The organism is Pseudomonas fulva, from assembly GCF_023517795.1.
Lineage (GTDB): Bacteria > Pseudomonadota > Gammaproteobacteria > Pseudomonadales > Pseudomonadaceae > Aquipseudomonas > Aquipseudomonas fulva_D.
Map to the genome: position 1 here is coordinate 1,424,040 of NZ_CP082928.1, position 115,096 is coordinate 1,539,135.

The window sequence follows — 115,096 nt, forward strand, 5'->3', positions numbered from 1 at the left end:
GACCTCGAAGTTCGTCGCCATCCGCCTGCACGCCGCGCAGGAAACCGCGCGCATCCTGTAAGGGCTGCGCATCGCCTCCCACTTCGAGCCGCTGGCCCGGAGTGGGAGTGCGCCCCCGTTATTGCCGCATCAGCCTGCAGTTCGTCGGAAACTGTGGCACTTATCGCCGAAATTCCCCTCTGATGTCCCTTTGCCGTTACCTACGTCGGTTAACGTGCCCAACAAGCGCTCGAGCGAAGCGCGTAGTTCCAGCCCAAGCCACGATGTGGCCCTTCGGGTTTCTGCCAAACGAGTGACAACCGTGCCATTGACTGCCAGGCCTCTCTGAGCCGCCCGGCATCGACGTCATTGGCCAGCAACGGGAGGGAATACCATGCGGTTTTCATCTGCCGTCCTGCTTGGGGCGGCGCTGCTCGGCGTCCATGCCCAGGCAGCGATCATGGAGCGCGAGCTAGGTGACTACGAACTCAACCTGGGCACCACGCCGAGCCGCAGCATGGCGCAAGGGCTGGTCAAGCCCGAGAGCGGCGGGGCCTTTCACGGCGGGCTCGACCTAAGTCACCCAAGCGGCTGGTACCTGGGCCAGTGGTCGCCCAACCTGGGCATCAGCCCGGGCAGTCGCATGGAGCTCAACAGCTACGTCGGCTACCGCCAGCAATTCGTCGACTCCCTGGGCTACGAAGTCGGCACCATCCGCTACAGCCATCCGGGCTACACCTATCTCGACAGCCAGGACGTCTACGCCGGCCTGACCTACGACGCGCGACGCTTCGGCTTCTCCTTCAGCAATGACCCGAACCGCTTCAATAGCACGGTGCTGGCCGACCTGGGCCGCGTCAACCTGCTGGGCCTGGCGGTCGTCGTACGCTATGGCAACCACCTGCTCGACAACCCCAAGCAGATTTCCGGCGGCGGCCAGGTCAGCTCGTTCAATGACTGGTCACTGAGCCTTTCACGCCCGTGGAAGGGTATCGATTTCGACTTTTCCTACTCGGATTCGAGCCTCAGCGGTGATGCCTGCTCGGCCTACTCGGGCCATAACACCGAGTGCGAGGGCTGGTTTTCGATCAAGGCGTCGAGATCGCTGTTCTAGCTGCCTTCCCAAGCGGAAAAACGCACCGGACGCCTGAAAGCGAAACACATCTTGATACATTCATACCTGTATCTTTACTGCCCCCCTCGGGAATTTCGTCTGCGCGCGCCCTCTAAGGAGATGTCATCGGCACTGCACGATGACCGTTGGAACCATGGCTAGGGTCTGTTGCCGTTTCACGCACGGCCGCGCCGGAGCCCCTTTTGACGCGAGGCAAGGCACGAGCCGCGAAGTTTAGCTAGCTAAATGAGCCGGCGAGAAACGCAGCATCGCGACAAAAGGGGCCCGGCCCTACGGGTTGTGCGAGAAATCTCGCCATGCGTCGTTGAAGGACTTGGCAAGGGAACAACCATTCCCTGCGTCCTCCGCCTAGCCTGGCGAGATTTCTCGCGACAACGCGGCTCGCGTTGAAACGGCAACAGACCCTAGGCCATGGGCTACGCCCGCAAGGGTCATTTTCGAGGGTTGCGCGATGCGTACATTCCTTACCGCACTGGCCTTCAGTGCAATGGTTTCCCCACTGGCTTGTGCCGACACCACCAAGACTGCCATCGGCAGCGGGGTGGGCGGCGCGCTGGGCAATATCGTCGGCCAGCACCTGGGTGGCAGCACCGGCGCTACCATCGGTGCCGGCCTGGGCGGCGCGGCAGGCGGCGCCATCAGCTCCCGTAACAAGACCGAGGCGGCACTGGGCGGAGGCCTGGGCGCAGCAGGTGGCTCGGTACTGGGCAACCAGTTCGGCGGCAGCGCCGGTTCGACCATCGGCGCCGGCCTGGGTGGTGCCGCCGGTGGTGCGCTGGCCAACGAGGTAGCAGACAGCAACCGCCATGAAACGCGCTATCGCGACGGCCATCGTCATGGCAAGAAACACCACAAACGTCACCACAAACATCGTCACCGCTAACCATCATTTCACCATCAAGGGCGCTTCGGCGCCCTTGACCGTTCAGGTCTGCAGCAAGCGCTCCATCGCCTGGCGCAATGACTGGGGAATCGTCACTGGCTGATTGCTCTGCCGCTCCACGAACACGTGCACGAAGCGCCCCGCCGCACAGGCCTGCATTTGCCCTTCGCGAAACACCGCCAGTTCGTACTGCACCGAGCTGTTGCCCAGCTTGCCGACGCGCAGGCCGACTTCGATGCGCTCGGGAAAGGCGATCGACTCGAAATAGTCGCAGCTCGAGCTGACCACGAAACCGACGACTTCCCCGCGATGAATATCCAGGCCGCCCACTTCGATCAGGTAGCTGTTCACCGCCGTGTCGAAATAGCCGTAGTAGGTGACGTTGTTGACGTGGCCATACAGGTCGTTGTCGTGCCAGCGCGTGGTGATCGGCTGGAAATGCCGGTAATGCTCGCGCAGATGCTGCGTCTGTTGCATGGGCTGCCACCTCGCGGAAGGACAAGAGCCAGCATGGTGCCGGCCTCTCGCTTCAGTGACAACCTGGACGGTGTACGACGATCAGTACGCCACCTGGTAGATGGCCAACGCATGGGCCTGGGTCATCTCCCGCGGATTGTTGGCCAGCAGGCGCTCGTGCAGCATGGCGTCGGTGGCCAGCCGCGGTAACAGCGATTGTTCGACGCCTACATCACGCAGGCGCGCCGGCAGGCCACTACGCTCGCTGAGATCCGCCAGTTCGATGATGAACTGCTCGGTGTGATCCGTCGCATCGCCACTGCGCAGGCGCTCGCCCAACAGCAGTGGCGCCAACTCCTCGTAAAGCGGCGCAGCCACCGAGGCGTTGAAGCCGAGCACATGGGGCAGCAGCACCGCCGTGCTGACCCCATGGGGCACCTGGCAATGACCGCCCAGCGGATAGGCCAGTGCATGCACCGCCGCCAGCGGTGCGTTGGCATAGGCCTGCCCGGCCAGGCAGGCGCCCAGCAGCATGGCTTGCCGGACCTCGCGATTGCTACCGTTGTGCACGGCTTCGTCCAGGTTGGCACCGAGCAGGGTCAAGGCTTCACGAGCGAACATGTCGGAGAGCGGATTCTTGCGCCGCGCACCGGTGTAGGCCTCCACCGCATGCCCCATGGCCAACACGCCGCAGGCGGCGGTCACCGGCGCCGGCAATTGCAGGGTGAGCTCGGCATCGAGCAGTGCCAGATCCGGCAACAGCCGCGCCGATACCACCGCGACCCGAGTCGCGTGCTCCGTCGTCACCACGGCGATCGGCGTCACCTCGGACCCGCTGCCGGCCGTGGTCGGCACCTGAATCAGCGGCAGGCGCTGCCCCACCGCCTTGTCGATACCGTAGAGGTCACGCAACTGCTGTCGGCAATCGGGATGGGCCAGTTGCGCAGTCAGCTTGGCCACATCCAGGGAGCTGCCGCCACCAAAGCCGATGACCAGGCTCGCCTGAACGTCTCTGGCGAACTGCGCAGCGCGGTTGATCACGTTCTCCGGCGCACCGGCGAGCACGCCATCGAAAACGTGCAGCGCCACGCCACGGTTGGCAAAAGCGCTGCGCACCTCTTCGAAGAAATCCTGGCGGGCAATGCCGGCATCGGTGACCAGTACCACGGAGCGAGCCCCCCAGGCCTGGCAGAGGGGCACCAGGCGCTGAACGGCCCCTGGCTCGCAGATGAGATGGGCGGCTGTCGCGAAACTGAATGGCTGCATGGCGCGTTCCTCTTCTGATGCGGCGCGAAATCGCGCGAGAGACCGTGCCTCTTTCACCCTTGGATCGCAGCGTCCTGGCAAGGCCTCTGTTCATAGTAGGCCGTGAGCCCGTCTCTGCCCGGAAAAGCACGAAATGGCAGCCGTTCGTCGATTGCCTGGCGATAGCCAGCGTGCCAGTTCCCTCGCCGCCTTTTGCCCCGCAGCTGGACGCCTGATCCACGCGGGCTTGCCCAGCCCAGTTATCACGCGGCTTTCAGCCATAACCACGAAGATCGTGAAAGAAGACGACAATTGCTCCTGAAAAAAGTGCTAGTCCATCCTGTTCTTGTGGTTATGCCATATCTGCCTAAAGCCTTCCGCTCCCCCGGCTTAGACTGAAACCATCGAAGTGAAAGACGGAGGTGAATCATGCCCCTTTCCATCGACGGCATGAATATCGGCCAGTACAGCTATCGGCCACTTGGCAATACCAACAACGGCCTGCAGACCAACGCCATAGACCGGGTAACGCCCGCGGCGCAGCGTTTGAGCGACGCTCAGGAACGGCTGCTGGAGCGCCGGCGCCTGGATCAGGAACGCCAGGATCAGCTGCGTGAAGCGCGTGAAGAGCGCATCGCTCAGCAGGAACTTGAAGAAGAACAGGCCCTGCAGGTGCGCCTGGAACGCCAGGAGGCGGCTCGGGCACTGGATGAGCAATTACGTGAACAGCGGCTTGAGACGCTTCAGGAGCAACGCCAGGAAGTGCTCAATCCACTGTCCGCTGAAAGCCTCGCACGGCAGCGGGTGCAAACGGAAATCACCCCACCGGCGGCAAACAATCCGCAAATCAGCCCGCGGTTCGCTGCCGAGGCGATTTCCACTTATCGCCAGACCGAATCCCCGGACTTTATCGGCCGCAGTCTGGTTGCCTGATCCCAGCAAAAAACCGGGCCCTCGGTCGTATCGCCATTCACGATACGACCGAGGGCCCGGTTGTTTTACGTCCCGGATCGGAAAAGGGCGTTCACTCGCTGGAGTAAACGCCCTTTATGTCACTCCTTACCCAGTGCCTCCTGACGCTGCAGAAACTCTTCCTGCAACAGCGCGTCAGCGTTCTCCGCCTCGCCTTCGAGCTGCTGCTGCAGATGCCCGGTACCGACCGGCTTGCTTTCCAGCTTGCCCACCAGGTGCTCGAGGGCATGGCGCATCTTCTCGGCAGCGCCTTCGATGGCCTGCTCCAGCGACTCGGCCTTGTGGGTCACGGACAACGGTTGGTGCCCCTTGGGGCGCGCTTCGATCTGGCAGCGCTTATCATCGGCACCGCTCTTGCTGCCATTCTCGTCACCAATATGTACTTCTACCCGCGACAGGAATTCTTCAAAGCGCTCCAGTCGATCCGCCACCGATGCGCCCACCCATTCCTGGAGACGCGCACTGCCTTCGATATGGTTGCTGTTCACATGAACTTGCATGGTCTTCCTCGCTTTTGACGGGTCTACAGGCTTGGAGGCAAGCGATCATGACTAGGTTCCTGCTGATTACCGCCACTACCGGCGAGTACCGCAGCGGCGCGCGGAGGGCGTGATCAGAACCGATCGCGGATCACCACCTCGTCGAACGGCAGCTTGCCGATCCGCGGCTTGGCGTCGATGGCCTTCTTGCCCACCGCGACCATCAAACCGATCACATGGTTGTCCGGCAGGTTGATCAGCTTGGCCACGGCGTCGAAATCGAAGCCGTCCATGGGGCAGGAATCCAGGCCCTTGCCGCGCGCGGCGAGCATCAGGGTCTGCGCCACCAGGCCGCAGCTGCGCATGGTCTCGTCGCGCTGCACCTGGGGCTTGTCGCGGTAATAGTTGTCGATGGCTCCGGCCATGAACTGCTGCACCTCAACCGGCGCGCCATCCCACACGCGGTTGACGTTCTTTTCCCAGCTGTCGAGCTGGGCGCATACCACCACCAGCATCGAGGCATCGGTCATCTGCGCCTGGCCCCAGCCGACCTCGCGGATCTGCTGACGCAAGGCCGGGTCGCTGACTTCCACCAGGCGCACGTGCTGCAGGTTGAAGGCGGTTGGCGCGAGCAGCGCCAGTTGCAGCAACTCGTTCTTTTCTTCGCTGCTCAAGGTGAAACCGGCGTCATAACCTTTGACGGCGCGGCGGCTACGGATGGCTTCATCGATATGCATGGCAAACTCCAGAGGAATGTAAAACCGCCACATGCTAGGCAAGCCGAAGCAGCAACGCCAGCTGCCCATTCCGATCGAATTCATCGCCTGTAACGATTTATCCGAACCGCTGCCGCCACGGGTGAGTCGATTACCCAGAGCCGATCGGAGCGACCCTGCCCTGCCCAGGATCGCCCGATGCAACGCCGCCATGCCCCATTCACGACTGTTCCAACGCAAGCCTCGAGCGCTAAGCTGTCGCCCATGACCCAATCGCCCTACATCAGCCTGCCCACTGCCGACGCCGATGCGCTGAAGCTAGGTGGCGACTGGACGCTCGCCCACTATGCCGCGCTGCTGCCTCAGGTCGACGAGGCTCGGCCGGTGCTGGATGAACACCGGCGTATCGACCTCAGCGAACTGGACGCTCTGGACACCGCCGGTGCCAGCCTGCTGGTCGAGTTGCTGGGCGCCGAGCGGCTGATCGGGCTGCTGCCCGAGGGTGCGCTCAGTGACGAGCGCCGCGCACTGTTGCACACCGTCGCCACGGCCATGCTGCAGAATCAGCAACTGATCGAGCACCCGCGCCGTTCCAGTTGGCGCGAGTTCTTCGGGCATGTCGGCGAGGTGGTCGAAGGCGTCTGGCACAAGGGCGTGGGCCTTCTGGGCTTCGTCGGCCTGACGCTGAGCAGCATGCTGCTGATCCTGCTCAACCCGCGCCGCTGGCGCCTGACATCGCTGGCCTCGCATCTCGAGCAGATCGGCCTCAACGCCGTGCCGATCATCGCCCTGCTGACCTTTCTGGTCGGCGCCGTGGTGGCCTTTCTCGGCGCCACCATCCTGCGGGACTTCGGCGCGACCATCTACACGGTCGACCTGGTGGCGTTTTCCTTTCTGCGCGAGTTCGGCGTGCTGCTGACCGCCATCCTCATGGCCGGCCGTACCGCGAGCGCCTTCACCGCGCAGATCGGTTCGATGAAGGCCAACGAGGAGATCGACGCGATCCGCACCCTGGGCCTCGACCCCATGGAGTTGCTGGTGCTGCCGCGGGTGTTCGCCATGCTGATCGCCCTGCCGCTGCTGACCTTCGTCGCCATGGTCTGCGGCATGCTCGGCGGCGCCATGGTGTGCCTGATCACGCTGGACATCTCGCCGTCGATGTTCCTGTACCTGCTGCAGGAAAACATCCCGCTCACGCATTTTCTGGTCGGCATGGGCAAGGCGCCGATCTTCGCCTTCCTGATCGCGGTGATCGGCTGCCTGGAAGGCTTCAAGGTCACCGGCAGCGCCCAGTCGGTGGGCGAACGCACCACCTCGAGCGTGGTGCAGTCGATCTTCGTGGTCATCGTGGTCGATGCCGTGGCCGCATTGTTTCTGATGGAGATGGGCTGGTGAGTGGCGAAGCGATCATCCAGGTCCGCGACCTGACCAACCAGTTCGGCCCGCAGGTGGTGCACCAGCACCTGGATCTGGATCTGTACCGGGGTGAGGTGCTCGGCGTGGTCGGCGGCTCGGGCACCGGCAAGTCGGTACTGCTGCGCACCATCGTCGGCCTGCGTGAACCGGATGCCGGTACGGTGCGGGTATTCGGCGACGACCTGCTGACCCTGCCCGCCGGGCGGCGCTCCGAGCTGGAGCGGCGCTTCGGCGTGCTCTACCAGCGCGGCGCGCTGTTCTCGTCGCTCACCGTGCTGGAGAACATCGCCCTGCCGTTGATCGAGCATGCGGGCCTCACTCGTGCCCAGGCCGAGCGCCTGGCCGAGTCCAAGGTGGCGCTGGTCGGCCTGCCGGCCCACGCCGGCGACAAGTACCCGACCGAGCTGTCCGGCGGCATGGTCAAGCGCGCCGCCCTGGCCCGCGCCCTGGCCCTGGAGCCGGACATCCTGTTTCTCGACGAGCCGACCGCAGGCCTCGATCCGATCGGCGCGGCGGCCTTCGACCAGTTGATCCGCACCCTGCGCGACGCCCTCGGGCTCAGCGTGTTTCTGGTCACCCACGACCTGGATACGCTCTACACCCTGTGCGACCGCGTGGCCGTGTTGTCACAGAAGCGGGTGCTGGTGGCCGACACGCTGGACGTGGTCGCCGCCACCGATGATCCCTGGATACACGACTACTTCCATGGCCCGCGCGGACGCGCGGCCGAACAGGCTGCAGCGAGGATTAGCTGAATGGAACCACGCGCCCATCACGTCTTGATCGGCATGTTCACGGTGGCGATCGTCAGCGCCATCCTGGTGTTTGCCCTGTGGCTGGGCAAGACCAGCGCCGACAAGCAGTTCAACTACTACGAGGTGATCTTCACCGAAGCGGTCAGCGGCCTGTCCCAGGGCAGCGCGGTGCAGTACAGCGGCATCCGCGTCGGCGACGTCACCAGCCTGACCCTCGACCCGCAGGACCCGCGCAAGGTACACGCCAATATCCGCATCACCGGCACCACGCCGATCAAGGAAGATACCCGCGCGCGCCTGACCATCACCAATATCACCGGCGGTGCGGTGATCCAGCTGCACGGTGGCTCGCCCGAGAGCCCGGCGCTGAAAGCCCGCGATGGCCGCACGCCGGTGATCATCGCCGACCGCTCACCGCTGTCGCGGCTGATGGCCAATGGCGAGGACCTGATGATCAGCGTGACCCGCCTGCTCGACCGCGCCAACGCCATGTTCTCCCGGGAGAACACCGAAAATATCGCCAAGACCCTGCGTAACCTGGAGCAGATCACCGCCAGTGTGTCCGAGCAACGCGAGGAGCTGCGCGAAGCCCTCGCGCAAATGTCCGCCGCGGGGCGCGAGGCCAGCGCCCTGATGAACAACGCCAACCGGCTGTTCAGCGGCCCGGCACAGAACACCCTGGAGAGCGCCGAACGCCTGGCCGCCTCGCTGGAGCGCAGCAGCAGCAATATCGAACAGCTGCTGCAGGACAACCGCGCGGCCCTCGACGGCGGCATGCAGGGCATCGGTGAACTCGGCCCGGCGATCAACGAGCTGCGTGACACCCTGGGCTCGCTGCGCTCGTTCTCGCGACGCCTGGAGGAAGACCCCGCCGGCTATCTGCTGCGCAGCGACAGCATCAAGGAGTTTCAACCATGAAGGCAATCGCCACCGCCGGCGCCCTGCTGCTGACCGGCCTACTCAGCGCCTGCTCGATTATTCCCACGGGCGAGGCGCTCGATGTGTACCTGCTGCCGAGCAGCCTGCCGGTCCGCGCCGCCGAGGCACCGCGGGAAAGCTGGTCGCTACGGGTCAATCGCCCGCAGAGCAGCCAGTTGCTGGACAGCCCGCGCATCGCCGTGCTGCCGCAAGGCGATCGGATCAGCGCCTACCAGGGCGCCCGCTGGAGCGACCGCGCGCCTGCACTGTTTCGCGACCGGCTGATCAGCGCCTTTCTCGATGACGGCCGCATCGGCGCCGTCAGCAGCGACGACAGCCGCCTGCAGGCCGACCTGGAGCTGAGCAGCGACCTGCGGGCCTTCCAGAGCGAGTACCGCAACGGCCGGCCCGAAGTGCATATCCTCCTCGATGCGCGCCTGGTACAGGCCGGCAACCAGCGCATCCTCGCCAGCCGCCGCTTCGAGGTCCGCCAGATCGCTAATGACACGGCGGTAGAGGCAGTGGTCAAGACCTTCGGCATCGCCAATGACCAGCTGTCGCGGCAGTTGATGGATTGGGTGGTGGAGGAAGGCCGACGCAATGCGCCGGCTAGCAGCAAGCCCTGATCGGCGCAGCTCTTCTTCCTCATGTGATGGTAGCCATTCAGCGTTCTACTATGGGAACGGGCTTGCCCGTGATTTTTTCGCGGGCATGGCCCGCTCCCACAGGGATACGCAGCAAGCTCTGAGAACCGCTGATAGCAATCTCCAGCGGGCGCCAACTACCTTACAGTTCACACAGGTCGATGACAGTTATCGCTGCGTAATAAAAAAGGCCGGTGCGATCACTCGCACCGGCCGTTTGTTTTGCTGCCGTTGCTGGCGTCAGGCAAAGACGATTTCGTCGCCCTCGACCTTGCCGGTCACCGTGCTGCCTGGGCTGAACTTGCCGGCCAGGATCATCTGCGCCAGCGGGTTCTCGATCCAGCGCTGGATGGCGCGCTTCAACGGTCGCGCGCCGTACACCGGGTCGTAGCCCACGGCAATCAGCTTGTCCATCGCCTCGTCGGACAGCTCCAGGCTCAGCTCGCGCTCGGCCAGGCGCTGCAGCAGGCGGCTGAGCTGGATGCGCGCGATACCGGCGATCTGCTCGCGGGCCAGGGGTTCGAACACTACCACTTCGTCGATACGGTTCACGAACTCCGGACGGAAGTGGTTGCCTACCGCGTCCATCACCGCCGCGCGCTGCGCCTCGCGATCCCCGACCAGCTCCTGGATCTGCGCCGATCCCAGGTTGGAGGTCATCACGATCACCGTGTTCTTGAAGTCCACGGTACGGCCGTGGCTGTCGGTCAGGCGGCCATCTTCTAGCACTTGCAGCAGCACGTTGAACACGTCCGGGTGGGCCTTCTCGACCTCATCCATCAGCACCACCGAGTAGGGTTTGCGGCGTACCGCCTCGGTCAGGTAACCGCCCTCCTCGTAGCCAACGTAGCCGGGCGGCGCACCGATCAGACGGGCCACCGAGTGCTTCTCCATGAACTCGGACATGTCGATGCGTACCAGGGCGTCTTCGGTGTCGAACAGGAACTCGGCCAGCGCCTTGCACAGCTCGGTCTTGCCGACGCCAGTCGGGCCGAGGAACAGAAACGAGCCGCTGGGCCGGTTCGGATCCGACAGCCCGGCACGGGAGCGGCGCACGGCGTTGGCCACCGCCACCACGGCTTCGTCCTGGCCGATCACGCGCTGGTGCAGCAGGCCTTCCATCTTCAGCAGCTTGTCGCGCTCGCCTTCGAGCATCTTGGCCACCGGGATACCGGTCCACTTGGAAACCACCTCGGCGATTTCCTCCTCGGTAACCTTGCTGCGCAGCAGCTGGTTTTCCGTTGTGCCGTGCTGGTCGACCATCTGCAGGCTGCGCTCCAGATCGGGAATCACCCCGTACTGCAGCTCGGCCATGCGGTTGAGGTCGCCCTTGCGGCGGGCCGCTTCGAGCTCGGTCTTGGCCTGTTCGATGCGCTGCTGGATCTGCGCCGAGCCCTGGACTTCGGCTTTTTCCGACTTCCAGATGTCCTCCAGGTCGGCGTATTCCTTCTCCAGCTTGGCGATGTCTTCCTGCAATTTGACGAAGCGCTTCTTGGCCGCTTCGTCTTCTTCCTTCTTCAGTGCCTGGGCTTCGACCTTGAGCTGGATCAGACGACGATCCAGGCGATCGAGCACCTCGGGCTTGGAGTCGATTTCCATGCGGATGCGGCTGGCGGCTTCGTCGATCAGGTCGATGGCCTTGTCCGGCAGCTGGCGGTCGGTGATATAGCGGTGGCTGAGCTTGGCCGCGGCGATGATCGCCCCGTCGGTGATGGCCACCTTGTGGTGCACCTCGTAGCGCTCCTTGAGGCCGCGCAGGATGGCGATGGTGTCTTCCTCGCTCGGCTCGTCGACCAGCACCTTCTGGAAGCGGCGCTCCAGGGCGGCGTCCTTCTCGATGAACTGGCGGTACTCGTTCAGCGTGGTGGCGCCCACGCAATGCAGCTCGCCGCGGGCCAGGGACGGCTTGAGCATGTTGCCGGCGTCCATGGCGCCTTCGGCCTTGCCGGCGCCGACCATGGTGTGCAGCTCGTCGATGAACAGGATCACCCGGCCTTCCTGCTTGGCCAGCTCGTTGAGCACCGCCTTGAGGCGTTCCTCGAATTCGCCGCGGAACTTGGCGCCGGCGATCAGCGCCCCCATGTCCAGGGACAGCAGGCGCTTGTCCTTGAGGCCGTCCGGCACTTCGCCGTTGACGATACGCTGGGCCAGGCCCTCGGCGATGGCGGTCTTGCCGACGCCGGGTTCGCCGATCAGTACCGGGTTGTTCTTGGTGCGGCGCTGCAACACCTGGATGGTGCGGCGGATCTCGTCGTCACGGCCGATCACCGGGTCGAGCTTGCCCTCCTCGGCACGCTTGGTCAGGTCGACGGTGTACTTGTCGAGCGCCTGGCGCGACTCTTCGATGTTCGGGTCGTTGACCGCATCGCCGCCGCGCAGGTTGTTCACCGCGTTTTCCAACGCCTTGCGGCTCACGCCCTGGGCGAGCAGCAACTTGCCGAGTTTGGTGTTCTCGTCCATGGCGGCGAGCAGCAGCAGTTCGCTGGAGATGAACTGATCCCCCTTCTGCTGCGACAGGCGGTCGGCCTGGTTGAGCAGGCGCGCCAGGTCCTGGGACAGGCTGACGTCGCCGGTGGGGTTCTGGATCTTGGGCAGTTGGTCGAGCTCTTTGCTCAAGGCCTGCCGCAGGCTGTTCACGTCGAAGCCCACCTGCATCAGCAGCGGGCGAATGGAACCGCCCTGCTGGTCGAGCAGCGCCTGCATCAGGTGCAGCGGCTCGATGGCGGAATGGTCGTGGCCGACGGCCAGGGACTGGGCGTCGGAAAGGGCAAGTTGCAACTTGCTGGTCAAACGGTCGATTCGCATGGCGTCATCCTTCCTCTTGGAGGCAGGCCAGCGCGATGAATGCGCCTAACTGAAGAACCTGCCGAGATGCAGCATAGATGAGGCCGATTGTGCGCGTTTCAAGCGGGAGGCGGTTTGATCGCGGTCAGCAGCGGTGCCGAACGGGACTGCCCTGGGTATCGCTGCGCTCGACACCAGGCTGCGGCTAATTCACCAGCCCAGGTTGAGCGCGGCGCAAGCCGATCAGCGATCGGCCAGCCAGATCAGCGAGGCAAAGCGCCCGGTCTGGGCGGCGCGGCGATAGGAGTAGAAGCGCGAGTCGCTGACGGTGCAGAAGCCGCCGCCGTATACGGCCGTCACACCGCGCGCCGCCAGGCGGATGCGCGCCAGCTGATAGATATCGGCCATAAAGCGCCCGGCATTTTGGCTTGGCATGAACGCGCCGGCCGCCTGGGCATGCTGGCTGACGAAGGCGTCACGCACCTCGGCGCCGACCTCGAAGGCCTGGGGGCCGATGGCCGGGCCCAGCCAGACGAGCGTGTCGTCAGCGTCGATGGCCAGTGCCTCCAGGGTGGCTTCCAGCACGCCGCTGGCCAGGCCACGCCAGCCGGCATGGGCGGCAGCCACGCGGCTACCGGCGCGGTCGCAGAACAGCACGGGCAGGCAATCGGCGGTCATCACCGTGGCGGCGATGCCGGGTGTCGCCGTCCAGCTGGCGTCAGCTTCGACCACAGTTTCCGGGTCGGCCTGGGCGACGGCAATGCCGTGCACCTGCTGCAGCCAGGCCGGGCGACAGCCGAGCTGGCTGACCAGGCGCTGGCGATTCTTGGCCACCGCGGCCGGGTCGTCCTCGACATGGGCGGCCAGGTTGAAGCTGTCGTATGGCGCCGCGCTCACACCGCCGGCGCGGGTGGTCACGCAGGTGCGCACCCACTCGGGCGCCGGCCAATGAGGCGTCAGCCAGTCGTGGGCCTTGTCACTCATCCGATGAACGCCTCGCGATCCTGGCGCAGCAGAGTCAGCAACCAGACGAAGTCATCGGGCAGCGGCGATTGCCACTTCATGCGCTCACCGGTGATCGGGTGATCCAGCTCCAGGAAGCGCGCATGCAGGGCCTGGCGCGGGAACTCCTTGAGGCTCTGTACCATGGTCTGGCTGGCGGCCGGCGGGATGCGGAAGCGCCCGGCGTATACCGGATCACCCACCAACGGAAAACCAATGTGGCTCATGTGCACGCGGATCTGGTGCGTGCGCCCGGTTTCCAGCTTGACCCGTGCATGGGTGTGCGAGCGGAAACGCTCGAGCACACGGTAATGGCTGACCGCCGGCTTGCCGCCATCGGTCACGGCCATGCGCTGGCGCTGGGACGAGCTGCGGCCGATCGGCGCGTTGATCTTGCCGCCCGAGGTGATCACGCCAATGACGATGCATTCGTAGATGCGGCTCACGGTGCGCTTCTGCAGTTGATCGACCAGGCGGGTCTGCGCCTCGATGGTCTTGGCGACCACCATCAGGCCGGTGGTGTCCTTGTCCAGGCGGTGCACGATGCCGGCGCGCGGCACGTTGACGATGTCCGGCACGTGGTGCAGCAGGGCATTGAGCAGGGTGCCGTCGGCATGTCCGGCAGCCGGGTGCACGACCAGGCCGGCAGGCTTGTCGATCACCAGGATCTGCTCGTCCTCATAGACGATATCGAGCTCGATGTCCTGGGCGATCCACTCGCCCTGGGCTTCCTGCTCGGCGGACAGCGCCAGCACAGCGCCGCCGTGGACGATATCGCGTGGACGCAGCACCTGGCCGTCGACGGTCAGGTTGCCCTCCTTGATCCAGCCGGAAAGACGCGAGCGCGAGTGCTCGGCGAACAGCTGGGCGGCGACTTGATCGAGGCGCTGACCGCCCAGATCGGCGGGAACCTCGGCGGTTAACTCAATGGCCTGCTTATTAATAGATGACATGCTCGGCAACGGCGGGGGCATAGCCTTTGGTTTCGGCTACACGCTTGTGGTTAAATACGGCGTCTTTGCCCCAGGGGTACCGGGGGCGCTCATCATAACAGGACGGCCCTGCCCAAGACAGCCGCCGTCCCAGGGACGCAAGCCGCCATGCAAGTGAAACACCTGCTGCTGATCGCCATCCTCGCCCTCACCGCCGCCTGTTCGTCCAAGGAAGTCCTGGACGAAAACCTCAGCGAGGCAGAACTCTATCAGCAGGCTCAGCAAGACCTGGACAATGGCAGCTACACCAGCGCCGTGACCAAGCTCAAGGCCCTGGAATCGCGTTACCCCTTCGGCCGCTATGCCGAGCAGTCGCAGCTGGAGTTGATCTACGCCAACTACAAGAACGCCGAGCCGGAAGCCGCCCGCGCCGCTGCCGAGCGCTTCATCCGCCTGCACCCGCAGCACCCGAACGTCGACTACGCCTACTACCTGAAGGGCCTGGCCTCGTTCGACCAGGATCGCGGCATCGTTGCCCGCTTCCTGCCGCTGGACATGACCAAGCGTGACCCCGGCGCCGCCCGCGACTCCTACAACGAGTTCGCTCAGCTCACCAACCGTTATCCGAACAGCCGTTACGCCCCGGACGCCAAGCAGCGCATGATCTACCTGCGCAACCTGCTGGCGGCCTACGAAGTCCACGTGGCCCACTACTACCTGACCCGCCACGCCTATGTGGCCGCTGCCAACCGCGGCCGCTACGTGGTGGAAAACTTCCAGGAAACCCCATCGGTCGGCGATGGCCTGGCCGTGATGGTCGAGGCCTACCAGCGCCTGACCCTGGACGACCTGGCCGCTACCAGCCTGGAAACCCTGAAGCTCAACTACCCGGATCACCCGAGCCTGGAAAACGGCGAGTTCGTGCCGCGTGAAGAAGCCGCCGACGAGCGCTCGTGGCTGGCCAAGGCCACCCTGGGCCTGATCGAAAGCGACGCGCCGCCACCACCGAGCCAGACCCAGGCCAGCCAGGACGTGCAGCGTCAGTATCAGGAAGCGGTCGACCAGATGCCGGCCGATCTGAAGGCCACCGAGCAGGGCGAAGAGCAACAGACGCCCAAGCGCTCCTGGTTCAGCCGCCTGACCTTTGGCCTGTTCGACTGATCCACCGCCAGCAGCCAGCCCCTCACGATGCCAGTCAAACGACTGGCATCGTGCATTTCGCCCCGGCAAAACGCTGCCCGGGTAACTGTCCGCCCAGGGCGTCCTTAGCTACACTGCCCCCTCCCCCGACACGAAGAGAGCGCCATGGGCCTGTTCCGCCTGCTGTTCTGGATTGCCATCATCTTTGCCGCCATCTGGCTGTGGCGGCGCTATGTCGGTGCCACCCGCCAGCGCCAGAAGGCCGCACCGCCCTCGGATAGTCCGGCGCCCATGGTGCGCTGCGCCCACTGCGGCGTGCACACGCCGCAACAGCACGCCGTACAGCTGGCGCAGCGCTGGTACTGCAGCCAGGCCCATCTGCAGCAAGGCCCCAAGCCCGGTGCCCAATAGCGCCCTGGCCGTACGGGGCCCCCAGGGGCATCGTATCTTCCGGCTGTACCACCTCTACCGCCTGGTCATCGGCGTGGTGCTGGTGCTGCTGGTGTCCGCCAATCTGGACTCGGAGCTGCTGGAGCTGGCCCACGTGCCGCTGTTTCGCGGCGCCAGTTGGGTCTACCTGATCCTCAACATCCTGATCGCGCTGACGCTCCACACACCCAACCGCCTGCTGCCGGTGTTCGCCGTGGCGCTGGGCGACGTGATGCTGCTCTCGGCGCTGTTCTACGCCGGGGGCGGTACACCAAGCGGCATCGGCAACCTGCTGATCGTCTCCGTGGCGATCGCCAACATCCTGTTGCGCGGTCGCTTCGGCGTCCTGATCGCCGCCGCCGCCGCGATCGGCATGATCTACCTGACCTTCTACCTGAGCCTCAACCACCCCCAGGCCAGCAGTCAGTACGTGCAGGTCGGTGCACTGGGCGCGCTGTGCTTCGCTGCGGCGTTGTTCGTACAGGGGCTGACCCGGCGCCTGCAGGTCAGCGAGAGCCTGGCCGAACAGCGCGCCGCCGACGTAGCGGACCTGGAAACCCTCAACAACCTGATCCTGCAGCGCATGCGCACCGGCATTCTGGTGGTGGACGAACAGCGCCGCGTGCTGCTGGCCAACCAGGCGGCGCTCGGCTTGCTTGGCCAGCAGAACCTGGCGGGCAAGATTCTCGACCCGCACTGCACCGAGCTGGTCAAGCGCCTGCAGCACTGGCAGGAAAACAGCAGCCTGCGCCCGGCCAGCCTGCAGACGCTCAGCGACGGCCCGACCCTGCAGCCCAGCTTCATCCCCCTGCAGCGCGGCGGCCAGCGGCATATCCTGATCCTGCTCGACGACATCTCGCAGATCGCCCAGCAGGCCCAGCAACTCAAGCTGGTGGCCCTCGGCCGGCTGACCGCCGGCATCGCCCACGAGATTCGCAATCCGCTGGGCGCCATCAGCCATGCGGCGCAGCTGCTGCAGGAGTCCGAGGACCTGCACGGGCCGGATCAGCGCCTGGCGCAGATCATCCAGGACCACTCGCGGCGCATGAACCTGATCATCGAGAACGTGCTGCAGCTGTCACGGCGCCGCCAGGCCGAGCCGCAACTGCTCGACCTCAAGTACTGGCTGCACCGTTTCGCCGCCGAGTTCCGCAGCACCGCCCCGGCCTCCAAGGTGCTGCACCTGGCCATCGAAGGCAGCAGCATCCAGACGCGCATGGACCCCAACCAGCTCAACCAGGTCATCACCAACCTGGTGCAGAACGGCCTGCGCCACAGCGCCAAGCTCAACCCCCAGGGCCAGGTGTGGCTGAAGCTGTTTCGCGATCCGCGCAACGACCTGCCGGTGCTGGAGGTGCTCGACGACGGCGAAGGCGTACCGGCAGACCAACTGCATCACATCTTCGAGCCGTTCTACACCACGGAGAACAAAGGCACCGGCCTGGGCCTGTATATTTCCCGCGAGCTTTGCGAAAGCAACCAGGCTCATCTTCACTATCAACCACGCGAAGGCGGCGGTGCCTGCTTCCGTATCACCTTCGCGCACCCGCGAAAAATGAGCTGAACGACCTGATGAATCGCCAGAGAGCCCTGATCGTCGACGACGAACCCGATATCCGCGAACTGCTGGAGATCACCCTCGGGCGCATGAAACTCGACACCCGTAGCGCCCGCAACGTCAAGGAAGCGCGCGAGTGGCTGGCCAAGGAGCCGTTCGACCTGTGCCTGACCGACATGCGCCTGCCAGACGGCAGCGGCCTGGATATCGTGCAGCATATCCAGCAGCGCCATCCGCAAACGCCGGTGGCGATGATCACCGCGTTCGGCAGCGTCGACACGGCGATCAACGCCCTCAAGGCCGGCGCCTTCGACTTCCTGACCAAACCGGTCGACCTGGGCCGCCTGCGCGAACTGGTGAACACTGCCCTGCGCCTGCATGCCGCCGAGGAAGGCGAAGCGCCGGGCAGCAGCCGCCTGCTGGGCGAGTCGCCACCGATGCGCGCGCTGCGCGGGCAGATCCAGAAGCTCGCGCGCAGCCAGGCGCCGGTGTACATCAGCGGGGAGTCGGGCAGCGGCAAGGAACTGGTCGCCCGGCTGATCCACGAACAGGGCCCGCGCCGCGAGCGTGCCTTCGTGCCGGTCAACTGCGGCGCGATTCCCTCGGAGCTGATGGAAAGCGAATTCTTCGGCCACAAGAAGGGCAGCTTCACCGGTGCCGTCGAAGACAAACAGGGCCTGTTCCAGGCCGCCAATGGCGGCAGCCTGTTTCTCGACGAGGTGGCCGACCTGCCGCTGACCATGCAGGTCAAGCTGCTGCGCGCTATCCAGGAAAAGGCCATACGCGCAGTCGGCGGTCAGCAGGAAGTGGTGGTCGACACCCGCATCCTCTGCGCCACCCACAAGGACCTGGCCGCCGAAGTGGCGGCCGGGCGCTTCCGCCAGGATCTCTACTACCGGCTCAACGTTATCGAACTGCGCGTACCGCCGCTACGCGAACGCCGCGAGGACATCCCCCTGCTGGCCGACGTAATGCTCAAGCGCCTCAACGAAGGCATCGGCCTGCCACCGGTCAAGCTCGACGGCCCTGCCCTGGAAAAGCTCAAGAGCTACCGCTTCCCGGGCAACGTGCGCGAGCTGGAGAACATGCTGGAGCGCGCCTACACCCTGTGCGAAGGCGACGTGATCTGCGCAAACGACCTGCGCCTAGCGGACGCCGCGCCGGCTGGCGAGAACGGCGACGCGAGCCTGGCGCAGATCGACAACATCGAGGATTACCTGGAAGACGTCGAACGCAAACTGATCATGCAGGCCCTGGAAGAAACCCGCTGGAACCGCACGGCAGCAGCGCAGCGCCTGGGCCTGAGCTTCCGTTCGATGCGCTATCGCCTCAAGAAACTGGGCATCGACTGAAACCGTAGCCTGCGGTTGAGCGAAGCGATACCCAGGTTCTTGCGATCTGGCAGTTCGCCCCTTACTGCAAGCGCCCCGCCGGTGAGTACGGTGCCGGGTCGATGATCGGCTCGCGTCCTAACATCAGATCCGCCAGCAACTGGCAGGATGCCGGCGCCAGCACCAGCCCATTGCGGTAATGCCCGCAATTGAGCCACAAGCCCGGATGTTCCGGCACCTCACCAATAAACGGAATGCCCTCGGGAGAACCAGGGCGCAGTCCGGCCCAGTGGCCCACCACCTCGGCATCGCGCAACGCCGGTAGCAGCGTCTCGGCAGAAGCCCGTAGGCTGGCCAACGCCTCACCGGTTGGCGTTTTGTCGAAGCCGGCATGTTCCAGCGTACTGCCCACCAGGATATGGCCGTCGCGCCGCGGAATCGCATAACGCCCGCCAGCCAGTACCATGCTGGGCAGGAAATCCTCGGCGCACTTGAACAGGATCATCTGCCCCTTGACCGGCTCTACGGGCAGCGCCAGCCCGAGGCTCTGCAACACCTCCCCGCTCCAGGCTCCGGCAGCGACGACGACCTGCTCGGCCAGCATCTCGCCGTCAGCGGTACGAACCCCGATTATGCGCTCGCCATCACGGACGAACTGCAGCACCGGGCTGTGCTCAAGCAGGGTAACGTCGGGCAAACCCTGCAGGGCGGCTCGCAGCGCTTTGACCAGGCGCGGGTTACGTACATTGGCCACGCCGGGCATATAAATGGCGCGCTCGAATCCTGCACCCAGTACAGGGACCTGGACATAGGCAGACTCGACAGGTACTTCATGCAACGCTCGCCTTTCTCGCCGCGCCCAGTCCAGCGCCTCGGCCTGGTCGTCCAGATCCAGCCAGTACAGCCCCGTGACATGCACTTCGGGATCGACGCCGGTATGCGCCAGCAGCCGCGTACCCAGGCCCGGGTAGTAATCCTGCGACCAGTGCGCCAGGGCCGTTACCGCCTGGCTATAGCGCCACGGGTAAAGCGGCGAAACAATTCCGCCCCCCGCCCAAGACGCCTCTCCCCCGACCGTCCCGCGATCCACCAGCACGACCCGCTTGCCCGCGCCCGCCAGCAGATACGCCGATAACAATCCGATGATCCCACCGCCGATAACGATTACATCCGTACGCACAACCCACCCCATCGCCAGACCGCATGCCTTGACAGTGACACCTGAGGGTGTAAACAGAAAAAGCAGCCAGGAAGGCCGCTAATGATACGCGCATAGGGAGGTGCACCATGAATAGAGATCAACAGAAGGCTGTGGGCTTGGTGGAGCTGCTGGTAGCCGTCGCTCTGCTGAGTATCTTGATCAGCATGGCCCTTCCCGCTTTCGCTCGCTTTCAGGAAAGTAAACGTCAGGAATCGGCCCGTGATCTGCTTGCCAGCCATATCCAGAAAACCCGCGCCAACGCCATAACTCAAGGGCGCCCATACAAACTATGCGGCTCGAGTGACGGTGAGAGCTGCGACGGGAACTGGGGCAGTTATTGGCTTATAGCTAGGGCTGGCAATGAGCCGACTATCGTGACCAAGCAGGCAGCCCCGAGGAAAAACATCTGCAGAGTGGGCTTTGGCGGCGACAGCATCCGTTTCCATCCCAACGGGACCAGCTGGGCTAGCAACGGTACGATTTTCATATGCAACAGCAATGGACCTCACCAGCTACTGACGCTGAACCGCCAGGGCCGCCTGAGAGTTGGAACCGGTCACAATTCCCGCTGCTGCTAGACCAGTCATCCGTGCTTCACGCCCGATCATCTACGGCCTGAAGACAGCTACCAGCGAAGCCGTCAGGATTCGCATGCCCTCCTGTATTTAGACTGGACAACCATGCCAAGACTCTCGGATAGCCAGCCATCGGCGTACTCGCATACGCGGCGTGGCTTCACCCTTATTGAGCTGATGATCATCATTGCCCTGGTCGGGATCGTCGCCGCGATCGCCGTTCCGAACTTCAACCAGTTCATCAATAAGAGCCGTACGCAATCGTTGAACAACGAGATGCTGGCAATGGTGCAATACGCACGCACCACTGCAGTCGAGCAAAAGACATTCATGAGAGTTTGCAAGGAGAGCGGCCGCTGGACGGTTAAGAAAACCTGTGCCGATACCTCCGAAGTGCTGCGCAGACTAGATATCCCGTCCGGCAGCACGGTGAATCCGGTCGTCACTTCCGTCACTGAAATACTGTTCAGGTACAACGGAACCAGTACCGATACGACCTTGCTTACCTGCCAAGGTAGCGATCACGCCAACGGTTACACCATCGACGTAAAAGCCAGCGGCAGCGTACGGAGCTGGCCAAGAGGCATGACGAACTCCACCACTAGCATGACAGCCTGTCAGTAGTACCGAGGAATGGCGATGAAAAACGTGGACAAGGGATTCAGCCTGATCGAAGTACTGGTGGCTCTATTGCTAACCACCGTCGGAGTGCTCGGCATGGTCGCGCTGCAAGGTCGTAGCGTGCAGTACTCGCAAGACTCTGTGCAACGCAATGTGGCGGTGGACCTAGCCACCGAGTTGGTGGAAATCATCCGCGCCAACCCTAGCGAAACCTTTAACAATGCCGCACCGCAATTCCCGATGAATAATGGTCTTAAGAGCAGTTCGATCTTCTACAAAGCCAAAGCGTCGGATTTCTCCAACCCAGCCGATTGTGTCGCGAGCGCTACCGTAGTGCCCAGGACCGCTGCTGAACAACGTAACTGCTGGGCCAGCAAGGCAAAGGCACTACTGCCGGGCGGCTCGACCGTCTTCCTCAGCGATTCGTATATCTGTCGCAGCAGCAGCGCCGGCAATTGCAATGGTCAGGGCTCGATGATCGAAATCCGCCTGGCCTGGCAGGTGCGTGAAGGCACTTGCCTGGACGCAGCTGACACCAGCAACTCTTCGACCATCTGTACCTATACCGTGCGAGTGCAGCCATGAATGACATGAAGCGCCAAAGCGGTTTGTCGATGATCGAACTGCTGATTGCCTTGGCGATCAGCAGCTTTCTGATTCTGGGTATCACCCAGGTATACATCGATAACCAACGGCATTACCTGTTCCAGCAGAGCCAAAGCGGCAATCTCGACAGCGGGCGATTCGCGTCGCTGTTGCTCGATCAATATCTGGGGAAGGCCGGCTATCGCCGTACTCCTTCGAGCCTGTTGGAAACATCCTTTCCAGCACGCGCGGCATCGGATGGTTGCATGGCCTTTAGCGCAGGGGCGTCCGTTACCAACCTGGCTACGGACGAAGGGGTGGGGTTCTGTCTACGCTATCAGCCGCAGGTAAGTGGAGATCTCGATTGCCAGGGCGTGGCCAGTAACACCACATTCACGCAAGCCTTCCCTTCTAACCTGACCGCAAGTGACTTGATCGTCCTTGCCTTCAAATATGAGCCTGGGGCTTCGACCGCACTGCAGAACGGCAGGCTTTTGTGCAAGAGCCTGAACGCCACGACACCTCAATTCACCGAACAGCTCACAGGCATCGCCGATATGCGTGTGGACTTTGGTATTGGCAGCAGTGACGTGCTTTCCAAAGAAGTGACGTCTTACGTACCGCAGAAAGACTGGACGACCAGTTCGGGAGCTATCCGCAGCGTGCGTTACTGCCTGCTAATGGCAAGCGCAACCGGGCAGCGGGATAGCGACGACTCCAAAGTACTCACCGATTGGCTCGCGGTGGCGCCTGACGCGACCAAAACGCGCCTGCAAACAGGCGATAACAAACGCATTTATCAAGTCGTCGGAAGTACTCAAACTGTCAGGAATCTAATGCCATGACCCACTTATCGAATCGTCAGTCACAGACAGGTGCCGTCTTGGTGGTCGCCTTGGTCATGCTACTGGTACTGACGCTGATGGCCGTCAGCAGTATGCGAGGCACCACGCTAGAAAGTCGCATCACGGCAAACCGCGCCCACGACACCCAGCAGCAAAGTGCAGCTGACGCCGCACTGCGGGAAGCAGAGTTTCGCTACTACGGCCCGGCAAATCTGATCGACAAGCTTGAGGGCAGGGCTGCTAATTGCGCGCTGGGCAATACACTTAAAACCAATGGTATTAACAAACCATGCTTACTTGCGATCAAGGACGAGAACCTGCAAACGTTCGTGGAAAATCCCAAGAGCACTGCGAACAACTTCCTGAAACCTGAATCTGCCGGGGGGCTGCTGTGGATGCCTTATCGAGGCACAGACGCAGCCAATCAGACGGTAGCCGGCACGCGGGAAACCAGCAATGAACGTACTACTTACTGGAACAGTACACGAGCAGTCACGGTAGGCAACAACGCCGTCAATGCCGAATACGGCATGGTCGCCGAAGGACAAGGCACTTATTACTACCTCAACAATGCCAAAGCGGATGACCAGGTTTACCTGCAGTCGACGCACGCCAATATTTATCTGGGGCTGAACAATTGAGAGCCGGCATGAAAAATTATTCAAAACAGGCCTTTTATGTCAAGTCGCTCTCCTGCGCCCTATTCGGCATTACTTTGCTACATGCCGCCACGGGTTATGCAGCAATGTCACAAACCCCGCTTAGCCTGACTGTTGGCGTGCCGCCCAACATGGCGCTCACCCTAGATGACTCAGGCAGCATGCGTTGGGCTTTCGCCCCAGATAACGTCAACGGGGTACATGCTACTCGACGAGCAAAGTCCAGCGATTTCAACCCGCTGTACTTCAACCCTGCTATTTCCTACCGCGCGCCGATCGTATTCAATACGGCAGGGGTTGAGCAGCAACTATCTACCAGCTATAGCGCAGCCCTGCTCAACGGCTACAAGAGCAACTACGGCGACATCGACCTGCGCAGTAATTACAGATTTACCTGGAGCTACGACTTGCTCAGCACCCAGGCCACGGATTACGGCTACAGCAACACCAGTAATCGCTTGGGAGAAAACCCGTCGTCTGATTTCCCTACCTGTTTTGTCACGTCCTTATCTAATGGCCAAACTAAAACCTGCACAAGCGCCGGTGTGACTGTTAGCATCCGCCGTAACAATAACGGTACAGGCTGTACTGTTTCTGCCAGCGGTTGGACTAATGGTTCCTGTAGCTACAATAATTCCAATGGCCGTTATACCGGGGGCTGGGCACAAGCAGGCGTTCCCGCTTATTACTACACTTACGACACCACCTTGGCTACCAACTGCACCACGGCCAACGACAATTGCTATCGTCTAAACTACGTCAGTGAAGATCAACAACAGAACTTCGCAAACTGGTATTCGTTTTATCGCAATCGCGCCTTGGCCACTATTTCCGCTGCGGCACTCGCCTTCTATGACCTTTCCCCCTCGGTACGCCTGACCTGGCAGGGCCTCGGTAACTGTACCTCCTTTAGCGGCAACGACACCGATAATTGCTACAACAACTCCCTTAAGGAGTACTCGCCGACACATAAAGGCCAACTCTACGCGTGGTTGCAAAACATCAAATTTAACCAAAGCACTCCTCTCCCTGCGGCGCTCAAGCGCGCAGGTGAGTTCTACACTACCGCCACACCCTGGCAAAAAAACCCCAACGGTACCGGCAACACTACCAAGAATACCTATGCGTGCCGTGCCAGCTATCACATCCTAATGACTGATGGCCAATGGAACGATACCACCACCAGGCCTAGCAACTTCCGACACGACGCGGCGACCTTTAACCTGCCGGATGGGCGTGCCTATAGTGAGCAAAGGCCTTTCTATGATAGCCAGGCAGAGACCCTTGCCGACTTGGCGATGCACTACTGGGCTACCGATCTCAACCCGAATTTGGATAACGACGTACCGGCTTATATCCCCTTCAAGAGCGGCGATACCACTACCGACTATTGGGATGCGCGCAATGACCCAGCCACCTGGCAGCACATGACTAACTTCATGATGGGCTTAGGTCTGACCCAATCGCTTAATAATGCTAACGTGCCTTGGGCTGGTAGCACCTTCACAGGCAAGGGCTACAGAGATCTGGTTGCTGGCACAGTTAACTGGCCGGCTGCGTCCAGCGGCAGCGCCAACAATATCTACGATCTATGGCATGCTGCAATCAACTCCCGCGGCGAGTTCTTCAGTGTTGATAGCCCTGAAGCTATGGTGCAGGCTTTCGTTGATATTCTATCGCGTATTTCCGATCGTAAATCGACCGCAGCGCGCCCAGCGATCAACTCTGGCCAAGTCAGTGTCGACGAAAACAATAACGGCACGGTCAAGACGGTTTCTTATCAGACCTCTTACGCCAGTGATGACAACTGGTCAGGCGACGTAAAACGTTTTGAAAAAAGCTGGAATGCCCAGACCAAAGCAATGGAAACCAGGGAGGTCTGGAGCGCCAAAGCCATGGTTCCTGGCAGCCGTACGATTAAGATCGCAGGCACAAATAATACGGGACTGGCGGAGTTCAACTCTGATAATGCTGCATTGACAAGCTACTCGGGCACTACATTGCTCTCCTACCTGAACCGTGACCCAGAAAATGCCAATACCGCAGATACGAAAGGCGCGGACCGGATCAGCTATCTACGTGGAAACAGAGCCGGCGAAGGTACTACCTTCCGACAGCGTAGCGGGGTGCTTGGCGACTTTTACTCCTCGTCGCCGGCTGTAGTACTCAATACCCTTCGCTACTTGGAGCAGTTTACCAATCGTCTGGAGGGTAACGATGCCTACACAACCTTTAAAGGACGTATCGCAAACCGTACCCCGCGCCTCTACGTCGGCGGCAACGACGGCATGCTGCATGGTTTCAACGCTAACACGGGAGCTGAAGAGTTTGCCTTCATACCCTCTGCAGTCTTCCCCAAACTGAACAAACTTACAGGCTCCAACTACAGCCATGAATTTTATGTAGATGGCTCGCCTGTAGTAGCTGACGTTTATACAGGAAGCGAGTGGCGCACGATTCTCGTCGGCACATTGAAAGCTGGTGGCAAGTCTATCTTTGCACTAGACATCACCCACACAGGAGAAGAGAAGCTACTTTGGCAGTTCGACGAAAACAGTATCACCGACACGAATGCAGTAAAGATGGGTTACAGCTTCTCCCAGCCAACCATTGCTCGTTTGCATACTGGTAAATGGGCAGTAGTTTTTGGGAACGGCTACGAAAGCGCCAACAACACCAATGGAAAGGCCGCACTGTTTATTCTCGATGCTCTGGATGGCACGCTAGTAAGAAGCCTGGAAGTGCAGGGTACTAGCGGTATCGCTAACGGCCTTTCAACGCCAAAGTTGGGCGATTTCAACGCCGACGGTACAGCAGATTACGCCTACGCAGGCGACCTGCAGGGCAACATGTGGCGGTTTGATCTGCTGCGGGCTACGCAAGATGCTAATGCCCCGTTCAAGGTCACAAATGATGTTCCTGCCAGCGATTTCAAAGTGGGATTTAGAGGCAATCCGCTGTTCAGAGCTAGTGCAGATACCGAAGGTACACAGCGACAAGCAATCACCTCTGCACCTAGCCTTGTGACCCACCCCACAGGGAAAGGCTATCTGGTTGTCTTCGGCACTGGTCGTTTCTACGATACAGCCGATAAAGCCGGCGACAAGAGCATGAGCCAAAGCGTTTATGGTATCTGGGATAAACAGACGCTGGGAGAAACAGCAAGTAATCCCAATATTCAGCGCTCAAGCCTGCAGGAGCAAACTATCGTGACCACGACTACCGTATCGGCTGATGGCAGCACGGCACGTGGCCGGGTGATCAGTAACAATGCCGTGCGCTGGCAAGCGGCCACCCAAGGGGGCGTCACGCGAGCAGCACAAAATGGCTGGTATTTGAACCTCGTCCGGGAGGACGGCGAGATGGTGGTAGAAAACATGTCACAGCTGGGCCGGACAATCTTTTTCCAGTCACTGGTTCCGAACGATGACCCCTGTGGCGACGGCGCGGCGAATTGGACCTATGCCGTTAACCCATACACTGGAGGGAGAACCACTCAAAAGGCATTTGACTACGCCCCAACTACAGATGTTGGTACAACTATCGTTTCGGCCATTCGCCAGGACGGCGAAGGCGGTGGCACGTTGTCTCAGAACTCGGATAGCAGTTACCAGTATTGCACTGGCCAGTCCTGCATCAACATTTATCCAGATCCAACCAGCATCGGTCGTCAGGCGTGGCGTCGTACGGAGGAACAACAATGAGCCTGATCATAGGCAACCCCCGGTCTTCCGCTCGGCAAGCCGGCTTCACTCTGATCGAGGTGATGGTCGTCGTGGCCATCATCGGCATACTGGCAGCCATCGCTTACCCGAGTTACACCGAATATGTGAAGCGCGGTAACCGTACAGAGGGCCAGGCGTTACTGAGTGATGCGGCCGCTCGCCAGGAGCGCTATTTCAGTCAGAACAATACCTATGTCACGGCTGCGGCCGACATCGGGAAATTAGGAATGAATCTTTCGAACAACAGATCGGCTACTGGAAAATATGTCTTTTCCGTAAGTAAGGTGGATGGTGACGGCGGTTATACCCTGACAGCCACCCAACAGTTCAGCGATACGAAATGTGGCAACCTCACGCTGACCGCGAACGGTATCAAAGGAGCCACCGCTTCAGGCGCCAGTGCGAGCGACTGCTGGCGCTAGCTCAATAATCTGCAACTAAAAACCGCGCCATGCGCGGTTTTTTTTGCCTACGATTTACTAGGAAAACCCTCTCAGAAGGCATCAACGTGGCGCTACTCGTATTCAAAGATGCGAGCGAAACCGTGAAGCCTATTGGCCTTCGAACGACGAGAGGTAGCTGAATCGGGCAGAACTATCTGCTCCCGGTAAGACCCTATACCTAAGGAGCATGAGCAAGGGAGAGCCGGCAAGATGAAGCGACTCACAACCAACTTCAATGTTAAAACGCTGCGCTACGCCATGTTGAGCGCTGCACTGTCGGGCAACGCAAGCAGCTTGGCGGCCGTTTCACAAAGTCCGCTAAGCCTGACAGTGGGCGTACCGCCCAATATGTTGGTGACACTGGATGACTCGGGAAGCATGCGCTGGGGGTTCGCCCCAGATGGATTAAGCGACGAGTCAGCTACCCGTCGGGCCAAGTCCAGTGCGTACAATCCGATCTACTACAATCCCAGCGCCACTTATGCCGCTCCGCTGGTCTTCGATACATCGGGCAATGAACAACAGCTGGCGACAACTTTCACTCAGGCTTGGCACAACGGTTTCAGAACCTCAGTCGGCTCGGCAAACTTGAGCGGAGCAGGCTATCGAGTGGCCTGGGATGTCCCCATAACCACCGTTCCAGGAAGCGCCAGCTACAACTACGGAGACGTAAGCAACTACGCTCAGCCAACGGGTACGGTTTCACGGCTGGCCGATAACCCGAGTGCAGATTTCTCTGCCACGGTAGGCCTCGGCATCCTTGCTCCTACTCAGATAACCTCGCCCGGCGGCATCCAATTCACCATTACGCCGATTTTGATAGGCGTGCTCGGCTGTACGGCCACTGCCAGCTATCCCGGCATTTTTTCAGGCCTCACCGCCGACTGTAGCAGAACGGCCAGCGGTTACACCGCATCGCTGGTCAGACGCCCAGTACCGGCTTACTACTACATCTATGATTCAAGCAGAGCCAGCAATTGCACTACGAGCAACGATAGTTGCTACGCCTTACGATTCGTCGGTAGCAACGAACAGGCGAACTTCGCAAATTGGTACTCCTTCTACCGCAACCGAGCGCTGTCGACCATCTCTGCTGCCGCGCTGGCTTTCTACAATCTTTCGCCTTCCGTTAGGTTGAGTTGGCAAGGACTGGGACGCTGCACCACCTTTGATGGCAGTGACACCACCTACTGCCGTAATAACGCATTCAAGGCTTATACGCCCGCTCATAAAGGGCAGCTCTACGCTTGGCTACAGAATATTGCCTTCGACCAGAGCACCTATCTGCCGGCAGCAATGAAGCGGGCTGGCGAGTTCTACAGAACGACGGTTCCCTGGCAGGCATTTCCCAATGCGACTGGAACCAACACGACCCAGAACACCTACGCCTGCCGTGCCAGCTACCACATCATGATGACCGATGGGCAGTGGAATGAAGCGGCAAGCGCGCCGAGCAATTTCCGTCATGACGCGGCATCTTTCACGCTTCCGGATGGCAGAGCGTTCACGCAACGCGCGCCTTATTACGACAGTACGCCCAATACGCTAGCGGATCTCGCCATGCACTACTGGGCCACTGACCTGAACCCCAGCCTCAGCAACAACCTGCCCGCCTACCTGCCATCCAAAAGTGGCGATACGACAGCCGACTATTGGAACCCCCGCAACGATCCGGCGACCTGGCAACATATGACCAATTTCACCATGGGGCTCGGACTCACACAGTCTTTAACCCAGAGCAATATTCCGTGGGGTGGCAGCACCTTTGCCGGAAGTGGTTACTCCGCGCTTGAAGCCGGCGCGACGTGGCCCCCGGCAGCAGCCAATGCCACCGATGCGAATGTCTACGACCTGTGGCACGCGGCAATCAACTCCCGTGGAGAGTTCTTCAGCGTCGACAGTCCAGACGCCATGGTGCAAGCCTTCGCGGATATCCTTTCGCGCATCGCCGACCGCAAGTCCAGTGCCGCCCGCCCGGCAATAAACTCTGGCCAAGTGAGCCCTGACGAGGGTACGACTCAAACAGTCTCCTACCAAACCTCCTACGCCAGTGACGACAATTGGTCTGGAGACGTAAAGCGCTTCGAAAAGCGCTGGAATCCTCAAACCAACGCCATCGATACCGTGGAGGTTTGGAGCGCTAAGACCAAGGTCCCAGCCTGGGCGCAACGCCGAATAAAGATCGCAGCCCCGGCCACTGTCAGTAATAACGGGCTTCAGGACCTCACCTCCGCCAATGCGTCACTAAGCCAATATGCCGGTACCACGCTGCTCGCCTATCTGGCGAGAAATCCGGAAACCGGCCTTGTTGATAACTTGGCCGCCTCTCGCGTGGACTATCTACGTGGCAATCGGGCGGGTGAAGGCACCACGTTCCGTCGTCGCAGCGGCTTATTGGGCGATTTTTACTCGTCTAGCCCTGCGGTTGTATCGGGCGCGCGATACCTCGAGCAGTTTTCCAATCGCCTGGAGGGCAATACGGCTTACACCACTTTCAAAGCGGCCATCGCTAATCGAACTCCGCGCATCTATGTCGGCGGCAACGCGGGCATGTTGCACGGCTTCAATGCGCTTACGGGGGTCGAGGAGTTCGCCTTCATACCATCAGCGGTCTTTTCCAAGCTGCACAAGCTGACAGGTTCCAATTATTCACACGAGTTCTATGTGGACGGCTCACCGGTTGTAGGCGATGTCTATGACAGCGCCACCCGCCAATGGCGAACCATTCTGGTGGGTACGCTGAAAGCAGGCGGTAAGTCTATTTTTGCCCTCGACGTCACCACACCCGGAAGTGAAAAACTGCTGTGGCAGTTCGATGAGAACAGCATCGCTGCAACCACCGCCGTGAAAATGGGTTACAGCTATTCGCAACCTACCATCGCGCGTCTGCACAACGGTAAGTGGGCGGTGGTATTCGGCAATGGCTATGAGAGCGCGGGCAACACCAACGGCAAGGCTGCTCTTTTTATCCTTGACGCCATGCAGGGCACGCTGCTCAGGAGCCTCGAAGTTCAGGGGGCGATTGGCCTCGCCAATGGGCTGTCGACGCCCAAGCTGGCCGACTACAACGCTGACGGCGTAGCCGATTACGCCTATGCGGGCGATCTGCAGGGAAATATGTGGCGTTTCGACCTGCTACGCGCTGGCCGCAGCAATAGCAATCCATTCATCACGACCGATGACAGCGATTCTGCCGTCGGCGAATTCAGGGTTGGCTTTGGCGGGAACCCTCTGTTCAGGGCAACGGCCGACAATGCAGGCACCCAACGCCAGGCCATTACATCGGCGCCCAGCCTGGTCGCTCACCCAACCGGGACAGGGTACCTGGTGGTATTCGGAACCGGTCGCTTCTTCGACAGCGACGACAAGGATGGCGACAAGAGCATGCCGCAATCGGTTTATGGCATCTGGGACAAGCAGACCCTTGGTGAAGTGGCCAGCAACCCCAATATCAACCGCAGCTCCCTGCAACAGCAGAGCATCACCAATACCCTGGTCGGCACCGCCACCGACGGATCGACAAGGCAAGCCAGGGTGATCAGTAACAACAGTATTCGCTGGCAAGCGGCCAACAACCTCGCTGCACAAAACGGCTGGTACCTCAACTTGGTGCAGAGTGACGGCGAGATGGTTGTGGAGAACATGTCGCAGCTCGGCCGTACGCTGTTTCTCCAATCCCTGGTCCCCAACAGCGACCCCTGCGGTGATGGTGCCAGCAACTGGAGCTATGCAATCAATCCCTTCACCGGAGGGCGCACCAATCAGCGCGCTTTTGATTATTCACCCAGCAGCAATGTCGGCACCGCCGTCATTTCCGGGGTAAGCCAGGGTGGTGAAGGCGGAGGAAGCTTGTCGCAGAATCCCGACGGTGGTTACCAGTACTGTACGGGCCAGGAATGCGTGCCCGTCTATCCGGATCCGTCCAGCATCGGCCGTCAAAGCTGGCGACGTATCGAACAACTTCAGTGATAGGACCTCGCCCCCGCAAGCCATGGATGGAGTCATGGCAGCGGGCAACGTTCATTGCCCGCTGCCTATCAAGCACTCAAACAAAGGGACTGCTACTATCACCCCCTGTCATTCGATGCGACCAAATCGCCAGCATTAGGGTCGTATGCCGATAACGAAACAACAACGGATCGATGATGCAGGACAACCCGATTTGGACGCTTCCCCCGCGTAAGCAGCGCAGCCGTCTGGCTGAAGACCTGGTTGCGAAGATCTCCCAGCACATGCGCGACGGCACGCTCAAGCGTGGCGAGAAGCTGCCGGCCGAGCTGGATATCATGCGCGCCGAAGGGGTCAGCCGTACCGTGGTGCGCGATGCGCTGTCGCGCCTGCAGGTGGCGGGCCTGGTGGAAACGCGTCGTGGTGTCGGCACCTTCGTGTGCGACATGCCGGCGGCGCCCGAGCTCAAGCTGGGCCCGGCGACAATCAGTACCGCCGAGGACGTGCTGGAGCTGCTGGAGTTGCGCATGAGCCTGGAGGTGGCGGCGGTCGGCCTGGCGGCGCAGCGGCGCACGCCGGAGTCCCTGCAGGAGATTCGCGTGGCGCTGGATGCCATCCAGCAGGGCGCCGTGCAGCTGCCGGCAGGCCTGCCGATCAGTGCGGACTTCCAGTTCCATATCAAAATCGCCAAGGCGGCCGAGAACCCGCACCTGCTCGATATCATGAAGCACCTGGGCGCCAAGCAGATCCCGCGCAACAAGTTCAACTCGGCCTACAAGGCCCACGAGGACGGCGAGGCCTACAAGGAAAACCTCAGCCTCGAGCACGAGATGATCTACGACTCCATTGCCCGCGGTGATGTGGACTGCGCCCGGGCGGCCATGCAGTTGCACCTGATCAACAGCCGCGAGCGCCTGCTCAAGGCCCAGCGCCGCGCCTGAGCAGTCGCGGGGCGAGTCATCTCGCTGCAAAATGAATCGCGCCGCACACGCCAGTAATGCTGAACGACCACCATCGCTTCGCGCCGGGGCGGCGCTCCTACGGGTAGGGTGCATGCAATCAGACAGGAGCCCCGACCCGGCGCCGATCATGCCCCCATGACCACCTGGCATATCCCAAAAATACCAACGCCGGGGCCATGGCCAAGCCCCGGCGTTGGGTTGCGGTGGTCAGTTTCTTCTTGGAGCCTGTCCACGATCTTTTTAGACGACATGAAAGACGCTGCTACAAGGCAAAAGCAGACATCCACGATTCGTGGGAGAGGCTTTAGCCTCGAGTTCTTTACACCCAGGCAGGCACAATCGGGGCTAAAGCCCCTCCCACAAAAGCAGCAGCTACCGATGTCCGCTCCCGCCACTCAGCTGGCAAAATCGACGAACCTGAGCTTAAGACCTTGAACAGGTTTTACATGAAGTTGTACTGCACCCCGACACGCCAGCGCAGCTGACGGTCATCCTCGGTGGGGCTGACGCGGATGTCGCCGATCTCGAAGAACGGTGCCCAGGACTTGTCCCACTTGTACTTCACCACCAGGTTCTGTTCGTAGTCGCTCTTCTTGTTGTCGTAGCGGATGTAGTCGGTCTTGAAGTGGATGTACTGATACTCGTACGACAGCCTGCCGGCCGGGGTGTAGCCCAACCAGCCCTCGTATCGCTGGGTGTTGCGGTTGTCAGAGCCGCGGTCCGGCACGTCTTCGTCGATGCGGTCGCGGTTCAGCTTCAGGGCGTCGAAGCGATAGCGGGCGGCGACGTAGAACTGGTCGTTGAGCCTGTGGGTGTAGCGCACGCCGAATTTGTAGGTGGTGCCGTTCTCGGTGCTTTCCAGCTGGATGGCCGGCTGCCAGGTCGATACCGCGTTGGGCTTGTACTGGTAGCTGGTGGTCAGCTCGTGGCCGCTCGACACCATGTTGTCGAAGGCGACGTCCTTGCGATCACCGGCGGTACGGTACTTGAGCTCACCCTCGAAGCCCCAGCCGTTGTCCATGCGATAGGACAGCTTGACCCGATCGGCATGCATGCGATCGTCGTCGAGGTACTGGTGGCGGTAGTTGATCGAGGCGCTGTCGGCCCATGCGCTACCGGCGGCGGCAGTGGACAGCAGGCAGGCGAGCAGACGCAGCGTGAGTGTTTTCTTGTTCATCGTGGTGACCTTCTTATTGTTTTCTATGGGTTGAGTGGTGGGTTGCCTGGTTTCGGGTAAAGCGCCGCCCTGCAGCGCTGTGTCCGCATGTCTGAAATCACTGGGGGGATAACGCGCAGGCGAGCCCGTGCCGCGGGCCTCGAGGCCCGTGTCGAACGGTCAGCAGGGGGTTCGCGCTAGCGCGTGGGTCGCCTCAGCCGCCGCATGGCAGCCGAGGCGCCGCTAGGCCATCAGGGCGGTGCGACAGCGCCGATGTCGCGGCTGGCATCGACCAGCAACTGGGTGTAGGCGTGCTCGGCACGGTTCTGCGCCAGCAGCGCGGTGTCGAGGGTTTCGACGATGCGCCCGTGCTGCATCACCGCCACGCGATCACAGAGGTGGGCGACCACGCCCAGGTCATGGGTGACCATCAGGTAGGTCAGGCCTTCCTGCTCGCGCAGGTCGGAGAGCAAGTTGAGAATCTCTGCCTGCACGGACACGTCCAGCGCCGAGGTCGGCTCGTCGAGCAGCAGCACGCGCGGCTCGAGAATCAAGGCGCGGGCGATGGCCACGCGCTGGCGCTGGCCACCGGACAACTGATGGGGGTAGCGGTAGCGGAAGCTGTCGTTGAGGCCGACCTTGTTGAGGATCGCGGTAACCCGATCCGCGCGGTTGCCGATGCCGTGCACGGCCAGCGGTTCGCTGAGCGCCGAGTCGATGGTGTGACGCGGGTGCAGCGAGCCGTAGGGGTCCTGGAAGACCATCTGCACCTGACGGAAATGCGCCAGGTCGAGCTTGTGGCGCAAACCGCGCCCGGCGATGCTCAGCTGCCCTTCCCAGTGCCGGTACTGCCCGGCCAGGCAGCGCAGCACCGTGGTCTTGCCCGAGCCGGACTCGCCGACCAGGCCGAACGACTCGCCCTCCTCGACGCGCAGGGCAACGTCGTAGAGCACCTGACTGCGCGCGGCGCTATCACCGAAACTGAGGTTGAGTGAATCCACTTCGATCATGGCCATGGGGTGTTCCTCAGTGGGTCAGCCAGAGGGGATCGCGCTGCAGATTGGGCAGTCGCGGACGGGGGCGGTCGATACTCGGCAACGCGGCCAGCAGGCCCTGGGTGTAGGGATGCCTGGCGTTGTCCAGGTCAGCGGCGTCCAGCGCCTCGACCACACGGCCGGCGTACATCACCAGCACGCGGTCGCAGAAGCTGCGTACCATGTTGAGGTCGTGGCTGATCAGGATCAGCCCCAGGTCGCGCTGGCTGACCAGCTCGTCGAGCACGCTGAGCACCTGGCGGCGCACCGAGACGTCGAGTGCCGAAGTCGGCTCGTCGGCAACGATGATGTCCGGGTCGGTGATCACCATCATGGCGATCATGATGCGCTGCGCCATGCCGCCCGAGACTTCGTGCGGATACAGGCCGTACACCCGTTGCGGATCACGGATATGCACCTTGTCGAGCATATCCAGTACCCGCTCGCGGGCCTCGGCCTTGCTGGCGCGATGGTGCGCCAGGTAGGCCTCGGCGATCTGCTCGCCGACCCGCACCACCGGGTTCAGCGAGTACTTGGGGTCCTGCATGATCATCGAGATGCGCTTGCCGCGAATCGCCTGCACCTGTTTTTCGCTGGCGGTCAGCAGGTCGACGTCGCCCAGGGTCATGGCCTTGGCGGTGATCCGCGCGCTGGCCGGGTGCAGGCGCAGCAGGCTGCGGCCCACGGTGGATTTGCCCGAGCCGGACTCGCCGACGATGGCCAGTTTTTCGCGGCCCAGGCTGAAGGAGACGTTGCGCACCGCATCGACCTCCTTGCGGCCACTGGTGAAGCGCACGCAGAGATCCTGCACGTCGAGTTTGATCGCAGACATGCTGCCTCCTTAATTGCTGCGCGGGTCGAGGACGTCGCGCAGACCGTCACCCAACAGGTTGAACGCCAGGCTGACCAGCATGATGGTCGCCCCCGGAACGGCTACCAGCCACCAGCACTCGAGCATGTAGCGGCGCCCGGTGGAGATCATCGCGCCCCACTCCGGCAGCGGCGCCTGAGCGCCAAGGCCGAGGAAACCCAGGGCGGCGGCGGTGAGAATGATGCTGGCCATGTTCATGGTCAGGCGGATGATCACCGACGACAGGCACATGGGCATGATGTGGCGCAGGATGATGCGAGGCGACGAGGCGCCCTGCAGCTGCACGGCGACCACGAAGTCGGCGTTGCGCAGCGACAGGGTTTCCGCCCGGGCCAGGCGGGCGATCGGTGGCCAGGAGGTCAGCGCGATGGCGATCACCGCATGCTCCAGGCCCGGGCCGAGGGCAGCGATGAAGGCCAGCGCCAGGACCAGGCTGGGAAACGAGATGAAGATGTCGGTGATGCGCATGAACAGCGCGTCGACGAAGCCGCCGAAGTAACCGGAGACGGTGCCGACCAGCAGGCCGATCGGCCCGACGATGATGGTCACCAGGGCAATGATGTACAGGGTGATACGCGAGCCGTACACCAGTCGGCTGAACACGTCGCGGCCGAACTCGTCGGTGCCGAACCAGTGCGCCGCGCTCGGCGCCTGCAGGGCGTTGCCGAGGTTCTGCACGATCGGGTCGTGGGTGGCGATCCAGGGCGCGAAGGCCGCCACCAGGATCAGCAGCATGACCACCGTGGAGCCCATCAGCGTCATGGGGTTGCGCAGCAGGTGCTGCATCATCCGTACGCTACTCAGGCAGAACGCCTGGAACGCGGAGACCGGCACCTGCCCGTTCGCCCGCTTGATGGATGAAGATGAAGATGAAGAGATGTTGGCAATCATCGTATGCCTCCGTTACTCGGTTCGCTCGGTAGCGGGCGCAGTGTTGCGCCCGATCGCTCAACGCTGCTTGTACACACCCAGGTAACGCGTCGCCTCGGCGTCGGCCCCCTGGAATCCCTTGACGTCGGCCGCGCTGACCACCGGATCGGTCATCTGCGAGATCATCATGATCGGCCCCGCCAGCTCGTCGTAACGCTGCTGCACGCGGTGGTACATGCTCAGCTTGGCGGCTTCGTCACGCTCCGCGCCGAGCCTGTCGATCAGGTCGTTGAGCTCGGCGTCCTGGAAGGCCGCGCGCCAGCCCTGGAAGTTGGCGATACCGGCATCATCGCGGTTGTCCGGGTTGTAGACGAAGGTACGCAGGCTGAAATATGGATGCGGATAGCGCTCGGCGCCGCGGGCCACGATGATCTCGAAGTTGCGTGCACGCATGGCGCCGTACACCTGGTTGCCGGTGCCGGTGATGATGCTCGCCTGGATGCCGGCCTGGGCCAGGGTCGATTGCAGGCTGGCGGCGATATTCACGAACGGCGGCTCGGCCAGGGTGCGGATGGTGGTCTTGAAGCCCTGCGGGTGGCCGGCCTCGGCCAGCAGCCGCCTGGCGGCCTCGACGTCCAGTCGATAGCCCGGGTCCGGCAGGCGCGCCTCCAGGCCGAGCTGCATCGGCTGCTGGTTGAGCGTGCCGTAATAGGGCATCACCACCTCGTCGAGGCCCTGGTAGTCGATCAGCGAGCGCACCGCCTTGCGCACGCGGATGTCATCGAACGGCGCCGACTTCATGCTCATCGCCACGTAATACATGGTGCCGCGCGGCAGGGTCTGGATCTGCATCTGGCCCTTGGCGGCCAGCGCCTGAACGTCGGAGGCAGCCATGCCGTAGCCCATGTCCAGGTCACCGCGCTCGAGCATCAGGCGCAGCGACTGCGACTCGGTGATATGGCGGATCAGCACACGCTTGAGTTTGCTGGCGCCACCCCAGTAGTCGGCGAAGGCGCTCATCACCAGGGTGTCGTTGGCGCGCCAGGCGCTGAGGGTGAACGGGCCGCTGCCGGCTTCGTTGGTCACCAGCCAGGCGGCGCCCAGGTCGCCGTTCTTCTCGTGTTCGAGCACGGTCTTGCGGTCCAGCACCACGGCGCTTGGCGAGGTGGCCAGGGTGTCGATCATCAGCAGCGGGTCGGTGGGCTGCGGCAGCTCGATGACCAGGGTCGACTCGTCGCTGGCGCGAATCAACTGCCGAATGTTGTCCAGCGTGTAGCCGTAGGCCTTCCAGGTGGTGGCCAGGCCGTAGTTGAGCTTGAGCACGCGGTACAGTGACCAGGCGACGTCTTCGGCGGTGACCGGGTTGCCGGAATGAAAGCGCGCGTCGCCGCGCAGGTGGAAGGTCAGCTGGCGGCCGTCCTCGCTGACGTCCCAGCGCTCGGCCAGTTGTGGCACGTGCTCGTCCGGGCTGCCGTCCTTGCGCAGGATCAGGGTGTCGTAGAGGTTGGCATTGATGCCCGAGGCATCCAGCCCCGGGGCGTTGGCGGGGTCGATGGAAAACAGGTTGGCCATGCTCATGCCGACGATCAGCTGATCGTCTGGCGTCTTGGCCTGGCCCAACAGTGGCGCGGCGCACAGCAGCGCACCGAGCACCGTGCCCAGCACGGTGGAGCGAAACGATTTCATGCGGATATCCCTATTTTGTAATTATTGAAGGGCTGCAATCGATTGGTTGGGGCTCAGGTCAACGGGTACGCGGATCGAACACCTTGTACAGCGCATCGCTGAGCAGGTTGAGGCCGACGAAGATTAAGCCGATCACCAGCACGCAGCCCATCACCGCATTCATGTCACCGAGCAGCAGGCTGCTGGTCAGGTACTGGCCGAAACCGGGCCAGGCGAACACCGTCTCGATCAGCACCGCACCTTCGAGCAGCGAGCCATAGGCCAGCGCCACCACGGTGAGCAGCTGCACGAGGATGTTGCGAAAGGCATGGCCCCAGATCACCTTGCGCCGCGACAGGCCCTTGACCCGGGCGGTGAGGATGTACTCCTGGGACAGCTGCTCGAGCATGAAGCTGCGGGTCATGCGGCTGATGTAGGCCACCGAGTTGAGGCCCAGGATCAGCGCCGGCAGGAGGATGTGCTTGAGCGCGCTGGAGAAGGCCTCCCAGTCGCCGGCGATGGCGCTGTCGATCAGCAGCATGCCGGTCACCGAGGGCACCATGCCGTCGTACGCCAGGTCGATGCGCCCTGCCCCGCCGGCCCAGCCGAGCCAGGCGTAGAACACCAGCAGGCCCATCATGCCCAGCCAGAAGATCGGTGTGGAATAGCCGAACAGGGTGACCACGCGGGCCAGGTGATCGCCCATGCGGCCCTGGTTGGCGGCAGCGAAAACACCCAGCGGCAGGCCGAGCACCACACCGAAGATGATCGCCAGGGTGGCCAGTTCGATGGTCGCCGGAAATACCCGGGCGATGTCCTCGATCACCGGGTGGCCGGTAAGCAGCGCATTGCCGAAATTGCCCTGGGCCAGGTCGCGCAGGTAGTAGCCGAACTGCACCAGCAGCGGCCGATCCAGGCCCATGGCCTGATAGACCTGATCGTAGGTGGAGCTGTCGGCATCCGGGCCGACCACTGCCAGCACCGGGTCCAGGGGCATCACCCGACCGATGAAGAAGGTCATGGCCAGGAGGCCCAGCAGGGTCATCAGCACCGCACCGAAGCGGCGTGAGGTGCCGCCCATCCGCGTGCCGAAGAAAGACGCAGTCGAAGCAAACATGAGGAGCTCCCGATAGATCGCAGCGAATTCGTGTCCGTGTCATGTCGGGCGGCCTGAGCCGCCCGGCGGCTCAACGATCCTTGTGCACATCCTTGTAGCGCGTGGTCGCCGCGCTGTGACCGATATAGCCGACCACGTCGTGGTAGATCACCACCGTGTCGGTCATCTGCGAGATCGGCATGATGGCGCCGACCTGCTCGTCGTAGAGGTTCTGGAACTGGTGGTACAGCTCCATCTGCCTCTGCTTGTCCGGCTCCACCTCGGCCTGCTCGATCAGCGCGTTGAGCTCGGGGCTGTAGAACGAGGTACGCCAACCCTGGAAGTTGCTCAGCTTGGCTTCGTCGCGGTTGTCCGGGTTGTACACCAGGGTGCGCAGGCTGGAATGGGGGTGCCGCTCGGCGCCACCGCCGCCGCGACCGACGATGATGTCGAAGGTACGCTCGCGCATGGAGCCATAGACCTGGGTGCCGGTGCCGGTGACGATGCGCGCCTTGATGCCGGCCTGGGCCAGGGTCGACTGCAGGCTGGAGGCGATGTTGATGAACGGCGGCTCGGCGAGCACGCGAATGGTGGTCTGGAAACCATCCGGGTAGCCGGCCTCGGCGAGCAGCTTCTTGGCCTCCTCGACGTTCAGGCGATAGCCCGGATCATCCAGGCGCGCCGGCAGGCCGAGCGGCATCGGCCGCTGGTTGAGGGTGCCGTAGTGCGGCATCACCACATCGTTGATGCCCTGGTAGTCGATCAGCGAGCGAACCGCCTTGCGCACGCGGGCGTCGGCGAACATCGGCTGCTTGGTGCTCAGCGCCACGTAGTAAAGGGTGCCGCGCTGCACGGTCTGGGTCTTGACCTTGTCCGAGCGGCTAAGGGCGGTGATGTCCGGGGCGGACATGCCGCGAGCGATATCCAAGTCACCGCGCTCGACCATCAGGCGCAGCGACTGCGACTCGGTCATGTTGCGCATCACCACGCGCTTGAGCTTGGCCGGGCCGCCCCAGTAGTCCTCGAAGCGGGTCATCAGGATCACGTCGTTGGCGCGCCAGGCGTTGAGCACGAACGGCCCGCTGCCCGCCGCATTGGTGGTCAGCCAGGCACCGCCCATGTCGCCATTCTTGGCGTGCTTGAGCACCTCTTTCTGGTCGAGGATAAAGGCACTGGGCGAGGTGGCCAGGGTATTGAGCACCAGCATCGGGTCGGTCGGGCGAGCCAGCTCGATCACCACGGTGTGGTCGTCGGTCGCGCGCATCTGCTGTTCGACGTTGTCGGCGGTGAAACCGTAGGCCTTCCAGGTCGAGGCCAGCGCCAGGTTGAGCTTGAGCACGCGCTGCAGCGACCAGATCACGTCCCTGGCGGTCAGCTCGTTACCGGAGTGGAACTTGACGCCGCTGCGCAGGTGAAAGGTCAGGGTCTTGTGGTCATCGCTGATTTCCCAGCGCTCGGCCAGGGCCGGTACCAGGTTGTCCGGCGCGGCGGCATCCTGCACCAGCAGCATGTCGTACAGGTTGGCGTTGACCTCGGACACGTCCAGGCCGGTGGCGGCCGCCGGGTCGAGGGACAACAGGTTGATCATGCTCATGCCGACGATGAGCTGGTCGGCGGGTGTCTTGGCCTGCACCGTGGCAACGGAGCCCAGGGCCAGGGTAGCGGCCAGCAGGCCCGCCAGCAGGTGGGGAATTGGTTTGATCATGAGATAGCCTTCTTATAGTTATTCGACTCTCAAAAGCAGCGCAGCCGCGTACGGCTGCGCACCGGCGCATCAGTAGCGGTTGACGGTGTTGGTCTCGATGTAGGCGAAGTTGATGTCCTCGCCCAGGCCTGGACGATCCGGCAGGTGCACGTAGCCATCGCTGTCCATCGGGTCGACGATGCTGTTCAGGTAGGCCGGCACATCGTCGTACTCGAGAAACGGGTGCAGCAGGCCGCGCTCGTACCAGTCGCAGTTCTTGATCGCACCGACCACCGCCAGGTTGGCGGCACCATTGCCATGGATCTCGCAGTGCATGCCATAGGCTTCGGCCAGGTGCGCGACCTTCAAGCACGGCGCGATGCCACCGACCCCGGCCACACCGGCGCGCAGGATGTCGCAGGCGCCCTGCCCGACCCAGCTGGCACGGCTCATGTATTTACCACCGAGGGATTCCGGGCCCAGCACCGGGATGTCCAGATTGGCCGCCAGCCACGCATAGGACTCGGCGGACTCCTCCATCATCGGCTCTTCGAACCAGGCGAAGCTCAGCTTCTCCAGCTCGCGACCGATGTACAGCGCGTCGGTGCGGCTGTACCAGTGATAACCGTCGAGCATCAGCGCGATATCCGGGCCGACCGCCTCGCGCACCGCGGCGCAGGCGCGTACGTCCATCTTCGGATCCGGCGCGAAGGAGATCGGTGGCATCCAAGTGTGCAGCTTGATCGCCTTGTAGCCACGGGCGACCAGTTGCTCGGCGAAGCGACCGTATTCTTCCGGCGTCGACAGGCCGCCTGGTAGGTCGTCACCACACATGGTCGAGCCGTAAGCGAGCACCTTGTCGCGGTAGCCGCCAATCAGCTTGTGCACCGGCTGCTTGAACTTGCGCCCTGCCCAGTCCCACAGCGCCTGCTCGACCAGTGCCAGGGCGCGGTCGGTCAACTGACTGGCGCTGCCGCGCTGCCAGTGGGCCAGATCCTGCCAGATCTTCTCGCGGTCCAGAGCGTTCTGGCCGATCAGCACCTTGCGCACGAAGCTGTCGATGATGTGCGGGCGAATCAGCTCCGGCGCGCCAAAGGCGTAGCCTTCCACGCCGTCTTCGGTGGCGACGCGCAGCATGGCCATCTTGGCCAGGGACTCGTCGCCCGGATGGGCATGGCCGGCCGCATCGACGCTGCGGCGGGTGGGATAGGTGAAAACCTCGACATTGACCTGGGTGATCTTCATTGAGCGCGCCTTGGATCTTGTGATTATTTGAGTGGCCCGATGTATGTTGTCATACAGCGAATGAGCGGATAATTGCGCCAATCCAAAACGCTGTCAAGAAGCTGTAAAGCAGAAAATTTCGTCCATACGGCATGTGCAAATGCCATCACGGGGCACCGATAGCCAGATAAAAAATAACAATAAATCCTTATAAAACAGTAGCTAATCGAATAGTTTGAGCGATCGATGCTCCTCACAACCGTCCTGCAGGCGGTACATCAACCTCCAAAAATATCTGCCACTCACTTCAAATCGCATGCGCCAAAAAAAGACAACCCAACCAGGTTGTCGTACAGCAGCGCTGGAGATCTGCGAATTTCAGGCAACAAAAAACCGCGCCGAAGCGCGGTTTTTCCAGGGAAGCGGGAATTCAGCGCTTGGCGATGATGTACACCGCATGAATGATGCCCGGGAAATAACCGAGCAACGTCAGCAGGATATTCAACCAGAAGGCGCCAGCGAAGCCGACTTGCAGGAAAACCCCCAGCGGCGGGAGAAGAATGGCGATCAGAATGCGGATCAGATCCATGATGGTAGTCCTATAGTGGGCCCAGCTGGGCGATACCCCACAATCGACTGACGCTGGTGACATCCGGTTCAAGAAAAATCACCCGAGCCGCGCCGCCACGGCGCCAGCTAGAGGGGCCGGCCGCTTTCGCATCGCCGTGCGGAGTCTATAGTGTGCTGGCCCTGTCCATAACTGCTTCACCCCTTTCAGGAGAGCTTCAATGAGCAAAACCTACAACGTGGCCGTACTGGTCGGCAGCCTGCGCAAGGCGTCGATCAACCGCAAGCTGGCTCTGGCCCTGGCCGACCTGGCCCCGCAGAACCTGAAACTGCAGATCGTCGAAATCGGCGAGCTGCCGCTGTACAACGAAGACATCGATGTCGACCCGGCCCCGCCCGCCTACACCACCTTCCGCAACGCACTCAAAGCCGCTGACGCCGTGCTGTTCGTGACCCCCGAATACAACCGCTCGATTCCCGCGCCGATGAAGAATGCCGTGGACGTCGCCTCGCGCCCCTACGGGCAGAGCGCCCTGAGCGGCAAGCCGGCCGGCGTGGTCAGCGCCTCGCCGGGCGCCATTGGCGGCTTCGGCGCCAACCACCAGCTGCGCCAGGCCCTGGTGTTCCTCGACATGCCGCTGCTGCAGCAGCCCGAAGCCTACCTGGGCGGTGCGGGCAACTTCTTCGACGAAAGCGGCCAGCTCAGCGACAGCATCAAGCCCTTCCTGCAGAAGTACATCGATACCTTTGCCGCCTGGATCGAAAAGACCGCCTAGATCCGAGTCCTGCCGACAACGAGCCCGACGCTGGGCTCGCTTCCAATTGAAAAAGCCTCTCAATTACGTCTACAGTACAGCCTTTGCCGGGCCAGACGATTTGCGTCTGCAGTACGACGAGGCGCAAACCATGAATGATTCGGCCGAGAAGCTGGATATCTTCCTGTCCTGTCGCAGGGCGCTGGTTAACTATGCGGCGCAGATCACCCAGGATCGTGACCGTGCCGAGGATGTCGTGCAGGAAGCCTATCTGCGCCTGCACCCTCTGCAGCGCCCTGAACTGCAAGCAATCGAACAGCCCGTCGCCTATCTGTATCGCGTCGTGCGCAACCTCGCGCTCGACATGCGCCTGAGCGAAGCCCGCGAACAGCGACGCCACGCCACGCCGCCGGACTGGCTGCTACCGACCATGGCCGCCAGCCCCGAAGAAGCCTGCCTGCATAGCGACGAGTTGGAACAGCTAGCCACTGCCCTGGCAGACCTGCCGGAGCAAAGCCGCCGCGCTCTGGAAATGCATCGCCTGGGCGGCAAGACCCTGGCGCAGATCGCCGAACAGCTCGGCGTGTCCCTGGCCACGGCTCACCGTCTGGTGCGTGATGCGCTGGTACGCCTGGCCCGCGCCCTGCCGGGTGATGGCCCACGGGAACAGCAGCGTGACTGACTCTTCGGGTAACACCGATGACCTGCTCGAACAGGCTGCCGACTGGCACCTGCTTCTCTGCGAAACACCGGGCGCACGAGCGGATTTCGAACAGTGGCTGGCGCAGAGCGCCGAGCACCAGCACGCCTGGCAACAGATCGAGCGGGTGTGGGGCGGCATCGCTCGACTCCATGAAAGCCCGGCGCAACCGGCTCGCCCCGCCGACCTCCCGCAGCCGCCACGCAAACGCCGCTGGCAGTTTGCGGCAATGGCAGCTGGTATCGCTGCACTGGCGCTCCTCGGTTATCCCGGGGCCGCATTGCACTGGCAGGCCGACTACATTACCGCCGCTGGCGAAACTCGCACGGTGATCCTGGCTGACGGCTCGCAAGTCACGCTCGGCCCGCGCAGTGCGTTGCGCAGCGATTTCCGCGCCGAGCGTCGTGACCTGCAGTTGCTGGCCGGCCAGGCGTTCTTCGAAGTGCAGCGCGATGTCGACCGGCCCTTCGTGGTACAGGCCGGCAGCAGCGAAGTACGAGTGCTCGGCACCGCGTTCGAAGTCGACCTGGGCGAACGTTATCTGGATGTCGCCGTCCAGCGCGGCCAGGTGCGCGTGAACAGCGAGGTGGGTGGCGCCAGCAGCGAAGACGACCTGCGCCAAGGCGAGGGCCTGCGCCAGGATCGATTCAATGGCACCGTGCAGCATCTGCGTCTCGACAGTGAGCGCGTGGCCGCCTGGCGGCGCGGTCAGTTGTTCGTAGAGAACGCCAGCGTCAGCGATATCCTCGAGCAGATGCGCCGCTACACGCCGGGCTGGATCGTGCTCGCCGACCCGGCCCTCGCCGAACGACGGCTGAGCGGCATCTACGACATGCGCGACCCCGACCGTGCCCTCGGCGCCCTGGCTCAATCGCTATCCGCCCCCAGCCAGCGCATGACGCCCTGGGTGCGGGTGCTGGGAACCCCCTGATCGCAGCCGCATAGCAGGCCCCATAAAAAGTCGTCTGGCGATGAAAAATTTCGCCGAGGGCGTCGTCTTTACATGCATTGAACTGAGAACAACTCTCAAACGTTAACGATATGTATGAAGGACGACAGCATGCTGATGCCGCATTTGCGCTTCTCTCCTCGACTCATGTTGCATCTCGGCTTTGGCTGCTTGGCCGCCCCTGGCCTGCTGCTCGGCTCGCCATTGGTCATGGCACAGGGCGCAGTACAGGGACCCGGCAGCAGTGCAGAACACCAGCTCCATGCCTTCTCCATCGCCAGCCAACCCCTGGCCTCGGCACTCGGCGCCTTTGGCAGCCAGCGCGGCATCCAGGTCAGTTTCGATGCGCACCTGGCCGAAGGCAGGAGCGCACCGGCGGTGCAGGGCAACTATAGCGAGGGAGAGGCACTCGCCCTGCTGTTGCAAGACTCCGGTCTGGGCTGGAGGCTCACCCCGCAGCGCACGCTGTTGCTGTTCCCCCAGCACAACGGCGGCCCGCTGGCCCTGGCGCCATCGACCATCAATGCCAGCGCCGAACACGAGTATGCCGATGGCCCGGTCAGGGGTTACCGCGCCACCCGCAGCGCCACTGCCAGCAAGACCGACAGCGCACTGCGCGACCTTCCGCAATCCATTCAGGTGGTGCCCCGCCAGGTTCTGGAGGATCAGCAACTCAACCAGTTGGCCGACGCCCTGGTCAACGTCAGCAGCGTGCAGCGCAGCAACTCCCACGGAGGCTCCACCGAAAGTTTCGTGGTGCGCGGCTTTCAGTCTCGCACCTATGCGGTCGACGGCATGCTGATGAACCCGCTGGTATCACGCCCGGAAGTGATCAGCGATCTGGTCAACATCGAGCGCGTGGAAGTGCTCAAGGGCCCTGCCTCGGTACTGTACGGACAGGGCGACCCTGGCGGGCTGATTAACCTGGTGACCCGCAAGCCGACCTTCATGCCGGAAACCCGGATCAAGGCCCAAGCCGGCAGCGAAGACTTCTATCGCCTGGAGGTCAACGCCAGCGGCCCGCTGGACCCGGCAAAAACCCTGGCCGGACGCATCGCCATCGCAGGGCAGACCGAAAGCAGTTTCCGCGACACCTTTCGCGACAACCGCCATACCTACATTTCCCCCATGTTGCGCTGGGAACCATCCGAATTCACGCGGGTCGATGGCGGCCTGGAATACACCCATCAGACCAGCCAGTTCGACCGCGGCGTGATTCCGCAGAACGGTCGCATCAGCATGCGCCCGGAGCGCTTCCTGCATGAGCCCTGGTCCCACGACGACGCCACCAAGGCTGCGGCCTGGTGGCGTGTCGAGCATGATGTCAACGACTGGCTGACCCTGCGCCAGGCAACCCGCTGGGACGAGTCGGACAAACAGCGTTACGTCGTAGACCTGCGCGACATGCGCGCGGACGGCCGCACCCTGCGCCGCCGTGCCACCGATGGCAAAGAAGCCGTGCGCACCCTGGACATGCAGTTCGAAGCCATTGCCCGCTTCGCCACTGGCGGCTTGCAGCACACAGCCTTGGTCGGCTTCGAATACCTCGAAGGCGACCTCCATGCGGCCAGCGACCGCGCCCCGTTGGCCGACATCGATATCTACCAGCCAGTCTATGGAGCGTTACCCGGCACGTTCACCTATGGCGGCGGCTCGGAGTACGAGCTGGAAACCCAGAGCCTGTATCTGCAGGACCAGATCGACTTGAGCCGTCAATGGAAGCTGCTGGTCGGGGCGCGCTACGACAGCACCCGGCAGAAGAACCTGACCATCGAAAACGATTACAGTGAAGTCCATACCAGCCTCGACCCGGAAAAGGTGTCCCCACGCGTCGGCCTGGTCTATCAACCCAACGACCAGCTGTCGCTGTATGCCAGCTACAGCACCTCCTTCGTCCCTCAGGGCGATATCGACCGCGCGGGCCGGCCGCTGGACCCGGAGCAAGGCAAGCAATACGAAGTCGGAGCCAAGGTCGAGGTGATTCCGCAGCGCCTGAGCGCAACGCTGGCGGTGTTCCAGCTCACCCGGGAAAACGTCGCCAGTACCGACCCGCAGATGGAGGACCGCTCCATCCAGACCGGCGAACAGCGCGTGCGCGGCGTTGAGCTGGATATCGTCGGCGAACCGCTCGACGGCTGGCACATCATCGCCAACGCCAGTGCGCTCAACGCCAGGCTGACGAAGCACACGCCCACCGCCGATTCACGGATACGGGAAGGCAACAAGCTGCAGGGGGTGCCAACCCTGAGCGGCTCGCTGTGGAGCAGCTACCAGCTGCAGTCAGGCAGCCTCAAAGGCCTGGGCTTCGGTGCCGGAGTGATCGCCGTGGGCGCTCGCGAGGGTAATCTGGAGAACAGCTACGATGTCTCCGGCTACGCGCGCTTCGACGCCAGCCTGTTCTACGACCTCAGCGAACAGGTTCGCGTCTCGCTCAACGGGCGCAACCTCACCGATCGCGAGTACCTGGAAACCGTCGCCTCCACCGATGGCAACTACTACGGCGAACCGGCCTCGTTGCTGGCCACCCTCAGCGCGACATTCTAGCCATGCACGACACCCTCACGGCCCAGGAGCTGGCCGCGGCATATGGGCGGGTGCTGCACAAGCGCCTGCTGGTCTGTGCTGCACTGCTGGTGGCGGTACTTGCCAGCCTGGTGCTGGATATCGCCATCGGCTCAACGCTGTTTTCGCCAGGCGAAGTACTGGGGGCGCTGTTCGCCCCGCAGACTGTGGATATCGATACGCAGGTGATCGTACGCGAGCTGCGCCTGCCCTTCGCATTGATGGCGGTACTGGTTGGTGTGGCGCTGTCGCTGGCCGGTGCGCAGATGCAGACGGTTCTGGGCAATCCGCTGGCCGATCCCTTCACCCTAGGGCTGTCCTCCGCCGCTTCGCTCGGAGCGGCGCTGGCCATCGTCCTAAACCTGGGCATTCCCGGCGTGCCGGACAGCGCCCTGGTGACCCTCAACGCGTTTTTCTTCGCCTTCGCCTCGGTGCTTCTGCTGCAGGGCGTCGCACGCCTGGCCGGCGGCGTGCAGACCTTACTGCTGTTCGGTATCGCCCTGGTGTTCTGCTACAACGCGCTGGTCGCCCTGCTGCAATACATCGCCTCCCCCGATGCCCTGCAACAACTGGTGTTCTGGAGCCTTGGCAGCCTGACCCGTTCGAGCTGGCCGGCGGTACAGACCCTGGCCCTGGTGGTGCTGCTCTGCATTCCCTTCAGCCTGCGCGCGGCCTGGCAGATGACCGCCCTGCGCCTCGGCGAGGAGCGCGCGCTGACCCTCGGTATCGATGTCGGCCGCCTGCGTTTCGGCTCGTTACTGTGCATCAGCCTGCTGGCCGCCACGGCGGTGGCCTTCGTCGGCACCATCGGTTTCATCGGTCTGGTCGGCCCCCACATCGCGCGCCTGTTGATCGGCGAGGATCACCGCTTCTTCCTGCCGGTCAGCGCGCTGGTCGGCGCTCTGGTTATGTCCCTGGCGTCGATCGCCAGCAAGCTGGTGATCCCCGGAGTCATCCTGCCGGTGGGCATCGTGACCGCGCTGATTGGCGTACCGCTGTTCATGACGCTGCTGTTGCGCCAGGGGCGGCGCCCATGAAGGCCCAGGCTCTGACGATTAGCGGTCTGCAGGTGCACAGCCGTGGCACGCGGATTCTCCATGGCATCGACCTGCCTGCCATAGCGCCGGGAACGCTGGTGGGGCTGGTCGGCCCCAATGGCGCAGGCAAGTCCACACTGCTGCGCAGCCTGGCGGGCCTGTTGCCGACTACCGGCAGCCTGTATCTCGGCGCGCTGGACCTGCTGCGCTGCTCGCGTCGCGAACGCGCGCAGCAACTCGCCTTCATGCCCCAGCAACTGCCCGACGGCATCGCCATGAGCGTGCTGGAAACCCTGCTCGGCGCCCTGCATGCCGGCCGGGCGACTCACATCCCGGACGCGGTGAAGCGAGCCCATGGCGTGCTGGAGCATCTCGGTATCGTGCACCTGGCCATGCGCCCGCTCGACCAGTTGTCCGGTGGTCAGCGGCAACTGGTGAGCCTTGCCCAGGCAATGATTCGCGAGCCATCGCTGCTGCTGCTCGACGAACCTACCAGCGCCCTTGACCTGCACCACCAGAACCGGGTGATGGGCACCCTACGCGGTCTTGCCGACCAGGGGCGTATCGTCATCGTGGTGCTGCATGACCTGCCCCTTGCCGCGCGTTGGGCCGATCGCCTGGTGGTACTCGCCAACGGCCGCGCACTGGCCAGTGGCAGCCCGCAACAGACGCTGACGCCGGCGCTGTTGGCAGAGGTCTACAAGGTCGAGGCGCGGGTCGAAACCTGCAGCCGCGGCCATCTGCAGATCGCCGTGGATGCCTCGCTGTGATGCGCCGCGCTGCGCTGCTGCTGACCCTGCTGCTGGCAAGCGCCGCGGCCCATGCCAACGGCTACCCACGTACAGTAGTCGACCTGGCTGGTCGCGAGGTTCGTATCGAAGCGCCGCCGCAACGCATCCTGCTGCAGGATAGCAACGACCTGCTGGCCCTGGCCATCCTGGAGCCCGAGCAGCCACTGGCTCGCGTGGTGGCCTTCAACGACAACCTGCGCGGCTCCGATCCCAGCCTCTGGAAACTACTGGTCGAACGCTGGCCGACTGCAGCCCAGCTCCCGACCCTCGGCTTCTCCAGCGCTGGGGACGTGGATATCGAGCGGGTCATTCGCCTACGCCCGGATTTGCTGGTGGTGCGCCTGGAGGCCAGGCCAGCCGTGGAAAACAGCGTGCTCGGCCGCCTCCTGGATCGCCTGGGCATCGCCCTGATCTACGTCGACAGCCAGGACGACCCACTGCGCAACGTACCGCGCAGTCTGTTGCTGCTCGGTGACATCCTGGATCGTCAGAACCGCGCACGGGCCTATGTCGACGCCTATCAGGCCAAACTCGGCGAACTGCAGCGGCGCAGCCGCGACCTGCCGAAGCCTAGGGTGTTCGTCGAGGCGCGCGCGGGCCAAGCCGGTAGCGGCGCCTGTTGCCACACTCAGGGCAACACTGGCTGGGGTGCGATGGTCAAGGCGCTCGGCGCGACCAATCTGGGCTCGCGACTGCTGCTCGGGGACTCCGGCGACGTCGCTCTGGAAATGCTCATTCGCAGCAAGCCGGATCACTACGTGATGACCGGCACCCAACGCCTGCGTGACGGGGTGGGCGCCCTGCCACTCGGCTATCACGCCAACGCAAGCGTCGCGCAGGATCATCTTCAGCGCCTGCTGCAACGTCCGGGCTTCGAGCGCATTGGCAAAACCCCGGATCACTGCGTCCATGGCCTCTACCATCAGTTCTACAACAGCATGTTCAATGTCATTGGCGTCGAATACCTGGCGAGCATGTTCTGGCCGCAAGCCTTCGCCGATGTCGACCCAGACGCCAGCTATCGTGCCTGGATCGCTCGTTTCACAGAACTGCCAGACGCACCACTGGTATTTTCCACCCGCCACTGTGGCCTCAAAGAGAACGCGACATGAGTCAACTGCTGCAACGGCTGGGCGCCTGGGCTCGCCAGCTCAAACGGCAAACCATTCTGCTGTGGTTATGCTGTCGTCAGCCCGAGATGCCCTGGCCTGCCAAGCTGGTCGGCATCGCCGTGGTGCTTTACGCCGTCAGCCCGGTGGACCTGGTCCCCGACTTCGTTCCGGTGCTCGGCCTGCTCGATGACCTGCTGCTCCTGCCGCTGGGGATCGCCCTGGCGGTACGCCTGACACCACCGAGCCTGATCCAGCGCTGCCGACCTGAAGCCGAGCGGTTGGCGGACACCCGTATTGGCGGCATAGGCCGCTGGATGGTCGCGGCACTCGTCGTGCTGGCCTGGGTGCTTTTAGCGGCTCTGCTCTGGCACTGGCTGCAGAGGTAACCACACTCGACGGGTTCGCCAGCCTGGTTGCATCGAGGATCGGTGAAAGGTAGCCGAGGCATGAAGGGTCGGTAACGACGCCCCATTGCGCTGCTGGGGACGACCGTCTTTCGCGCACAAAAAGAAAACCCCGCCGAGGCGGGGTTTACAGACTCTATTCTGACATCCTTGATCAGCGCGCCATCCTGGCACCTTCCCACGTATCCCTGTCTGCTTCAGCGCGCTTCCTGCGCAAAGTCCTTGAAGTAAAGATTACGCCTGGCACGCGAAGGCCAATAGTGGGCAAAGGCAGAAGCGCGTGTAAGCAATCGCCTACACGCGATTCACGCCCTAGAACTGCTCGGCCGCAAGCAGGTACAGGCTGTCGCTGCCCGCGCTTACCGAAGCGTTCAGCGAATGGATGCGCGGCAACAGGCGGGCGAAGTAGAAACGCGCGGTACCCAGCTTGCCGGAATAGAAATCATCCTGCCCTTCCTTGCCCTGTGCGGCCTTGGCCATCATTGCCCACATGTAGGCGTAGGCGGTGTAGCCGAACAGATGCAGGTACTCCACCGAGGCGGCGCCGATTTCATTCGGGTTGACCCGCGCGCGTTCCAGCAACGCCTCGGTCTGGGTCTCCAGAATCTCCACGGCTTCCAGCAGCGGCGCCCTGAATTCCTCGGCCAGCGCGGCATCGCTGGCGAAGGCCCGCACCTCCTCGGTGAAATGCCGGCAGAACGCGCCACCACTGCCGACGATCTTGCGCCCGACCAGGTCCAGCGCCTGGATGCCGTTGGTGCCTTCGTAGATCTGGGTGATGCGGCAGTCGCGAACCAGCTGCTCCTGACCCCATTCGCGCACGTAGCCATGGCCACCGAATACCTGCTGGCCGTGGAGGGTGGTTTCCAGCCCGAGGTCGGTGAGAAACGCCTTGGCCACCGGGGTCAGCAGCGCCACCAGCTCTTCGGCGCGCTTGCGGGTGGCAGGTTCCTCGCTGTACTTGGCGGTGTCGAGCTGCATGGCCACGTAGCTGGAGAAGGCGCGGCCACCTTCGTTGAGCGCCTTCATGGTCAGCAGCATGCGGCGCACGTCCGGGTGCACGATGATCGGGTCGGCCGCCTTGTCCTTGGCCACCGCACCGGTCGGCGCACGGCTCTGGATACGCTCGCGGGCGTACTCGATGGCGCTCTGGTAGGAGCGCTCGCCGGTCGACAGGCCCTGGATGCCAACGCCCAGGCGCTCGTAGTTCATCATGGTGAACATCGCGGCCAGGCCGCGGTTCGGCGCATCGATGATGTAGCCGGTGGCGCCGTCGAAGTTCATCACGCAGGTGCTCGACGCCTTGATGCCCATCTTGTGCTCGATCGAGCCGCAGGACACCGCGTTGCGCTCGCCCAGCGAACCGTCGGCATTGACCATGAACTTGGGCACCAGAAACAGCGAAATGCCCTTGGGCCCGGGCGGCGCGTCCGGCAGCTTGGCCAGCACCAGGTGGATGATGTTCTCGGTCAGGTCGTGCTCGCCGCCGGTGATGAAGATCTTGGTGCCGCTGACCTTGTAGCTGCCGTCGGCCTGGGGCTCAGCCTTGGTGCGGATGATGCCCAGGTCGGTACCGGCGTGGGGCTCGGTCAGGCACATCGAGCCGGCCCAGGTGCCCGCGTACATGTTCGGCAGGTAGGCCTGCTTGAGTTCTTCGCTGGCGTGGGCGTTGATCGACAGGCAGGCGCCGGCGGTGAGCATCGGATAGAGACCGAACGACAGGCTGGACGAGTTGACCATCTCCTCGACCTGGGCGGAAATCACCTTGGGCATGCCCATGCCGCCGAACTGCGGGTCGCCACCCACACCCACCCAGCCGCCTTCGGCGTAGGCCTTGTAGGCTTCGATGAAACCAGCGGGCGTGCGCACCTCGGTATCGATCCAGGTGCAGCCCTCTTCATCGCTGGCGCGGTTCAACGGCGCGATCATGCCTGCGGTGATCTTGCCGGCTTCCTCGAGGATCGCGCTGGCGGTTTCCTCGTCGACCACTTCGGCCAGGGCAGGCAGCTGCGCCCAGAGTCTGGAAACCTGGAAAACCTCGTTGAGCACGAAGCGCATGTCACGCAGGGGAGCTTTGTAGGCGGCCATGGGAAATCCTCGGTAGCACGGTCAGAAGCCGAGTCTAGCCCAACAACTTTTCAGACACATAGGGTCGTGTCGTGACCGATCAGCCACCGTTTGATCAGGCGCCGCTGCCCTTCAGCTTGACCGCACCGCGCTTGCGCTGCACCTGGGCGCTCACGCAGTTGCGCCCCGCACTCTTGGCACCATAGAGCGCCTTGTCGGCCGCCTTGAGCACCTCCTCCACGCTGCGATGCGTGGCGCTGGGCTGGGCCACCCCGATGCTCACCGTCACCGACACCTGGGACGCTCCAGAACCCGCCCGACGCTGGCGCCCAACCTTGTCGTCGGCCGGGCGTTGCTGGCGGTCACGCAGCTGGATCTGATAACGCTCGACCGCCTGGCGTATCGCCTCCAGATGCGGCATGCACTGCTCGATATCTTTGCCGGCGAATACCAGGGTGAATTCCTCACCGCCGTAGCGATACACCTTGCCGCCACCGCCCACCTTGCGCAGCTGGCTGGCGACCACGCGCAGCACCTGATCGCCAACGTCATGCCCATGGGTGTCGTTGAAGCGCTTGAAATGATCCACGTCGGCCATGGCGATCACGTAGTTGCGTCCCAGGCGCTGCAGGCGCTCGTTCAACGCACGGCGCCCAGGCAGCCCGGTCAACTCGTCACGAAAGGCCATCTGATAGGCCTCGTGAGCCACGCCGACGACGATCATCAGCATCACCACGCTGGACATCACCTGCAAGGCGTGGGGCTGGATGAAGGTATTGGGCAGCATCCACAACAGCGCCAGCGCACCGACCAACTGCACGGCATGCACCGGCCGCGGCGTACGCAGGTACTGGATCAGCAGCGCGACGATCACCAGCAGGAACACCGGGTAGGCCAGCTGCACCAGGCTCATCCACTCGGCATGCAGGGAAGGCCAGCGGATCACCGAAAGCCACTGCTCCAGGCCCTGGGGATAACGCCGCGCCAACGCCGCCGCCACACTGCCGACCGCCAGCAAAACGGCCGCCCGGGCGACCAAATCCTGGATCAGGTGGGTCCGCTCGCGCCACAGCGCGAACAGGCCATAGAGCGCGGGCAACAACAGGCTGCTGAGGTGAAACACCAGCGCCGCGTCATCACGCACCCGGCCGAACTCACGATAGTAATCGGCCTGCTCGTCGAGCAGGAAGTAGCCCAGGTACAGCACCAGCAGCATGAACAGCTCACGCTGCCGGCCGTAGACCACACAGAAGGTGCCGCCGAGCAGCAGCAACGAGGTGGGCAGCACGTTGAACAGCGAAGTGAAGAAGTCGGTCAGGGTCGGCAGGGTCGCGGCCAGCAAACCGCCGCCGAGCAGCAGCAATGCCGGCAGAAAGTGTCCCAAGCGCAACGCGACGAGACGCGGCAAGGCGAGCTCCGCAGTGACCGAGAAAAGAGACTGGCATTTTGCCTGTAATTGGCTGCCGACGCACGCCGCGCCTGTCCGGTCTCCACAGGGCGCACATAAAAAAACCGCGGCACCAGGCCGCGGTTCGATTGCCACCGGCGCGATCAGTAGCTGAGCGCGAAGTCCTCTTCGCTCATGTCCATCAGGCTGCTGGCACCGGCCAGCATGGCCGCCACATGGGTACGGGTGCGCGGCAGGATGCGTGCGTAGTAGAACTGGGCGGTCTGCAGCTTGGCCTTGTAGAACGCCTGGTCACCTTCCCCGGCGGCGATCTTCTCCGCCGCCACGCGAGCCATGTCGGCCCAGAAGTAGGCCAGGCAGGCATAACCGGAATACATCAGGTAGTCGACCGAGGCGGCGCCGACTTCCTCACGATCCTTCATGGCGGCCATGCCGATCTTCATGGTGACTTCGCCCCACTCCTTGTTGAGCGCGGCCAGCGGCCCGACGAACGCCTTGAGCGCATCAACGCCTTCATTGGCCTGGCAGAACTTGTGGACGATCTTGGTGAAGCCCTTGAGCGCTTCGCCCTGGGTCATCAGCACCTTGCGGCCCAGCAGGTCGAGGGCCTGAACCCCGGTGGTGCCTTCGTACATCATGGCGATGCGGCAGTCGCGCAGGTTCTGCTCCATGCCCCACTCGCTGATGAAGCCATGGCCGCCGTATACCTGCATGCCGTGGGAAGCGGATTCGAAGCCCACTTCGGTCATGAACGCCTTGGCGATCGGGGTCAGGAAAGCCAGCAGGCCATCAGCGGCTTTCTTCTGCTCTTCGTCCTGGGCGTACTTGACGATGTCCACCTGCTTGGCGGTGAAGTAGACCATCGCCCGGTTGCCTTCGGCGAAGGCCTTCATGGTCAGCAGCATGCGGCGCACGTCCGGGTGCACGATGATCGGATCGGCGGCCTTGTCGGGCGCTTTCGGGCCGGTCAGCGAACGCATCTGCAGACGCTCGCGGGCATACTTGATGGCGCCCTGGAAACCCAGCTCGGCGTGGGCCAGGCCCTGCAGGGCGGTGCCCAGACGCGCAGTGTTCATGAAGGTGAACATGCAGTTCAGGCCCTTGTTCGGCGGGCCGATCAGGAAGCCGGTGGCCGAATCGAAATTCATCACGCAGGTGGCGTTACCGTGGATGCCCATCTTGTGTTCGATGGAACCGCAGCTCACGCCATTGCGCTCACCCACGCCACCTTCGGCGGTGGGCAGGAACTTGGGCACGATGAACAGGGAAATCCCCTTGGTGCCGGCCGGCGCATCGGGCAGGCGGGCCAGGACGATATGGACGATGTTCTCGGCCATGTCGTGCTCACCGGCGGAGATGAAGATCTTGGTGCCGGAAATGCTGTAGGAGCCATCGGCCTGGGGCTCGGCCTTGGTGCGCAGCATGCCCAGGTCGGTACCGCAATGCGGTTCGGTCAGGCACATGGTGCCGGTCCACTCGCCGGATACCAGCTTGGTCAGGTAGGTGTGCTGCTGCTCTTCAGTGCCGTGGGCGGAGATGGTGTTCATCGCGCCATGGGACAGGCCCGGGTACATGCCCCACGACCAGTTGGCGGTGCCGACCATTTCGCTGACCGCCAGGCCCAGCGACTCAGGCAGGCCCTGCCCCCCATGCTCGACGTCATGGGCGAGGCTCGGCCAGCCGCCTTCGACGAACTGCTTGTAGGCTTCCTTGAAGCCGGTCGGCGTCTTCACCCCGGATTCGCTCCAGGTGCAGCCTTCGGTGTCGCCCACGCGGTTCAGTGGAGAGAGCACCTGCTCGCAGAACTTGGCGCCTTCTTCGAGAATCGCGTCGACCATGTCTGGCGTGGCGTCCTGGCAGCCGGGCAGGCTCTGGTAGTGCGCGTCATAACCAAGCAGCTCGTCACGTACGAAACGGATATCGCGCAAGGGGGCCTTGTAATCAGGCATAGCGGGTACCTCTGCGGGTGGTCTCTTTTGTTTGGGATGACCGGTGGGCGGTCGTTTGCAGAAAGGGCGCAGGGATAAACGCGCACCTCTCAAACACATGTTTGAAACATACGTTTACGCCCAATTACTGTCAAGGCCGCTTATGCACGCTCAAGCGTGGAGATCGAGCAACCCGGATGGCTTCCGTTCATCCGCAGACGCGGCATAGAGGCTGAGGCCCGCAGGCGCGGACGGGCTCGCGGAGGCATCGGATGTGACCGACGGGTCGTCGCTTTTTTCGGCGTCTTCGTCGGCAGCGGGTTGGGGGGATTCTGCCTCGCTGCGCTGCATGGCCGCCAGCTCGGCGCGCGCCACCGCCATTTGCGCCTGGGCCTGGCTGGCCACGCTGCGATCCTGCGCGGAAGGCTCGGCAGGCGCCAGCGCCGCGCGAATGACGATTTCCATCTTGGTCAGGGTGGCCTGGGGATCATTGGCTACGGCACCGACATCGATGCTCACCTCGCCGCCGGAGGCATAGCGTTTGCCATCCGGACCGCGGGTATAGGTATAGGTAGGCGCTCCGGCATGCACCCCGCCCACGGCAGCATGGGCCTGTTCGTGGCTACGCACTTCGCGGTCGCGGTTGGCCAGTTCGGCGATGACCAGTTGCAGCTTCTGCTCTTCCTGGGCAGTGCGCGGCTCGCCTGGTTTGCCGGTGGCAGGGGCGTCGGCCGAGGCGTCCTGCGGCTTGTCCTGCTCTTCTTGCGAGGTCGCGCCTCTGGAGGAATCGGTTTCGGCACTGGCGGCAACGGGCGCGAAAGACGCCCGGGCCAGTTCGGGCGAGCCGGCGGATTCGACAGGACGGGGAACAGCCGGAGAGGCAAATGAATAGGTGGAGGAGAAACCGGCGATTTGCATGGCGTGATCCCTCCAGAGTCGAACGCCCCGAACGGGCACCTCTAAAAACTGCCTGCGTTGTCAGCAGCGCGTTAAAAACAGGCTCGGATGCGAGTCCAGGCTGGGCGCCCCCATCAAAATGCTCGCTTACGAACGTAAAGTCGAACGCGACCCCGGTCGCTTTTTCGCCTGTTTTTGTGGGGCCGCCATCGGTATTGCGCTGACTGCCTCGCCAACGTTTCCTGAGGTACCGGAAGGCGCTGCGATTTAGGCGGTGACGTCGATCAAGGTGCCCAGCACCTTGTCCGCTGTCTGCACGACACGAGCGCCAGCCTGGGCTTCGTACTGGCCAACGCGCATCTCGACCATGTTCTCGGCGATGTCGGCGCGCGCCGCGGAAGGCTCGTTGGCCTGGGCACGCTCGGCAGTGACCGGTGCGCTGGCGATTTCACCGGCGGCCTGGTCGACCCGGCGCTGGCCGGACTGGATGGTATTGATGCCAGCATTGAATGCGCTGGTGGACGAGATCTGCATGGGACGTCTCCTGCTGCAGGAACTTTATAGCGTGCATTTAAGCAGAAGCCGGTCAAAAGATGTACAGCCAAAAATGATGCAAGAGTTGGCGTTCATAGCATCAATCGCGATAAATCGAGGTGCTGCGCGACCTGCTCGGTGCAGATCGATGGCAGGAAGGGCACCTGCCCGAGACAGGGTGCGGGAAGTCGCTCGGCAAGCGTGGCGAGGTTGTCCTGCAGCCGCGCGACGTGCGGATCCACCACATTGGCCACCCAGCCGGCCAGGGTCAGGCCATCGGCAACGATGGCGTCGGTGCTCAGCAGCGCGTGGTTGATGCAGCCCAGCCGCACCCCCACCACCAGAACCACCGGAATGCCCAAGGCCCGGGCCAGGTCGGCCAACGTGGCCATGCCGCCAAGCGGCACGCGCCAGCCACCGGCGCCTTCGACCAGGGTGAAATCCGCGCCCTTGTCGAGAATCGTCCGAACCGCCGCTTGCAACGCCGGTACCTCGAGCGACACACCGGCATCACGAGCCGCCAGGTGGGGCGCGATGGCCGGCGCGAACGCCAGCGGATTCACCTCGTCATAGCGCAACGGCAGGCTGCACTGGGCAAGCAGTGCCAGGGCATCGTCGTTGCGCAGCCCCTCGGCGGTGAGCTGGCAACCGGAGGCGATCGGTTTGGCCGCCGCGGTCGACAACCCGGCAAGCCGCGCGGCGTGAAGAAGGCCGGCCGCGATGGTGGTCTTGCCGATTTCGGTGTCGGTACCGGTGACGAAATAGGCGGCACTCATGGGCAGGGCTCCTTTTGCAATACGCCGTAGATGACCTGGTAGGTGCACGGAAGCCCCTCGGGCTGGCGCCGCTGCTCGTAGGCATCGGCCAGGGCACGCAGCCGTGCGCGGCCGGTCAGCCCGGCCGGACGACCGTCATTGAGATTGTGGGCGCCGAGGGCCTTGAGGCCATGGGTCAGGCTGTGCAGGTCCGGGTAATGCAGGCGATGGGCACACACCCGCAACCGCTCCACGCGCAAGCCGCTGGCGCCGCATAGCTGCTGATAATCCTCGGCGCTGCGAAAACGATTCACGTGCACGAAGCCATCCACCGCCTGCCAGCTGTCGCGCAGCTCCTGCAGGGTGCCGACGCACAGGCTGTTGAACGCCAGCACACCACCCGGCCGCAGCGCCCGGTGCGCCTCGCCGAGTACGGCGGCGAAGTCCGCGCACCACTGCAGCGCCAGGCTGGAGAAGATCAGGTCGCAACTGCCATCGCGCAGCGGCAGCCGCTCGGCATCGCCGGCCACGAAGGCCTGGGCGCCACCCGCCTGCCGGGCGTGCTGCAACATGCCCTCGGCGATATCCACGGCAATGCCCTGGCTGCGCGGATAGCGGTCCCTCAGCGCACGGCTGAAGAAGCCGGTGCCACAGCCCAGGTCGAGCCAGTGCTGCGGCTGCAGGGCCGGCGGCAGATACCCCAGCAACTGCCGGCCGACGTCGCGCTGCAGTTGCGCCACGCTGTCATAGGTGCCGGCGGCCCTGGAAAAGGATGCGGCGACCCGACGTTTGTCCGGCAACGCGCTCATGTCCGCGCCTCCAGAAAGCGCCCGACCGCAGCAGCCACCTCGCCTACCTGTTCGACCACCAGGGCATGGCTCGCGCCCTCGACGCGGCGCACGTCAGCGGTCGGCTGTAGCGCCCGGATGGCCGTCGCAGCCGCCGCTGGCACCAAGGCATCGTCGGCTGCGAACAGATGAAGCTGGGGCCCGGTGAACTGCTGCAGCGCCGCTCGCGTGTCGAGTGCGGCAAGCAGATCCAGGCCGGCCAGGGAATCGGCACCATCGGCCTGTTCCAGCAAGCGGCGGGACAGGCCGCGAAAATCCACGGCACCCTGGCTGCAGAGCATGGCGAAACGCTTGAGCGTGGTGCTGGGGTTCAAGGCATAGGCCTCGCGAAAGGCCGCGAAGGTGGCTGTCGGCATCGCCGTCGGCCAGGCCTCGCTGGCGGTAAACCGGGCATTGCTAGCCAGCGTCAGCAGCCCCGGGCAATCCGCGCCGCGGCGCGCCGCCAATAACGCCGCGAGCATGCCGCCGAGGGACCAGCCACCCAGCCAGACGCCACGGGGCAACCGGTCGTCCAGCACGTCCAGGCAACGCTCGATGTCGGCCTGCTCGAACGCCGGCAAGGCTTCGATGCGCACCTGAAAATGGCCGGCCAGCGCCTCGGACAACGGCCCCAGCGGCGCACTGCCGAGCCCCCAACCGGGCAGCAGAATCAGCGACCGAGCCATCAGACGGGCTCCCCGGGTAGCTGCGCCCAGCACTGGGCCAGGGCGTCGAGCAGGCGATCCACCTGGGCCGGCTCATGGGCGGCGGACAGGGTGACCCGCAGGCGCGCAGTGCCCGCCGCGACGGTGGGCGGGCGAATCGCGGTGACCAGCAGGCCGCGCTCGCGCAAGGCCCGGGACAGGGCCACGGCACGGGCGCTGTCGCCGATCAGGATCGGCTGGATCGCGGTGCTGCTGTCCATCAGCGTCAGCCCGATGCTCGCAGCCCCCTCACGGAATCGACCGACCAGCGCCGCCAGGTGCTCACGGCGCCAGTGCTCGCTGCGCAGCAGTTCCAGACTCTTGAGGGTGGCGCAGGCCAGTGCCGGTGGCTGGCTGGTGGTGTAGATATAGGGCCGGGCGAACTGCACCAGGGTGTCGATCAAATCTTCATCGCCTGCCACGAAGGCGCCCGCGGTACCGAACGCCTTGCCGAGGGTGCCGACCAGCACCGGCACCTCGTCGATGCCCAGGCCGAATTGCTCGACCACCCCGCCGCCGGTGGCACCCAGGGTGCCGAAGCCGTGGGCATCGTCGACCATCACCCAGGCATCATGGCGCCGCGCTTGGGCGCACAAAGCCGGCAGGTCGGCCACATCGCCGTCCATGCTGAACACGCCATCGCAGACCACCAGGGTGTTGCCCTCGGCCTTGGCCAGGCGGCTGGCCAGGCTCTGCGGGTCATTGTGCAGGTAACGCGAGAAACGCGCGCCGCTGAGCAGGCCGGCGTCCAGTAGCGAGGCATGATTGAGGCGATCCTCGAGCACCGTGTCACCCTTGCCCACCAGCGCGGTGACCGCACCCAGGTTGGCCATGTAACCGGTGGAGAACAGCAGCGCCCGCGGCCGCCCGGTGAAGTCGGCCAGGGCCTCTTCCAGCTCATGGTGCGGCGTGCTGTGGCCGATCACCAGGTGCGAAGCGCCACCGCCGACGCCCCAGCGCTGGGCGCCGGCACGCCAGGCCTCGACCACCTGCGGGTGATTGGCCAGGCCCAGGTAATCGTTGGAGCAGAAGGCCAGCAACCGGCGGCCATCCACCTGCACCAGGGGGCCCTGGGGGCTGCCCAACAACGGGCGCTGGCGATACAGATCGGCAGCGCGGCGCTCGGCCAGGCGAGCGGCTAGATCGAAAGACATGGGTTCACCGTAAAGCGCAGAGCGTCCAGCGCCCACCGGCGACCGTCACGGCGCACCGGCAAAGAGCAGGCGCTCTGCAAAGGATCAGACGGCGGCGTCGTAGAACAGCCGCGAGTCACGCTGCTCGACCAGCGCCTGCTCGATGGCGGCCTGGTGCACCTCATCGGCATGCTCTTCGCGCGCCTCGGGCTGGATGCCGAGCCGGGCGAACAGCTGCATGTCCTTGTCGGCCTGGGGGTTGGCGGTGGTCAGCAGCTTCTCGCCGTAGAAGATCGAGTTGGCGCCAGCGAAAAAGGCCAGGGCCTGCATCTGCTCGTTCATCGCCTCGCGGCCGGCGGACAGGCGCACGTGGGACTTGGGCATCATGATGCGCGCCACGGCCAGCATGCGGATGAAGTCGAAGGGGTCGACGTCTTCCTCGTGGGCCAGCGGCGTGCCCTCGACCTTGACCAGCATGTTGATCGGCACCGACTCCGGGTGCTCCGGCAGGTTGGCGAGCTGGATCAGCAGGCCGGCGCGATCGTCCAGCGACTCGCCCATGCCGAGGATGCCGCCGGAGCAGATCTTCATGCCGGCGTCGCGTACGTAGGCCAGGGTCTGCAGGCGCTCGCTGTAGGTACGGGTGGTGATGATGCTGCCGTAGAACTCCGGCGAGGTGTCGAGGTTATGGTTGTAGTAATCCAGCCCCGCCTCCGCCAGGGCGGCGGTCTGCTCCCTGTCGAGCTTGCCCAGGGTCATGCAGGTTTCCAGGCCCAGGGCCTTCACCCCTTCGACCATCTTCAGCACGTAGGGCATGTCCTTGGCGGACGGATGCTTCCAGGCCGCGCCCATGCAGAACCGTGTCGAGCCGATGGCCTTGGCCTCGGCGGCCGCTTCCAGCACCTTCTGCACTTCCATCAGTTTCTGCTTGTCCAGGCCGGTGTTGTAGTGGCCGGATTGCGGGCAGTACTTGCAGTCTTCCGGGCAGGCGCCGGTCTTGATCGACAGCAGCGTCGAGACCTGCACGCGGTTGGCGTCGAAATGCGCGCGGTGCACGGTCTGGGCCTGGAACAGCAGGTCGTTGAAGGGTTGCTCGAACAGCGCCCGAACTTCGTTCAGGCTCCAATCGTGACGCAGGGTGGTAGCGGTACTGGCGCTCATGGGGGCAAGTCCTTATCTACAGGCGGCCTGCTACAGTCGAAACAGACCCAACACGGATGTGCGGCATAGTTAAGGAAGCCCCATGCACTGTCAACCACCATACTCACCCAAGGTTTACAACTGGTTAAAAATAAAACAAACCTGCTTGCTGTGTGACGAGCGGGTCGATATGCCCCTGCCGCTTTGCGCCGGCTGCGAGGCCGAGCTGCCCTGGCTCGGCGCCCATTGCCAGGTTTGCGCCCTGCCGCTGGCGGTCGATGGCCTGACCTGCGGCAACTGCCTGAAACGACCGCCGCCGTTCAGCCGGGTCGAGGCGCCGTGGGGCTATGGTTTTCCTGTCGATGCGCTGATCAACCGTTTCAAGCACCAGGCGCGCTGGCCCATCGGTCGCTTGCTCGGCGACCTCCTCGCAAGGCACCTGGCCCACGCGTTCAACGAAGGGCTGCCCAGGCCCGACCTGCTGCTGCCCGTGCCCCTGTCACCGAAGCGCCAGCGCCAACGCGGCTTCAACCAGGCGCAGATGCTCGCCGAGGTGCTCGGCCGCGCGCTGCAGATCGCCCCGCGCAGCGATTGGCTGCTGCGTATCGGCGACCCACCCGCCCAACAGAAACTCGATGCTGCCGCACGCCGGCGCAACCTGCGTGGCGCCTTCACGCTGTCGCCCAGCGCACGGCCAAATGACCTGCACCTGGCACTGGTCGACGACGTGCTGACCACCGGCGCCACGGCCCAGCAACTGGCACGCCTGCTGATCCGCGCCGGCGCGCTGCGGGTGGACGTCTATTGCCTGGCGCGCACCCCGGCACCGGGCGAGCATTGACGATGCCGGGGCCGTCGCGCACAGTGACCAGCCGTCGTACTGATCGCCGCCCCCGCCATGTCCACCCTCTCGTCGCTCGCCCAGCACGTCACCCGCCGCCCGCAGCGTATCGCCCTGCTCGAACAGATCGCCGCACAGGGCTCGATCACCCGTGCCGCCAAGGCGGCCGGCATGAGCTACAAGGCGGCCTGGGATGCCATCGACGAACTCAACAACCTGGCCGACCAGCCCCTGGTGGCCCGCAGCGTCGGTGGCAAGGGCGGCGGTGGCGCACGACTCACCTCGACGGGTGAGCGCCTGTTGCACCTGCACCAGCGCCTGCAGGCGATTCAGGCCGACCTGCTGCAGGCCGCCGACGATGATGCCGACCTGCAGGTGCTGGGCCGCCTGATGCTGCGTACCAGCGCGCGCAACCAGCTCAGCGGCCGGGTGCGAGCGATCCATCCACGGGGCGGTAACGATCGGGTCGACGTCGAGTTGCCCGGCGGTGCGCTGATCCAGGCACAGATCACCCGCAGCAGCACCGCGCACCTGCAACTGCAGCCGGGCGTGGCGCTGCTGGTGCTGATCAAGGCCGGCTGGCTGCAGCTCAGCGCCGTGGCCGAAGCCGCCGATCCACAGCTCAACGAACTGCTCGGGCGCATCGAGCAGATCCTCCTCGAAGCCGACGGTCCCTGCGAGGTGCGCATCGCCCTGCCCAACGGCCAGACGCTGTGCGCCCAGGCGTCTGCCGAGCAGCTCACGGCCCAGGGCCTGGTGGTGGGCAGCGCGGTGCGCGCGCAGTTTGCCGCCACCCAGGTGCTGCTGGGTACCCAGGTCTAGCGAATAATGCCGGCGCCCGCCGTCGAGGCGTTACACTCTGCGGCCAACCGCAGGAGCCGCCCATGACCCATCCTTTCGCCGCCCTCACCCCCGATCTGGTTCTGGATGCCGTCGAGAGCCTGGGCTACCTCAGCGATGCGCGCGTGCTGGCCCTCAACAGCTACGAGAACCGCGTCTATCAGGTGGGTATCGAGGCTGAGACGCCGCTGATCGCCAAGTTCTACCGCCCGGATCGCTGGACCGACGCGGCGATCCGCGAAGAGCACAGCTTCACTGCCGAGCTGGCCGACTGCGATGTGCCGGTGGTGGCGCCGCTGCAGCGCGACGGCGAAACCCTGTTCACGCACGCCGGCTTTCGCTTCTCGCTGTTTCCACGCCGTGGTGGGCGGGCCCCGGAGCCCGGTAACCTGGATCAGCTCTATCGCCTCGGCCAGTTGCTCGGCCGTTTGCATGCGGTCGGCTCGCTGCGCCCGTTCGAGCATCGCGAAGCCCTGCGGGTCGACAACTTCGGCCATGCCTCCCTGGCGACCCTGCTGGACGGCAACTTCATTCCCAGGAGCCTGCTGCCCGCCTACGAGTCGGTGGCGCGGGACCTGCTGGGGCGCCTCGATCAACTGTTCGCGGAAAACCCGGCCAACGCCATCCGCCTGCACGGCGACTGCCACCCGGGCAACCTGCTGTGCCGCGACGAGACCTATCACATGGTCGACCTGGACGACTGCCGCATGGGCCCGGCGATCCAGGACCTGTGGATGATGCTGGCCGGTGAACGCCATGAGCGCCTCGGGCAGATCGCCGAGCTGGTCGACGGTTACCAGGAGTTCCACGACTTCAACCCCCGCGAACTGCCGCTGATCGAAGGTTTTCGCTCCTTGCGCCTGATGCATTACAGCGCCTGGCTGGCACGCCGCTGGGACGATCCGGCCTTCCCGCAGAGCTTCCCCTGGTTCGGCAGTGAACGCTACTGGGGCGAGCAGATCCTCATGCTGCGCGAGCAGATCGCGGCGCTGGATGAAGAGCCGCTGAAGCTGTTCTGAGTCGGCCATGCCGATAACAAAAAGCTGAACGCGCAGACAACTGCGCACTAGAATGATGCGTCCCGCCACTGCCTCGTTAAGGACTTACATGGCCACCGCAGATTTGCGCCGCGGCTACATCCTGGGCCTGTCCGCCTATGTCATCTGGGGCCTGTTCCCGATGTACTTCAAGGCGATCCAGGCCGTTCCCTCCCTGGAGATCATCGTTCACCGCGCCATCTGGTCCGCCCTCTTCGGCGCCCTGCTGCTGCTCGTGTGGAAGCACCCGGGCTGGCTGCGCGAACTGCTCGACCACCCCAGGCGCTTCGCGGTGCTGGCCGTGAGTGGTGCACTGATCGCCGGCAACTGGCTGATCTACGTCTGGGCAGTGAACAACGAGCGCATGCTCGAGGCGAGCCTGGGCTACTACATCAACCCGCTGGTCAACGTGCTGCTCGGCATGCTGCTGCTCGGTGAGCGGTTGCGGCGCCTGCAGTGGGTGGCGGTCGCCCTGGCAGCCGCCGGCGTGGCCCAGCAACTGTGGCAGGTGGGCAGCCTGCCCTGGGTATCGCTGGCCCTGGCACTGAGCTTTGCCACCTATGGGCTGATCCGCAAGAAGGCGCCGGTCGCCGCACTGCCGGGCCTGGTGGTGGAAACCTGGATATTGCTGCCCCTGGCCATCGGCTGGATTCTCTTCCACCCTGCCGCCATGAGCAGCCAGCCGGCGTTCTGGACCACCAGCGAAGCGCTGTGGCTGATGGCTGCCGGGCCGGTGACGTTGATCCCGCTGGTGTGCTTCAACGCCGCCGCGCGCCACTTGCCGTTCGCGACACTGGGCTTTTTGCAGTACATCGCGCCGACGCTGGTACTGCTGCTGGCCGTGTTCGTGTTCGGCGAGCATTTCGACCCGGCGAAACTCATTTCCTTTCTGTTCATCTGGGCGGGCCTGGCGGTGTACAGCGTCGACGCCTGGCTGACGCTGCGCAAGCGCTAGGGCCTGTTGCAGATACAGGCCGCTTGTCGAGCGGCCTTACATCTCCAGTGCCTAGTTGTGATCTCTCAGTAGGTTGTTCATCCGGGGCGTTCCCGGAATTCTGGAAGCGCGACCAACACAGCCTTCCAGGAGCCCCGGATGAACCTGCATAAACATGCCCGTCTTACCCCTCGAGGTCGAGCCCTTCTTGTACAACGCATGCTCAATGGGCTACGTGTCGAGGATGCCGCACAAGCCGCAGGAGTCAGTGTCCGCACAGCCTACAAGTGGCTCAGGCGCTTTCGTGAGGAGGGCGAGGCCGGTCTGATGGATCGTTCATCACGTCCGCATTCATGCCCTCACGAGACGGCAGTCGATCTGATCGCACAATTGATCCAACTACGCCAATCTCGCCATACCTACCGACAGATCGCTCAAGCACTCGGCGTGGCCGTCAGTACAGTTGCGCGCCGTCTCAAACAAGCTGGCTTTCATCGGTTAGCCGAGCTAGAGCCCGCCCCTGTAGTAGTGCGCTACGAATACCCCAACGCCGGCGATCTCCTGCACCTGGACATCAAGAAGCTGGGCCGATTCTGGAGACCAGGGCACCGAGTTACGGGCGATCGTCTGCAGGGCTCCGATGGTGCTGGCTGGGAGTTCGTGCATGTGGCCATTGATGATGCGTCCCGGCTGGCCTTCACTACCCTGCACCCAGATGAGCGCGGCAGTAGCGCTTGTCGAGCCTTGTTGCGGGCGTTGCGTTACTACCGGGGGTTAGGCATCCGCTTCAAGCGCGTCATGACAGACAATGGCGCCTGCTACCGCTCTCATTCGTTTCGGCGCTTATGCGCTCGGCTCGGACTTAAGCACATCCGCACCAAACCCTACACACCGAGAACGAACGGCAAGGCCGAGCGCTTCATCCAGACAAGCCTGCGTGAGTGGGCCTATGCACGCAGCTATGACAGCTCCGAGCAACGAGCCAGACATTTGCCTGCCTGGCTGCATCACTACAACTGGCACAGGCCGCATAGCAGCCTCAACTACAAACCGCCAATTAGTCGGGCTCCATTGCCACTGAACAACGTACTGGGTTTACACAGGGTCACCTCGGTGACCAGGTTTTCCAGGTTGACGCCATTGGCCGCCAGCAGCCGGGTGATATCGCGCACGATACCGGCGCGGTCGTTGCCCAGCAGATCGAGGTGGATCGACTTCCAGGTGCAGTCCGGCTCGGCCCCCGCCGAGGCGAGTTGCACCCGGATGCCCTGGGCGCCGAGTTCGTTCAGGGCTTCCATCAGCGCACCGTGGGAGGCCGCCGGCACGTCCACCCGCAGGATGCCGGCGAACTGGCCGGCCATCCGCGACATACGGCTCTCCAGCCAGTTGCCGCCGTGCCTGGCCACGCATTGGGCGACGCGCTCGACCAGGCCCGGCTGGTCCTGGGCGATGACGGTGAGTATCAGGTGATCCATATGCCGCTCTCCTCGATAGCGCTCAACTCAGGTCGAGCCGGTAGGTCAAATAGATCGCGTCACGCACGTAGCCCAGGCGCTCGTAGAGCGACTGCGCGGCCTGGTTGGTTCGCGCGGTTTCCAACTGCAGCCCGCAGGCGCCAACGCGCAGCCCGTGCTGGCGGGCCGCCTCCAGCAACTGCTCGCCGATGCCCTGGCGGCGCGCGTGTTCGGCCACATACAGATCGCTGAGCAGAAAGCTGGGGCGCAGCGCCAGCGAGTCATACAGGGGATAGAGTTGCACGAAGCCCTGGGCGTTCGCTCCATCGTCCCGGGCGATCAGCAGGGTCGAATCGTCGCGCTCCAGGCGTTCGGCCAGAAATGCACGGACCTGGCGCTCGGGTTTGCCGACGCCGTAGAAGTCCAGGTAAGCGGCGAACAGGGGTACCAGGTCATCCAGATCCGCAGCGGTGGCGATGCGTGTGGGCATGGTCGTGATCCTCATGGGTGCCTGGAGTATAGGCAGCTCCCCAGGCAAGGGGCGGCACGGAATACGACCAAGGTCGCGTCGATCATTTCTGGACTGTTTTTCCCGATTCGTTCATGTAGTATCTGGCGAAAACCACTACACAACCCCAAACCCAGTCCTGCTGGTTGTGGAAAACCCCGCTCACGAAGCACCTCCAGACGCACTGCAGCAACGCGGGCAGCCGTTGACCACGGCCCCGACAGCGGTCGGTCTGCGCAGCATCGAGGGTTCCCGCCGTTACACAGGCTAAGCGAAGCAGAGAGGCGAGAGATGACTGAGCGTGTTCGAGTCGGTGGCCTGCAGGTCGCCAAGGTGCTGTTCGATTTCATCAACGACCAAGCCATTCCCGGCAGCGGCGTAACGGCCGATGCGTTCTGGACCGGCGCCGACGCCGTGTTCCGCGACCTGGCGCCGAAGAACCGCGCGCTGCTCGACAAGCGCGACCAGTTGCAGGCGCAGATCGACGACTGGCACCGCGAGCGCGCCGGCAAGCCCCACGATGCGGCGGCCTACAAGGCCTTTCTGGAGCAGATCGGCTACCTGCAGCCGCAGCCCGAGCAGGTGCAGGCCAGCACCGAAAACGTCGACGACGAGATCGCCCGCATGGCCGGGCCGCAGCTGGTGGTGCCGGTGATGAACGCGCGCTTCGCGCTCAACGCCAGCAACGCCCGCTGGGGCTCGCTGTACGACGCGTTGTACGGCACCGACGCGATCAGCGAGAGAGGCGGCGCCGAAAAGGGCCAGGGCTACAACCGGGTACGTGGCGACAAGGTGATCGCCGCCGCGCGCGCCTTTCTCGATGAAAGCGCGCCGCTGGCCGCCGGCTCCCACGCCGAGGCCACCGGCTACCGCATCGAGGGCGACAAGCTGCTGGTCACCCTGGCCAATGGCGATATCAGCGGCCTGCGCGACGCCGATCAGCTGGTCGGCTTCCAGGGCGAGACCGGCGCGCCCATCGCCATCCTGCTCAAGCACCACGGCCTGCACTTCGAGATCCAGATCGACGCCAGCAGCCCGATCGGCAGTACCGACGCCGCCGGCGTGAAGGACGTGCTGATGGAGTCGGCGCTGACCACCATCATGGACTGCGAAGATTCGGTGGCGGCGGTGGATGCCGACGACAAGACCCTGGTCTACCGCAACTGGCTGGGCCTGATGAAGGGCGACCTCAGCGAAGCGGTCAGCAAGGGCGGCAGCACCTTCACCCGCACCATGAACCCGGATCGCGTCTACACCCGCCCGAACGGCGGCGAGCTGACCCTGCACGGGCGCAGCCTGCTGTTCGTGCGCAACGTCGGCCACCTGATGACCAATCCGGCGGTCCTCGACGCCAGCGGTAACGAACTGCCCGAAGGCATTCTCGATGCGCTGTGCACCAGCCTCGCGGCGCTGCACGACCTCAACGGCAACAGCAGCCGCGCCAACAGCCGCACCGGCTCGGTGTACATCGTCAAACCGAAGATGCATGGCCCGGAGGAAGTGGCCTTCACCAGCGAGCTGTTCGGTCGTGTCGAGCAGGTGCTGGGCCTGGCGCGCAACACCCTGAAGGTCGGCATCATGGACGAGGAGCGGCGCACCACCGTCAACCTCAAGGCCTGCATCGCCGCCGCCAGCGAGCGTGTGGTGTTCATCAACACCGGGTTCCTCGACCGCACCGGCGACGAAATCCACACCTCCATGGAGGCTGGCGCCATGGTGCGCAAGGCCGCCATGAAGAGCGAGAAGTGGATCAGCGCCTACGAGAACAACAACGTCGACGTCGGCCTGGCCAGCGGCCTGCAGGGCCGTGCGCAGATCGGCAAGGGTATGTGGGCGATGCCCGATCTGATGGCCGCCATGCTCGAACAGAAGATCGCTCACCCGCTGGCCGGGGCCAACACCGCCTGGGTGCCCTCGCCGACCGCCGCCACCCTGCATGCGCTGCACTACCACAAGGTCGACGTGTTCGCCCGCCAGGCCGAACTGGCCAAGCGCACGCCGGCCTCGCTGGATGAAATCCTCAGCATTCCGCTGGCCCCAGACACGGACTGGAGCGCCGAGGAAATCCGCAACGAGCTGGACAACAACGCCCAGGGCATTCTCGGTTACGTGGTGCGCTGGATCGACCAGGGCGTCGGCTGTTCCAAGGTGCCGGACATCAACGACATCGGCCTGATGGAAGACCGCGCCACCCTGCGCATCTCCAGCCAGCTGTTGGCCAACTGGTTGCGCCACGGCGTGGTCAGCGAGACGCAGGTGCTGGAAAGCCTCAAGCGCATGGCACCGGTGGTGGATCGGCAGAATGCCGGTGACCCGCTGTATCGCCCCATGGCACCGGCGTTCGACGGCAACATCGCCTTCCAGGCGGCCGTGGAACTGGTGCTCGAAGGCGCCAGGCAGCCCAACGGCTACACCGAGCCGGTGCTGCACCGCCGTCGTCGGGAGCTGAAGGCCAGCCTGGCGCGATAAGACAGCAGCGCAAAAGAAAAACCGCCGAGAGGCGGTTTTTCCTTATGGCCAGCAGAGCCGGCGACAGCCCGGTCGTTACCTTGCCGGCTGTGGCGCCACGCGACGTTGCTGCCAGCGATAAGCCGAAAAGCGCTCCGGCATTTCGTACAGCCAGTTGATACCCAGCGCCTCGAGGATCTTCGCGGCGATGATCGGCAGCAGCACGCCGGCCAGGCAACCCAGGACGATATGCAGGGTGTCGTCGTTGATGCCCAGGAACTTGCTGAGGATCACCCGTGCGCCACTGCCGGCCAGGATGTGCATCAGGAAGATCGGCATCGACAACGCGCCCAGGGTCAGCATCCAGCCCATTGGCCGGCGCGCCAGCACCATGCACAGGCTGACGGTGAACAGGATGCCGATAAAGGCCACCACCAGCGACGCCGCACCGCGATCCGCGTAGGTCAGGCCAAGCGGGCCGTGGAATACGTACTGCGCCACCACGAAGGCCAGGCCGCTACCCAGCGCCACGGCCGAGGCACGGGGCTCGATGCTGCCGCGGATCTGGTTGAACCAGATGCCCAGGGCGAAGAACACGAAATTCTGCGCCAGGAACACCAGCGCGGCGACACGGGGCGTCCACTGCTGGAGCAGATAGAACACTGCGCTGAGTACCAGCAGTGGCAGGAAGGCCCGCGTCGAGAAACTGCGGTACAACAGGATCGCCAGGCAGAACGCGGCGAACAGCGCATACAGGAACCAGAACTGCGCCCGTGGCGACCACAGCAGCGCCAGCACCTCGCCCATGCCGACGCCGCCGTTGGTATAGCGCGCCAGCACCACTTCGATGCTGCCCTGCAGCAGCGACCAGAGCACGAAGGGGTAGAAAATAGTGTCGATCTTGTTGCAGAACAGCCCGGCACTGCCGCGGTTGTTCAGCGAATGCCAGAAGAACAGCCCGGACAGAAAGAAGAACAGCGGCATGTGGAAGGTGTAGATGATGCTGTCCACCAGCCAGTGAAAGGCCACGTTCTCGGTGATGATGCCGCCGTTGAGCAAGCCGCGCACCACGTGGCCGTAGACCACCAGGAGGATGCCGATGGCCTTGGCGTAATCCACCCATAGATTGCGGTTTGTCATGCGTGCATCCTTGAAATCAGGTCCGGCGTGGGAGGCGATGGCGGCGGCAGGAGCGCCGCCACGCTGATCAGAGCATCAACCCGTGCATCAGGTTCCCGGCCCGATGCTGGTGCAGTTGCCGCCTCCCAGGTACTTCTGCAGCACCGCCCATTGCGGGCGATCCACCCCCTTGACCGGTTCGATGGACAGCTTGTGCTTGCCCCACGACGGCCCGGCGGCCCAGTAGGTGAACGGAATGCAGTGCTTCTGCAGGTAGGCGAGCGTCTGGTCCAGGGCCACCAGGCCGCTCTCGTCGTCGGCCGGCACGCCGAACTCGCCGATATGGCCCTTCTTGTTGTGCTCGATCAGCCAGTTGACGAAGGGCTCCAGGCGTTTGACGCCGATCTGCGGATCCAGGTTGGGCGCCAGGGCGGTCTTGTAACTGCCGCTGGCATCCGGGTCGATGTACATGTGCGCCGAGTAGATCAGCTTGTCGGCAGGGTCCTTCAGGTCGAGCAGGTTGTCGTTGAGCTTGGGCCAACGCAGTGCCGACGAGTACTCGGCGCCCTCGACGTAGATCTCGTTCTTCGAATCATGTTTGCGCACGCCGTCGATACCGGCCTGGGCCACTTGCGGCCAGAACTTGTTGGCCGCGCCGTAGGGCTCGTTCATCAGGTCGTAGGCATACACGGCCGGGTGGTCGCCCCAGCGCTTGGCGATGCGTTCCATCAGGTTCTGGTAGGCGGCAATCGACACGTCGTCGGTGCCGATCACCTTGCCGTAGTAGCGGCCATAGTTGTGCACGTCGAGCATCAGTTCGATGCCGGCCTGCTGCGCTTCATCGAGGGTCTTGTCGATCAGCTTGGCGTAGGCCTCGTCGAACTCGCCATTGGCCTGCGGCTGCAGCCGCTCCCAGATGAAGGAGAAGCGCACCCAGCTGATGCCCTTCTGCTGCCACTTCTCGTAATAACCTTTGGGCGGGAAAAAGAAGTTGGTGCCGTGCTTGCCGGGAAGCACCGAGCTGGCGAATCCCGCGCCCGCGACATTGATGCCGATCAGTTCGACGGGCTTCTGTTGTGCGCTGGCGACGCCGCAACTCAACAGGATGCTGGTGCCGAGCGCCACGGCGTGACGCAGGATGCTGCCACTCATAGGGGATGTCTCCTCTGTGCCTGGAAGGGATGACTGCCTGAAAAAAGCGTCTCAGACACATCAGGACGCCAATAGAGGTGAGAGGTTCACCGCAGGCCCGCATAATCGGCCCGGTGATCTGTCCCCTAGACTTATGTCCTATGTCGATTCCCGGCACGGCTCGCCAGCATGCCGCTACAAGAACAAAAGGAACGCGCGCGATGAAACCAGCCGATGACTTCGTCCAGGCCGGCAAGACAGCGGTACGCCAGAACGTGCATGGCACCATGGAGTTTCTGCAGAAATTCCCGCCGTTCAACCAGATGGACAGCGCGCACCTCGCCTACCTGGTCGAGCACTGCCAGCTGCGCTTCTACGCCGAGGACGAGGTGATCATCCACCCGGACGACGGCCCGGTGGAGCACCTGTACATCGTCAAGCAGGGCCGCGTGCACGGGCAGCGCCCGCATTCGGCGCGGCGCGGCACGGAAACCACCTTCGAGATCACCCGGGGCGAATGCTTCCCCATGGCCGCGCTGATCGGCGAGCGCGCTACCCGTACCGCCCACCTGGCCGGCGAAGACACCTTCTGCCTGCTGCTCGACAAGGCCGCCTTCACCCGCCTGTTCGCCCAGTCCACGCCCTTGCGTGACTTCGCCCTGCGCGGCGTCAGCAGCCTGCTCGACCAGGTCAACCAGCAGGTGCAGATGCGCGCCGTGGAAACCCTTGGCTCGCAATATTCGCTCGATACCCGCCTGGGCGAGCTGGCCATGCGCCAACCGATTGCCTGCGCGCCGCAAATGCCGCTGCGCGAAGCGGTGCGGCTGATGCACGAGCAGCAGGTCGGCAGCATCGTGATCGTCGACCCGGCCCAGCGCCCTCAGGGCATCTTCACCCTGCGCGACCTGCGCCGGGCGGTGGCCGACGGCAGCGCCCTCGACCAGCCGATCAGCAGCCTGATGACCCAGGCGCCGTTCCACCTGCCGCCAGGCGCCAGCGCCTTCGACGCCGCCATCGCCATGACCGAGCGGCATATCGCCCATGTCTGCCTGGTGGAACAGGGCAAGCTGTGCGGCGTGGTGTCCGAGCGCGACCTGTTCTCCCTGCAGCGCGTCGACCTGGTGCACCTGGCCCGCACCATTCGCCATGCCGGCCGGGTGGACACCCTCGCCGCGCTGCGCGAAGACGTTCGCCAGCTGGTCGACCGCATGCTCGCCCACGGCGCCAGCGCCAGCCAGATCACCCATATCGTCACCCTGCTCAACGACCACACCGTGTGCCGGGTGATCGAGCTGACGATCGAAGACCTGGGCGACCCCGGCGTGCCGTTCACCTGGCTGTGTTTCGGCAGCGAAGGCCGGCGCGAGCAGACCCTGCACACCGACCAGGACAATGGCATCCTCTTCGAGGCCGAGAGCAACGTGCAGGCCGCCGAGATCCGCGGGCGCCTGCTGCCGTTGGCCATGGAGATCAATGGGCGCCTGGCACGCTGCGGCTTCACCCTGTGCAAGGGCGACATCATGGCCGGCAACCCGCAGCTGTGCCTGTCGCGTCAGGAATGGTCACGGCGCTTCGCCGGTTTCGTGCGCGAGGCCTCGCCGGAAAACCTGCTGGCCTCGACCATCTACTTCGACCTGCGCACCGTGTGGGGCGATGCCAGCGGCTGCGAAAAGCTGCGTGACGAACTGCTCGGGCAGATCGCCGACAACCGCCTGTTCCAGCGCATGATGGCCGAGAACGCCTTGCGCCAGCGCCCGCCGGTAGGCCGCTTCCGGGATTTCGTGGTGGCCAGGCGTGGTACCGACAAGGACACCCTGGACCTCAAGTCCCAGGGCCTCACGCCCTTCGTCGATGGCGCGCGCCTGCTGGCCCTGGCCAACGGCATCAAGGCCTGCAACACCCAGCAGCGCCTGCGCGAGCTGAGCGAGCGCGGGTTGATCGATGCGCTGGACGGCGCCGCTTATGAAGAGGCCTACCACTTCATCCAGCAGACGCGCCTGCAGCAGCACCAGTTGCAGGCACGCCAGGGCCAGCCGTACTCCAACCGCCTCGACCCGGACAGCCTCAACCACCTGGACCGGCGCATCCTGCGTGAATCCTTCCGTCAGGCCCAGCGTCTGCAAACCAGCCTGGGGCTACGCTACCAACTATGAACGCACTCGCCTGGCTGACCCGCCGCCGCAGCCCCCTGCCCGCCGGCCAGCAGCAACGCTGCAACGCCCTGCCGGCACCGCGACCGGTCGACGACACGCCCCTGGCGCAACAACGCCTGGTGGTGCTGGACCTGGAAACCAGTGGCCTGGACATGAGGCGTGACGAGGTGCTGTCGATTGGCGCGGTGGTCATCGACGGCGGCGCCATCAGGCTCGGTGAACAGTTCGACTGCACCCTGCACCGCGACGGCCATACCGTCAGTGCCAGCGTGCTGATCCACGGCCTGGCGCCGAGCGACATCGCCGCCGGCATCGAGCCGGCCGAAGCCTTGCTGGCGTTCATGGAGTTTCTCGGCGACAGCCCGCTGCTGGCCTTTCATGCCGGCTTCGACCAGCGCATGCTGGCCCGCGCCCTCAAGGACACCCTCAACCTGCGCCTGCGCCACCCTTTCTACGACGTCGCCGAACTGGCACCCATGCTCTGCCCCCAGGCGCAGATTCGCCACGGCGGCCTGGATGACTGGACCGGGCACTTCGGCCTGCAGGCCGGCCAGCGCCACCACGCCAGCGCCGACGCCCTGGTGACCGCCGAGCTGGCCCTGATCCTGTTCAGCCGCGCGCGCAAACAACAGATCGACAGCCTCAAGGCGCTGGAGCAGCGACTCAAGAGCTGGCGGCAGCGGTTGCAGGGGCCTTCGCTGTAAGGGCACACCTTGCCGGGTTACCCCTGTGGCTAAACCGGGCTACGAATCCAAGGACAGCGCAAAACCTTAGCCCGGGTTGAGCGAAGCGATACCCGGGAAATCAGAGATCGCGCATCAGCAACCCAAAGTGCAGATCCACCTCAGGTGGCACCGGCAGGTACACCACATGCCCATCGCCGGGCGCCACGCCGACCGTTGCGCCCGCCTTGTTTTCCATGTGCTCCAGGGTAAAGCGCAGATCGCCCTCAGGCGTCATCAGCTCCAGGCCGTCGCCGACAGCAAAGCGATTCTTCACGCGCACTTCGGCCAAGTCACCACGGCGCTCGCCAGTCAGTTCAGCAACGAACTGCTGGCGATCGGACAGCGAGCTGCCGTGCGCATAATTCTGGTACTCGTCATGCACATGGCGGCGCAGGAAGCCTTCGGTGTAGCCGCGACTGGCGAGCGACTCCAGATTGCCCATCAAGCCGCGATCGAAGGGCCGGCCCGCCACGGCATCGTCGATGGCCTGGCGATACACCTGAGCAGTGCGCGCGCAGTAGTAATGGGATTTGGTGCGCCCTTCGATCTTCAGCGAATGCACGCCCATCTTCACCAGCCGCTCGACGTGCTGCACGGCGCGCAGATCCCGGGAGTTCATGATGTAGGTGCCGTGCTCGTCCTCGAAGACCGGCATCTGCCGCTCGCCATCCTCGAGCACGAACACCTGCTCGCTCGGCGCACCGATGCCCAGCGTCGGCTCGACCACACGAACGATCTCACCCAGCTCGTTCTCGCCCGCCGCCTTGACGTCGTACTGCCAGCGGCAGGCATTGGTGCAGGCGCCCTGGTTGGGGTCGCGTCGGTTGAGGTAGCCGGACAGCAGGCAGCGCCCCGAATAGGCCATGCACAGCGCGCCATGGACGAACACTTCCAGCTCCATGTCCGGCACCTGGGTGCGGATTTCCTCGATCTCGCCCAGGGACAATTCGCGCGAGAGGATCACCCGTTCCAGGCCCTGCCCCTGCCAGAACGCCACACTGGCCCAGTTCACCGCGTTGGCTTGAACCGAGAGGTGAATGGGCATCTGTGGATAACGACCGCGCACCAGCATGATCAGCCCGGGGTCGGACATGATCAGCGCGTCCGGCGCCATGTCGATCACCGGCTGCAGGTCATCGAGAAAGGTCTTCAGCTTGGCGTTGTGCGGGGCGATGTTGACCACCACGTAGAAGCGCTTGCCCAGCACCCGGGCCTCTCGAATGCCCTGGGCCAGGTTGGCATGGTCGAACTCGTTGTTGCGCACCCGCAGGCTGTAGCGTGGCTGCCCGGCGTATACCGCATCGGCGCCGTAGGCGAAGGCGTAGCGCATGTTCTTCAGGCTGCCGGCGGGTGACAGCAGCTCGGGGCGAAACGGTGGGTTGGACATGGTGCAACGGGCTCGCGGAAAAACAGGGCCGGCGATTCTAGAGAGGCCGGCCCGCCCAACCATTGATCCAGGTCTATGACGGCGCCTGGAAGACCTGCCTCGGCGACCGTCGGCCGCCGCTGGGCAGTGGCTCGGGTGCGGGAAACAACGCAGCGATGGAGCGCGCCAGTTGCCGTCCGGCCCGGCGCTCTTCGCGCAAGCCGAGCCGCCCGCTCATCGCCGATACCACAGACGGAAGAAACCCAGGGCGAACAGCAGGGCGACCTGCGCCATGGCCACGCACAGTTGCAGGAACGATCGCACCGAGCGGTTGGCGGCGGCATCGGCCACGCCGGTCAGGCCGTTCCAGAACGCCTCCGGCAACAGCTGCAGGCTCAGGGTGGCGACCGGCCAGCCGCTGAGCATAAGCGCCTCGATCCAGTCGAAGCGGCCGACGAACATCATGCCGATCAAGAGCACTCCGGCGATGCACAGGCCGAGGGCGAAGCAGGCGGAAAATTGCATCAATACTCGCATGGCGATCTCCATGGGGCGTGCACTGTGGCACGCCCCGGCAAAGGGTCAGGAAGTCAGGGTGTCGCTGTTGGCCGGGCGGCCGACGCCGTACCAGTCGAGTTTGCGGGTCAGCACCATCACGCAGCCCAGCACGCCGAACACCAGCAGCGAGCCCATCAGCAGGGCGTAGTCCTCGGCGCTGAGCAGGCCATAGAGCAGCCCGTACAAGGCGGCCAGCAGGCCGCCGAAGGCCGTCCCGCGCAACCAGCTGCGCAGCACGCTGCTGACGTAGAAGCCGTTCAGCGCCACGCAGCCCAGGGCGGACAGGCCGTAGGCGACGGCGAAGCCCAGGTGCTCGGAAAGCGACAGCAGCAGCAGGTAGAACAGCGCCATGGACAAACCGACCAGGGCGTACTGCACCGGGTGCACGGCCATACGCTTGAGCACTTCGAACAGGAAGAACACGGCGAAGGTCAGGGTGATGAACAGCAGTGCGTACTTGATCGCCCGGTCGGCCTTGAGGTACTGGTCCACCGGATCGATGAAACTGACCCCGAGGGCGCGGCTCTGCATCGTGGCGCAGGAACCGCTGACGCAGCTGCTCAGGGCGTCCTGCATGTCGGTGGCGAAGAAGCTGGTCTGCCATTTGGCGGTGAAGCCCTGCTCGGTCACCTCGCGCTGGTTGGGCAGGAACTCGCCGACGAAGCTCGGGTGCGGCCAGTCCGAGCGCAGGCTGACCTGGCTCTCGCGCCCCACCGGGGTGATGCTCAGTTGCTCGGTGCCCTGCAGCTTGAGGTCAAAGGCGAAGCGGTAGGCCTGTTCAAGGCGGCTGTCGCGCGCCGGCAGCGCCACGTGCACGCCGCTGCCGAAGTTGTCGTCACCGCTGCCCGGCTCGAAGCTCAGGCTGGCGCCGTTGAGCTGCAGCTTGAGGTCGTTGCCGATGCCTCGCACATCGCTGATGCCCACGGCGATGAAGGGCTCGCCGAACCAGTAGGCATCGACATCGCTGATGCCGTAGTTGGCCGGCACCTTGAACTCGCCACTGACCTGGCTATCGCTGTGATACAGGCGCGCCTGGTAGATGCCGCGATAACGCAGCTCGGTACGCACGTCGCCGTCGAGGGTGAAGCGCTCCGGCAGAAAGTACAGGCGGCCCTGCTCGATCGATTCTTCCTGGTAACGCTCGTCACTGTCCTTGCGGGTCTTCCAGGTCAGTACCTTCTTGCGATACGGCACCACCATGATCGGCCCGCTGATCTGCTGGGCGTAGCTGGAGCTACGGGCGATATCGCGCAGCACATCGTCGCGCGCGCCCTGACGCTCGCCCACCAGGCCATCGATCAACAGCAGGGGAATCATCAACAGCAGAATCAGCAGGGCAATGGTGCCCAGTTTGAACAGCAGGCTTCGGTTCATGGCACAGCGCTCCGTGCAGTTGGGATGCACGCAGTCTGGCCAGCCCCGGTGAAGGCAGCATGGAGCGCGGATGGAGTTTATGTGGGAATTGTGAGGAGCCCGGCAGGCGTCACCCGCCGGGCTGGACGGCTGCGGGCGCAGCCATCGGTCATTCGCCGCGGATGTACTGTTCCAGGTGCTGGATCAGGTTTTCCTGCTGGCTGATGATGTCCTTGACGAGGTCGCCGATGGACAGCAGGCCGACCAGGCGCCCATCTTCGACGACAGGCAGGTGGCGCAGGCGACCGTTGGTCATCAACTCCATGCAATGGCGGGCATCTTCGCCCGGGCTCACGGTAATGACCTTGGCGGTCATGATCTCGCTGACCTTGAGGTTGGCCGGCGAGCGCTCCTGCACGGCGACCTTGCGCACGTAATCGCGCTCGCTGACGATACCGGCCAGGCGCTCGCCTTCGAGCACCACCAGGGCGCCGATGCCCTTCTCGGCCATCAGCTTCACTGCGGCGAACACGCTGCTGTCAGGGGTGACGCTGTATACGTTGGATATCGGCTTGCTCTTGAGCACGTCGGCCACGGTCTTTTTCATGCGCGTCTTCCTGTCCCGGTAGATTGGCGAACGGCTTCAGAATAGCCAAAGTGCAGGCATCTGTACCCACCCTGTTTGCGACAAGTCGTCGCCAGCATCGCCGAGGTCGTAGCCACGGCGCCTAACGCGGGAAGCTCAAACGCACTTCCACGCCACCTTCGACGTTGGCGATATCCAGACTGGCGCCATGCAGCTGCGCCACTTCCTGCACGAAGTTGAGCCCCAGGCCGGTGCTCTTGCGCCCGGTGGCCGGGCGCGCCAGGGAGTAGAAGCGCTCGGTGAGGCGGGCCATGGCGTAGTCGGGAATCGCCGGCCCCTGATTGAACAGGCGCAGTTGCAGCGACTCACCATCGTCTTCGCAGGTAAAGCGGATCAGACCGCCGGGCGGCGTGAAATCCAGCGCGTTGTCGAGCAGGTTGCTCAGCGCCTGGCGCAGCAGGAAACGCTCGCCGAACAGCGTCTGCGCGGCATCGACCTGGTTAACCACACGCACCTGGCGCTGTTCGATACGCGCCATCTGGGCCTGCACCAGCTCGTCGATCATGGCGTGCAGCGGCACGGCGACGCGCTCCTCGAGGCCCTGGCGCTGCTCGACCTGCGCCAGGTGCAGCAGGCGCTCGACCAGGTTCTGCAGGCGCTCGCCCTCTTCGCCGATATTGGCCACGAAGCGCTGGCGCTGGGCCTCGGGCATCTCGGCCTCCAGCAGCTCGGCGGCGCCACGAATTGCCGCCAGCGGGCTCTTCAGTTCATGGGTCAGGGTGTGTACGTAGCGCTCGACGTAGGCCTTGCCCTCCAGCTCGGTGCGCATGCGCTCCACCGCCTGGGCCAACTGCCCGAGTTCGCCGCCACGGACCTGGGGCAGCTCGGCGCGCTGGCCTTCGCTGACCGCCTGTGCATAACGGGTCAGGCGCCGTAGCGAGCCGCTCAGCCACCAGCTGAGCAAGCCGCCAACCAGCAGGCCCAGGCCGATCAGCCCGGCACCGAGCCAGCCGAGGCGCCGCTGCGAGCGCTCGATATAAGGCTGCAGCGTACGATTGGGCTTGGCCACCGACACCACGCCGAGAATCCGCTCGCCATCGATGATCGGCGCAGCCACATACATCACCGAGGAATCGGGATCGTTCGGGTCTTCGCGGGTCGAGCGCACGCCGTAGCGGCCGCGCAGCGTCAGGTACACATCGTTCCAGCGCGAGTAATCCTGCCCGACCGCCAGGCCGCTGGAGTCGAGCAATACGATGCCGTTGGCGTCGGTGACGTAGATGCGGTGGTTGACCTGATTCTTCGCCACGCCCCAGATCTGCGCGCCGGGCTGGCGCTGGCCGTAGGCCTTGAGCAATTCGGGCAGTTGCCCCTGGGCGAGGCGGCCGTCGCGCACCTCCTCACGCAACAGCACCGCCAGCAGGTGTGCGGTATCGACCAGGGTTTCCTCGGTGGACTGGCGCACGCCCGGGCGGATCTCGTCCATCACCGTGCTCAGCACGAACCAGCCGGACAGCCCGACGAACAGGAAGTAGGCCAGAAAGATACGGACTCCGAGCGGCATCAGCAGGCCTCCTGAAGGCTGGGCATGGCGCTATTCGAGGCGCAGGCTGTAACCCAGCCCGCGGTGGGTCTGGATCGGCTCGGCCCGGGGCGCGACCTGGCGCAGCTTGGCGCGCAAGCTCTTGATATGGCTGTCGATATTACGCTCGTAACCCACGTCTGCCGCGACACCCAGCGCATCGAGCAATTGTTCGCGGCTGAACACCCGCTCGGGCTGGCCGAGCAGGCAGTGCAGCAACTGGAATTCGAGGCGGGTCAGGCTCAGGGGCTGGCCGTGGTAGTCGATGCGCACCCGCTCGCTGTCGAGGCGGAACGGACCTTCATCGGGCTTGGCGGCCACCGGCTCGCGGGGCGCCACGCGCTTGAGAATGGCCTTGACCCGCGCCGCCACTTCCCGCGGGCTGAAGGGCTTGACCACGTAATCATCCGCGCCGATTTCCAGCCCCACCACGCGGTCGATCTCGTCATTGCGCGCAGTCAGGAACATCACCGGCACTTCGGAAAAACGCCGCAACCGCTTGCAGGCCTCGAAGCCGCTGATGTCGGGCAGGCCGACGTCGAGAATCACCAGGTCGTAAACCTCGCGCTCCAGCAGCGCCAGCGCCTCGCCGCCGAGCGTCGACCAGCGGGTGACGAAGCCCTCGGCCTGCAAGGCATAGACCAGGGTATCGGCGATTGCGGCTTCATCTTCGACGATCAGGATGGTCGCCATGGTTGGCATCCTTGCGGCACGTGGGTTGCGGAGCCTGCGCGAGGCCGTGGCCAGCGTCAATAGCACAGGGGTCTGAAGCGGTCATGCACAAAACGGGTGGATCATTCTGTGGATAAGCTTGGTGTGAAAGGCTGTACGCCAGGAAAAATGCGGCTTTCGGCAAGCCGATCATTATTTGAGCAGTCGATTATTCACAGAACAAGTCGTGACAAGCCACTGTTATCAAAAGAATTTTGTCAAGGGATGCGAGAACGCCGAGGTGCTGGGGACAATGCACAGGTTGCGTGGAACACTTTGTGGATAACCCTTGAATGGGAGGCTGCAGCCCACGAAATACGGGACTCCTGGCATGCTGATCATTAACTGACCAAGGCCAGGTGACTACCGGAAAATCCGCTTTCCCTACGACGAGGTACAGACACGGCGGTAACTCGCTGTGCAAACCGCTGCACTGTACACAATAGCCGTGGAAGGTTCTGTGGATAAACCCGGTATCGAACCCTGAAAGCCACGCCGCTCGTGGCATTCTGGCATTTGATCAGTTATTGACCAGGCCCATCCACAATCGCTCCAACCTGCTGTATTGCTTGACTTTATGGCCTGTAGCAGGCGTGAAATAAGGTCGCGCAGGGATGGGAGCATTCATGCACAATGCGCGTGCATGAGCCTGTGGACAACCTGGAGATCATCCCTTGCAGGCCCCTGAAATCGAGGCCTGCAAGAGATCGTTCATTTATTGATCAGCCGTCCCCCGCGCACTCAATCCACCTGGAAACGGCCGGTGTTGCGCGACAGGGTTTCGCTGCCACGGCGCAATTGTTCACAGGCGTCGCTGACCATCCGCGCACCGCTGAGCAATTCACTGGCGGCCTGGTCGACCTGTTGGATATTGCCACTCACCTCGTCGGCAGTGGCCGCCTGCTGCTCGGCGGCGGTGGCGATCTGCGCCAGTCGGTCGCTGACCCGCTGCACCGACTCGACGATGCCGTCGAGGTCCGCACTCATCGCCAGCACGTTGCCCACATCACCTTCGGCCTGATGCATGGCCTGCTCCATCTCGGCGACGGACTGCCCCACCACCTTGTGCAGGTCACCGACGGTCTGGGCGATCTCCGCCGTGGAATTCTGGGTGCGCTGCGACAGCGAACGCACCTCGTCGGCGACCACCGCGAAGCCACGGCCCTGCTCGCCTGCGCGGGCCGCCTCGATGGCGGCGTTGAGCGCCAGCAGGTTGGTCTGCTCGGCGATGCCCTTGATCACATCGACCACCCGGGTGATCTGCTCGGTCTGCTGGCGCAGCTTCTGCAGGGTCTGCGCGCTTCCAGCCAGGCGCTCGGCGAGCTCACGCATGCTGGCACTGGTGCGGGCGCTACGCTGGTTGCTCTGGTTGGCGATCTCGCGGGTCTGCCCGGCTTCCTGGGCAGCCTGCTCGCAGCTCTGCGCCACGCTCTGGGCGGTGGCGGCCATCTGCGTGGCGGCGGTGGCGATCTGGCTCATCTGCGCCTGCTGCTGTTCGACCGCGCTCAAGGAGCCCGCGGCCTGGCTTCCCAGGTTGCGCACGGTCTCGTCGAGGCTCTGCCCTTCGCGGCCGACGCCCTGCATGGAATCGCGCAACTGGGCGACGGCGGCATTCAGCGCCGTGGAGATCGCCGCCAGGTCATCGGCGCCATGTACCTGCATGCGCACCCGCAGGTCACCATCACGCAGGCCTTCGGCCGCCTGGATGATGCCGGCGGTGCTGCGGCGGATGGAGGCATTGAGGCACAGCAGCAGGTACAGCGCCAGCAGGGTGAGCACGGCGAAGATCAGCGTGGTGTGCAGCATGTCCTGGCGAGCGTTGCCCTGGTAATCGCCGATATTGGCGCTGAACTGCGCGTACACCGCCTGACGCAGAACCCTGACGTTTTCCTGCAGCGCCTGTACCTGCTGCACGAACTGCGCCGGCTGCAGCACCATGGGGCTGGCCTCGAACATGTCGCGGTCGACCTCGGCGAGAAAGGTCTGCAACCCCTCCTCGACCTGGGCGTAGGGCTGCTGCAGGGCCTGCATGGCCCGCGGCGAGGCCTGCTGCAAAGCGGTGCGCGACTTGGCGATCTGTGCACCAGCTTGTTCCAGTGAGCGACGCAGGTCACGCACCGCCACGCGGTTCTGCAGGGTGAAATGCTGCGCCACCAGCGAGCCGTACCCCTGGCTGGCAAAGTTGCCCAGGTTGTCGGACAGGCGCGGCAGGGTCTGGGTCATCTGCTCCATCATCAGGTAGGTGTCGAGGAATGGATCGAGGATCAGGCCACTGTCGGTGGCAACCTGCTCACGTAGCACCGTGAGCAGGGACAGTGTTTTTTGGTAACGCTCGAGGGCGTCGAGCAGGGCCATTTTACCCAGCACGGCGAGATCCAGTTCAGCGACCGAGGCCTGCAGGGCGTCGAGCTGCGGGCCGGTTTCCTCGCTCGGCGTCAGCTGCACCTGTTCGGCGGCGGCCGCCAGGGCCTCGGCAAGCTTGCCGCCACGCTCGCGCAGCAGCGCCTCGGCTGCCTTGTCATTGCCCTTCCAGCGGGCCAGCAACAAACGTTGTTCGTGCAGCTCCTGCTCGACCGTACCCAGCGCCTGCACACCGTGCATGCCGTCTACCTCGCTGCGCAGCACCTCGATGCGCTCCAGGTTGCCACTCATCATCACCCAGAGCGCGTAGCCCAGGGGGATGACGAACAGCACGAACAGCAACTGGAACTTGCGGGCGAAACTCACGCGTTCCAGCACGCGTATACCCGGTTTGAGCAATCCCCACATACATCACCTCGAAACGCGCCACGGTCCAAGAACGCCGTAGCAATGTGCCATTTCAAGGCAAGAATCGCACCGGTCTGTGCGAAGGCGAGGCGCAGCCCGCAGCGATCAGCAGTTGGGCTGTTCGGCGGTATAGCGATTGGACGGATCGATGGCCGCATCCAGCTTGCGGATGGCACTGGCGCCGATCAACAGCGGGTAGTCGAAATGGCTGCGATCGGTGAGGTTGACCTCGATGGTGCGCTTCTCTTCGCCCAGGCAGATGTCCATGTTGACGACCGGGCGCGCGGAATAGGATGGCTTGGCGGAACTGCCTTCCTCGGCGCGGTTCTTGATCTCGGTGACACGTGCCAGGGGCTTCTCGAACAGCTGATCGTCGGCGTCGTCGACGGCCAGGCGGAAGCGCACCCAGTCCTCGCCATCGCGCTCGAACTGCTCGATGTCGCGGGCCGACAGCGAGGCGGTCATGGCACCGGTGTCCATCTTGGCCTTGAGGGTCTGGCCGAGCTGGGGAAGCTGAATGTATTCGTAGCGACCGTAGAGAGTCGGCTGGTCGGCCATCGCCGGCAGGGTGATGGCTGCGGCCAACAGGGCTAGAACGGTTTTCACGCCTTAACGTCCTCATATCAAAGGGAGAACATTGGGACTGGGGCAGGCGTGAATGGTTCTGGAAAACTGCCGGGGCAATGCGTGTTCGATGCGCGCCTGAGTGGCCGCATTGTGGGGCGGATTCAACCGGTCGACGCAACGTACTGATTAAAGCACTCGGCAGGAGTCGCAAAGTCGAGTGTTTTACGTGGTCGCTCATTTAATAGTCTTGCTACCTCATCGAGCTTGTCTTGAGAGTACTCAGATAGATTCATGCCTTTGGGAAAGTACTGCCTCAACAGCCCATTCGTATTTTCGTTTGAGCCACGTTGCCATGGGGACTTGGGGTCGCAGAAGTAGACTTGGATGTTCGTTGCCAAGGTAAATCGCTTGTGCGCAGCCATCTCTTTGCCCCGATCCCAGGTCAGAGATCGATAAAGCTCTTGAGGTAGCTTTTGAGCATTTTCTATAAGCGCATCGATTACCGTAGCCGTATCTTTGCCGGCTACTTTCACCAACATCAGATAGCGGCTGTGACGCTCGACAAGCGTGGCGATCTGGCTGTTCTTACTGCCACACAGTAGGTCACCTTCCCAATGACCAGGTACAGCACGGTCAGCTACTTCAGCGGGCCTCTTACTGATAGAGACCGTATCAAGAATTTGCCCGTGGTTATCTGTTTTTTGGGTGTGATGGCGTGAGCGACGCATGGCTCGAGTGCGCCGTAAATGCTCAAGCAGCTCTTTTTTCAAGGCGCCACGTGCCTGTATGAAAAGGCTGCGATAGATCGTCTCGTGGGACACGTGATAGCTCGGCTCATTTGGGTAAGTACGCTGTAGCCAACCAGCTATTTGTTCTGGTGACCACTGCATCTGCAACCGCTGAGCCACAAGTTGCGCTAACTGCGGAGCTTGGACAAGTTTGCAGACCTTAGGGCGGCAGGCTCGATCCCATGCAGCTTGATCTGCATAGCTGGCTCGATAGTGATGCAACCCGCCGTTGCGGCTTATCTCCCGACTAACTGTCGAGGGCGCTCTGCCAAGTTGTAGAGCAATCAGGCGAATCGAATGCCCTGCAACGAGAGATCTCGATATTTCCTCACGCTCTGCCATCGTAAGCGCGAGCCTTGAGCGTTTACGTATCGGCGGTCGTATCCCTCCTGTCTGCGCCAAAATGCGCTGTATCGAGGAGTGGTTGCGATCAAAGAGCTGGGCGATCTGCTGGAGAGAGTCTCCTCTTCTCCAGTGCGCCCACATCAGCGCTTTCTGGCTTTCGGTGTAATAGATTCGAGGTCTTTGCTTCATCTGCAACACTCCTACCTGCTTACACAGGAATTATGGTGTTGCGTTGACCAATTGAATCCGCCGGCGCAAGTGGCCTTTCGTAGAGTGGACGACGTTTTACCCGTCCACCGCTCTGCGATCGCAATGGTGGACAAAAAGAGCGTTGTCCACCCTACGCTGGGAGCGGCCGCTTCTGCCTTGAGGCGGCCCAACCCTTCTCGCTACAGCACCTGCCGCAAGAACGCCTGGGCCCGCGGATCCTTCGGCTGGGCGAAGAATTCGGCAGGCGGCGCGTCTTCCAGCAGCTTGCCGTGATCGAAGAACAGCACGCGGTCGGCCACTTCGCGGGCGAAGCCCATCTCGTGGGTGACGCAGACCATGGTCATGCCTTCCACGGCCAGTTGCTTCATCACGTCGAGCACCTCGCCGACCATTTCCGGGTCGAGGGCCGAGGTCGGCTCGTCGAACAGCATGACCTTGGGGTCCATGCACAAGGCACGGGCGATGGCCACGCGCTGCTGCTGGCCGCCGGACAGGCGCGACGGAAACTCACCGGCCTTCTGGCCGATGCCGACCTTGTCGAGCAATGCCCGCGCCTTGGCTTCACGCTCGGCCTTGCCGCGCTTGCGCACCACCTTCTGCGCCAGGCACAGGTTCTCCAGCACGGTCATGTGCGGGAACAGGTTGAAGTGCTGGAACACCATGCCGACTTCACGACGGTAGGCGTTGATGTCGGTCTTCGGGTTGGCGAGATCGAGGCCATCGATGCTCACCGAGCCTTCGTCCAGTTCTTCCAGGCCGTTGAGGCAGCGCAGGAAGGTCGACTTGCCGGAGCCGGACGGGCCGATCACTACCAGCACCTCGCCGCGTGCCACCTGGGTGGTCACGCCATCGACGGCGCGCACCTGCTGGCCGCGGGCGTCGAACACCTTGATCAGATCACGGACTTCAATCACTTTGCGCGAGCCTCCGTTCCAGGCGGTTGGCGATCTGCGACAGCGGCAGGTTGATCACCAGGTACAGGGCCGCGACGCAGAACCAGATCTCGAAGGTGGAGAACGAGGTGGTGATGGCTTCACGGCCGCTCTTGGTCAGCTCGGTGATGGCGATCACCGAGACCAGCGAGGTGTCCTTGACCAGGCTGATGAACTGCCCGGCCAGCGGCGGCAGCACGCGCTTGAACGCCTGCGGCAGGATCACATGGCGCATCGACTGCGCCGCGCTGAGGCCCAGGGAGCGGGCCGCTTCATCCTGGCCGCGAACGATGGACTGCACACCGGCGCGCACGATCTCGCCGACATAGGCGCCGGTGAACAAGGCCAGCGCCGCCACACCGGCGAACTCGCGGGACAGATCGAGCACCGTGCCGATGAAGAAATAGAAGATGAAGATCTGCACCAGCAGCGGCGTGCCGCGCACCAGCTCGACGTAAATCGTCGACAGGTGGCGCAGCGTCGGGTTGGCCGAGAGCCGGCACAGGCCGGTGACCAGGCCGATCAGCAAGCCGAACACGCCCGCCGCCACGGAAATCCACAGGGTGGTCCACAGGCCCCAGAGCAGCGGCCCGGCGGCCCAATGACGAGTGACGCCGATGACATCGCCCTCGGCGACGTCGTCGCCTTCGCTGAGCTGCAGGCTGTCGCCGGCCACGCTGAGCTGCTGCTGTTCGCCGCTTTCACCGAGCAGCGTGACCAGGGCGTCACTGCCCTCACGGCTGATGCGCTCGACGCTGCCGTAGTCAGCCGCGCGCTGCGCCTCTTCGGCGTGGTAGGCGAAGTACTGGGGAACGCGATTCCAGCGCCATTCGTAGGAAATCAGCGAAGTGGAATACCAGATCGCCAGGATACCCACGACCAGGATCAGCCCGGTCAGCAGGTGCCAGGGCCACTGGGCTTTCTTCTGTCTAGCCACGGTGAGTGTCTACCCGTTGAGTTGCCAACATGACGGCGCGCGGACTAGCCGCGCGCCGGGTGTAGCGGAGATGAAGCAGGGAATCTGTTCACGAGCTCGCGAGCTAGAGTCATGCAAGGCGAAGAAAGGCGAGGAAGCGCAGTGTACTGGTGTACATGAGCATTCCGAGACTGTCTTCAACGCAGCAGGACCGACGCGCAGCAGGTCGTGGGCAGGTTCCGCTTATTCCATTTCTTTCAGCCAATTAGTGCTCTTGAACCACTTGGCGTGGATCCGATCGTAGGTGCCGTCTTCGCGGATCTGGTGCAGCCAGTTGTTGATCCAGTTGATGCTGTCGTAGTCGCCCTTCTTCAGGCCGAACGCCAGGGGCTCGAAGGTGAACGGCTCGTCGAGGAACACCAGCTTGCCCGCACCGGCCTTGTTCACCGCCACGACGTTGTACGGGGCGTCGTAGATGAAGGCATCGGCCTTGCCGTTGACCACGTCCATCACCGCTTCCTGCTCGTTGTCGAAGCCGCTGTACTTGGCCTGGGCGATCAGCTTCTTGGCGACCATCTCGCCGGTGGTGCCGATCTTCGAGGTGATGCGGTAGTCGGCGCTGTTCAGGTCCTTGTAACTCTTGACCTTGTCGGCCAGCTCCTTGCGGATCAGCAGGGTCTGGCCGACCACGATGAAGGGCTCGGAGAAGTTGATGCGCAGGTTGCGCTCCTGGGTCAGGGTCATGCCCGAGCCGATCATGTCGAACTTGTCGGTCAGCAGAGCCGGGATGATGCCATCGTAGGAGGTGGACACCAGCTCCAGCTTGACGCCCATGGCCTTGGTCATGGCCTTGAGCAGGTCGACTTCGAAGCCGATGATCTCGCCGCGCTTGTTGGTCATCTCGAAGGGCATGTAGGTCGGGTCCATGCCCACGCGCAGGGTCCCGCGCTTGACCGCGTCGTCGATGACGCCAGCCTGGGCGAGGCCGGTGAAGGCGCAGACGGATAACAGCAGTGAGGCGACAAGCTTTTTCATTCTTGCTCCTGAAAGGCAAACGATTAGATGGGCTGAGGCTCATGCACCCGTACGGTGCAGGCGGCTGGCCCTTCGATAAGGCGGCGCGGCATGCTAACCGTGATCGCCGCCGATGGCGAGAGATACGCGCCGGATCAGCGACAAAGGGCAGCGCAGAGCCGCGGCTCAGGAGGCAAGAAGCAGGCCAGTGAACGGCCTCGGTCAGGTTTCCAGCAGGAAGGTCACCGGCCCGTCGTTGACCAGGTGCACCTGCATGTCGGCACCGAAACGTCCGCTGGCGACCTGGGGATGTTGCGCCCGTGCCTGCTCGAGCAGATGGTCGAACAGCGCTTCGCCCAGGGCGGGCGGCGCGGCGCTGGAGAAGCCTGGGCGCAGGCCGCTGCGGGTATCGGCGGCCAGGGTGAACTGGGAAACCAGCAACAGGCCACCGTCGATGTCCTTGAGCGACAGGTTCATCTTGCCCGCCGCATCGCTGAATACCCGGTAGTTGAGCAGCTTGTGCAGCAGCTTGGCGCAGCTGGCTTCAGTGTCCTGCGGCTCGATGCCGACCAGCACCAGCAGGCCCTGGTCGATGGCGCCCAGGGTCTCGCCGGCGACATCCACGCGGGCGCTGGACACCCGTTGCAGCAGTGCCTTCATGCTTCGTCCGGCGCCAGGTCGAGCAGGCGGTGGGCGATCTCGTCGGCGGCGCGCACCAGGGCGTCGGCGATACCTGGCTCGGCGGCCGAATGGCCTGCCTCGCGGATGATCTGCAGCTCGCTGTTGGGCCAGGCCTGATGTAGCGCCCAGGCGTTGTCCAGCGGGCAGATGGCGTCGTAGCGGCCATGCACGATGATGCCCGGCAGGTGGGCGATCTTCGGCATGTCACGCAGCAACTGGTTGGGCTCCAGAAAGGCGTCGTTGACGAAGTAATGGCACTCGATACGGGCGATCGACAGTGCGCGCAGGCTCTCGGCGAAACGCTCGACCACCTGCGGGTTGGGCCGCAGGGTAGCGGTGCGCCCTTCCCAGCACGACCAGGCCTTGGCGGCGTGCATCTGGGCGATCTGGTCCGCGCCGGTCAGGCGCTTGTAGAACGCCTGCATGAGGTCGCCCTGCTCTTCGGCGGGGATTGGCGCCAAGTAATCCTGCCAGTAATCGGGGAACAGCCGGCTGGCGCCCTCCTGGTAGAACCATTTGAACTCCTGGGGGCGGCACAGGAAGATGCCACGCAGGATCAGCGCCTGCACGCGATCCGGGTGCTTCTGGGCGTAGGCCAGCGACAGGGTCGAACCCCAGGAGCCACCGAACAGCACCCACTTGTCGATACCCAGGTGCTCGCGGATACGCTCCATGTCGGCGACCAGGTCCCAGGTGGTGTTGTTCTCCAGGCTGGCATGGGGCGTGGAACGGCCGCAGCCGCGCTGGTCGAAGGTGACGATGCGGTACAGGTTCGGGTCGAAGTAGCGGCGGCTCGCCGCATCGCAACCGGCGCCAGGGCCGCCGTGCACGAACAGCACCGGCAGACCATCCGCCGAGCCGCTCTCGTCCACGTAGAGAACGTGCGGGGCGTCTACCGCCAGCTCGTGACGGGCGTACGGTTTGATCTCCGGATACAGCGTCTGCATGGTGCCCTCCTGAGGAAGAATTGAGTTAGGCTCGGGCCGCTCGCGCGTGGCGGGCTACTGCGCTCGTTCAGGCATCATAACCATGAAAAGGAAATTCGGCATGTCGATACGGAAATTTGCCACCCCCCTGCTGCTGCTCGGCGCTCTGCTCAGCGGCTGCGGCGCCAAGGACGACCCGCAGGCCAGGCTGGAAGCTGCGGTGCAGCAGCTGCAGGACAACCTCGAAGCCAAGAAGACCTCAGCAGTGATGGACCAACTGCACAGCGAATTCCGCGCCCAGCAGGCCAACGACCGCGAATGGGCCAAGCGCACCATGACCCTGCTGTTCCTGCGCCACAACAACGTCAAGGTGCTGGCCCTGAGCAAGGATAGCCGTGTGGATGTGACGTACCGCGACAAGGGTTACACGGACGCGCAGGTCGGCCTGACCGGTGCCGAAGGGCTGATCCCCAATAGCGCCCGGCATTACGCGGTGAAGCTGCAATGGTGGCAGGACGACGGTGAATGGAAGTTGGCGCGGCTGGAATGGGAGTGAATGCGAGCAGAAGGTGATAGCGGATCCAGTCAGGCCGGATCCGCTATCAGCGGCGCAATCACTGGGCGGGCTTGGCGCCTTCGCGCCAGATCAGCTCGTCGGTGTCATAGCCCTGGGCGCGGGCCACGGACAGCAGTTCGTCACGCACTTCATTGGAAATCGTCGGGGTACGCGACAGCAGCCACAGGTACTTGCGATTCGGGTGGCCGACCAGGGCGGTCTGATAGTCGTCGTCCAGGTCCAGCACCCAATACTCGCCCTTGCTCACGCCGGGCAGCAGGCGGCTGAACCAGTTGTCGAAGGTCACCCACAGCTTGTCGGTCTTGCCTTCGACCTGGGGCACGGCACGCCCCTCGACCTGGGTCCACTGGCCATCGGCCTCGCGGCAGCGGTTGGTCACCGATACGCTGCCGTCGTCCTGCAAGCCGTAGTGAGCTTCGGACTCCACGCACTTGCGCTGGAAGAACATCGGCAGGCGTGCCACCTCGTACCAGGTGCCCTGGTAACGCTCGAGGTCGACGGATTCGACGGTCTTCGGCGGCGCCTCGCCGGTGCCGGAATTGGCGCAGCCGACCAGCAGCAGGGCGCCCAGCGCCATCACGCCCAGGGTACGTTTGTTCATCACTTCAATCCTTTTGCAGAAAACATGATCACCTTGTCACCGGCGTACTGGACACTGATGAAACTCACCTGATCGCCCCAGGTGCAACTGGACATGCCCAGCGCGCCGGAGCATTCGCTCGGCTTGCCCAGCAGATCCTCCACCTCGGCCTTGTTCATGCCCGAATAGAGCTTGGCATAGTTTTCCTGGTTGACCTTGCCGCAGGCGGCCAGCATGACGCAGCCCGCCAGCAGCGCGAGAAAGCGCAGGCGCATGGGATATCTCCGTGGTCTATGAATGCCGGATGCCGGTTCGACGTCAGAAGCGCGAGCCCGGTTCCGCGAGAAAGCGCAACTCGTCCGCGCTGCTGGCGCGCCCGAGAATCTCGTTGCGATGGGGGAAGCGCCCGAAGCGCTGGATGACCTGCTGATGACGCCGGGCGTAGTCGAGAAAGCCGGCGAACAGCGCGCGCTCGGCATCGCCAGCCCCTTCGGCGAGTTCGCCGAACAGCTGCACGGCGCGGGTCTGCTGATGGGGATCCTCGGCATGCTCGAGCACCAGGTAGATGAACACCCGCTGCAGGGGCGACAGCGCCCGATCCCAGCCCAGGGTGATGCCCTCTTCCGCCAGTTCGCGAGCGCGGGCATCGCCGGCAAAGGCCAGCGGCGTATCGCGGTGGATCATGCGCGGCAGTTGGTCGAGCAACAGCACATGGGCGAGCCAGCCACGCGGGTCTGCCGACCAGCCCTGCAGCTCGCCGGCCAGCGCCTGCTCGACCAGCACGCCAAAGCGATCGCTGGCTTCGGCATCCTGCTCGTCGCGCTTGCCGAACCACAGCCGCTGCTTCTCGGCAGCGCTCTGCACGGCCGTGCCCGCGGGGCCGAACCACCAGTCGAGCAACGGCTGCCAGGGCGCCATCGGTCAGGCCTTGTGGTAGCCGGTGACGCGCTCGACTTCTTCCTTGGAACCCAGGAACACCGGCACGCGCTGGTGCAGGGAGTCGGGCTGGATGTCGAGGATGCGCTGCACGCCGTCGGTGGCGGCGCCACCGGCCTGCTCGATGATGAACGACATCGGGTTGGCCTCGTACATCAGGCGCAGCTTGCCGGCCTTGTCCGGCTCGCGGCTGTCGCGCGGGTACATGAACAGGCCGCCGCGGGTCAGGATGCGGTGCACGTCGGCGACCATCGAGGCAATCCAGCGCATGTTGTAGTTCTTGCCCAGCGGGCCTTCCTTGCCAGCCAGCAGCTCGTCCACGTAGCGCTTGACCGGGGCTTCCCAGTGGCGCTGGTTGGACATGTTGATGGCGAATTCGGCGGTGCTTTCCGGCACGCTGATGTTGTCGTGGGTGAGCACGAAGCTGCCTAGCTCGCGGTCCAGGGTGAAGCCCTTGACGCCGTTGCCCAGGGTCAGGATCAGCATGGTCTGCGGACCGTAGATGGCGTAACCGGCGGCGACCTGCTGGGTACCCGGCTGCTGGAAGGCCTTCTCGTTGAGGCTTTCGTTCTGGCTCAGGTATTCGCTGGGGCAGCGCAGCACCGAGAAGATGGTGCCGACCGACACGTTGACGTCGATGTTCGAGGAGCCATCCAGCGGGTCGAATACCAGCAGGTAGGCACCCTTGGGGTACTTGCCGGGGATCTGGTAGGCATTGTCCATTTCCTCGGAGGCCATGCCGGCCAGGTGACCGCCCCACTCGTTGGCTTCGAGCAGGATGTCGTTGGAAATCACGTCGAGCTTCTTCTGTACTTCGCCCTGCACGTTCTCGGTGCCCATGCTGCCCAGCACGCCACCCAGGGCGCCCTTGGAAACGGCATGACTGATTTCCTTGCATGCACGCGCCACCACTTCGATCAGGAAGCGCAGATCGGCCGGGGTGTTTTGACTACGGGTCTGCTCGATGAGGTAACGACTCAGGGTAACGCGGGACATGAAGGACTCCGGGAAGGAAGGTAATCGAAAGGAGTTTAACCCTTTCCAGGAACGGGTGCCTCAGCCGCCGCAGGGATAACGCGCGGCAGCAGGCTGCACACGCGGTTACGTCCGCGACGTTTGGCTTCGTACAAGGCGGCATCGGCAGCCTGCAGCAGCTCGTCGAGCGCCTTGCCCTGTTCGGGCCACAATGCCAGGCCAGCCGAGAGGGTCACGTGGCGCACGCCACTGCGGGTTTCGATCGGTTTTTGCGCCAGTCCCTGGCAGATGGCCTCGAGGCGTTTGGTCGCTTCACGGGCATCGGCACCGGGGAGAATGAGCAGGAACTCTTCGCCGCCGATACGAAAGACCGTATCGGAACTGCGCAAGTTCACCAGCAGATACTGGGCCACGTTCCTGAGCACGTCGTCGCCGTCCAGGTGCCCGTATTCGTCGTTGAGCCGCTTGAAGTGATCGAGGTCGATCAGCGCCAGGGCCAGCGGCGATCTCTCGCGCCGGGCCCGAGCCAGCTCGCGGCCGAACAGCTCGTCCAGGTAGCGGCGGTTGTAGAGCCCGGTCAGCGGGTCGCAGAGGGCCTGTTCGCGCAGCTGCTCGTGCAGGCTGCTGATGGTGCGCAGGCGCTCCTCGCTCAGCGCCAGCGCCTCGGCGAGCTTGAGCTTGGCGATCTGCCGCTGGGTGACGTCGCGCAGGTAGAGCAACTGGCCCAGCACCAGGATGCCGTGGCGGGTCAGCCGCTCGATGGGCCGCATGCGCACTTCGAAATAGTGGTCGGCGTCGCTCTGGATCAGCAGTGGCTCGCGCAGCTCACCCTGCTCGACCAGCTGCGCCTGCAGGTCGCTGCCGAACCCCGGCCAGTCCTTCAGCCGGAGTCCCTGCCAGTCGCGTTCGAGCCCGCCGAGCTTGAGGGCCGCCTGGTTGGCCTCGATCACCCGCCACTGGGTATCGACCACCATCACCGGATCGGGCAGCGCCTCGAGCAGCAAATGCCGAGCGACCGGCACCATGTCGAACAGCCGCACCCCGAGGATCAGCCAGGAAAAGGCTGCCAGGGTGAAGACGAAACTGAACGGCGTCGGATCGACGCCGAACACCACGAACCCGAAACCGACGTAGGCGATGTTGGCCGACCAGGGCACCGCGGTAACCAGTACGAACGCCAGGTAATGACGCCGGTGCACGCCATGGCTGATCAAGGCGGCACGCAGCACCACCCCCAGGCTGAAGCTCATGAACAGGTAGACGTACACCGCCGTGGCGTAGAACAACGGGCCGTGGTCGTAATGGATCGGCGCCCCCGGCTCATCGGACACCGGCCCCGTGGCGGCGCCATAGAACAGGCCGTGCCAGGGGTTGCTCAGCACCACCAGCCAAATCAGCAGCGGCATGAGGATCATGCCCAGCATCGAACGGCGGCTCAGCGGCTTGCGTACGCTGCTCACGTACTGCCAGAGAAACACCGCCCAGAAGGTCGGCACACTGATGATGCCCGGCCACGACATGGTGGCCCAGAGCATCTTGCACGCAGGTGCCACCGAGGCGACCTCCAGGCCGGCCATGGCCATCCACCACATGCTCGCCAGGTGCATCAGGATGAAGGTGTCGCGCCCCGGGAAATCGCGCTGGTTGATCACCCAGCGGGCCAGCAGCACGCCGCCCACGCAGACCACCACGGTCAGCAGTACGGCGAAATCCAGGCGCCAGGCATTGACCAGGCACGAATTCATGCTGCCACCCTGCCCGCCTGGCGGCGAGAAAGGGCCAGACGCGGTGCAGCGCAACGCGAGAGGGAGGCAAGCAAGGCGGACGCATCCATTGCAACAGGCTCAGGAAAGAGGCCAGGACCGGGCACCTGGCAGCCTAGAGTCGACCCGAGCCGCGAGCCACTCAGGGATGCAGACAGGTAGGGCAAGAATTTTCGTCGCTACAATACTGCAATTCATCACATTTTCAGCAGGTTTTTATTGCCTGGTCGTTACCGCGGCGCAGGCGCATGAACGCCAGTTGGCGGATAGCTGTTCACAATTTCCGCAACATCGCTATGATCGCGCGCCGCCAACTACGCGAAACCCTCCGAGATGAAAAGCAACCTGATCGCCGCCGCGGAAATAGACCGCCTCGATACCTGGGCGCGCTATACCGCCGACATGTGCCATAGCTGCATTTCCAGCTGCTGTCAGTTGCCGGTCGAGGTGCGCCTCAATGACCTGATCCGCATCGGCGTGGTCGACGAGTTCGAACGCGGCGAGCCGCCGCGCAACATTGCCAGGCGCCTGCAGAAAGACGGGCTGGTCGAGCGCTTCAACCAGAAGTCCGGGATCTTCACCCTGACGCGCATGAGCAACAACGACTGCTATTACCTGGACCGCAAGACCCGGCTGTGCACCATCTATGAGCGCCGCCCGGATACCTGCCGCAATCACCCCAGGGTCGGTCCGCGTCCCGGCTATTGCGCCTGGCGCCCCAAATAAGGCTGCAACGTCTGGTTACCCGCCCACCTGAACACCTCGCTTCGCCGATGCCTCGAATCCTCCACACCGGCCCGTACCGCCACCCGGAGGATTCACATGCGCTGCCAATTGCTCGCCAGCTTCCTGCTCGTCGCCCTCGGCGCAATGCTGGCAGGCACCGCCACGGCCGACACCAGGCGGCCTGAATGGCAGGAGCCGCTGCTCGAACGTCTGCAGGCGATAGCCGCCAAGCAGGACGGCGAGCTCGGCGTGTACGTCAAGGATCTGCACAGCAACCTGGCAGTGACCCTGCAGGCCGAACGCCTGTGGTACATGGCCTCCGGTATCAAGGTACCGGTGGCCATCGCCGTGCTGCGCGGTGTCGAACGCGGCGACTGGGGGCTCGACACACGCCTGGCCCTTGTCGCCAACGACTTCGTCGACGGCGCCGGCAGCACCAACCAGTACGGTCCCGGCGAGCGCCTGAGCGTGCGCTTCCTGCTCGAGCAGATGATCATCTACAGCGACAACACCGCCACCGACCGGCTGATTCGCCTGGTCGGCCTGGATGCCTTGAATGGCCTGGTTCGCGAACTGGTGCCCGAGGGCTTCGAGCCGATCACCACCCTGGGCGACGTGCGCCGGCATATCTATGCCGAACTGCACCCGGCCGCCGCGCAGCTCGGCGGACGCGATCTGCTGCGCCTGCGCCAGGCGCGCCAGGAAGACGCGCGCCTGGACCGCCTGGCCAGCCTGCTCGGCGTACCGCGCTCGGCCCTGGCACCGATCAGCCTCGGCGAGGCCTACGCCGCCTACTACCGCAGCAACCTCAACGCCGCCACGCTCCTGGCCTATGGCGAGTTGCTCGAACGGCTGGCCACCGGCCAGGCGCTGGGCAATGAGCAGACTGCCTACCTGCTGTCGGTGATGGGTCGGGTCAAGACCGGCACCCAGCGCCTGCTCGCCGGACTGCCGAAAGACGCCCGCTTCGCCCACAAGACCGGCACCCAACGCGCACGCATCTGTGACTCGGGGCTGATCCAGACGCCCGAACGCGGCACTGCCGAGCCGGTGCTGATCGTCGCCTGCGTGCAGGGCGAAACGTCGCTGGTCAAGGCCGAGCGCGCCCTGCGCCAGGTTGGCGAAGCGCTGACGGCATCGGGCGTACTGACCCGTGACGCACTCAATTGAGGGATTGCCCATGAAAACCCTGTTCGCCGGCTTCGCCCTGCTCGGCTGCGCGGCGCTGTCGCTCTGGCTATGGGCGACGCCCCAGCGCGACGCAGGTTTCGAGGCGCTGGCCGAGCGGTTGCGCGAACTGGACGAGGCCTCCCCCGGCAGGCTGGGCGTCTATCTGCTGCGCCCTGCCGACGGCAGCGAGCTGAACCACCAGGCCGATCGCCGCTGGTACCTGGCCTCGGCCACCAAGGCGGCGATCGCCATCGCCGTGCTGCAGGAGGTCGACGACGGCAAGCTGCAGCTCGACCAGCCGATCACCCTGGAGGAAGGCGACCGGGTCGACGGCTCCGGCGGCCTGGTGTGGGAAGACGCCGGCGCCCGTTACAGCGTCGGCGAACTGCTGCGCGAGATGCTGCAGGAGAGCGACAACACCGCCGCCGACATGCTGATTCGCGCAGCCGGCGTAGAGCGCATCAACGAGCGCATCGCGGCAGCCGCCGGCGGCGACTTTGGCAAGGTCACCCGCCTGCTCGACGTGCGCCGCGAGCTGTACGGGCAACTGCACCCCGACGCCCGCTCACTGGAGAATCGCCAGATCGTCGAAATCGCCGCCGCGCCGCTCGGCCCGAAGCGCGTCGAAGCGGTGGCCAATGCCCTGGATATGAAAACCGATCAGCTCGAGACCCGTGACCTCGACGAAGCCTACCGGCGCTACTACGACACCGGCCTGAACAGCGCGACGCTGGTCGCCTACGGCCAACTGTTCGGCAAACTGGCCAAAGGCGAGCTGCTGTCCGACGCGAGCACCGAGCTGCTCTACGACATCATGGGCCTGGACAGCTACGAGGCCTATCGGCTGGAGGCCGGCCTGAGTGAGCAACTGCCCTTCGTCCAGAAAACCGGCACCCAGCAGCACCGTGCCTGCCATATGGGCATCGCCAACCCGCAAGGCGACGACGCCCTGGTGATCCTTGCCTGCGCCGAGGCGCTCGATGAGGATGCCGAGGCCGGCAAGCTGTTCGAGCAGGTCGGCGAGGCGATCCAGGAGCTGGTGCTGGACGGCAACGCCGCGGGCGCTGCCTGAGCCCACCATAAAGCAGCGTCTGGACAGGCCCTGCGCCTGACCTGCGAGGCGCGCTTATCCGGCAGCCCACCCGCGGCCAGGGGCGATCAATCCACAGCGGGCATGCCTGCACGCGACGCGATACTCGCCGCGCACGCTTCTTGCCAATGCCAGAAATGATCAGCAAAGCGTCCGAATCCTGCCCACAACATAACTCTGGCGCCAGAAAACAGAGACCACTTACAACACTTATGCCCTGTCGTTAAACACTAACCGGCGCCTGCCCGGAATACGCATAGGCGCGCAGTCAAACAAATGAAACAATGCACACCATATTGAAATAACCCCCGGAAAGCGGCCAAAAATTTAAGAGCCACTTAAATTAAAATAGAAAATCCGCTCTGGAAATAACTACTTCCAAGCGCCGCCAGAAACGTGGAAAAAGGCGTCAATAAAGAGATCATTTTTTTGACGCTATAAATACGGCATTTTTAAGCCATTGATTTAATTTAATAAAAAAAATAATTAAAGCCACATGGCACTTTGCCAAAACTTTCTCTTGTCGCAAAAATAAAACCACCATAAGATCGCCGCCGAACCACCCCAGACCAACAACTTGCGAACCAACCGTTACTTAATCCCGCGCTAACTCAGCGTGGCGATGAACAGTGCCTTCGCATTAAAAAATCATTACGCCTGCCAATCCTTATCAGGAAGATAATCCATGAGAATCAGTATTTTCGGTCTGGGGTATGTCGGCGCAGTATGTGCCGGTTGCTTGTCTGCTCGCGGCCACCAAGTAATGGGCGTCGATGTATCGCAAGCCAAGATCGACATGATCAATCAGGGCAAATCGCCCATCGTCGAACCGGGCTTGGCAGAACTTCTGGACAAGGGCGTAAGCAACGGCCTTTTGAAGGGAACCACAAACGTCAGCGAGGCTGTACAGGCCACCGAACTGTCGTTTATCGCTGTCGGCACGCCCAGCAAACGCAATGGCGATCTCGACCTGGGCTACATGGAGTCGGTGTGCACCCAAATCGGTCAGGCGCTGCGCGACAAGACGGATCGTCATACCGTTGTCATCCGCAGCACAGTGCTGCCAGGCACGGTGAAGAATGTGGTGATCCCGCTGCTCGAGGCGGCCTCTGGCAAAAAGGCCGGGGTCGACTTCGGCGTTGCCACCAACCCCGAGTTCCTGCGCGAGAGCACCGCGATCAAGGATTACGACTTCCCGGCGATGACGGTTATCGGCGAGCTGGACGAGCAGTCCGGCGACCTGCTGCAAGCGCTCTACAGCGAACTGGACGCACCGATCATTCGCAAGTCCATCGAAGTCGCCGAGATGATCAAGTACACCTGCAACGTCTGGCATGCCACCAAGGTCAGCTTCGCCAACGAAATCGGCAACATTGCCAAGGCGTGCGGCGTCGACGGCCGTGACGTGATGGACGTTGTCTGCCAGGACCACAAGCTCAACCTGTCGCGTTATTACCTGCGCCCCGGCTTCGCCTTTGGCGGCTCCTGCCTGCCCAAGGACGTGCGTGCGCTGACCTACCGGGCTGGCCAGATGGACGTCGAGCACCCGCTGCTATCGGCCATCATGCCCAGCAACCGCGTCCAGGTGAAACGCGCCTACGACATGATCTCCAGCCACGACAAGCGCAAGGTCGGCCTACTCGGCCTGAGCTTCAAGGCCGGCACCGACGACCTGCGGGAAAGCCCCTTGGTCGAGCTGGCCGAAATGCTCATTGGCAAGGGCTACGACCTGCGCATCTTCGACAGCAACGTCGAGTACGCCAGGGTCTTCGGGGCCAACAAGGAGTACATCGAATCGAAAATCCCCCACGTCTCCTCGCTGCTCTGCCAGGAGCTCGAGGAGGTGGTTAACGAGTCCGACGTGCTGGTGATCGGCAACGGCGACAGCCGCTTTGCCGAGGTGCTCAGAAGCGCGGGCGAGGACAAGCAGTGCATTGACCTGTTCGGTTTCATGACGCACACGAGCAACGCCTCCAAAGAAGGGATCTGCTGGTAGCCAGCTAAACGGCGCGCCCCTCGGCAGCGCCGCCAGCCCCATGGTTCAAAGCTGCATTGGTGTGAGCAGAGGCTCAAAGGAGATACCAGATGACTCCCCTGATTTTGTCCGGCGGTAGCGGTTCGCGGCTCTGGCCGCTGTCGCGCAAGCTTTACCCCAAGCAGTTTCTGGCCCTGACCGGCGACCAGACGATGTTTCAGCAAACCCTTCAGCGGCTGGCCCACGAAGGCATGGGCAAGCCGATGATCGTTTGCAACGAAAGTCATCGCTTCATGGTGAGCGAACAGCTGGCGGCCATCGACTGCCACGCCCAGACGATTCTTCTCGAGCCTTTCGGCCGCAATACCGCGCCGGCAGTGGCAATCGCGGCGATGCACCTGCTCGCGGAGGGACGCGACGAGCTTCTGCTGGTACTGCCGGCCGACCACGTGATTGAGCAGCTGGGCACCTTTCATCACGCACTGAGTGTCGCCCGCCAGGCTGCCGAGCAGGGTGAGCTGGTGCTGTTCGGGGTACCGGCTGAACGTCCGGAAACCGGTTACGGCTACATCAAGGCCGGAGATTGCAGCGAACAGCTGCCAGCCGGCGTGCTGGCGGTCGAGCGTTTCGTCGAGAAGCCTGACCTGAGCAGCGCGAGCGAATTCGTGGCCAGCGGCGACTACTTCTGGAACAGCGGCATGTTCCTGTTCCGCTGCAGCCGCTACCTCGAAGAGCTGAAGCGTCACGACCCCGATATCTACGACACCTGCCAGTTGGCGCTCAGCCAGAGCGAAGCGGATCTGCAGTTCATCCGCATTGACCCGAACGCCTTCGCCTGCTGCCCGGACAACTCCATCGACTACGCGGTGATGGAAAAGGCCGAGCGCACCTGCGTCGTACCGCTGTCCGCCGGCTGGAACGATGTCGGCTCCTGGTCGGCAATCTGGGATGTGCAGGCCAAGGACGCCAACGGCAACAGCCACACCGGCGACGTCATGGTGCATGACAGCCGCAACTGCCTGGTTCACAGCGACCACAAGCTGGTCACCCTGGTCGGCCTCGACGACGTGGTGGTTGTGGAAACCAAGGACGCTGTGATGGTTGCCCACAAGGATCGCGTGCAGGACGTCAAGCATCTGGTAAACGCCCTGTCGTCCCAGGGCAGGCCCGAAGCGGAGAACCACTGCGAGGTCTATCGCCCCTGGGGCAGCTACGACTCCATCGACAACGGCCACCGCTTCCAGGTCAAGCGCATCATGGTCAAACCCGGCGCCAGCCTGTCGCTGCAGAAACATCACCACCGGGCAGAGCACTGGATCGTGGTCACCGGCACGGCGAAAGTCACCTGCGACGACAAGACGTTCCTGCTCTCGGAAAACCAGTCGACCTACATCCCCATCGCCTCGGTACACCGCCTTGCCAACCCCGGGAAGATTCCCCTGGAGATCATCGAGGTGCAATCGGGCAGCTATCTGGGCGAGGACGATATCGAGCGTTTCGACGACGTATACGGCCGAACGGACGCCACGCTCAATTAACACCCTCTTTCTCATCACCATCGGCTCACCGCCGCGTGGCGATGAGGAGCGGTTTCAACAAAGGGATTAGAACACATGCGCAGGTATGTTTCCGGTGCACTGGATTGGATAGAAACATCAGCGATCTTTGGCAAGTTCTGCGGCTGGGCGTGTCTGTCCGCGCTGATCGCCCTGGCCGCCGAACTGGTTTCGCCGGAGTATCTGGACCCGTCGCACCAGAAATTCATCTTCATCATCGGTGCGCTGGGTATGTGGCGCTACGGCAACGCGGCCATTCACTACCTGCGCGGCATGTACTTCCTGCACTGGCGCTTTCCGCGCATGCGCAAGGCCGTGGAGCGCATGGGGCCGGCGGCGCTGCCCGATCACATGTTCATGATCGTGACGAGCTTTCGCATCCCGACCCACACCACCTTCAAGGTGTATCAGTCGGTGCTGCAGGAAGTGCAGCGCCTGCCGGTACCCTGCACCATCATCGCGTCGATCGTCGAGAAGGGTGACGAGAACTTCATCAAGGACATCATGCGCCAGGAAATCCAGGGCCGTGATGACATCAAGCTGATCATCGTGCGTGCCCGCGGCACCGGCAAACGCGACGGTCTGGCCCATGCGTTCCGTGCCCTGTCACGGCAGATGCCTCTGGAAAACGCCGTGGTCGGCGTGGTCGACGGCGACACCATGATGTTACCCGGCTGCGTCGAGCGGGCCGTGAGCCTGTTCGCCTACCTGCCCAGCGTCGGCGGCATCACCACCAATGAATTCTGCGAGGTGGAAGGCAGCACGCTGATGAAGCAGTGGCACACCATGCGCTTCGTGCAGCGGCACATCAACATGTGCTCGATGGCCCTCTCCAAGCGGGTGCTGACGCTGACCGGGCGGCTGTCGTTCTTCCGCGCCAGCGTGATGACCAACCCGGAGTTCATCAAGGATGTCGAAGCCGACTTCCTCGACCACTGGCGCCTGGGCCGCTTCCAGTTTTTGACCGGCGATGACAAGTCGTCTTGGTTCAGCCTGATGCGCGCCGGCTGGGACACCTTCTACGTTCCCGACAGCCACACCCTGACCGTCGAGCATCCGCCAGACAACAGCTTCCTGCGCGCGACCCGCCAGCTGATGTACCGCTGGTACGGCAACTCACTGCGCCAGAACTTCCGCGCCACCACGCTGCTGGGCATGGACCGCCTCGGGCTGTTCACCATGTACGTGCTGTACGACCAGCGCGTATCCATGTGGACCTGCCTGATGGGCCTGTCCGCCTCAGTGGTCGCCGGCCTGCTGTTCGGCATCCAGTACCTGCTGCTCTATCTGTTCTGGGTGCTGCTGTCGCGCACGCTGGTGACGCTGCTGTTCTTCTTCGCCAATCACCCGGTGTCGCCGGTTTACCCGTTCGTTCTTTATTACAACCAGATCGTCGGTTCGGCGATGAAGGTTTACACCATGTTCCACATGGATCGGCAGAGCTGGACGCGGCAGAAAACCACGCTCGGCAATGGCAGCGGCAATTTCGATGCTGCCCTCAACCGCTGGACCTCGAAAGCGATGCTGCTGTCTTCGCTGGCCATTTTCTTCGGGGTCATCTCGGTCCTGATCGACTTCACGAAACCTTAAGTAGGCGACTGCTATGACCTCTTCAGTCTTACCCACCAATGTCGTACACGAAGCCATCGACGAACGTCAGTACGTGCGCACCAAGATCCCGGCCAAGGTACTGCTCGACGGCAATGGTCTGAAAAATCTGGAATGCGAGATCCAGGATATTTCCCTCGGCGGCCTGGGCCTAATCTACGACCGGCCGCTGACGATAGGCAGCCTGTTCAATGCCTCGATCCGCCTCAAGCTGAATCAGATCGACCTGAGCATTGATGCCAAGATCAAGATCGTTTCCCAGCGTGGTCACGAAGTCGGCGCCGAATTCGTCGACCTCGATCGCCAGAAGCGCGACATCCTGCGCTACATCATCAGCGCCTACATGTCCGGCGAAATCGCCGACATCAACGGCCTGTTCAACGTGATGCAGCGCGAGAACTACATCAAGGAGCGCAAGCAGAAGCACAACAGCTCGCGCACCGCGGGCGACCGCCTCAAGGCGGCAGTCGGCACCTTGCTGTTCTTGGGCCTTGGCCTGGCGGCGATCGGCCTGATCGCCTACAAGAGCTACCTGCTGTTCTTCCGCGTGCAGGCGGCCCAAGCCATCGTCAGCGCCAACGCCTACGTGGTTGCCATGCCCGACAATGGCTACGTTAAGTACCTGCTCAAGCCCGAGCAGAGGCAGGTCAAGGTGGGCGAGCCGGTGGCCAGCGTGTCCAGCCAACTGGCCGCGACCTTCACCACGCCGTCCGACATTCAGGCCCTGGCCAACCTGTCGCAGACCGACCTGCAGCTGCTGATGGGCCGCGCGCTGATCGAAACGGTGATCGCCAGCCCGTGCGATTGCGACGTGTTCTTCCCCGGCCAGAAGCTCGATGGCTACGCCTACAAATATGCCCCGCTGATGCACCTGCTGCCGCGCAACGAAGGTCTGTTCGTCAAGGCCACGATCCCGTTCGACCAGTTGGACAAGATGGCGCGCGTCGACTCGGTACGCATGCAGGTGCTGGGCATCGACGAGCCGATCAACGGCAGCGTCGTGTCCAGCAGTGTCGATGAGCAGAACCAGACCCTGGTGCTGACCATCAAGCCCGAGCGCGAGCTGCCACGCGACGCCTATCAGAAGCCGGTGTCCGTGGATCTGTTCCTCGGCCTGCCAATGACCGCGCAGCTCTAAGGGTCGACCATGAAGCGGCTACCGCCTTACGCCACCCTGCTCAGCAGCACACTGCTGAGCATCAGCCTCAGCGCAGCGGCCGTCGCCGGGCAGAGCCTGGAGCAGATTCGTTACGCGCTGTTCAAGGACCCAGCTGCGCCGGTAGAGGCGGATCTGCGCGTGCTGGCCGAACGGGATCGGGCGGCCCAGCACCTGCTGGGCAACGTCCTGGCCGGCGACCCGGCGCGATCCCGCGAGGCCGCCCGGCTATACCAGGCGGCGTTCGATGACGGGCGCGGGGACATCGCCGCTCTTGGCTCGCTCGCCCGGTTGCTGGATCGCAGCCCGCGCCTGCGCCTGGAGCTGGCCGTCTACATGGCCGACGCATTGCGGCGTTTCGCCCACGAGCGCGACGTAAGCAGCCTCAACACCAGCCTGGAAGTCTTCGTCAGTTACCCGCAGCTGTTCAGCGCTGCTGAAGTGAACGACCTGATCGGCCTCTATGATCGTTCCTGCCTGGTGCAGTGCAGCAGCGACTTCTACCGGGCCGTGCTGGCCGAGCGGCAGCAGCAGCCGGACGCTGCCAGAACTTGGTACGAACGGGCGATGATGAGCGACGTGCGCGCCGTGGATCGTTACTACCAGTTGCTCGGCGAACAACGTGACCCGCTGTTCGCCGCCTTTGCGCGCAGCCGGGTCGGCGAAGCCAATCGCATGCCGGTCGAGGTGGTACACCGCATTGGCACCCAGCTCGACAGCATCAGCGCCGAGCGATCGGTGGGCTTGCGCTACCCGCTGCCGCCCAGCCAGGCCGAACTTGATCGGCTGCCCGAAGCGCAGCGCACCGCTCGCCGCGAACAGATCGACCAGGTTCGCACGCAGATCGAAAACGAAGCCAAGACGCTGCGCGGCGACGCGCTGCTCTGGCTGGACAGTGCCGTGAACCGGGGCTGGGTGCCGGCCATGGTGGCCAAGGTCAACTTCATGACCTCGTCGCCGACCGAAAACAGCGCCGAGGACACGGCGGCGCTGATCGACCGCATCGCGCAAAGCGAGCCGACACGCGCCAAGGCGCTGCGTGTCTCGCTATATCTGGTGACCAGCTGGACCACCCTCGATCCCTACAAGGCCCAGGCGCTGATCAACGAGCTCGCCGCCAGCGGTTACCGCGATGCCAAGCTGCTGCAGGGCGACCTGTACAGCCACGGTGGCCTCGACGAGCCCGACCAGCAAAAAGCGCTGGCGATCTACCAGCGCATCGCAGCAGGCGGCTCGTCCACCGCCTACTACCGAATGGCGTCGGTGTACGCCAGCGCCCGGGCGATCTGCTACGAGCCGGTCAAGGCTTACGCCTATGCGCGGGTGGCCGTCGACTACGGCGACAGCCGCGCTCGCAGCCTGGCGCTCGAACTGCAGCGCACGCTTTCTCAGGCCGAGCTCGAAAACGCTCAAATCATGCAAGCCACTCTGCTCAAGGATGCGCCGTGATGAACCCCAGCAAGCTTTACGGTCTGAGTGCGCTGACGCTCGCCCTGCTCCACCCACAAGCCTGGGCGCAAGACGAGAGCGCACCGGCCATGCCCTTCACCGAACCGGTGGTAACGTCGGAGGTGTTCCACAAGCTGACCCTGCAAACCGGTTACGGCCCGCAGGACTCGACCGTCGGCAATAAACGCGAGAGCTTCCAGAGCTACCGCTACGAGCCCTCGTTCACCTGGTACTCACCCGAAAAACGCTGGGCCAAGTGGCAGGTTTTCGGGCGGGCCTGGATCAACTACGAAACCAGCCAGGCGTCCACCGGCCTGCAGGACGACAACAACAGCAACCGTGAGGCGCGTGAACGGCCCGAGCATTTCTATTCCGAACTGCGCGAGCTGTACGTGCGCCGCAACCTGCTTGGCGACGACCCGCGCTACTCGCTGACCGTGGGTCGCCAGAGCTACTCGGACAAGTACGGCATCTGGTGGGACGACACCTTCGAGTCGGTGCGTTTCAACTATCAGGACAGCATCGGCAGCGGCTTCCTCGCCGCCGGCAAGAAGTTCTATTACTACAACACCGATATCAACATCCTCGACGAGACCGACAAGGACATCTTCTACGCGCTGGGCGAATACGCCTGGCGCTGGCGTCAGGGGCATACGGCCGGTGTGCGCTTGCTGTATGAAAACGACTATTCGGACAGCGACATCAATGACCGCCAGGACTTCAAGGGCCTGCGCGCCGGCCTGTTCTTCGACGGCCAGAACCTCGACCTGACGCCGCTCAGCGACTATCACCTGGAGCTGGCGACACTGCGCGGCGACATCGACAGCACCGACGGCAACGGCGTGCAGAGCAGCGCCGACACGCGCGGCTGGGCAGTGCTCGGCGAGGTCGGCAAGCGCTTTCAGGAGCTGCCCTGGACGCCACGCTTCGCCCTGCGCGGCGGTATCACCGACAAGCCCGATGACGAGAACGACGGCTTTTACCTCAACCGCATCCAGTCCGACCGCGTCGTCGATCCGCAGCGTTACAGCTCACGCCTGATCAGCTCGTTCATCAACGTCAACGTGCGCAACCTGCAGTACTACGGTTTCGCCCTGGAAACCCAGCCGACACCGCGTACCTCACTGGACTTCAAGGTCAGCGACCTCTACCTGCGCAACGAGAATGGCGAGCTGCCCATTCGCATCGACCGCGAGCAACGTCAGGGCCGCAACCAGCAAATCGCCCTGGGCACCAACCACGGGCGCAACGTCGGTCAGGTGGTGGACGTGAACTACTACTGGCGCATGTTCCCCATCGCCCACGAAGGCAAACACCTGAACCTCAACACCCTGGTCAGCGCCAGCTACCTGCGCGCGGGCGAGGCCGTGGCGAGCGGCGACGACTACCAGCTGACGCTGGGCATCGTGATTCGCTACTAAGGACGCCTGGATCATGGTCTTCTCATCCAACACCTTCCTGTTTCTGTTCCTGCCGATCTTCCTGATCTGCTATTACCTGGCGCGCCCGGCGTGGCGCTCCGGCGTGATCGTGCTGGGCAGCTACCTGTTCTACGCCTGGTGGCGCCCGGACTTCCTGCTGCTTTTCTTCGCCATCACCTACTGGAACTACTGGTTCGGGCTGCGCATCAAGACCCAGCTCGATCAGGGCAACAAACCCCGGGCGTTCCGGCTGCTGTGGCTGGGCATCGCCGGCAATCTGTCGACACTGGGCTATTTCAAGTACGCCAACTTCGGCGTCGAGGTGATCGCCGCGGCGCTGCAGCCGCTGGGCATTAACACCTTCACCCTGGAGCACATCATCCTGCCGCTGGGCATCTCGTTCTATGTGTTCCATGCCCTGAGCTATATCGTCGACATCTACCGCAAGGACGCCGAACCCACCAATAACCTGGTCGACTTCGCCGCCTTCGTGGCGCTGTTTCCGCACCTGGTAGCCGGCCCCATCCTGCGTTACAGCCTGCTGGCGCCCCAGCTGCGGCAGCGCACACACTCCATGGAGTTGTTCTCGCTGGGGGTCAGCCGCTTCATGCTGGGCTTCATCATGAAAGTGCTGATCGCCGACTCCCTGGCGCCGATGAACGCGCTGTTCATCCGCGAACCAGAGCTGCAACTCACCGATGCCTGGTTCGGCCTGTTCATCTCCACGCTGCAGCTGTATTTCGACTTTGCCGGCTACAGCAACATGGCCATCGGCTTGGCGCTGATGATGGGTTTCAGGTTCGCCGAGAACTTCAATCAGCCCTACGTCTCGCAAAGCGTCACCGAATTCTGGCAACGCTGGCACATGACCCTCGCCCACTTCCTGCGCGATTACGTCTATATGCCGCTGGTACGCAAACGTATCGCCGGGCCGATGGCAGCGCTGGTGTACACCATGCTGCTGTCCGGCGTGTGGCATGGCGCGAGTTTCGCGTTCGTCTGCTGGGGTCTGTTCTTCGGCGTGGCCATGGTGGTCGAGCGCAAACTGGGGATCGCCACCAAGATCAACACGCCCTACAACCTGCTACGCAACATGCGCACCTGCCTGCTGATCGGCCTGAGCATGCCGCTGTTCTTCACCAGCAACATGGCCCACAGCCTGGACATCTACGCCGGCCTGTTCGGCCTCAATGGCCTTGGCTCGCTGGACCTCTACACCCTGGGCGCATCGCGCATGGCCATCGCCTTCGTAACGCTTGCCGTTATTTGGCTGGTGCTGGCCGGCATCAACAACGTGCGTTTCTATGCAGGCAACAAGACCGGCTACTTCATGCGCCACGTTGGCGGCGTGCAGAGCCTGCTGCTGTGGTGCGGTTTTCTGCTCTCGCTCAGCAGCCTGGCGGCGAACTCCTTCTCCCCGTTCCTCTACTTCCAGTTCTAGGAGAGCACCATGTTTCCGGTGATGAGTTCGGCCCACAAACTCAACGGCTACCTGTTCTGCCTGATGATGGCCGGCATGCTGCTGTATTCGCTGCCCACCGTATTCAGTTTCGGCAAGTCACAGACCGATGCGCTGTCGCTGTTCATGGACGGCAAGCTGCTGCGCAAATTCGAGCAGCGTTACGACAAGGACATTTTCCTGCGCGATCCGTCGGTCAGGCTGTGGGCCGACATCCAGTATCGGGTGTTCGGCGAAGGCAGTGCCGGCGTGGTGCTGGGCAAGGATGGCTGGCTGTATACCAACCAGGAATACCTGATTCCCAACGACCTTGATACCAACCTGAACCACCAACTGGACAGGATCGCCAAGGTGCAGCAGCTGCTGCAGGCGCACGGCAAGCGCCTGGTCATGCTGCCGGTGCCGATGAAGCTGGATATCTATGCCGAACATGCCCGCTCGCCAGCCGATCCGCGGGCACTGGATCTGTACCAGCGATTCGTCAGCGAACTGGGCCAGCGTCAGATCGACACCGCAGCGCTGCAACAAGCTTTCAAACGCCAACGAGGCGAAACCGATCTGTTCGTGCGCACCGATACGCACTGGAGCCCGGCAGGCGCTCGGCTGGCCGCTCAGGAGCTGGTCAGGCAGTACCCGCAGCTGCGTAGTGAGCACCCCTACGTCAGCCGTCAGGTGGGTGAAAAAGCCCTCAAGGGCGACCTGCTGAACTACGTGCAGTTCGCCCCGGCCCTGGCACCCCAGCTGTTCGACAACGTCACCATCGCGCTCTACGAGACCACCAACGATGCGCAGGATGTCAGTGAAGACAGCCTGTTCGGTGAACAGCAGCAGCCCATCGCCCTGGTGGGCTCGAGCTACAGCAAGATCGACGACTGGAACTTCGTCGGCTTTCTCAAGGAAGCGATGCAAAACGATCTGGTCAGCGTGGCCGTGGAGGCCCGTGGGCCGTTCCAAGCCATGGACGAGTTCACCGCCAGCGATCTGCTGAGCAACCCGCACATCCAGACCGTGATCTGGGAGTTTCCAGTACGCACCGTGCTCGCCCAGCGCGACGGCACCAAAAGCTGGCAAACCGCCCAGCACCACCCCTTCTAACGTCGAGGACATATCATGCCGACAATCGTTTCACGGCTGCTGCTGGCATTGGCCCTGGTCGGCCCAGCTCTGCAGGGCGTGCAGGCCCAGGAAGTCAACGCCGACCTGTACGACGCGGTGGCACCCGCCAACTCCGCCTTCGTGCGGGTGCTCAACCTCAGTGCCGGCGTCGTCGAGGTCAGCCTGAGCAGCAAGAAGACCGCCCAAAAAGTCGGCCCCGAGCAACTCGGCGCCTACCGCTTCACGCCTCCGGGCAAGACGCTGCTGACAGTCGGCAACACCCGCCTGGAAACCGACCTGAAGGCCAACAGCGCCAGCACGCTGCTGTACATGAACGGCACTCTGACCGAGCTCAAGGACATCTACGCCAACGAGCCGCGCAAAGCCCAGCTGGCGTTCTACAACCTCACCGACACCCCAGCGGCGCTGAAAACCGCCGATGGCAAACATGAAGTGGTTGCCGCCATCGGCAAGGCGCAGACCGGCGGGCGCATGGTCAACGAATTCAAGATTGCCTTCGCCGCCTACGCGGGCGACCAGAAGGTGGCCAGCTTCGAGGAGATGTTCCTGAAGAAGGGTCGCTCCTACAGCTACGTGCTGCTGCCTGAAGGCAGCGGCTATCGCGCCATCAGCCAAGCCAACGCCATCGACCCGGCTGAGTGACGCTGCACACACCGCCCGGCCTCCGGCCGGTGCCTGGCCAACCCGACCCTAAAGCGCGCCCATGAACAAGACACTGCAATACGTACTGGCCACGGCACTGGCTCTCTGCAGCCTGCCAAGCTTCGCCGACACCCGTAAGGCCGACTGTGACGGGCTCGAATGCCTGGTCTGCTCGGCGGTCACCGACCCGGATCAGTACCAGGGCCGCGGCATGAAGCTGATGAGTTTCATCACCCCGGGCGAGGATCGCTGGCTGTTTCGCTCCTCGGTGGACCTGGTCAACGAGTTCGGTATTCCGCCAGCCATGCAACCGGAGTTCGCGCGCCTGATGAAGGCGTTCGCAGCCAAGGGCACCCATGTGGCGATTGCCGTGCAACCGACCCGCGGCCTCATGCACCATGACAAGGTGCGCCCCGACCGCGCCTACGGGTTCGACTACATCAAGGCCAGCAGCAGCCTGGCGCGCTTCCAGCAGCAGCTGCGTGCCGGCGGGGCAATCGTGCCGGACATGCTCCAGGTGGTGCAGAACCCGCCCGAGAACGACTACTTCTTCCGCCGCGACTCACACTGGACACCATCCGGTGCGCAGGCCACCGCGCGGGTGATGGCCGAAGAAATCATGCGCCAGCCGTTCTATTCGAGCCTCACCAAGAAGGCCTATCGCACCGAGCCGGGGGTGACCATTCCCAAGAACGGCATTCTCGACCTGGCCCTGGCGCGGATCTGCCACAACACCTACGGCTATCAGTTCGTGAAGAATTACCGCACCGTGCCGGACTCCTCCGATGCCAGCGGGCTCTTCGAGGAAGCCCCCGATCCCGAAGCGGTGCTGGTCGGCACCAGTAATTCGGCCGCCCGCGAAGACGAAACCCGCCAGTACAACTTCGATGGCTACCTCAAGGAATACCTGAGCATTGACGTGCTCAACTTCGCGCTGCCGGGCGCCGGCCAGGATGGCGCGCTGCTGGAATACCTGCTGTCGAGCAGCTACTCGCCCGACAAGGCGCCCAAGCTGCTGCTCTGGGAGCTGCCGGCCAACTACAGCCTGGACAGCCCCTACCTGTACCGACAACTGATCCCGGCCATCAACGGCGGCTGCAGCAAGGCCGAAGCGCTGATGAGCAACACCCAGCAACGCCCGTTACTGAAGGTCAATGACCGCATCGAGCTGCTCAGCAACGCCGGCGACAAGCGCCAGGACCTGCGCAACGCCAAAGCCTTCATCGACCTGAAGATCAGCGACAAGAGCGTCAAGGACTTCTACCTGATCACCTACTACGACAATGGCGCCCGTGACAAAGTGTGGATGCGCAGGCAGGCAGCGGTAACCGGCGGCCAGTATTACCTGGAGCTCAGCCCCTCGGCGGACTACAAGGACGCCAACCTGCTTTCGGTATTCCTGGAAACCACAGCGCCGCTGGCCAGCGCCACTTCACTGGAGGCCAAGATATGCCGTTGAAGCGCCCGCTGGCACTTGCCACGCTGCTCATGCTCACCCAGTTTCCTGCCCAGGCCACCGAGTCGATCTGGGCAACCCAAAGCAATGCGCTGGTCAGCGCCCCGGCCGACTACCGGTCGCTCAGTTGCCCGCACAAGCCGCCTGCGGCCTACACCGGCCACCTGCAGCTGCAGAGCAAGTACGACCAGAACGACAGCAGCAAATCCACCCTGGTCGAGCAATCGAAGGAAACCGCCCGGATTGGCGAGTTGATCAAGGGCTACCTGGGTTCACTGGCCACCGCAGCCAACCAGTTCCAGCGCGCCAAGGACGAGGCGCAGGCACGCCTGGATCTGGCCTGCATCGACCAGTGGCTGGACGCCTGGGCCAAGGCTGATGCGCTGCGCAGCCCCGATGCCAGCGGCACTGGCGTGGCCGCGCGCAAATGGGCGCTCGCTGCCATCGCCTCCACCGTACTCAAGACCCAGGCCCTGAGTGGCGGCGCCTTCGAGCTCAACGCCACGCAACGCCGCTGGCTGCAACAGCTCGCCGAACAGGTGATCGCCGAACACCAGCCACGCCATCGCGCGGACTTCGCCCACTTCAACAACCATGATTACTGGGCCGGTTGGGCCGTGGCTGCCACCGGCATGCTGCTGGAGCGCGATGATTTTCTCGCCTGGGCCGACACCAACCTGCGCCGCGCGCTGACCCAAGCGACGCCCTCGGCCAGCGCTGACGCGCGCTACCTGCCCCTGGAGGTGGCGCGCGCTCAGCTGGCCGCCGACTACAGCAATTACGCCATGGTGCCGTTGACGCTGCTGGTGGAAACCGCCGAGCACAATGGCCGCCCGCTCACGGCCGAGGAGTGCCAGACATTCACGCAACTGGCCAACTTCACCGCCCGCGCGGCGCTCAAGCCAGACACCTTGCCCGAGCTGGAGCACAAGAAGCAGAAGAAGGTCGCCAGCCACAAGATGATCTGGCTGATCCCGTTTCTCAACCGTTATCCCGAGCACACCTGGGCACGCGCGCTCTACGACGACCAGGACGGCGAGGTCGACAATTACAGCCAGATTGGCGGGCGACTGAAGCCGCTCTACAGCCGCTTCAAATGATTCAGAGGAAGATGCCAATGCTCAGCAAACAGATTCTGCGCCAGACCGCCGTATCACTGGCCCTGCTGGCCAGCCTCGGCAGCCAGGCGATGGCCGCCGATTGGCAATGGGCCACGGAGCGCGACCAGCGCGCGCTGGCCGACCAGCTGCGCCAGCGGATCGACCGTAACCTGCCACACCTGACGGTCGCAGCCCCCCAGGGCAATGCGCAGGTCGCTCTGCAGCCGATGTTTTCGGCGCAAGCCGGCAGCTGGCCATTCGAGCCATTCGTCAATAATGGCCTGTTCCGCGCCATCGCCAGCTACCAACCCAGCCACCCGCAGGTCATCACCATCAGTGGCGGCGCGATCCCCCTGGAACAGCTGCACCAGCGTCTGGGCGATGTACGCATCATCAAGCCCTACAAGGACGGCTACCTGCTCAGTTATCCGCTGATGATCGCCCCGGGGGGCGGCCTGCTGGTCCACGACACCAAGCTCTACCTGTACACGCCAAGCGGCACCGCACTGATCAATCAGGGCACCTTGAGCATCCGCAATGCCACGGTGCAGAGCATCAGCGAAGGCGACAGCGCCGATACCGACCGCCCCTTTCGCCCGTTCATCATGGCCTGGGCCGGCAGCCGCACCGAAGTCAGCGGCGCGTTGCTCAGCCGCCTCGGCTACAACGCGCACCTGTCACGCGGCCTGAGCAGCGCACGCAGCGCGGCGCAGACCTCTGCGCCACCCGCCCAGGTGCTGATCCACGACAGCCGCGTCGAAGCGTTGTCCAGCGTCGAGCTGCAGTACGCCCAAGCGAGCATCGAGCGCAGCGAGTTCACCAACCTGCAGCAGTACGGCATCGACCTGCAGGACACCCGCCTGAACCTGGCTCACAACCGTATCAGCGAGGTTCGCAACCAGAGCGGCATTCGGGTGCGCGGCGCGAGCAGCGGGCTGATCGCCCAAAACAGCGTCCTCAAGACCACCAAGGCCGGCATCGAGATCAGCGACCAGCAGGGCGACCTGGCCCTGACCGACAACCAGATCGGCGCCTCCCAGGGCAATGGTGTGCTGCTGCGTAACGTGGGCGGCAACGGCGCCAGCACCCTGCTGCTGGCCGGCAACCTGATCGGCAACAATGACGCCAGCGGCATCTATGCCGACAACCTGCAGCGCGGCTACCTGATCGACAACCGCATTCAGGGCAGCCCGGATTACGCGATCAGCACCCTCAACCCCCGCGATCAGCGCAGCGAACTGGTGATCATCGGCAACACCTTGGGGCGCATCGGCAACGCGCTGATTCGTACCGAAGGGCTGCAATCGCTGACCCTCGGCAACAATGACTACCAACTCGGGCCAATCACCCAGAGCGTGCTGGCCGGCGACCTGCTGCCGCTGCAAAGCCTGCTGCTCGATGCCACCTATAAACGCGGCTGCCTGATTCAGGTACAACCGGCCAGCGCGACCGAGGCTGCCTTCCCGCGTAATCAGGCCTGCCGCAAGACGGCGCTGGGCGCCGCCGAGGCGAAGCCGAACAGCTGATCGCGACCTCGCCAGCGCCCCAAAAAAAGCCCCCGCAGGCTCACGCCGGCGGGGGCTTTCTAGTCAGCTAGAACGGGATCAGTTCTTGGCTTTCTTGGCAGCGCGGGTGCGCT

At 63.5% G+C, this 115,096-nt stretch carries 103 protein-coding genes and 1 pseudogene (2 of these 104 only partly in view); 53 read left to right on the top strand and 51 right to left on the bottom strand.

What is annotated here, in order from left to right:
* From K8U54_RS06440 to K8U54_RS06450, 3 genes are all read left to right on the top strand, one after another.
* Window positions 1–61 carry the 3' portion of an FdhF/YdeP family oxidoreductase gene (locus K8U54_RS06440; RefSeq protein WP_249909364.1) on the top strand. Its footprint begins 2,261 nt before the window's first position, so the window shows 61 of its 2,322 coding nt (coding positions 2,262–2,322); its start codon lies off the left edge, out of view; its stop codon occupies window positions 59–61.
* A 312-nt stretch (window positions 62–373) separates the two neighbouring features.
* Window positions 374–1,093 carry a TorF family putative porin gene (locus K8U54_RS06445; RefSeq protein WP_249909365.1) on the top strand — a complete coding sequence of 240 codons (720 nt, stop codon included), beginning with the start codon at window positions 374–376 and terminating at the stop codon, window positions 1,091–1,093.
* A gap of 472 nt (window positions 1,094–1,565) precedes the next feature.
* On the top strand, window positions 1,566–1,997 hold the full coding sequence (locus tag K8U54_RS06450; protein WP_249909366.1) for a glycine zipper domain-containing protein: 432 nt from the start codon (window positions 1,566–1,568) through the stop codon (window positions 1,995–1,997).
* Between the two features lie 42 nt (window positions 1,998–2,039).
* Here K8U54_RS06450 and K8U54_RS06455 read toward each other — a convergent pair whose 3' ends face one another.
* Window positions 2,040–2,474 (bottom strand): acyl-CoA thioesterase, encoded by a 435-nt coding sequence (locus K8U54_RS06455; RefSeq protein ID WP_249909367.1) that lies wholly within the window; start codon window positions 2,472–2,474, stop codon window positions 2,040–2,042.
* An 81-nt stretch (window positions 2,475–2,555) separates the two neighbouring features.
* Window positions 2,556–3,719 carry an iron-containing alcohol dehydrogenase gene (locus K8U54_RS06460; protein WP_249909368.1) on the bottom strand — a complete coding sequence of 388 codons (1,164 nt, stop codon included), beginning with the start codon at window positions 3,717–3,719 and terminating at the stop codon, window positions 2,556–2,558.
* Between the two features lie 408 nt (window positions 3,720–4,127).
* Here K8U54_RS06460 and K8U54_RS06465 point away from each other — a divergent pair, with 408 nt between their 5' ends.
* Window positions 4,128–4,631 (top strand): hypothetical protein, encoded by a 504-nt coding sequence (locus K8U54_RS06465; protein WP_249909369.1) that lies wholly within the window; start codon window positions 4,128–4,130, stop codon window positions 4,629–4,631.
* Between the two features lie 119 nt (window positions 4,632–4,750).
* On the opposite strand, the gene K8U54_RS06470 is transcribed toward K8U54_RS06465, so the two are convergent.
* Together K8U54_RS06470 and K8U54_RS06475 are read right to left on the bottom strand one after the other, a co-directional pair.
* Entirely contained in the window at window positions 4,751–5,170 is a 420-nt protein-coding gene (locus tag K8U54_RS06470) for an HPF/RaiA family ribosome-associated protein (protein ID WP_249909370.1), read from the bottom strand.
* A gap of 113 nt (window positions 5,171–5,283) precedes the next feature.
* Window positions 5,284–5,886, bottom strand: a complete 603-nt coding sequence (locus K8U54_RS06475) for a nitroreductase family protein (protein WP_249909371.1) — start codon at window positions 5,884–5,886, stop codon at window positions 5,284–5,286.
* Between the two features lie 243 nt (window positions 5,887–6,129).
* On the opposite strand from K8U54_RS06475, the gene K8U54_RS06480 reads away from it, so the two are divergent.
* From K8U54_RS06480 to K8U54_RS06495, 4 genes are read left to right on the top strand one after another with little or no spacing between them, the layout of a single operon-like run.
* Complete coding sequence (locus K8U54_RS06480) at window positions 6,130–7,260, top strand: ABC transporter permease (RefSeq protein ID WP_249909372.1); 1,131 nt, start codon at window positions 6,130–6,132, stop codon at window positions 7,258–7,260.
* On the top strand, window positions 7,257–8,036 hold the full coding sequence (locus K8U54_RS06485) for an ABC transporter ATP-binding protein (protein WP_249909373.1): 780 nt from the start codon (window positions 7,257–7,259) through the stop codon (window positions 8,034–8,036). Before K8U54_RS06480 ends, K8U54_RS06485 begins: the two co-directional genes overlap by 4 nt.
* Window positions 8,037–8,954 (top strand): MlaD family protein, encoded by a 918-nt coding sequence (locus K8U54_RS06490; protein WP_249909374.1) that lies wholly within the window; start codon window positions 8,037–8,039, stop codon window positions 8,952–8,954.
* On the top strand, window positions 8,951–9,580 hold the full coding sequence (locus tag K8U54_RS06495; protein WP_249909375.1) for an ABC-type transport auxiliary lipoprotein family protein: 630 nt from the start codon (window positions 8,951–8,953) through the stop codon (window positions 9,578–9,580). The genes K8U54_RS06490 and K8U54_RS06495 overlap by 4 nt, the downstream gene beginning before the upstream one ends.
* Window positions 9,581–9,838: 258 nt before the next feature.
* On the opposite strand, the gene clpB is transcribed toward K8U54_RS06495, so the two are convergent.
* From clpB to rluD, 3 genes are all read right to left on the bottom strand, one after another.
* Window positions 9,839–12,403: an ATP-dependent chaperone ClpB gene (clpB, locus tag K8U54_RS06500; protein ID WP_249909376.1), complete on the bottom strand. Its 2,565-nt coding sequence runs from the start codon at window positions 12,401–12,403 to the stop codon at window positions 9,839–9,841.
* A gap of 222 nt (window positions 12,404–12,625) precedes the next feature.
* Window positions 12,626–13,366: a peptidoglycan editing factor PgeF gene (gene pgeF / locus K8U54_RS06505; RefSeq protein WP_249909377.1), complete on the bottom strand. Its 741-nt coding sequence runs from the start codon at window positions 13,364–13,366 to the stop codon at window positions 12,626–12,628.
* Window positions 13,363–14,337: a 23S rRNA pseudouridine(1911/1915/1917) synthase RluD gene (rluD, locus tag K8U54_RS06510; RefSeq protein ID WP_249909378.1), complete on the bottom strand. Its 975-nt coding sequence runs from the start codon at window positions 14,335–14,337 to the stop codon at window positions 13,363–13,365. The genes pgeF and rluD overlap by 4 nt, the downstream gene beginning before the upstream one ends.
* 147 nt (window positions 14,338–14,484) lie before the next feature.
* On the opposite strand from rluD, the gene K8U54_RS06515 reads away from it, so the two are divergent.
* From K8U54_RS06515 to K8U54_RS06530, 4 genes are all read left to right on the top strand, one after another.
* Window positions 14,485–15,477, top strand: coding sequence for an outer membrane protein assembly factor BamD (locus K8U54_RS06515; protein ID WP_249909379.1), 993 nt, complete (start codon window positions 14,485–14,487; stop codon window positions 15,475–15,477).
* A 144-nt stretch (window positions 15,478–15,621) separates the two neighbouring features.
* Entirely contained in the window at window positions 15,622–15,867 is a 246-nt protein-coding gene (locus tag K8U54_RS06520) for a PP0621 family protein (RefSeq protein ID WP_249909380.1), read from the top strand.
* The gene (locus tag K8U54_RS06525) at window positions 15,857–17,449 is read left to right on the top strand and encodes a sensor histidine kinase (RefSeq protein WP_249909381.1); all 1,593 of its coding nucleotides are present in this window, start codon (window positions 15,857–15,859) and stop codon (window positions 17,447–17,449) included. Before K8U54_RS06520 ends, K8U54_RS06525 begins: the two co-directional genes overlap by 11 nt.
* An 8-nt stretch (window positions 17,450–17,457) precedes the next feature.
* Window positions 17,458–18,795: a sigma-54-dependent transcriptional regulator gene (locus K8U54_RS06530; protein WP_070884486.1), complete on the top strand. Its 1,338-nt coding sequence runs from the start codon at window positions 17,458–17,460 to the stop codon at window positions 18,793–18,795.
* Between the two features lie 61 nt (window positions 18,796–18,856).
* Here the strand turns inward: K8U54_RS06530 and thiO are convergent, their stop codons facing one another.
* Entirely contained in the window at window positions 18,857–19,954 is a 1,098-nt protein-coding gene (thiO, locus tag K8U54_RS06535) for a glycine oxidase ThiO (RefSeq protein ID WP_249909382.1), read from the bottom strand.
* A 107-nt stretch (window positions 19,955–20,061) separates the two neighbouring features.
* On the opposite strand from thiO, the gene K8U54_RS06540 reads away from it, so the two are divergent.
* The 9 genes from K8U54_RS06540 to K8U54_RS06580 all read left to right on the top strand — a co-directional run bounded on the left by K8U54_RS06540 (window position 20,062) and on the right by K8U54_RS06580 (window position 32,317).
* Window positions 20,062–20,553, top strand: coding sequence for a GspH/FimT family pseudopilin (locus tag K8U54_RS06540; RefSeq protein WP_249909383.1), 492 nt, complete (start codon window positions 20,062–20,064; stop codon window positions 20,551–20,553).
* A gap of 174 nt (window positions 20,554–20,727) precedes the next feature.
* Window positions 20,728–21,174, top strand: a complete 447-nt coding sequence (locus K8U54_RS06545; protein WP_249909384.1) for a GspH/FimT family pseudopilin — start codon at window positions 20,728–20,730, stop codon at window positions 21,172–21,174.
* 15 nt (window positions 21,175–21,189) lie between these two features.
* A complete protein-coding gene (pilV, locus tag K8U54_RS06550) occupies window positions 21,190–21,756 on the top strand; it encodes a type IV pilus modification protein PilV (protein WP_074881526.1) in 567 nt (188 codons plus the stop codon).
* Window positions 21,753–22,601: a PilW family protein gene (locus K8U54_RS06555; RefSeq protein ID WP_249909385.1), complete on the top strand. Its 849-nt coding sequence runs from the start codon at window positions 21,753–21,755 to the stop codon at window positions 22,599–22,601. Before pilV ends, K8U54_RS06555 begins: the two co-directional genes overlap by 4 nt.
* Entirely contained in the window at window positions 22,598–23,242 is a 645-nt protein-coding gene (locus K8U54_RS06560) for a PilX N-terminal domain-containing pilus assembly protein (protein WP_249909386.1), read from the top strand. The genes K8U54_RS06555 and K8U54_RS06560 overlap by 4 nt, the downstream gene beginning before the upstream one ends.
* An 8-nt stretch (window positions 23,243–23,250) precedes the next feature.
* Window positions 23,251–26,964 carry a pilus assembly protein gene (locus tag K8U54_RS06565; protein WP_249909387.1) on the top strand — a complete coding sequence of 1,238 codons (3,714 nt, stop codon included), beginning with the start codon at window positions 23,251–23,253 and terminating at the stop codon, window positions 26,962–26,964.
* Window positions 26,961–27,407 (top strand): type IV pilin protein, encoded by a 447-nt coding sequence (locus K8U54_RS06570; protein WP_249909388.1) that lies wholly within the window; start codon window positions 26,961–26,963, stop codon window positions 27,405–27,407. Before K8U54_RS06565 ends, K8U54_RS06570 begins: the two co-directional genes overlap by 4 nt.
* 231 nt (window positions 27,408–27,638) lie before the next feature.
* Window positions 27,639–31,397 carry a pilus assembly protein gene (locus tag K8U54_RS06575; RefSeq protein ID WP_249909389.1) on the top strand — a complete coding sequence of 1,253 codons (3,759 nt, stop codon included), beginning with the start codon at window positions 27,639–27,641 and terminating at the stop codon, window positions 31,395–31,397.
* 176 nt (window positions 31,398–31,573) lie between these two features.
* Window positions 31,574–32,317 carry a FadR/GntR family transcriptional regulator gene (locus tag K8U54_RS06580; RefSeq protein WP_075929127.1) on the top strand — a complete coding sequence of 248 codons (744 nt, stop codon included), beginning with the start codon at window positions 31,574–31,576 and terminating at the stop codon, window positions 32,315–32,317.
* 463 nt (window positions 32,318–32,780) lie between these two features.
* Here K8U54_RS06580 and K8U54_RS06585 read toward each other — a convergent pair whose 3' ends face one another.
* The 9 genes from K8U54_RS06585 to K8U54_RS06625 all read right to left on the bottom strand — a co-directional run bounded on the left by K8U54_RS06585 (window position 32,781) and on the right by K8U54_RS06625 (window position 42,527).
* Window positions 32,781–33,515 carry an oligogalacturonate-specific porin KdgM family protein gene (locus K8U54_RS06585; protein WP_249909390.1) on the bottom strand — a complete coding sequence of 245 codons (735 nt, stop codon included), beginning with the start codon at window positions 33,513–33,515 and terminating at the stop codon, window positions 32,781–32,783.
* Window positions 33,516–33,745: 230 nt separating this feature from the next.
* Window positions 33,746–34,510 (bottom strand): ABC transporter ATP-binding protein, encoded by a 765-nt coding sequence (locus tag K8U54_RS06590; protein WP_249909391.1) that lies wholly within the window; start codon window positions 34,508–34,510, stop codon window positions 33,746–33,748.
* Between the two features lie 10 nt (window positions 34,511–34,520).
* A complete protein-coding gene (locus K8U54_RS06595) occupies window positions 34,521–35,360 on the bottom strand; it encodes an ABC transporter ATP-binding protein (RefSeq protein WP_249909392.1) in 840 nt (279 codons plus the stop codon).
* A 9-nt stretch (window positions 35,361–35,369) separates the two neighbouring features.
* The gene (locus K8U54_RS06600; protein WP_249909393.1) at window positions 35,370–36,290 is read right to left on the bottom strand and encodes an ABC transporter permease; all 921 of its coding nucleotides are present in this window, start codon (window positions 36,288–36,290) and stop codon (window positions 35,370–35,372) included.
* A 57-nt stretch (window positions 36,291–36,347) separates the two neighbouring features.
* Window positions 36,348–37,955 carry an ABC transporter substrate-binding protein gene (locus tag K8U54_RS06605; RefSeq protein WP_249909394.1) on the bottom strand — a complete coding sequence of 536 codons (1,608 nt, stop codon included), beginning with the start codon at window positions 37,953–37,955 and terminating at the stop codon, window positions 36,348–36,350.
* A gap of 58 nt (window positions 37,956–38,013) precedes the next feature.
* Window positions 38,014–39,051 carry an ABC transporter permease gene (locus K8U54_RS06610; protein ID WP_249909395.1) on the bottom strand — a complete coding sequence of 346 codons (1,038 nt, stop codon included), beginning with the start codon at window positions 39,049–39,051 and terminating at the stop codon, window positions 38,014–38,016.
* A gap of 70 nt (window positions 39,052–39,121) precedes the next feature.
* Entirely contained in the window at window positions 39,122–40,735 is a 1,614-nt protein-coding gene (locus tag K8U54_RS06615; RefSeq protein ID WP_434059987.1) for an ABC transporter substrate-binding protein, read from the bottom strand.
* Window positions 40,736–40,804: 69 nt separating this feature from the next.
* Window positions 40,805–41,959, bottom strand: a complete 1,155-nt coding sequence (locus K8U54_RS06620; RefSeq protein WP_249909396.1) for a mandelate racemase family protein — start codon at window positions 41,957–41,959, stop codon at window positions 40,805–40,807.
* Between the two features lie 409 nt (window positions 41,960–42,368).
* Window positions 42,369–42,527: a YqaE/Pmp3 family membrane protein gene (locus tag K8U54_RS06625; protein WP_070884503.1), complete on the bottom strand. Its 159-nt coding sequence runs from the start codon at window positions 42,525–42,527 to the stop codon at window positions 42,369–42,371.
* Window positions 42,528–42,726: 199 nt separating this feature from the next.
* Between K8U54_RS06625 and K8U54_RS06630 the strand changes: the two genes are divergently transcribed.
* The 8 genes from K8U54_RS06630 to K8U54_RS06665 all read left to right on the top strand — a co-directional run bounded on the left by K8U54_RS06630 (window position 42,727) and on the right by K8U54_RS06665 (window position 50,797).
* Entirely contained in the window at window positions 42,727–43,281 is a 555-nt protein-coding gene (locus K8U54_RS06630; RefSeq protein WP_249909397.1) for an NADPH-dependent FMN reductase, read from the top strand.
* A 130-nt stretch (window positions 43,282–43,411) separates the two neighbouring features.
* Window positions 43,412–43,942 (top strand): sigma-70 family RNA polymerase sigma factor, encoded by a 531-nt coding sequence (locus K8U54_RS06635; RefSeq protein WP_249909398.1) that lies wholly within the window; start codon window positions 43,412–43,414, stop codon window positions 43,940–43,942.
* A complete protein-coding gene (locus tag K8U54_RS06640) occupies window positions 43,935–44,891 on the top strand; it encodes a FecR family protein (RefSeq protein ID WP_249909399.1) in 957 nt (318 codons plus the stop codon). Before K8U54_RS06635 ends, K8U54_RS06640 begins: the two co-directional genes overlap by 8 nt.
* Window positions 44,892–45,005: 114 nt before the next feature.
* Window positions 45,006–47,453 carry a TonB-dependent siderophore receptor gene (locus K8U54_RS06645; protein ID WP_249909400.1) on the top strand — a complete coding sequence of 816 codons (2,448 nt, stop codon included), beginning with the start codon at window positions 45,006–45,008 and terminating at the stop codon, window positions 47,451–47,453.
* A 2-nt stretch (window positions 47,454–47,455) separates the two neighbouring features.
* Window positions 47,456–48,508 carry a FecCD family ABC transporter permease gene (locus K8U54_RS06650; RefSeq protein ID WP_249909401.1) on the top strand — a complete coding sequence of 351 codons (1,053 nt, stop codon included), beginning with the start codon at window positions 47,456–47,458 and terminating at the stop codon, window positions 48,506–48,508.
* Window positions 48,505–49,278, top strand: a complete 774-nt coding sequence (locus K8U54_RS06655; RefSeq protein WP_249909402.1) for an ABC transporter ATP-binding protein — start codon at window positions 48,505–48,507, stop codon at window positions 49,276–49,278. Before K8U54_RS06650 ends, K8U54_RS06655 begins: the two co-directional genes overlap by 4 nt.
* Window positions 49,278–50,411 carry an ABC transporter substrate-binding protein gene (locus K8U54_RS06660; RefSeq protein WP_249909403.1) on the top strand — a complete coding sequence of 378 codons (1,134 nt, stop codon included), beginning with the start codon at window positions 49,278–49,280 and terminating at the stop codon, window positions 50,409–50,411. Before K8U54_RS06655 ends, K8U54_RS06660 begins: the two co-directional genes overlap by 1 nt.
* Window positions 50,408–50,797 (top strand): YkvA family protein, encoded by a 390-nt coding sequence (locus K8U54_RS06665; protein ID WP_249909404.1) that lies wholly within the window; start codon window positions 50,408–50,410, stop codon window positions 50,795–50,797. The genes K8U54_RS06660 and K8U54_RS06665 overlap by 4 nt, the downstream gene beginning before the upstream one ends.
* 330 nt (window positions 50,798–51,127) lie before the next feature.
* On the opposite strand, the gene K8U54_RS06670 is transcribed toward K8U54_RS06665, so the two are convergent.
* The 10 genes from K8U54_RS06670 to bioB form a co-directional block, all read right to left on the bottom strand.
* Complete coding sequence (locus K8U54_RS06670) at window positions 51,128–52,903, bottom strand: acyl-CoA dehydrogenase C-terminal domain-containing protein (protein ID WP_249909405.1); 1,776 nt, start codon at window positions 52,901–52,903, stop codon at window positions 51,128–51,130.
* 94 nt (window positions 52,904–52,997) lie between these two features.
* Window positions 52,998–54,290, bottom strand: coding sequence for a GGDEF domain-containing protein (locus tag K8U54_RS06675; RefSeq protein ID WP_249909406.1), 1,293 nt, complete (start codon window positions 54,288–54,290; stop codon window positions 52,998–53,000).
* Between the two features lie 143 nt (window positions 54,291–54,433).
* Window positions 54,434–56,239, bottom strand: coding sequence for a phenylacyl-CoA dehydrogenase (locus K8U54_RS06680; protein WP_249909407.1), 1,806 nt, complete (start codon window positions 56,237–56,239; stop codon window positions 54,434–54,436).
* 150 nt (window positions 56,240–56,389) lie between these two features.
* A complete protein-coding gene (locus K8U54_RS06685; protein ID WP_249909408.1) occupies window positions 56,390–57,136 on the bottom strand; it encodes a putative metalloprotease CJM1_0395 family protein in 747 nt (248 codons plus the stop codon).
* A gap of 246 nt (window positions 57,137–57,382) precedes the next feature.
* On the bottom strand, window positions 57,383–57,649 hold the full coding sequence (locus tag K8U54_RS06690; RefSeq protein ID WP_070884509.1) for a hypothetical protein: 267 nt from the start codon (window positions 57,647–57,649) through the stop codon (window positions 57,383–57,385).
* A gap of 92 nt (window positions 57,650–57,741) precedes the next feature.
* Window positions 57,742–58,425, bottom strand: coding sequence for a dethiobiotin synthase (gene bioD, locus K8U54_RS06695; RefSeq protein WP_249909409.1), 684 nt, complete (start codon window positions 58,423–58,425; stop codon window positions 57,742–57,744).
* Complete coding sequence (bioC, locus tag K8U54_RS06700) at window positions 58,422–59,213, bottom strand: malonyl-ACP O-methyltransferase BioC (protein WP_249909410.1); 792 nt, start codon at window positions 59,211–59,213, stop codon at window positions 58,422–58,424. The genes bioD and bioC overlap by 4 nt, the downstream gene beginning before the upstream one ends.
* Window positions 59,210–59,917, bottom strand: coding sequence for an alpha/beta fold hydrolase (locus K8U54_RS06705; RefSeq protein WP_249909411.1), 708 nt, complete (start codon window positions 59,915–59,917; stop codon window positions 59,210–59,212). Before K8U54_RS06705 ends, bioC begins: the two co-directional genes overlap by 4 nt.
* Complete coding sequence (bioF, locus tag K8U54_RS06710; RefSeq protein ID WP_249909412.1) at window positions 59,917–61,089, bottom strand: 8-amino-7-oxononanoate synthase; 1,173 nt, start codon at window positions 61,087–61,089, stop codon at window positions 59,917–59,919. The genes K8U54_RS06705 and bioF overlap by 1 nt, the downstream gene beginning before the upstream one ends.
* A gap of 84 nt (window positions 61,090–61,173) precedes the next feature.
* Window positions 61,174–62,229 carry a biotin synthase BioB gene (gene bioB / locus K8U54_RS06715; RefSeq protein ID WP_249909413.1) on the bottom strand — a complete coding sequence of 352 codons (1,056 nt, stop codon included), beginning with the start codon at window positions 62,227–62,229 and terminating at the stop codon, window positions 61,174–61,176.
* Between the two features lie 82 nt (window positions 62,230–62,311).
* On the opposite strand from bioB, the gene K8U54_RS06720 reads away from it, so the two are divergent.
* From K8U54_RS06720 to K8U54_RS06740, 5 genes and pseudogenes are all read left to right on the top strand, one after another.
* Window positions 62,312–63,049, top strand: coding sequence for a ComF family protein (locus tag K8U54_RS06720; protein ID WP_249909414.1), 738 nt, complete (start codon window positions 62,312–62,314; stop codon window positions 63,047–63,049).
* A gap of 57 nt (window positions 63,050–63,106) precedes the next feature.
* On the top strand, window positions 63,107–63,871 hold the full coding sequence (locus K8U54_RS06725) for a TOBE-like domain-containing protein (protein ID WP_249909415.1): 765 nt from the start codon (window positions 63,107–63,109) through the stop codon (window positions 63,869–63,871).
* Window positions 63,872–63,933: 62 nt separating this feature from the next.
* Window positions 63,934–64,908 carry a serine/threonine protein kinase gene (locus K8U54_RS06730; protein ID WP_249909416.1) on the top strand — a complete coding sequence of 325 codons (975 nt, stop codon included), beginning with the start codon at window positions 63,934–63,936 and terminating at the stop codon, window positions 64,906–64,908.
* A gap of 88 nt (window positions 64,909–64,996) precedes the next feature.
* Complete coding sequence (rarD, locus tag K8U54_RS06735) at window positions 64,997–65,881, top strand: EamA family transporter RarD (protein WP_249909417.1); 885 nt, start codon at window positions 64,997–64,999, stop codon at window positions 65,879–65,881.
* A 138-nt stretch (window positions 65,882–66,019) separates the two neighbouring features.
* Window positions 66,020–66,961: pseudogene (locus K8U54_RS06740) on the top strand (IS481 family transposase); the annotation flags it as partial.
* On the opposite strand, the gene K8U54_RS06745 reads toward K8U54_RS06740, so the two are convergent.
* Together K8U54_RS06745 and K8U54_RS06750 are read right to left on the bottom strand one after the other, a co-directional pair.
* Window positions 66,904–67,335 (bottom strand): glycine cleavage system protein R, encoded by a 432-nt coding sequence (locus K8U54_RS06745; protein ID WP_249909418.1) that lies wholly within the window; start codon window positions 67,333–67,335, stop codon window positions 66,904–66,906. The pseudogene K8U54_RS06740 and the gene K8U54_RS06745 sit on opposite strands and share 58 nt — an antisense overlap.
* Before the next feature lie 22 nt (window positions 67,336–67,357).
* Window positions 67,358–67,804 (bottom strand): GNAT family N-acetyltransferase, encoded by a 447-nt coding sequence (locus tag K8U54_RS06750; RefSeq protein WP_249909419.1) that lies wholly within the window; start codon window positions 67,802–67,804, stop codon window positions 67,358–67,360.
* 309 nt (window positions 67,805–68,113) lie between these two features.
* Here K8U54_RS06750 and K8U54_RS06755 point away from each other — a divergent pair, with 309 nt between their 5' ends.
* The gene (locus tag K8U54_RS06755; protein WP_249909420.1) at window positions 68,114–70,291 is read left to right on the top strand and encodes a malate synthase G; all 2,178 of its coding nucleotides are present in this window, start codon (window positions 68,114–68,116) and stop codon (window positions 70,289–70,291) included.
* 75 nt (window positions 70,292–70,366) lie between these two features.
* Here K8U54_RS06755 and K8U54_RS06760 read toward each other — a convergent pair whose 3' ends face one another.
* Both K8U54_RS06760 and K8U54_RS06765 read right to left on the bottom strand, forming a co-directional pair.
* Window positions 70,367–71,410 carry an acyltransferase family protein gene (locus tag K8U54_RS06760; protein WP_249909421.1) on the bottom strand — a complete coding sequence of 348 codons (1,044 nt, stop codon included), beginning with the start codon at window positions 71,408–71,410 and terminating at the stop codon, window positions 70,367–70,369.
* A gap of 87 nt (window positions 71,411–71,497) precedes the next feature.
* Complete coding sequence (locus K8U54_RS06765; protein ID WP_249909422.1) at window positions 71,498–72,541, bottom strand: glycoside hydrolase family 5 protein; 1,044 nt, start codon at window positions 72,539–72,541, stop codon at window positions 71,498–71,500.
* A 200-nt stretch (window positions 72,542–72,741) separates the two neighbouring features.
* On the opposite strand from K8U54_RS06765, the gene K8U54_RS06770 reads away from it, so the two are divergent.
* A complete protein-coding gene (locus K8U54_RS06770) occupies window positions 72,742–74,673 on the top strand; it encodes a putative nucleotidyltransferase substrate binding domain-containing protein (RefSeq protein WP_249909423.1) in 1,932 nt (643 codons plus the stop codon).
* Window positions 74,670–75,377, top strand: a complete 708-nt coding sequence (locus K8U54_RS06775; protein WP_249909424.1) for a 3'-5' exonuclease — start codon at window positions 74,670–74,672, stop codon at window positions 75,375–75,377. Before K8U54_RS06770 ends, K8U54_RS06775 begins: the two co-directional genes overlap by 4 nt.
* A gap of 100 nt (window positions 75,378–75,477) precedes the next feature.
* On the opposite strand, the gene yegQ is transcribed toward K8U54_RS06775, so the two are convergent.
* From yegQ to pip, 14 genes are all read right to left on the bottom strand, one after another.
* Entirely contained in the window at window positions 75,478–76,785 is a 1,308-nt protein-coding gene (gene yegQ / locus K8U54_RS06780; protein WP_249909425.1) for a tRNA 5-hydroxyuridine modification protein YegQ, read from the bottom strand.
* A gap of 213 nt (window positions 76,786–76,998) precedes the next feature.
* Window positions 76,999–77,301, bottom strand: coding sequence for a hypothetical protein (locus K8U54_RS06785; RefSeq protein ID WP_249909426.1), 303 nt, complete (start codon window positions 77,299–77,301; stop codon window positions 76,999–77,001).
* Between the two features lie 45 nt (window positions 77,302–77,346).
* Window positions 77,347–78,696 (bottom strand): cell envelope integrity protein CreD, encoded by a 1,350-nt coding sequence (gene creD / locus K8U54_RS06790; RefSeq protein WP_249909427.1) that lies wholly within the window; start codon window positions 78,694–78,696, stop codon window positions 77,347–77,349.
* A 148-nt stretch (window positions 78,697–78,844) separates the two neighbouring features.
* Window positions 78,845–79,282: a CBS domain-containing protein gene (locus tag K8U54_RS06795; RefSeq protein WP_013792942.1), complete on the bottom strand. Its 438-nt coding sequence runs from the start codon at window positions 79,280–79,282 to the stop codon at window positions 78,845–78,847.
* A 121-nt stretch (window positions 79,283–79,403) separates the two neighbouring features.
* Window positions 79,404–80,825, bottom strand: coding sequence for a two-component system sensor histidine kinase CreC (gene creC, locus K8U54_RS06800; RefSeq protein ID WP_249909428.1), 1,422 nt, complete (start codon window positions 80,823–80,825; stop codon window positions 79,404–79,406).
* A gap of 30 nt (window positions 80,826–80,855) precedes the next feature.
* Window positions 80,856–81,536 (bottom strand): two-component system response regulator CreB, encoded by a 681-nt coding sequence (creB, locus tag K8U54_RS06805; protein WP_249909429.1) that lies wholly within the window; start codon window positions 81,534–81,536, stop codon window positions 80,856–80,858.
* A gap of 759 nt (window positions 81,537–82,295) precedes the next feature.
* A complete protein-coding gene (locus K8U54_RS06810; RefSeq protein WP_249909430.1) occupies window positions 82,296–84,323 on the bottom strand; it encodes a methyl-accepting chemotaxis protein in 2,028 nt (675 codons plus the stop codon).
* Window positions 84,324–84,428: 105 nt separating this feature from the next.
* Window positions 84,429–84,929, bottom strand: a complete 501-nt coding sequence (locus K8U54_RS06815; RefSeq protein ID WP_249909431.1) for an ATP-dependent zinc protease family protein — start codon at window positions 84,927–84,929, stop codon at window positions 84,429–84,431.
* Window positions 84,930–85,051: 122 nt separating this feature from the next.
* Window positions 85,052–86,212: an IS30 family transposase gene (locus K8U54_RS06820; protein ID WP_249906380.1), complete on the bottom strand. Its 1,161-nt coding sequence runs from the start codon at window positions 86,210–86,212 to the stop codon at window positions 85,052–85,054.
* A gap of 200 nt (window positions 86,213–86,412) precedes the next feature.
* Window positions 86,413–87,147 carry an amino acid ABC transporter ATP-binding protein gene (locus K8U54_RS06825; protein WP_073263853.1) on the bottom strand — a complete coding sequence of 245 codons (735 nt, stop codon included), beginning with the start codon at window positions 87,145–87,147 and terminating at the stop codon, window positions 86,413–86,415.
* Window positions 87,140–88,102: an amino acid ABC transporter permease gene (locus K8U54_RS06830; RefSeq protein WP_249909432.1), complete on the bottom strand. Its 963-nt coding sequence runs from the start codon at window positions 88,100–88,102 to the stop codon at window positions 87,140–87,142. The genes K8U54_RS06825 and K8U54_RS06830 overlap by 8 nt, the downstream gene beginning before the upstream one ends.
* 222 nt (window positions 88,103–88,324) lie before the next feature.
* Complete coding sequence (locus K8U54_RS06835) at window positions 88,325–89,116, bottom strand: transporter substrate-binding domain-containing protein (protein ID WP_249909433.1); 792 nt, start codon at window positions 89,114–89,116, stop codon at window positions 88,325–88,327.
* Between the two features lie 201 nt (window positions 89,117–89,317).
* Window positions 89,318–89,755, bottom strand: a complete 438-nt coding sequence (dtd, locus tag K8U54_RS06840; protein ID WP_249909434.1) for a D-aminoacyl-tRNA deacylase — start codon at window positions 89,753–89,755, stop codon at window positions 89,318–89,320.
* On the bottom strand, window positions 89,752–90,723 hold the full coding sequence (pip, locus tag K8U54_RS06845) for a prolyl aminopeptidase (protein WP_249909435.1): 972 nt from the start codon (window positions 90,721–90,723) through the stop codon (window positions 89,752–89,754). Before pip ends, dtd begins: the two co-directional genes overlap by 4 nt.
* 100 nt (window positions 90,724–90,823) lie before the next feature.
* On the opposite strand from pip, the gene K8U54_RS06850 reads away from it, so the two are divergent.
* A complete protein-coding gene (locus K8U54_RS06850; RefSeq protein ID WP_249909436.1) occupies window positions 90,824–91,258 on the top strand; it encodes a hypothetical protein in 435 nt (144 codons plus the stop codon).
* Window positions 91,259–91,316: 58 nt separating this feature from the next.
* Here K8U54_RS06850 and K8U54_RS06855 read toward each other — a convergent pair whose 3' ends face one another.
* From K8U54_RS06855 to K8U54_RS06875, 5 genes are read right to left on the bottom strand one after another with little or no spacing between them, the layout of a single operon-like run.
* A complete protein-coding gene (locus K8U54_RS06855) occupies window positions 91,317–91,880 on the bottom strand; it encodes a lipocalin family protein (RefSeq protein ID WP_434059988.1) in 564 nt (187 codons plus the stop codon).
* Window positions 91,880–92,134: an outer membrane protein assembly factor BamE domain-containing protein gene (gene bamE, locus K8U54_RS06860; RefSeq protein ID WP_249909437.1), complete on the bottom strand. Its 255-nt coding sequence runs from the start codon at window positions 92,132–92,134 to the stop codon at window positions 91,880–91,882. Before bamE ends, K8U54_RS06855 begins: the two co-directional genes overlap by 1 nt.
* Window positions 92,135–92,177: 43 nt before the next feature.
* Window positions 92,178–92,777 (bottom strand): DUF924 family protein, encoded by a 600-nt coding sequence (locus K8U54_RS06865; protein ID WP_249909438.1) that lies wholly within the window; start codon window positions 92,775–92,777, stop codon window positions 92,178–92,180.
* Between the two features lie 3 nt (window positions 92,778–92,780).
* The gene (locus tag K8U54_RS06870; protein WP_075928794.1) at window positions 92,781–93,791 is read right to left on the bottom strand and encodes a class 1 fructose-bisphosphatase; all 1,011 of its coding nucleotides are present in this window, start codon (window positions 93,789–93,791) and stop codon (window positions 92,781–92,783) included.
* A 35-nt stretch (window positions 93,792–93,826) separates the two neighbouring features.
* Window positions 93,827–95,515 carry a histidine kinase N-terminal 7TM domain-containing diguanylate cyclase gene (locus tag K8U54_RS06875; RefSeq protein ID WP_249909439.1) on the bottom strand — a complete coding sequence of 563 codons (1,689 nt, stop codon included), beginning with the start codon at window positions 95,513–95,515 and terminating at the stop codon, window positions 93,827–93,829.
* Between the two features lie 351 nt (window positions 95,516–95,866).
* Between K8U54_RS06875 and K8U54_RS06880 the strand changes: the two genes are divergently transcribed.
* The 15 genes from K8U54_RS06880 (at window position 95,867) to K8U54_RS06950 (ending at window position 114,983) form a co-directional block, all read left to right on the top strand.
* A complete protein-coding gene (locus K8U54_RS06880; protein ID WP_249909440.1) occupies window positions 95,867–96,259 on the top strand; it encodes a YkgJ family cysteine cluster protein in 393 nt (130 codons plus the stop codon).
* 96 nt (window positions 96,260–96,355) lie between these two features.
* On the top strand, window positions 96,356–97,429 hold the full coding sequence (locus tag K8U54_RS06885; protein WP_249909441.1) for a serine hydrolase: 1,074 nt from the start codon (window positions 96,356–96,358) through the stop codon (window positions 97,427–97,429).
* A gap of 10 nt (window positions 97,430–97,439) precedes the next feature.
* Entirely contained in the window at window positions 97,440–98,501 is a 1,062-nt protein-coding gene (locus K8U54_RS06890) for a serine hydrolase (protein ID WP_249909442.1), read from the top strand.
* Between the two features lie 703 nt (window positions 98,502–99,204).
* Window positions 99,205–100,515 (top strand): nucleotide sugar dehydrogenase, encoded by a 1,311-nt coding sequence (locus K8U54_RS06895; RefSeq protein ID WP_249909443.1) that lies wholly within the window; start codon window positions 99,205–99,207, stop codon window positions 100,513–100,515.
* An 89-nt stretch (window positions 100,516–100,604) separates the two neighbouring features.
* Complete coding sequence (locus K8U54_RS06900) at window positions 100,605–102,032, top strand: mannose-1-phosphate guanylyltransferase/mannose-6-phosphate isomerase (protein WP_249909444.1); 1,428 nt, start codon at window positions 100,605–100,607, stop codon at window positions 102,030–102,032.
* A 75-nt stretch (window positions 102,033–102,107) separates the two neighbouring features.
* Complete coding sequence (locus tag K8U54_RS06905) at window positions 102,108–103,640, top strand: glycosyltransferase (RefSeq protein WP_249909445.1); 1,533 nt, start codon at window positions 102,108–102,110, stop codon at window positions 103,638–103,640.
* 13 nt (window positions 103,641–103,653) lie between these two features.
* On the top strand, window positions 103,654–104,796 hold the full coding sequence (locus K8U54_RS06910) for a PilZ domain-containing protein (protein WP_249909446.1): 1,143 nt from the start codon (window positions 103,654–103,656) through the stop codon (window positions 104,794–104,796).
* 9 nt (window positions 104,797–104,805) lie between these two features.
* Window positions 104,806–106,263 carry a sel1 repeat family protein gene (locus K8U54_RS06915; RefSeq protein ID WP_249909447.1) on the top strand — a complete coding sequence of 486 codons (1,458 nt, stop codon included), beginning with the start codon at window positions 104,806–104,808 and terminating at the stop codon, window positions 106,261–106,263.
* Window positions 106,263–107,684, top strand: coding sequence for an alginate export family protein (locus tag K8U54_RS06920; RefSeq protein WP_249909448.1), 1,422 nt, complete (start codon window positions 106,263–106,265; stop codon window positions 107,682–107,684). Before K8U54_RS06915 ends, K8U54_RS06920 begins: the two co-directional genes overlap by 1 nt.
* Window positions 107,685–107,697: 13 nt before the next feature.
* Window positions 107,698–109,125: an MBOAT family O-acyltransferase gene (locus K8U54_RS06925; RefSeq protein ID WP_249909449.1), complete on the top strand. Its 1,428-nt coding sequence runs from the start codon at window positions 107,698–107,700 to the stop codon at window positions 109,123–109,125.
* A gap of 9 nt (window positions 109,126–109,134) precedes the next feature.
* The gene (locus K8U54_RS06930; RefSeq protein WP_249909450.1) at window positions 109,135–110,238 is read left to right on the top strand and encodes an alginate O-acetyltransferase; all 1,104 of its coding nucleotides are present in this window, start codon (window positions 109,135–109,137) and stop codon (window positions 110,236–110,238) included.
* 15 nt (window positions 110,239–110,253) lie between these two features.
* On the top strand, window positions 110,254–110,901 hold the full coding sequence (locus tag K8U54_RS06935; protein WP_249909451.1) for an alginate O-acetyltransferase AlgF: 648 nt from the start codon (window positions 110,254–110,256) through the stop codon (window positions 110,899–110,901).
* Window positions 110,902–110,962: 61 nt separating this feature from the next.
* Window positions 110,963–112,360 carry an alginate O-acetyltransferase AlgX-related protein gene (locus K8U54_RS06940; RefSeq protein WP_249909452.1) on the top strand — a complete coding sequence of 466 codons (1,398 nt, stop codon included), beginning with the start codon at window positions 110,963–110,965 and terminating at the stop codon, window positions 112,358–112,360.
* A complete protein-coding gene (locus tag K8U54_RS06945) occupies window positions 112,351–113,457 on the top strand; it encodes a polysaccharide lyase (protein WP_249909453.1) in 1,107 nt (368 codons plus the stop codon). The genes K8U54_RS06940 and K8U54_RS06945 overlap by 10 nt, the downstream gene beginning before the upstream one ends.
* Window positions 113,458–113,474: 17 nt before the next feature.
* Window positions 113,475–114,983: a right-handed parallel beta-helix repeat-containing protein gene (locus K8U54_RS06950; RefSeq protein WP_249909454.1), complete on the top strand. Its 1,509-nt coding sequence runs from the start codon at window positions 113,475–113,477 to the stop codon at window positions 114,981–114,983.
* Between the two features lie 78 nt (window positions 114,984–115,061).
* Here K8U54_RS06950 and typA read toward each other — a convergent pair whose 3' ends face one another.
* A protein-coding gene (gene typA / locus K8U54_RS06955) for a translational GTPase TypA (RefSeq protein WP_249909455.1) crosses the window boundary here: on the bottom strand, window positions 115,062–115,096 show its 3' portion. It continues 1,786 nt past the right edge of the window; the window shows 35 of its 1,821 coding nt (coding positions 1,787–1,821); its start codon lies beyond the right edge, outside the window; the stop codon is at window positions 115,062–115,064.

Coding starts and splice junctions, on each gene's coding strand:
- K8U54_RS06445 (WP_249909365.1), top strand. CDS start 374: ATGCGGTTTTCATCTGCCGTCCTGCTTGGGGCGGCGCTGCTCGGCGTC.
- K8U54_RS06450 (WP_249909366.1), top strand. CDS start 1,566: ATGCGTACATTCCTTACCGCACTGGCCTTCAGTGCAATGGTTTCCCCA.
- K8U54_RS06455 (WP_249909367.1), bottom strand. CDS start 2,474: ATGCAACAGACGCAGCATCTGCGCGAGCATTACCGGCATTTCCAGCCG.
- K8U54_RS06460 (WP_249909368.1), bottom strand. CDS start 3,719: ATGCAGCCATTCAGTTTCGCGACAGCCGCCCATCTCATCTGCGAGCCA.
- K8U54_RS06465 (WP_249909369.1), top strand. CDS start 4,128: ATGCCCCTTTCCATCGACGGCATGAATATCGGCCAGTACAGCTATCGG.
- K8U54_RS06470 (WP_249909370.1), bottom strand. CDS start 5,170: ATGCAAGTTCATGTGAACAGCAACCATATCGAAGGCAGTGCGCGTCTC.
- K8U54_RS06475 (WP_249909371.1), bottom strand. CDS start 5,886: ATGCATATCGATGAAGCCATCCGTAGCCGCCGCGCCGTCAAAGGTTAT.
- K8U54_RS06480 (WP_249909372.1), top strand. CDS start 6,130: ATGACCCAATCGCCCTACATCAGCCTGCCCACTGCCGACGCCGATGCG.
- K8U54_RS06490 (WP_249909374.1), top strand. CDS start 8,037: ATGGAACCACGCGCCCATCACGTCTTGATCGGCATGTTCACGGTGGCG.
- K8U54_RS06495 (WP_249909375.1), top strand. CDS start 8,951: ATGAAGGCAATCGCCACCGCCGGCGCCCTGCTGCTGACCGGCCTACTC.
- clpB (WP_249909376.1), bottom strand. CDS start 12,403: ATGCGAATCGACCGTTTGACCAGCAAGTTGCAACTTGCCCTTTCCGAC.
- pgeF (WP_249909377.1), bottom strand. CDS start 13,366: ATGAGTGACAAGGCCCACGACTGGCTGACGCCTCATTGGCCGGCGCCC.
- rluD (WP_249909378.1), bottom strand. CDS start 14,337: ATGTCATCTATTAATAAGCAGGCCATTGAGTTAACCGCCGAGGTTCCC.
- K8U54_RS06515 (WP_249909379.1), top strand. CDS start 14,485: ATGCAAGTGAAACACCTGCTGCTGATCGCCATCCTCGCCCTCACCGCC.
- K8U54_RS06520 (WP_249909380.1), top strand. CDS start 15,622: ATGGGCCTGTTCCGCCTGCTGTTCTGGATTGCCATCATCTTTGCCGCC.
- K8U54_RS06530 (WP_070884486.1), top strand. CDS start 17,458: ATGAATCGCCAGAGAGCCCTGATCGTCGACGACGAACCCGATATCCGC.
- K8U54_RS06540 (WP_249909383.1), top strand. CDS start 20,062: ATGAATAGAGATCAACAGAAGGCTGTGGGCTTGGTGGAGCTGCTGGTA.
- K8U54_RS06545 (WP_249909384.1), top strand. CDS start 20,728: ATGATCATCATTGCCCTGGTCGGGATCGTCGCCGCGATCGCCGTTCCG.
- pilV (WP_074881526.1), top strand. CDS start 21,190: ATGAAAAACGTGGACAAGGGATTCAGCCTGATCGAAGTACTGGTGGCT.
- K8U54_RS06555 (WP_249909385.1), top strand. CDS start 21,753: ATGAATGACATGAAGCGCCAAAGCGGTTTGTCGATGATCGAACTGCTG.
- K8U54_RS06560 (WP_249909386.1), top strand. CDS start 22,598: ATGACCCACTTATCGAATCGTCAGTCACAGACAGGTGCCGTCTTGGTG.
- K8U54_RS06565 (WP_249909387.1), top strand. CDS start 23,251: ATGAAAAATTATTCAAAACAGGCCTTTTATGTCAAGTCGCTCTCCTGC.
- K8U54_RS06570 (WP_249909388.1), top strand. CDS start 26,961: ATGAGCCTGATCATAGGCAACCCCCGGTCTTCCGCTCGGCAAGCCGGC.
- K8U54_RS06575 (WP_249909389.1), top strand. CDS start 27,639: ATGAAGCGACTCACAACCAACTTCAATGTTAAAACGCTGCGCTACGCC.
- K8U54_RS06580 (WP_075929127.1), top strand. CDS start 31,574: ATGCAGGACAACCCGATTTGGACGCTTCCCCCGCGTAAGCAGCGCAGC.
- K8U54_RS06585 (WP_249909390.1), bottom strand. CDS start 33,515: ATGAACAAGAAAACACTCACGCTGCGTCTGCTCGCCTGCCTGCTGTCC.
- K8U54_RS06590 (WP_249909391.1), bottom strand. CDS start 34,510: ATGGCCATGATCGAAGTGGATTCACTCAACCTCAGTTTCGGTGATAGC.
- K8U54_RS06595 (WP_249909392.1), bottom strand. CDS start 35,360: ATGTCTGCGATCAAACTCGACGTGCAGGATCTCTGCGTGCGCTTCACC.
- K8U54_RS06600 (WP_249909393.1), bottom strand. CDS start 36,290: ATGATTGCCAACATCTCTTCATCTTCATCTTCATCCATCAAGCGGGCG.
- K8U54_RS06605 (WP_249909394.1), bottom strand. CDS start 37,955: ATGAAATCGTTTCGCTCCACCGTGCTGGGCACGGTGCTCGGTGCGCTG.
- K8U54_RS06610 (WP_249909395.1), bottom strand. CDS start 39,051: ATGTTTGCTTCGACTGCGTCTTTCTTCGGCACGCGGATGGGCGGCACC.
- K8U54_RS06615 (WP_434059987.1), bottom strand. CDS start 40,735: ATGATCAAACCAATTCCCCACCTGCTGGCGGGCCTGCTGGCCGCTACC.
- K8U54_RS06620 (WP_249909396.1), bottom strand. CDS start 41,959: ATGAAGATCACCCAGGTCAATGTCGAGGTTTTCACCTATCCCACCCGC.
- K8U54_RS06625 (WP_070884503.1), bottom strand. CDS start 42,527: ATGGATCTGATCCGCATTCTGATCGCCATTCTTCTCCCGCCGCTGGGG.
- K8U54_RS06630 (WP_249909397.1), top strand. CDS start 42,727: ATGAGCAAAACCTACAACGTGGCCGTACTGGTCGGCAGCCTGCGCAAG.
- K8U54_RS06635 (WP_249909398.1), top strand. CDS start 43,412: ATGAATGATTCGGCCGAGAAGCTGGATATCTTCCTGTCCTGTCGCAGG.
- K8U54_RS06645 (WP_249909400.1), top strand. CDS start 45,006: ATGAAGGACGACAGCATGCTGATGCCGCATTTGCGCTTCTCTCCTCGA.
- K8U54_RS06650 (WP_249909401.1), top strand. CDS start 47,456: ATGCACGACACCCTCACGGCCCAGGAGCTGGCCGCGGCATATGGGCGG.
- K8U54_RS06655 (WP_249909402.1), top strand. CDS start 48,505: ATGAAGGCCCAGGCTCTGACGATTAGCGGTCTGCAGGTGCACAGCCGT.
- K8U54_RS06660 (WP_249909403.1), top strand. CDS start 49,278: ATGCGCCGCGCTGCGCTGCTGCTGACCCTGCTGCTGGCAAGCGCCGCG.
- K8U54_RS06665 (WP_249909404.1), top strand. CDS start 50,408: ATGAGTCAACTGCTGCAACGGCTGGGCGCCTGGGCTCGCCAGCTCAAA.
- K8U54_RS06670 (WP_249909405.1), bottom strand. CDS start 52,903: ATGGCCGCCTACAAAGCTCCCCTGCGTGACATGCGCTTCGTGCTCAAC.
- K8U54_RS06680 (WP_249909407.1), bottom strand. CDS start 56,239: ATGCCTGATTACAAGGCCCCCTTGCGCGATATCCGTTTCGTACGTGAC.
- K8U54_RS06685 (WP_249909408.1), bottom strand. CDS start 57,136: ATGCAAATCGCCGGTTTCTCCTCCACCTATTCATTTGCCTCTCCGGCT.
- K8U54_RS06690 (WP_070884509.1), bottom strand. CDS start 57,649: ATGCAGATCTCGTCCACCAGCGCATTCAATGCTGGCATCAATACCATC.
- bioD (WP_249909409.1), bottom strand. CDS start 58,425: ATGAGTGCCGCCTATTTCGTCACCGGTACCGACACCGAAATCGGCAAG.
- bioC (WP_249909410.1), bottom strand. CDS start 59,213: ATGAGCGCGTTGCCGGACAAACGTCGGGTCGCCGCATCCTTTTCCAGG.
- K8U54_RS06705 (WP_249909411.1), bottom strand. CDS start 59,917: ATGGCTCGGTCGCTGATTCTGCTGCCCGGTTGGGGGCTCGGCAGTGCG.
- bioF (WP_249909412.1), bottom strand. CDS start 61,089: ATGTCTTTCGATCTAGCCGCTCGCCTGGCCGAGCGCCGCGCTGCCGAT.
- bioB (WP_249909413.1), bottom strand. CDS start 62,229: ATGAGCGCCAGTACCGCTACCACCCTGCGTCACGATTGGAGCCTGAAC.
- K8U54_RS06720 (WP_249909414.1), top strand. CDS start 62,312: ATGCACTGTCAACCACCATACTCACCCAAGGTTTACAACTGGTTAAAA.
- K8U54_RS06725 (WP_249909415.1), top strand. CDS start 63,107: ATGTCCACCCTCTCGTCGCTCGCCCAGCACGTCACCCGCCGCCCGCAG.
- K8U54_RS06730 (WP_249909416.1), top strand. CDS start 63,934: ATGACCCATCCTTTCGCCGCCCTCACCCCCGATCTGGTTCTGGATGCC.
- rarD (WP_249909417.1), top strand. CDS start 64,997: ATGGCCACCGCAGATTTGCGCCGCGGCTACATCCTGGGCCTGTCCGCC.
- K8U54_RS06745 (WP_249909418.1), bottom strand. CDS start 67,335: ATGGATCACCTGATACTCACCGTCATCGCCCAGGACCAGCCGGGCCTG.
- K8U54_RS06750 (WP_249909419.1), bottom strand. CDS start 67,804: ATGCCCACACGCATCGCCACCGCTGCGGATCTGGATGACCTGGTACCC.
- K8U54_RS06755 (WP_249909420.1), top strand. CDS start 68,114: ATGACTGAGCGTGTTCGAGTCGGTGGCCTGCAGGTCGCCAAGGTGCTG.
- K8U54_RS06760 (WP_249909421.1), bottom strand. CDS start 71,410: ATGACAAACCGCAATCTATGGGTGGATTACGCCAAGGCCATCGGCATC.
- K8U54_RS06765 (WP_249909422.1), bottom strand. CDS start 72,541: ATGAGTGGCAGCATCCTGCGTCACGCCGTGGCGCTCGGCACCAGCATC.
- K8U54_RS06770 (WP_249909423.1), top strand. CDS start 72,742: ATGAAACCAGCCGATGACTTCGTCCAGGCCGGCAAGACAGCGGTACGC.
- K8U54_RS06775 (WP_249909424.1), top strand. CDS start 74,670: ATGAACGCACTCGCCTGGCTGACCCGCCGCCGCAGCCCCCTGCCCGCC.
- yegQ (WP_249909425.1), bottom strand. CDS start 76,785: ATGTCCAACCCACCGTTTCGCCCCGAGCTGCTGTCACCCGCCGGCAGC.
- K8U54_RS06785 (WP_249909426.1), bottom strand. CDS start 77,301: ATGCGAGTATTGATGCAATTTTCCGCCTGCTTCGCCCTCGGCCTGTGC.
- creD (WP_249909427.1), bottom strand. CDS start 78,696: ATGAACCGAAGCCTGCTGTTCAAACTGGGCACCATTGCCCTGCTGATT.
- K8U54_RS06795 (WP_013792942.1), bottom strand. CDS start 79,282: ATGAAAAAGACCGTGGCCGACGTGCTCAAGAGCAAGCCGATATCCAAC.
- creC (WP_249909428.1), bottom strand. CDS start 80,825: ATGCCGCTCGGAGTCCGTATCTTTCTGGCCTACTTCCTGTTCGTCGGG.
- creB (WP_249909429.1), bottom strand. CDS start 81,536: ATGGCGACCATCCTGATCGTCGAAGATGAAGCCGCAATCGCCGATACC.
- K8U54_RS06810 (WP_249909430.1), bottom strand. CDS start 84,323: ATGTGGGGATTGCTCAAACCGGGTATACGCGTGCTGGAACGCGTGAGT.
- K8U54_RS06820 (WP_249906380.1), bottom strand. CDS start 86,212: ATGAAGCAAAGACCTCGAATCTATTACACCGAAAGCCAGAAAGCGCTG.
- K8U54_RS06835 (WP_249909433.1), bottom strand. CDS start 89,116: ATGAAAAAGCTTGTCGCCTCACTGCTGTTATCCGTCTGCGCCTTCACC.
- dtd (WP_249909434.1), bottom strand. CDS start 89,755: ATGAAGGCACTGCTGCAACGGGTGTCCAGCGCCCGCGTGGATGTCGCC.
- pip (WP_249909435.1), bottom strand. CDS start 90,723: ATGCAGACGCTGTATCCGGAGATCAAACCGTACGCCCGTCACGAGCTG.
- K8U54_RS06850 (WP_249909436.1), top strand. CDS start 90,824: ATGTCGATACGGAAATTTGCCACCCCCCTGCTGCTGCTCGGCGCTCTG.
- K8U54_RS06855 (WP_434059988.1), bottom strand. CDS start 91,880: ATGAACAAACGTACCCTGGGCGTGATGGCGCTGGGCGCCCTGCTGCTG.
- bamE (WP_249909437.1), bottom strand. CDS start 92,134: ATGCGCCTGCGCTTTCTCGCGCTGCTGGCGGGCTGCGTCATGCTGGCC.
- K8U54_RS06865 (WP_249909438.1), bottom strand. CDS start 92,777: ATGGCGCCCTGGCAGCCGTTGCTCGACTGGTGGTTCGGCCCCGCGGGC.
- K8U54_RS06870 (WP_075928794.1), bottom strand. CDS start 93,791: ATGTCCCGCGTTACCCTGAGTCGTTACCTCATCGAGCAGACCCGTAGT.
- K8U54_RS06875 (WP_249909439.1), bottom strand. CDS start 95,515: ATGAATTCGTGCCTGGTCAATGCCTGGCGCCTGGATTTCGCCGTACTG.
- K8U54_RS06880 (WP_249909440.1), top strand. CDS start 95,867: ATGAAAAGCAACCTGATCGCCGCCGCGGAAATAGACCGCCTCGATACC.
- K8U54_RS06885 (WP_249909441.1), top strand. CDS start 96,356: ATGCGCTGCCAATTGCTCGCCAGCTTCCTGCTCGTCGCCCTCGGCGCA.
- K8U54_RS06890 (WP_249909442.1), top strand. CDS start 97,440: ATGAAAACCCTGTTCGCCGGCTTCGCCCTGCTCGGCTGCGCGGCGCTG.
- K8U54_RS06895 (WP_249909443.1), top strand. CDS start 99,205: ATGAGAATCAGTATTTTCGGTCTGGGGTATGTCGGCGCAGTATGTGCC.
- K8U54_RS06900 (WP_249909444.1), top strand. CDS start 100,605: ATGACTCCCCTGATTTTGTCCGGCGGTAGCGGTTCGCGGCTCTGGCCG.
- K8U54_RS06905 (WP_249909445.1), top strand. CDS start 102,108: ATGCGCAGGTATGTTTCCGGTGCACTGGATTGGATAGAAACATCAGCG.
- K8U54_RS06910 (WP_249909446.1), top strand. CDS start 103,654: ATGACCTCTTCAGTCTTACCCACCAATGTCGTACACGAAGCCATCGAC.
- K8U54_RS06915 (WP_249909447.1), top strand. CDS start 104,806: ATGAAGCGGCTACCGCCTTACGCCACCCTGCTCAGCAGCACACTGCTG.
- K8U54_RS06920 (WP_249909448.1), top strand. CDS start 106,263: ATGAACCCCAGCAAGCTTTACGGTCTGAGTGCGCTGACGCTCGCCCTG.
- K8U54_RS06925 (WP_249909449.1), top strand. CDS start 107,698: ATGGTCTTCTCATCCAACACCTTCCTGTTTCTGTTCCTGCCGATCTTC.
- K8U54_RS06930 (WP_249909450.1), top strand. CDS start 109,135: ATGTTTCCGGTGATGAGTTCGGCCCACAAACTCAACGGCTACCTGTTC.
- K8U54_RS06935 (WP_249909451.1), top strand. CDS start 110,254: ATGCCGACAATCGTTTCACGGCTGCTGCTGGCATTGGCCCTGGTCGGC.
- K8U54_RS06940 (WP_249909452.1), top strand. CDS start 110,963: ATGAACAAGACACTGCAATACGTACTGGCCACGGCACTGGCTCTCTGC.
- K8U54_RS06945 (WP_249909453.1), top strand. CDS start 112,351: ATGCCGTTGAAGCGCCCGCTGGCACTTGCCACGCTGCTCATGCTCACC.
- K8U54_RS06950 (WP_249909454.1), top strand. CDS start 113,475: ATGCTCAGCAAACAGATTCTGCGCCAGACCGCCGTATCACTGGCCCTG.